Consider the following 86,675-nt stretch of genomic DNA (forward strand, 5'->3'; position numbering starts at 1 on the left):
TCCTCGCCACGATCACCGCCCCCGCGGCCGCGGCCGCCGGTCAAGACGGATTCATCGCCCTACGCGCCGGGATCGATCCACTACGGCAGCGCAGTCGTCCGCGACGGAGACCTGTTCGGGCACGCGGTGAACGTCGCCGCCCGCATCACCGCCCTCGCCGGCGCCGGCCACGCCGTGATCACCGATCCGATCTGCCCGCCACCAGCCGAGCTGGATTGCTCGCCATGCTCGCTGACCTGCTGAAAGACACCGGAGTTGGCCTGCCAAAAGGACACCCGGATAAGGCTCGCTCAGTTCGTGCCGTCGCCGTTCAACAGCAACCCGTCGTAGCGCTGAGAACGTTGCGTAGTGCTTCCAACGAGTCCGGTTGCGCTCGGTAGTAGACGTTCATGCCGCGGCGCTCGGGGGTGACCATGCCGGCTTTGCGGAGCTGCCCCAGGTGGTGACTGGTGGTGGCTTCGGTGAGGCCGACCGCGGTCGCGAGGTCGCAGGTGCAGGTCCCGTCACCGGTGTCGGTAAGCAGGATTGAGACGAGCTTGATCCGAACGGGATCGGCAAGCGCCTTGAGCCGCAACGCGATCTGCAGCGCGGTGTCGTCATCGAGCGGTGCCGCCGATACCGGTGCGCAGCAGATCGGGGCGCTGATGTCGACCATCGGCAAGGGCTTCGGCATGACCAGATCGTACGCCCCTACTTGACATATGTCGAAAAGGTGGGCACGCTGCAGAGTGACCGCAGTTCGATATATGTCTCACAGGTGAAGGTGATGGTCATGTCCCGTATGCAGTTGGCGCTCAACGTCGATGATCTCGATACCGCGATCGAGTTCTACTCCAAGCTGTTCAACACCACCCCGGCCAAACGCAAGCCGGGATACGCCAATTTCGCGGTCGTCGAGCCGCCGCTGAAACTGGTGCTGCTAGAGAACCCCGGCCAGGGCGGCACGATCAACCACCTCGGCGTCGAGGTCGAATCGAGCGAGAAGGTGCACGCCGAGATCGCCAGGCTGTCCGGGGAGGGCCTGTTCACGCAGGAGGAGATCAACTCCACCTGTTGTTTCGCAACCCAGGACAAGGTCTGGGTGACCGGCCCGGCGAACGAGAAGTGGGAGGTCTACACCGTGCTCGCCGACTCCGACACCTTCGGCACCAGCCCGAAACTGTTGGAACAGAACGCCGCCGCCGACGACGCCGAGCAGGGTTCGGTGTGCTGCGGTGGCAGCGCCGCCGAACCGGCCGAAGCGCGCACGGCCTGCTGCTGAGCCCGACGTTCAGCCCGCGCTCCCGCCTACCGCGCGATGCGGTCGGCGAGGGCGCGGATCCGCGCGGTGATGTCGTCGCGGATCAACCGCATCCGTTCGATGCCGTCGATGCCCCGTTCGGAGGGTTCGTCGGTGTTCCACACCTCGAGGGCGACGCCGTCGGGTGGGGTGACGTCGGCGGTGCCGACCACCACGACGAGATCTGCAGTTTGCATCAGTTCGTCGGTGAGTTGGCGCGGCTGATGTCCGTCCACGGTGGCGCCGACTTCGGCGAGCACCTGGGCGGACAGGTCGTTGACCTGGCCGCCGATCTTCGCGCTGGTGCCGGCCGAGGATGGGGTGATCCGGGCGGTGACTGTCGGTGTGAGATGTTCGGCCATCACCGATTTGCCGCGATTGGACACGCACACGAACAGCACCTGCGGTGTCGTGCTCACCGGCCGACCTGCTGGTCGGCGGGTACGAGTTCGTCGAGGAGGTCCTCGACGAGTCCGCGGATCTGATCGCGGATCGGGCGGACCGCGTCAATGCCTTGGCCGGCTGGGTCGTCGAGGGCCCAGTCGCGGTACCTGACGCCGGGGAATACTGGACATGCATCGCCACAGCCCATGGTGATCACCACGTCGGAGGATTCGACCGTGTCGGGGGTGAGGATCTTCGGTGACTGCGCGGAGATGTCGATACCGACTTCGGCCATCGCCGCGACAGCGGCGGGATTGATTGAGTCGGCGGGAGCAGATCCGGCGGAGCGGACCTCGACACTGCCCTGGCTCAGAGCGGTGAGGAACCCCGCGGCCATCTGTGAGCGGCCAGCATTGTGGACGCACACGAACAGCACGCTAGGTCGAGAGGAAGACATGAAACACAGGCCCTTTCAGCTGTGGAGGAAAGCTCGGAAAGTCACACACGGTCGGCCGTGAGCTCGGCAAGGAGCTCGCGAACCCGGGCATCAAGGTCATCGCGGATGGCGCGAACCTCGCCTAGTGGACGGCCTTCAGGATCGGAGACCGTCCAGTCGAGATACCGCTTACCGGGATAGATCGGACACGCGTCGCCGCAACCCATCGCTACGACCACGTCGGCGGCGGCGACCACATCGTCGGTTAGCGGTTTGGGGTACTGCGTACCCAAGTCGACGCCGATCTCGCTCATTGCTTCGACGACGGTCGGGTTGATCGAGTGCGCGGGTGTTGACCCGGCTGAGCGCACGTGTACCCGCCCAGCGGCGTGATGGGTCAACAATCCTGCGGCCATCTGCGAGCGGCCGGCGTTCTGCACGCAGATGAAGAGAACCTCGGGCACATCCTTGGGCACCGCGCCCTCAGCCTGGGCGAGGGCGCGTAACCGATCAGCCGCGAACCGGCCCGCCAAGGTCGTCAGATGCGTATGCACCCGGGAGGTACGCCGTAACACGGTGTAGGACTCGAAGACACAGCGTTCTACCGTCTGGCGAGACACCACCCCTTCGTACTTGGCGGCCAAGTCGGCGGCGGTACGGGCCAACACGGTATGAGGCATCAACAGTTCGGGCTGCTCGCGGTGTTCACCGCGACGTAGGTGTTCGTCCAACGCATTCTCAGACATCGCGAGCAGGCTCCTTCGACACATCTAGGCTAGAAGCAGTGGGAGTTGTGAAGCGTTTCCGCAACGCCAGGGACACATAGACGAGGGCGACGAGAACCGGGACCTCGATCAGTGGCCCGATGACCCCGGCGAGAGCCTGGCCGGAGGTCGCACCATAGGTCGCGATCGCGACGGCGATGGCGAGTTCGAAGTTGTTGCCGGCGGCGGTGAACGCCAGCGTGGTGGTCCGTGCGTAACCCAGCCCCATCGCGGCGCCGAGGACGAATCCGCCACCCCACATCACCGCGAAGTAGATCAGCAGCGGCAGCGCGATCCGCACGACGTCCCACGGGTGAGAGGTGATCTGCTCCCCCTGCAAGGCGAACAGGATGACGATGGTGAACAGCAGACCGTAGAGGGCCCACGGCCCCAATCGCGGGAGGAACGAGGATTCGTACCATTCGCGGCCTCTGGCCCGTTCGCCGATGCGGCGGGTGAGATAGCCGGCGATCAACGGGATTCCGAGGAAGATCAGCACCGACTTCGCGATCTGCCACGGCGAGGTGTCGATGGTCGTCTGTTCCAGGCCGAGCCATCCGGGTAGCACCGAAAGGTAGAACCAGCCCAGCACGGCGAACATGATCACCTGGAACACCGAGTTCAGTGCGACGAGGACGGCAGCCGCCTCGCGGTCGCCGCACGCCAGGTCGTTCCAGATGATGACCATCGCGATACAGCGCGCCAGACCGACGATGATCAGTCCGGTCCGGTATTCCGGTAGGTCCGGGAGCAGAAGCCAGGCCAGCGCGAACATCAACGCGGGTCCGACGATCCAGTTCAGCAGGAGCGATCCCAGGAGCAGGCGACGATCGTCAGTGACCGAGTCGAGTCGGTCGTAGCGCACCTTGGCCAGCACCGGATACATCATGATCAGCAGTCCGAGAGCGATTGGCAGCGAGATGCCGTCGATCTCCACGGCCGCCAGGGCGTCACCCAGGCCGGGAACGGTGCGGCCCAGCATCAGGCCCGCGACCATTGCTGCGCCGATCCACACCGGCAGGAACCGGTCGAGCATCGACAACTTCGCCGCGACCGCGGTGTCGGTGGTGGTCACTGGTCGGCCTCGCACGAACGAGTTTCCCCCACAACCATGGCGAGATCGCCCAGCAGGACCGACAGTTGTTGCAGTGCTTCGGTGTTCACACGGTAGTACACCCAGGTCGCGCGGCGTTCGCTCGTCACCAGACCCGCCTGACGCAGCACCTTGAGATGATGCGAGATCGTCGGCTGCGACAGCTCGAACGGCCCGGAGATGTCGCACACGCACGCCTCACCTCCCGGATGCGCGGCGACCTCCGACAGCAACCGCAGCCGAACCGGATCCGCGAGCGCCTTCAGCAGCGGGGTAACCGCTCCGGTCTCGTCACCACTCAGGCCGCGGCCTGGCAAGAGAAGCAAGTTCTTATTCGACACCCGTCAATATTGACATACATCGATTCAACGGGACAAGGCCCTCCGATACCCGGGAGCGCACTTGCGTTCCCGCATTGAGATCCCCGACGGCGCCTACCAGGTGGCCAATCAGCTGCGGGAGTTCGACCCGCCGCGCACCATCGCGTGGACTCCCGGCACCGAGAACAGTGACGGCACGCTGGAGTTCGGCGGCTGGATCTGGCGCTACGATCTCGCCGTCATCGGGCCGCGCCGCACCGCGGTGACACTCACCTACGACTGGTCGGCGGTGCCCGACCGGATCCGGGAGTACCTGCAGTTCCCGCCGTTCGGGCCGGACCATCTGGCCAACTCGCTACGACATCTCGCCGAGCTGGCCGTCCTCTGACCGGAGTCTGCGCCGTGCGCATGGTCATCGAACCGAGCTGCGGTGAGATTCGGGTTGCTGGCAACCGTGGTTGACCGCGGGTTGCACGTGCGGGGTGAACCCGGCTGCGGTGCGGATACTGATGGCCGCGATCAGGCCGCCCAGTGCGCAGCACCCGGCAGCGATCAACATCGCGGTCGAAAAGCCCGGGCCGAGCGGCGCGCCCGGGCCGGCATCGAGCCCGGCGACCACCGGGAGCACGGCCACGGCCAGCAAACCGGCGACCCGCGCCACGGCGTTGTTGACACCGGACGCGGTGCCGGCCCGGCCGGGCTCCACCGCACCGAGCGCCACCGCGGTCAGCGGCGCGACGGTCACCGTCATGCCGAGCCCGAACAAGATCACCGCGGGCAACACCGCACTCACATAGCCGGCTCCGGGGACGATGCGCGCCATCAACGCCAACCCGACCGCGGCGATGCACGGTCCCACCGTCATCGGCAGCCGCGGACCGGTGACCTGGGCCAACTTGCCCGACCACGGCGAACCGAACAGCATTATGACCGTGGCCGGAACCGTCGCCACGCCGGCCTCGAGCGCCGAATAGCCCAGGCTCTGCTGCAGCTGCAACGCCAGCAGGAACAGCGCACCCCCGAGCGCTGCGTAGACCATGAGGGTGGTGAGGTTGGCACCGGCGAACTGCCAGGATCGAAACAGTCCCAGTGGCAGCAACGGCGACTGCGCACGCTGTTCGATGGCAACGAAGGCGATCAGCGCGGCTGCGCCGAGGACTGCCGAGCCGATGATGAGCGGCCCCCACCCACGCGTCGGGCCTTCGATCAGGGCATAGATCACGCCGGACAAACCCAGCGTCACCGCCACTGCCCCACCGATGTCGAGGCGACCGACCATCCGCGCGTCGCGCGACTCGGCGACATGTCGCAGCGCGATCGCCATCGCGCCGAGAGCGAGCGGAACGCTGAGGAAGAACACCCACCGCCAAGATGCGGTATCCACCAGCCATCCACCTACGAACGGACCCAGCGCGCTTGTCGCACCGGACATCCCCGCCCACAGTCCGATGGCGCGACCGCGATCGGACTCGGAGATCTCGGCGTCGATCAGGGCGAGGCTGCCCGGCACCACCGCAGCCGCGCCGAGGCCCTGCAGGATGCGGGCGGCGATCAGCACCCCTTCGGTGGGGGCCAGGCCACAGGCCATCGATGCGATCGCGAAAACACCGAGCCCGAGCACGAAGACGCGGCGACGACCGTATCGATCACCGGCCACACCACCCGCCAGCAGCAACGCGCTCAGTGTCAGCAGGTAGCCGTCGAGCACCCACTGCTGTCCGGTGAGCCCGGTGTCGAGGTCACGGGCGACGGCGGGTAGCGCCACATTGACCACGGTGCTGTCCAGGAATGCGACACCCGAACCGAGCACGGCTGCCCCGATCAGCCATCGGCCCTCTGGAGATGACGCAGCGACACCGGAGAGTGTCGCCCGGACGGGCTCGGACGCGGTCATGATCTGCCCACGTCGGCGAGTCTACGTCGCGACATCCCGGTAGGAGTGGGTGTCACCGACGCGGAGCACTAGGCCGATGACCCGTAATCCAGGCCGTCACCCAGCACGAATGCACCGGTCAGACCGTAGAGGTCCGGGTCCAGGTTGCAGACGCTCATCACGGCATACAGTCCGTCGGGGATGTCCTCGAAGGTGCCGGTGACGACGCCGTCACCATTGGCGAACCGCCCCAGGTGGGTGGCGGTGATCGCGTCGGCATCGCGCAGCGCCGCCAGGAGGGCGACCACGTTCACCGATTGCCCCTGCACCAGGGCGATGATGTCGGGACCGATGATCGGCGCCGCCTTGACCGCGTCGATCACCGCCGAGGTGCAGAAGCCCGGAGCCAGTCGGCTGATGCGCGGGACGTCGGTGACCGTGTAGCTGATGGTTCGACCGCTCACATCAATGGAGTAGCCGACGCCGTCGGCGAGGCCCACCACTGGCGTCGTGCCTGGTCGGAGTGGTTGAGCGTGGGCGACGGCGGTGGCCGAGAAGGCCAGGGTGAACACGGCCACCACCGCGAGTGCACTGCGCACGAGGACGTTACGGACGAGGACATTGCGACGCATCGAGACTCCTGGGTCAGATGTTTCCCCCTGTAGCCGCACCGTAGTGGTGCCACTCCAGACGCGAGGCGTTTTCGCGAGAATCGGGACGACCGACCCAGTTGCGGCCATACCCGGGCTATGCCTGCACCGTCGCCACCCAGTACTCGACGAACCGGCCGTCACGTGCACGCAGGATGTCGTTGCCCAGGAAGCGGTGTCGCTGACCGTCGCGCATCCCCGCCCCGATCCACCGGGCGGCGACGTACACGCCGTCGGTCACCGGGGGCACCTCGATGGTGAACTCGATCGCGGTGAACATCTCCTTGGACTCGGCGACGACCGCGGCGAGTTCGGTCGGGCCGTGTACATCGTGGCCCGGCCAGTGCCCGACGAAGCCCGCCGACACCAGGCCGTGGGCGATCTCGGCGAGGTCGTCGGCGTCGGACGGGCCGTTCCACAATTGGTCGATCCAGCGGCGATAGAGATCGGGAAGTGCCATGTGCTGCTCCTGGGCTGTTCGCTCCCAGGTTACGCCGACGGCCCGCACCAACAGAAGGTCGACGATCGGGGATGGGCGAATGTCAGCCCGCGACGTCGGCATGCACCTGCCAGACGAAACCATCGGGATCGGTGAACGCGCCTGCATCACTGGTGATCTGGAGACGGTGGGCGCCACTACCGGCGGGATCGACACCGGCGTCCTTGGCGGCTGCCTTGCGCCCGTAGAGGGCGAGGGTGATGGCGTCGGCGCCGCCGGCGAACTCGACATACTTGCGGCCGAAACTCTTCGCAACGGTCAGCCCGTGGTCGACATAGAACTTCTTGCTCGCAGCGACGTCGGCGGCACCGATGAGCAGCACGATGTCGTCGATCTGTCGCGCGGGCGCGCCGGTCTCCTTCTTGCTCGAGGAGGCGACTTTCCACAACGCCCCGTCGGGTGCGGCCACCACACCGCCGTAGCCCCAGAACGACTTCTTGGCTGGCTTGATCACGGTGGCTCCGGCGTCGATCGCGGGGCCGATGAGGGAGTCGACCACGGCAGGATCGGGCACCACCAGCGACAGCACATAGCCGCGGAAGCCGCTGGAAGGACTGTCGGAGGTGCGGAACCGGAGGCGGTCGACGATGCCGAAGGCGTTGTCGTAGAACGCCTTCGCGGCTGCAGTGTCGGGAACGTCGAGGGTGAGTGCGTCGATGGATGTCATAGGCGATGACGCTAGGCCGCCCGAGGGCACCTCGGCTTCTCGATTCCTGACCGATCAGTGCTGCGATCGGACATGCCCAACGACGGTGGCGCTCACCCCCACAGCGGCGGCGACGACGAAGACCGGCCACAGTGGCCCGATCGTCAGCAGGAACGCCCCGACCAGAGCACCGAGAAAGATGGCGCCGATCGCCAGCAGACGCCGGTTCGCCAACGTGCGCCAGCCCGGTCGCGACCAGAATTCGATGGCCCACACGGTGATCGTCGATGTGACGACGACGGTGGTCATCTCGGCCACCCCCACCTTGCGCGCCACCGCGGCCTGCACACCCATCGCGGCCGCGGTCAACACCGCCGCGGTGATCTGCGTTGTCTCCGTCAGCGTTACGACACCGACGACACCCGCACTGGCCGCGACCATCGCATACGACGCCAACAGCATCACGGTGACCCGAGTGCTCCATCCGCTCCCATGCCCGCGCAACACGAGTCCGCCCAGGCCGGCACCGACGACGAACGCGACCAGGGCCAGGACGGGCCCCAATACGGGCAGGCCGTCGGCACCGGCGGCACCCATGCCAAGAATCACGACGTTGCCGGTCATGTTGCCGACGAACACCTTGTCGAGCCCGAGGTAACCGCCGGCGTCGACGATGCCGGTGACAAAGGTCAGCGCCACCATCAGCCCCAGGTGCAGCGACGCGTCGTCGCGGCGCCTCACCGGCTCGGTCGCGCTCACGGTGGTCGTCATCGGGTGACCGCCTCGGCGATCAGTGCGACCTCGACCGGAGCAGCGTCGGGCAAGGCGTACACCCCGACGGCGCTGCGTGCCGGGAGGCCTGGCCGATCTGGATGCGCGGCCAGCACGTCGGAGGCCCCGTCGGCGACGGCCGACAGGCGGGTGAAGTCTGCGGCACAGGCGATGTAGACGGTCATCTCCGCGCAACGGAGGTGTTCGTGTGGCTCGAGCATGGTGCTCGCCGCGGCGAGCGCATTGGTGACCGCGAGCGCGGCCGCGTCCCGTGCCCGGTCCAGGTCCACCCGGTCACCGACGCGGCCCACCACGACGAGTTCACCAGAGCGGCGCGGGGTCATCCCGGCGGTGCGGATCGTGTTTCCCGTGCGGGTCGCCGGGATGTAGTTTCCGCGTGGAACCGGTACCGCGACAGTCTCATTCGAGACCAAGTGCCACACCTTCCTGTCGAGGGTCGCTGCCGCCGAGCAGGAACCCGCCGGGGTCGACCGTGATCACCTGGGCACTGCCGCCGATGGCGCCGGCCGGATGCACCCGTACGTCGTGGCCGCGCTCGGCCAGCGCCGCGCGCGTGCCCTCGGGCATCGTGTCCTCGACACGCAGCCGCGGCTGCGCCCCGACGACGTCCGCATCCGAGCCGGGGAAGACCGTGAACCGCGGCGCCGCCACCGCTTCCTGCGGGTCGAGACCGTGGTCGAGCAGATGCGAGAGCACCTGCATATTCCACTGCACCTGCCCGTCGCCGCCGGGGGTGTTGCCCACCGACACCAGGCCGCCGTCGTCGTCGGTGGCCACCCAGGCGTTGAGCGTGTGCAGCGGTTTGCGCCGCGGGGCCACTTCGTTGGGGTGTCCGTCGATGAGATAGGCCCCTCGACCGAGCCGGTTGTTCAGGACGATACCCGTGCCGGGCACACTGAATTTCGCCCCGAAGGTGAACGCAAGTGAGTGGATGAAGCTCACCGATCGTCCCTCGTCGTCCACCACGACCAGTGAGGTGGTGTCGCCGCCGGTCACTGCGAACTCGCGCTCGGTGACCGGGTCGTCGGCGAGCTGCATCCGTTGCTCGGCCAGCCGGGCGGGGTCGAGGATCTGCGCGATACCGCCGTTGTCACTGCCGCACAGAGCGAATCGGTCTTCGAATGCGACCCGCGCGGCATGCACCATCCGGTCGACCGCCTCGACACTGAGCCACGGCACCATACCGAGGTCGTCGCCGAGCAACGCGGCCTGGTGCAACACCATCCACCCCGCCGACGGCGACGGCGTCTGATGAATGACGGTTCCGGCGTACCGCAGGGTGATCGCGTCCTCGGGCTCGACATCCCCACCGGCGCACCACTCGTCGCCGGAAAATGGGGCGCCCGCAGCGACCAGGGCGTCGACGCAGCGCTGCGCCAGCTCACCGGTGTACATCGCGTGGGGATCGTCGGCCAGCATGCGGATCGTCTGGGCCAACTCGGGTTGCGGACGCCGCTGCCCGACGATCGGTACCCGCCCGTCGTCGGTGAACACCGCACGGGTCAGCGGATCGGCACCGATGGCGTCGATCGCGTCGGCGACATCATCGCGGGTCTTCGCCGAACACGGGATGCCCCGCTCGGCCATCCGAGCCGGCCCCGCCCACAACTCCGACAGCGGCCGCGACGCCCCACCCGCATGCAGGGCGGCCAGGGCAGCCGGCGCACCCGGCACGGCCACAGCCAGCGCACCGTCGAGCGGGATGGCCTCGAGACCCTGCGCGCGATAGAACTCCGGAGTGCCGCCGTCGGGTCCGTAGCCGCTGCCGTTGACCGTCCACACCCGGCCGTCGGGTTCGCGCACCACGGCGAACGCGTCACCACCGATGCCGCATTGCCCCGGCAGGGTCAGCCAGGTGGTCGCCGCCGCGGCGAGGGCCGCGTCGACGGCATTACCGCCCGAGGCCAGCACCTCCAACCCGGCCGCGCTGGCGAGCGGATGGCTGGTGGCCACCATGCCGCGCGTCGCGATGGTCGGCGGTCTGCCCTGCCCGGCGATCATGCCTGCCGGGCCTTGCGACGTCGCGGTCCCTCCGGCGGTTCGGCGGGGTCGATACCGACAAAGATCTCGCCGTCGCGTTCCTCGCACGGGTAGGTCTTGATGGGCTCGGTCGCCGGCGGGCAGATCGGCTCACCCGTCGCCAGATCGAAAGCACTGCCGTGGCAGGAGCACCCGATGCCGTCCTGCACCAGTTTGCCCGACGAGAGCAGGCAATCCAGATGCGAGCAGTAGTTCGAGGTGGCATACGCCGTGCCGTCGAGGCGTGAGATGGCGAACTCGTAGTCGTCGGCGTAGAACCGGCGGACGATTCCCTCGGGCACCTGACCCGATCGGGCGACTCTTCTGAAATCCATGGTGATACTCCGTGTCGTGCCGTCGGCGTCAGCCGGCCGGGGTCAGGTAGATGGTCTTCTCGGCCTGATAGAACTGCATCATCGAAGATCCGGCCTGCTCTTTGAAGGTCTGCGTGCTCGACGCCTTGTAGCCGCCGAACGGGGCGTTCATCGCCATCCCGGTGGTCGGTTGGTTCACCTTGACCAGTCCGGTTTTCGACGCCGCGGCGAACGCCATCGCCCGGCCGAGGTCGGCAGTGATGACCGCGGCACTCATGCCGAAGCGGGTGTCGTTGGCGATGCGCAGGGCGTCGTCGACGTCCCGCGCCCGCTGGAAGGCGAGGACGGGCCCGAAGATCTCCTCGCGCACGATCCGCATGTCCGGGGTCGTGTCGGTGAACACCACGGGGGCGGCGAAGTAGCCGTCGGACTCCGGGACCGGGACGTCGACATCGTGTCGCAGTGCGCCTTCGGCGACACCGATCGACACGTACTCGCGGTATTTGGCCAGCTGCGCCGCACTGGCCAGTGGACCCATCGTGACGTCGTCGTCGATGCCGGGTCCGAGGCGTAGCGCCGAGGCCTTCGCCACCACCGCTTCCACCAGGGCGTCGTGGATCTCGTCGACCACCACCACCCGGCTCGTTCCGGTGCACGCCTGCCCGGACAGGCCGAAGGCACCCTTCACGATGGCGGTTGCGGCGAAGTCGAGGTCGGCGTCGCCGAGCACCACGGTCGGGTTCTTGCCACCCATCTCCAGCTGTACCCGGCGTTGCGGTCCGACGCCGGCATGAATCGCCGCGCCCACGTCCGTGGAGCCGGTGAAGGTCACCGCGGTCACCCGGTCGTCGGTGGCGACGGCCGCTCCGGCGCCACCGCCACCCTGGATCAGCGCGATCGCCGTCGGCGGCAATCCGCCGGCGATCAGCGCCTCCACCAGCCGCTGCCCCATCAGCGGGGTGACCTCGGATGGCTTGAACAGCACCACATTTCCGGCCGCGAGTGCCGGCCCCAGCTTGCGGGACGGGATGTTGAGCGGAAAGTTCCACGGAGTGATGGCGCCGACGATGCCGACGGGTTCACGCACGGTGTACACCATCGTCTGTCCCGCCGCGGGATAAGTCGCGCCACCCGATCGCAACGCCTCGGCGGCGTAGAAGCGCATGTTCATCGGTGTTCGGCCGACCTCGGTGGTCGCTTCGGCCCGCGATTTGCCTTCCTCACGAATCAGTTCGGTGATCAACTGGTCGGCTCGGGCCTCGAGGGCATCCGCAGCGCGTTCGAGGATGCGGGCGCGTCGTTCCGGCGGCGTCCCGGCCCACTCGGGTGCGGCCTTCTCCAGGGCGTCGACCGCGGCCGCCACGTCCTGTGCGGTCGAGTCCGGAAAGACGCCCAGCACTTCCGTCGGGTGGGCGGGGTCGACGCTGCGGAACGTGTGGCCCGAAGCAGACGGCACCCATTGGCCGTCAACCAGATTCGATCCGGTCGTGATCTCGATGTTCGTCATGTCAGCTCACCATCTCCTCGCCCAGTTCCCAGAGCTCGACGTCCTCGTCGGTCAGCGCGGTGGCATCGACGCTGCGGCCGATGAGTTCCCGCGCGGCCATGATGTCCTCACCGCGGTCGACGGCGAACGCGCCACTGAGTTGCCCGCCGGTGAGGTAGAACGCGGTGAACTCGTGGTCGGCCATGTCGCCGCGCACCACCACGTCGTCGGCGGTGGCGGTGTTGCCGGCGAACTGCAGGTTGCGGTCGTACTGATCCGACCACAACCAGTGCGGTCCGTCCTCGACAACCGGGTCGCCCAGGATGGCTCGGGCCACCGCGGCGGCCTGCCGGTTGGCGTTGTCGAAATGTTCGACTCGCACGTGCCGGCCGGCGGCATCGGAGAAGCGGGCCGCCACATCGCCGGCCGCATAGACACCCGGCGCATCGGTGCGGCCGACCGCGTCGACCAGGATGCCGTTGCCCACGGCCAGGCCCGCCTCGGCGGCGAGTTCGACATTCGGTTCGATCCCAACACCGACGATCACGTCGTCGACGTCGAGCACGGTGCCGTCGGTCAACGTCAGGCGCACCCCGTCCGCTCCGGCATCGACGTCGGAGACACCCACGCCACAGTGGAATCGCACACCGTTGCTGCGGTGGAGTCCGGCACAGTAGCGCGCCATCTGCGGGCCGAGGCGTCGCTCCAGGATGGTCTGCTCCTGTTCGACAACGGTCACCTGTGCTCCGAGACCGGTGGCGGTGGCCGCGATCTCGAGGCCGATGAAGCCACCTCCGACAACCGCGATCCGACTGCCGGCCCCCAGTGTTGTACGCAGGCGCTCCGCGTCGTCGACGGTGCGCAGATGATGGATGTGTGGCGAGTCGGCGATCCCGGCGAGCCGCCGGGGTCGGCCACCGGTGGCCAGCACGATGGCATCGGCACTCATCGACGAACCATCGGCGAGAGTCAGCGTCCGCCCGCCGGCGTCGAGACTCGTGACCCGTGCGCTGGTGCGGATGTCGATGTCGTTGTTCGCCAGCCACTTCGGCGCCAGCAGTGCCAGCGGTTCGAGTGCGCCGTCGCCGGTGAGGAACTCCTTGGACAGCGGCGGTCGCTGATACGGCAGATGTCGCTCGTCACCGAGAATGGTGATCGAACCGTCGAACCCGCGTCGGCGCAGGGTGCGGGCGAGAACCGCGGCCACCTGTCCGCCGCCGACGACGGTCACACTCTGAATCGTCATGAGATCTTCCTCTGGTCGCCGGCGGCCGCAGCGCGCGCAGCCAGGTTCACATAGATGGTGTCGCCGTCGAGACGTACGTCGTAGGTTGGTTGGCAGAGATCCTGGTCGGCTTCGTAACCGGTCTCCAGGTCGAATTGCCATTGGTGGCCGGGACAGATCACCCGGCCGTGCAGGATGGTGCCCTTGACCAGCGAACGGTCCTGGTGCACACACAGATCGGCGAAGGCGTAGATGCGATCGCCGGCAGCGAAGAGGGCGATCGCGGTGTCGTCGATCTCGACGCGGAGTTTGCGTCGCCGACCCAGTTCCTTGATGGTGGCCGCCGGCCGCCACGTGTCGCCACCGGACGGCGCAATGGGTTCGCTGGCCATGTCACTCACTTTCGTCAAATCGCCGTACCCGTGGGAGACACCGCAGGCGACGTCTCCCACGGATGATCGGGTCACACTGCGGCCAGCGCCAGGTCGTCGGCGACGTAGGTGTCGTAGAGACCCTTGGTGTAGGAGAACCGCATCTCCGCACCCCACTGCACCAGCTTCAGGCAACGCTGCTGCAGCGCAGGCGTATCGGCGCAGTCGAGCACGATCTGGTAGCCACGCTCGCCGTGCACCACATCGGAGGTGATGTGCAGATCGAAGAACTCGATCTCGTCCTCGGTGAAGCCGTACACCTCACGCAGCGGGACGATCTGCTTCTTGTAGATGCTGGGCACCTGCGACTCCAGTCCCACCACCAGCGCGGCGGTGGCGACCACGAAGTGTTCGCGCTGCGACACCGCGTAGCACCACGACTGCAGACCGCGGGTGATCGCATTCATGTTGTCGGGGTTCTCGATCCGCTCCTTGGTGGTGCCACAGGCCTCACCGAACTTGATGAGCAGGTCGGTATGCCGGATGTCGGCGAGTTCCTCCTCGTACATGTTCTGCAAGGTGAAATCCTTGGCATCGGTGAACTCGTCGGGGGTGTTGGCATAGATGTTGGCGAGGTAGTCGGCAAACGGACCGACGTAGTGGAAGTGGTTCTCCGCCCAACGGGCGAAATGCTTCTTCTCGAGTTTGCCCTCGGCCCAGGCCTTGCTGAACGAGGCGTTCTTCGCCTCGCGGCCCTTGATGGCGTCTTCGAGAGCGGCGCGGAACTCATCGCGCCCGAGCAGAGTCGACATGGGTGTTCCCTTCATGGACTGATGGCCGGGGATCGGCCGAGATCTCGCAACGCTGCGAGTAGGACTGTCGAAAACCGATATGAACCAGGCTGTTTCGACCAACTTCAGGCTAGGTACGTCGGCGCGAGCGCTCCACGGTCACAATGACCCGACGATGAGCCCGAAGGTGGCCAGAGTGCACGGTCAGTGCGCTGCCGCAGCCACGACGGCGTCGAATTCGGCGAGCATCGCAGCACCAACAGCCTTGTCCTGTTCACCGTTTCCGCCGCTGATACCGACGCCGCCGACGATCTGGCCGTCGACCACCAGTGGGAACCCACCGACGAAGGTGGCGAACTTGCCGGGCAGCATGTGGCTGATGCCGAAGGCTTCGTTTCCGGGCAGCACCGGACCGTTGGGTGGTTCGTTGAACAGGTGGGTCGCTCGCTCGTGTCCGGCGGCGGTGAAGGCCTTGGCGATGGAGATGTCGACCCCGGTGAGCCGTGCGCCCGGCAGTCGGTGCAACGCGATCACATTGCCGCCGTCGTCGCACACACAGAGGGTCTGTCGGACGCCGATCTCCTCGGCTTTGGCCCGGCCGGCCGCGAGGACCGGGAGCGCGTCGTCGAGGGTGATCCGCAAGATTCGATGCATGGCTGTCGTCTTTCCTGTGAGACTTCTCGGGAAGATTGCCGCCGGAATGGCGTACTCGACATGTAACCGGACCGAGCCACGAAACGTGAGGGTCACACTGACCTGGCGGTCGCCACCAAATAGGTCAATCTGCACATAGAGCGGTGCGAAGTGCCCTGGTAATCCACAATAGGACGAGCGCTGAACGCAGGCCCGACAGGAAGCAGGCCGATGGAACCGCATCCCCGATTGACTCTCGCCGGCCTCCTCGACGAACCGTTGATGGAGGGCGCACGCCTCATGGCGGGTGATGCCGTCACCGACACCCCGGTGACCTGGGCATTGCCGTTCACCGAGGTCATGAGTCGTTACGACGACCTCACCGCCACCGTCGTCTACACCCGGCCGGAGTCGCTGGCCGCCAAGCCGTCCAGTCTCGGCTCGCTGCTGGCGCGCGGTGCCCCGGCGGTCATCGTCGACGGGCCGCTGCCGTCCACGATGACCGCCGACTCGTTTCCCACCGGCCTCGTCGTGGTGGAGATGGGATTTCCCATCGGCTTCGGGCCGCTGAATCGACTGCTCGCCGAACGTGCCCTCACCCAGGAGGTGCACGTGATGCGCTATGCGACACATGTGCATCAGTCGCTGGCGGGCATGCTGCATCGCGGCGCCGGGATGCCACTACTGCTACGGGAGGTGTCGGCGTTGTCGCATTCCCCCGCCGTCGCCCTCGACTCGCACTGCCAACCCGTCGCCGACCACGCCATCCCGGCAGACTGCGCCGAGGCGGTGCTCGCCGCGGTACGCACGACACTCCTCGAGCGTGGAGACGCTCCCGACAACCACCACACCGCTGTCGTTGCCGACCTCACGGCCGACGGTGTGCGGTGGACATGTACGGCCAGTCCGATCCTGCTCGGCAAGTACTTCGAGGGGTGGGTGGCGATCCTGCGCCGTGGCGAACGCCCCGGGGAACATGACCTCGCTCAGCACGCCGTGGCGGCCGAGCAGGCCACCGCGATCATCGGCTCGGAGATGTTGCGTCAACGCAGCGTCGAGGAAGCCGAGGAACGTGCGCGGGGCGATTTCGTGCAGGCGCTGGTGCACGGCGGGTTCGCGTCCGACCTCGAGATGCGCACGCGCGCCGGCTATCACGACATCGACCTGGACGCGACGTTCGCGGTGTTCATCACCCGCGACGACAGTCGCGCACCGGACTCCGACGAAAATCCCCGCGGCAGCAGCCGGTTGCTGCGTCTGGCGCGGTTTGCGGCCAGCCTGCTGCCCCACCGCGACGTGCGGTCATATGTGACCGTGCTCGGCGACGTGCTCGTGGTGGTGCGGACCGTCCGGTCCACGGCACCGTCAGAGGTGGACATCGAGGTGGCCGATTACGCCCAGGCCATGGCCGAGGAACTGACCACCCGCGGTCACGACGTGCGATCCCCGGTCGCCTACGGCGCCGTCGCCGTGGGCGCATCGCAGATCCGCGACAGTTATCGCGAGGCCCGTGTGGCCCTGGGAATCGCCTCGCGGATGCACCTGCAGGGTGCGGTCGCGTATCGCGATCTGCGGTCCTACGGCGTGCTCGAGCAGATCGCCGACACCGACCGGAGCCGCCAACTCGTGGCCGACGTGCTCGGCCCCATCCGGCTCGGCACGGAACTGCATGCCACGCTGCTCGCCTACCTGGAGCAGGGTGGCAACGTGAATGCCGCTGCGCGCGTGCTGAACATGCACCGCAACACCATGCTGTCCAAGCTCGACCGGATATCCCGGACCATCGGACTCGACATCCGGGAGCCGGAGAATCAGTTCACCGTGTGGCTGGCCGTTCGGCTCGAACTGCTCGACAATCTCGGCGTCTCGGTGGCCCGAGAGGTCAACTTCGTCTAGCTGACCGCGACCGTTCCTGCGGTCAGCGGGCCGCCGGCTCGAGGTGATCGTCCGGGGCGGGCGCATCCGGGGTGGGGGTGCGACCGAAGAACGAGGCGGCGAAGCCACCGGCGGCGATCGCGGCGGTGACCGCGAACAGGACGGCGTAACCACCGTGGGCCAAGGCGACGGCCACCCACGCCGCACCGAGCGCGGACCCGCCGAATCGCATCAGATTGAACAGGCCCAGCCCGGTGCCGCGTGCCCCGGCGGCCGAGCGTGTCGAACCTGCGGCCGCAGGCGTCTGCACCAACGCGATCCCGACCCCGCTCACCACGAGAACAACGACCAGCCAAACGAATTCAGCGCCGGCGAGGGTGACCGCACCCAGCGCGACCTGCGACGCGCAGAGCACCACCAGGCCGGTACGCAACACCCGGCGCGCGCCGACGCGGTCGGAGATCCCGCCGACGATGGGTGCGAGGATCGCCATGGTCGCCGGCAACGCGAACAGCAGCGCCCCAGCGAAACTGGTGCTGCCGCCATCACCCACCACATAGAGCGGGATGACCAGCAGTGTCGCGCCCAGTGCGAACATCTGCGCGAAGGCGGCCAGCGCGCTCCGGACGAACCGCGGTTCGACGATGTCGCCGACATCGAGGAAGGGCACGGGCACGCGGCGACAATGCACCACGCACACCGTCAGCAGCACCACCGCGGCTACGGCCAACACACCGGAGATCCACAGCGGCACACCGCCGGACCCCACCAACGTGACCGCCAGGATCAGCAACGCCGAACCGAGGGTCAAGGTGGCGGCGCCGAACTTGTCCAACCGCATCACCCGCGCCGGATATCGGGGCACGCTGCGTAGCGTCAGTATCAGTCCGATCAACGCGCACGGGATCAGCGGGACGAACACCCAGCGCCACCCCCAGGCGTCGGCCATCAGCCCACCCAGCGATGGCCCCACGGCCTGGCCGATGCCGTTCACACTGGCCCACGCCCCCACCGCCCGCGCTCGTCGTCGGGGGCCGAAGAGCCAGGCGATCAGTCCCATCACCGCCGGCGCGAACACCGCCACTGCGAGCCCCCCGAGTGCGCGCCAGGCGATCAGCACCTCCAGCGTCGGCGCGGTGGCTGCGCCGGCCGAACACACCGCCGTGCCCACCAGGGCCGCGCAGTACACGCGTCGTCGGCCGTATCGATCGGCGATGTAGCCGGCCAGCGGCATGGTGGCGGCGAAGGTCAGCAGGAACCCGACAACGACAAACACTCCGCGTCCCAACGGTGCGTCGAAGTCGTCGAGGATGTCGGTGAGCGGGACGTTGACGACGTTGTTGCTGACCGTGCCGACGAGCGTGCCGGTGAGCAACGCGGCAAGGGCCAGCGGGGTACCTGCATCGTCTCCGCGCGCCCGCTCGTCGTCACGGCGCTCCACCATGTGCACTCCTACCGGTCATCGCGATCCGCCCGCGACCAACCGCCGTGGGTACCGAGAATTTTTCCATCCGAATGGAGCGGTCGGCACCTCGTGCGCATGTCAGAGTGCACACGATGCCACGTCCGATGAGGACAACCTGCACAGCCGACTGGTCAGCATCACCAGGATCTGCGGACGTGACGAAACACTGAGGTATCCGACGATTTACCGGCGTGACACAACCGATCGTGAGACTGTCGTTCGACGGCATCGTGCACAGCGAACACCGACCGGAGGTGTGCATCGTATCGATTGGCCGCCGATGACGGCGGGAGGAGGGTCTTCACCAGCACAGCCCCTTTCGTTCATCTCCCGCTAAGGATTCAACGTGCAGCCCATCAATCTCACCGCCGCCCACTGGATTTACCTGGCCGGCATACTCGTCATCATCGCGACGATGGTGATGCGCAAGAACATCGTCGTCCCTGCCGTGATCGCCACGTTCCTCACCGCTTTCGCCTTCTCCAACAGCATCGTCACCGCGATCGCGTCGATCTTCAACGCGAGCCTTGTCGCGGCCAAGGAACTGTTCAACATCTTCCTCATCATCGCGATGGTGACCGCGATGCTCGGCGCACTGCGCCAGATGGGCGCCGATCGACTGATGATCGCCCCGTTCCGGCACGTGATGCGTGGTGCCACAGCAAGTTTCATCGTTCTTCTGGTGGTCACCTACCTCATCTCGCTGTTCTTCTGGCCGACGCCCGCGGTGCCCCTGGTGGGCGCGGTGTTGATTCCGGTCGCGATTCGGGCGGGTCTGTCACCGATCTCGGTCGGCATGGTGGTGGCAATCGCCGGACAGGGGATGGCACTGTCGTCGGACTATGTGATGAAGGTTGCCCCGGGCATCTCCGCGACCGCCGCCGGTGTGGACACCGACGCCGTCGCCGACAAGGCACTCGTCCTGTCGCTGGTGGTGGGGTTCGTCGCCGTGGTGATCACCTGGGTGATGCAGCGTCGCACGTGGCGCGCACCGTCGGCGGAGTTGCTGCGCGAATGGGAAGCCGAGGCCGACCGCGGGGCCGCCGATGTGGAGGCCGAACTCGAGGTCGCCGAGACCGACGGGTCGGCGGGGCGTTCCGGTACGGGGGCCGGCGGCTCGGTCGCGGCCGGAACCGGCAACAGCGGCAGTGGATCAGATGCCGGCAGCGGTTCGGGTTCGGCGGGTACCGCCGTGATCGACCGCCCGGAGCCGAACGATCCGGGAGCCGAACCTCGGGCAACGCGTACCGCCAAATTGTTCGCGGCGCTCGTTCCGTTGGCCTACCTGGCCTTCATCGTCTTCCTGATCCTCGGTAAGGCCGGCGTCGTCCCCGCGCTCGAAGGCGGTGAGGCAGCCGCGATGGTCGGCGGGATCGCTGCCCTGATGCTGTTTGCCGTCTGTGCGGCGCACGAACCGCGCAACTTCCTGGAGACGACCGCCGATCACCTGGTCGACGGCCTGGTGTTCGCGTTCAAGGCCATGGGCATCGTGTTGCCGATCGCAGGCTTCTTCCTCATCGGCAACTCCGACTTCTCCAGCCAGATCCTGGGGCTGCCCGAGGACGTGACCGGCCCGGCCTTCCTCTTCGACCTGGTCAGTTCTGCCCAGTCACACCTGCCGAACATCCCGATCCTCACCGGACTCGGCGTCCTGCTGGTCGGTATCGTCGCCGGTCTCGACGGCTCGGGTTTCTCGGGTCTGCCACTGACCGGCGCGTTGGCAGGCGCGCTGGCACCCGGCGTCGACATGGACCCGGCGACGCTGGCCGCGATCGGGCAGATGGGCAACATCTGGTCCGGCGGCGGCACGCTGGTGGCGTGGTCCTCGCTCGTGGCGGTCGCCGGATTCGCCCGGGTGCCGGTACTCACGTTGGCGCGCAAGTGCTTCGTCCCGGTGGTCTCGGGTCTGGTGATCTCCACCATCGTGGCGGTCTACCTGCTGTAGCGCCGTCGCCTCGTCGCAACCCCGTTCGTGCGCACAGTCGATGCGCCGGACGGGGTTCGGTGCTTTCAGGTCACACCGAAGGCCATCCCTCCGGCCCCGCCGAACCGGCGGGGTATTCCTCGAGCGGTACGCGACCGGCCTGCCAGGCGTCGATGATGGGACCGACGATGCGCCAGCACTGTTCGGCCGCGTCGCCCCGGACGGCGAGAGTGGCATCGCCGTCGAGGATGCCCGAGAGCACCTCGGCATAGGCGCGGATGGAGCCCTCGCCCAGATCCGCGCCGAGCTCGGTGGCCGCCAGATCGAACGGGTCGGTGCCGTCATGTACGTTGAGCCGCAACGACATCGCGTCGGGACCGAAAGTCAGGCGGAGCACATTGGGTGCCACGTCCCCGCTGAACTGCTGCGGCAGGTGACGTACCGGACGGAAGTGCAGGGCGATCTCCTTCACGGCAGGCTCGAGAGCCTTCCCCGACCGCAAGGTGAACGGGACCCCTGCCCAGCGGGCGGTGTTCACCTCGAAGGTCGCCTCCGCCAACGTCTCGGTGGCCCGGGTCGGGTCGACGCCATCCTCGTCCACATAGGACGGAAGGTGTTTGCCGTCGACCTGACCCGAGGTGTAGCGCGCGCGGCGCGATGATCGGACGGGGTCGCCGCCCATGACACGGGTGGCGCGCAGCGCAGCTCCCGTCGCGTCTCGCAGATCGCGTTCGTTCAACGACGCCGGCGGGTCCATCGCGACCACTGCCAGCAGTTCCAGCAGGTGACTCTGCATCATGTCGGTCAGAGCGCCGGCTTTGTCGTAATAGCCTGCGCGGCCTTCGAGTCCGAGGGTCTCGTCGTAGCGGATGACCACCGACTCGATGTGCTCGGCCGACCACACCGGTTCGAACACACGGTTGGCGAATCGGATGCCGAACAGGTCGAGCAGGATGGATTGGCCGAGGAAGTGATCGACGCGGAACACCTGGTTCTCCGGCACGAGCCGGGCGAGTTTGGCATTGAAATCCCGTGCGCTGTCTTCATCGGTGCCGAACGGTTTCTCCAGGGCGAGCATCAGGCCGTCGGGGAGATCGTCGAGTTCGGCCATGGCGTCACACGACTGCTGTGCCACCGACGGCGGCACCGCGAAGTACAGCACCGAACGTCCGTCGCCCGCCTGATCGAGAACTTTCCGCATACCGTCGGACGTGCCGACATCGGCCTGGAGGAATGTGGTTCGGTCGGCGACCTGCCGGGCCGCCGGTGCCACGTCATCGCCGAACGCACCGGACACCCGTTCTCGCCACTCGTCGTCGGACACGTCGCGCCGGCCCACTCCCACCAACCGCACCGAGCGGTCGGGTTCGAGGGCGAGGAGTTGGGCGAGGGCCGGTAGCAGCAGGCGTGAGGTCAGGTCCCCCATCGCACCGAAGATGAACAACGTCGTGGTCGCCATACCCGACGGTAACCCTCCAGCGGATTCGGGCGCGCGGATCTCGTCGCCTTGCCGCACGAATCGTCACCGATGAGGACAATCGAGATCATGGGTGCACGCATCGAGGATTACGCAATGGTGGGCGATTGCCGGACTGCCGCGCTGATCTCCGCGGACGGCAGCATCGACTGGCTGTGCGTCCCCCGATTCGACTCGGCGTCGATCTTCGCCGCCCTGCTCGGCTCGGTGGAGCACGGCCAGTGGCGATTGGCTGCCCGTGATCCCGACGCCCGGATGACCCGGCGCTACGACGACGACACGCTGATCCTGGTCACGCGGTGGGTGACGTCCACCGGCACCGCCGAGGTCCACGAGTTCATGCCGGTCGACGGCGGCCGGGTCGACCTGGTCCGCCGGGTCGTCGGACTGTCGGGATACGTCGATTTCGAAACCGAGTTGCGGATGCGGTTCGACTACGCGAGATCGATCCCGTGGGTGTCGCAGGTCGGCGACACCGGTGGGCCGGCTCTGCGCGGCATCGCGGGTCCGGACGCCTGCGTTGTCCGGGGTGTACCGCTGCATGCCGACGGCGACGTTCATCGCGGGTTCTTCACGGTGGAGCCCGACGTCACCGTGGATCTCACGCTGACCTGGTATCACTCGCACCGCCAGGAACCGGGACCGTTGCCTGTCGACGACGCGCTGGCCCGCACCCGCGACTGGTGGACCACCTGGGCGAGTCGGATCGACCACAGCGGGCCGTATCACGACCAGGTGATCCGATCGCTGATCACCCTGCGCGCCTTGAGCAATCTGGATACTGGCGGGATCGTCGCGGCGGCCACCACATCGCTTCCCGAGCAGTTCGGCGGCGCCCGCAACTGGGACTACCGCTACGTGTGGCTGCGTGATGCGTCGCTGACGTTGGAAGCGCTGGTGAATCACGGCTTCCTGCACGTGGCCGAGCACTGGCGGATGTGGCTGATGCGTGCCATCGCCGGCGACACCGAGGACATCCAGATCATGTACGGCATTGCGGGCGAACGGGATCTGCTCGAACGCGAGCTGCCGCAGCTGCCCGGCTATGAGAACTCGGCGCCCGTGCGCATCGGCAACGGTGCGGTCGATCAGTATCAGGGCGATGTGATCGGCGAGGTGATGGTGGGCCTCGACGACGCACGCGCCGCCGGCCTGGCGGAGACGCCGCTGTCGTGGTCGCTGCAGAAGGCATTGCTCGAACAGGTGGAGGCCAAACTCGAGTGGCTCGACAACGGAATCTGGGAGATGCGTGGTGAGCCAAGGATGTTCACCCAGTCCCGGGTGATGAAGTGGGCCGCGTTCGACCGGGGTGTCCGCGCGGTGGAGCGTTACGGGCTCGACGGTTCGGTCGATCACTGGCGCGAGCTGCGAGACCGGCTCCGTCACGAGATCGACACCGAATGCGTCGATCCCGCCTCCGGTCGGTTCGTGCAGTACGCGGGTACCGACGAGGTCGACGCCTCGTTGCTCCTGCTGCCGCAAGTCGGTTTCTGTGCGCCGGATGATCCGCGGATGGTGGCGACCGTGGAGCACATCGAACGCACGCTGCTCCGTGGTGGCCTGGTGCTGCGCTACCGCACAAGCACAGGCGTGGACGGCCTGGCCGGCGACGAGCATCCCTTCCTGGCCTGCACTTTCTGGCTGGTCACCCAATATGCCCGCAGCGGGCGCCACGACGACGCCACCGCACTGATGAAGTCCGCGCTGGCCACCGCCAACGACGTCGGCCTGTTCTCCGAGGAGTACAACGTCGACGAACAGCGCCAAGCGGGCAACACCCCGCAGGCGTTGTCGCATCTCGCGTTCGTGCGGGCGGCAGACGCGCTGCGCGACGGATAGGAACCGCCCGAACTGGATAACGTCTGCGCGGATCTCATTTCCGTAGGTGTCAAAACCGTCTCGACCGGGTAGTCGAAGGGCGACCACGAATCACGAGATGCGTAGGAGATTTCATGGGTGACACGGTCGCCGACGTCGTTCTGTCGAGGTTGCGTGAGTGGGATGTCAAGCAGGTCTTCGGTTATCCCGGTGACGGGATCAACGGCCTCCTCGCTGCGTGGGTTGACGCCGACGACGATCCACAGTTCGTGCAGTCCCGGCACGAGGAGATGAGCGCTTTCCAAGCAGTCGGATTCGCGAAGTTCTCCGGTCGCGTCGGGGTGTGCGCGGCCACCAGCGGCCCCGGCGGGATTCACCTGCTCAACGGTCTCTACGACGCGAAACTCGATCACGTGCCGGTCGTGGCGATCGTCGGGCAGACCGAGCGGTCGGCGATGGGTGGTTCGTATCAGCAGGAGATCGACATGCTCTCGCTGTACAAGGACGTGTGCAGCGACTACGTGCAGATGTGCACGGTGCCCGAGCAGATCCCCAATCTGATCGACCGGGCCTTCCGGATCGCGATGACCGAACGGGCGCCCACTGCGCTCATCTTCCCGTCGGATGTCTTCGAACTCGACTATTCGCCGCCACAACACGAGTTCAAGCAGGTGCCGTCGAGCCTCGGGATCGAGGAGGCCACGCCGGACCCCGATCCGGCTGGGGTCGCGCGGGCTGCCGACGTCCTCAATGCGGGCGGGACGGTCGCGATGTTGGTGGGCCAGGGCGCGCGGGGATGCGTCGACGAACTGACCGAGGTGGCAGACAAACTCGGGGCCGGGTGCGCCAAAGCGTTGCTGGGCCGCGATGTCCTGCCCGACACGCTCCCGTGGGTGACCGGCTCCATCGGACTGCTCGGCACCACCGCGAGCTATCACCTGATGCGTGACTGCGACACCCTGCTGACCGTCGGGTCGAACTTTCCCTACACCCAGTTCCTCCCGCAACTCGACCAGGCGCGCGGCGTGCAGATCGACCGGTCCGGCAAGTGGATCGGCATGCGCTACCCGAACGAGGTCAACCTCGTCGGCGACGCCAAACGCACGCTGCAGCAACTTATTCCCAAACTCGAGTACAAGCAGGACCGCTCCTGGCGCGAGTCGGTGGAAACGAATGTGGCGCGCTGGCACAAGACCGCGCAACGCCAGGCGATGACCGATGCGCACCCGATCAACCCGATGCGGATCTTCCACGAGTTCTCCGAGCGCGCACCGTCGAATGCCATCATCGCCGCCGACTCGGGGAGCGCAGCCAACTGGTACGCCCGTCACATTGTTTTTCGCGACGAGATGCGCGGCTCACTGTCGGGCACCCTCGCCACCATGGGCCCCGCCGTGCCATACGTGATCGGCGCCAAGTGGGCACACCCAGACCGGCCGTCAATCGCCTTCGAGGGTGACGGTGCGATGCAGATGAACGGATTGGCCGAGATGCTCACCGTCGCACGCTATTGGCGGCAGTGGGCCGATCCGCGCCTCATCGTGGTCGTGTTGCACAACAACGACCTCAACCAGGTCACCTGGGAACAGCGTGCCATGTCCAGTTCGCCCAAATTTGCTGCTTCCCAGGATCTCCCCGAGATGGACTACGCAGCTTTCGGGCGCAGCATCGGGCTACACGGCATCAACGTCGACGAGACCGACCAACTCGGGGACGCCTGGGACCACGCACTGTCGGCCGACCGGCCCACGCTCCTTGATGTGCGGTGCGATCCGGATATCCCGCCCATTCCGCCGCACGCCACGCTCGAGCAGGCGATGTCGCTGAGCACCGCACTGGTCAAGGGCGACGAAGACGCCTGGGGCATCATCCGCGAAGGCGCCAAACAGAAGGTGCAACAGTATCTGCCGGGAACCAAGGGAGACGTCAGTAGGTGAAGGGATTCCCTCAGCGACCGCACGTCCGATCGGGCGTGCGGTCGCTGCTCGGATTGCGGCCGAACGGCCAGGACCGGGTCACCCCGCCGAGTACTGTGATCGGATGACGACCGACTGGCGTGACACGCGTGCCCAGCAGATTCGGACACTCATCGTCCAGGCCGAACCCGACATCACCGAAGAGATCAAGTGGCGCAAGCCGTCCAACCCGGGCGGGGTGCCGACCTTCTCGCTGGACGGGCTGGTGTGCACGCTGGAGACCTACAAGGACAAGATCAAGGTCACCTTCGCCCAGGGCGCCTCACTACCCGATCCGGCCGGCGTCTTCAACGCCAGCCTGACTGCCGGTACGCGCCGCGCCGTCGACATCAGAGAGTCCGACTCCGTGGACGATGACGCTTTTGCCGACTTGATCCGTGCCGCAGTGGCATTCAACCGGAAGTAGCCGCGGAGGTCGACCGGCGCACGCCACGCAGCGGGACCTTGTCGGGGGTAATCCCTACCCTGCTCTCATGCGTTGCCTCAGTGTGCCGATCGTCGATCGGTTGTTGTCGTACCCCCTCGATACTCTGAATCTGTTCGTCGACGCCGCGCCTGTGCCGCATCCTCCGATGCTGCTCGACCGTTGTTGTCGGACCCCATCGTTAGCCTGATGGTAGTTCCTGATTCGTTGGCCGCCGCCGTCTCAAAAGAAGGGTCTTCTGGTGTTCTCCTTCACCGATCACGACGCCGATGACACCGTGTTGTCGGCGCCGCTCGATGGTGTCGCCGAACAGATGGCCTACGCCGAGGGTGTGCGCGACACGCTGCGCTTGAGCCGCCAATCCGAGGCCCGCACCGTGCTCGGTGCCGGCATGATCGGCGACCGCGCCTACAACGACCGCATGAACGGACAAGGCCCACACGCCAACTCCGGCTCCCACACCAAAGCCCACAAATTCGCCATCGGCGAGATCTCCCTGCAACTGGGCATCACCCGCGGCAAAGCCGGCGAATGGGCGTCGCTGGCACACATGCTGGCCGACCTGCCCAAAATCCGGTTGGCCTACCTCGCCGGCGACTTCAGCACCCACCGCGTCACCGAACTGGCCACCAGCTCGCAGACCGCCCCGAAAGGCAACCTGCGACCACGCCTCAACGACATCCTCGACGAAGCGCTCGGTCCCCGACCCGACATCCCAATCGAGGAACCCACCCCAGACGCAGACGCGTGCGCCGACAGTGACGCAAGCGTTGACGCAGACGCGAGCGCCGACAACGACGCGTGCACCGACGACGACCCGGATACAGGCGATGCAGTCGAGGACCACGCACCCGAGGACCCAGCGCAGGCGCCCGTCGATTTCGAAGACATCGCCCTGGAACTGGCCTACCGGCCCACCCCCGACACCGTGCTGCGCGACGAACTCGACAGCGCACTGATCAGCCTGGACCCCGACGCGCACGCCCAAGCCCGCGAAGACGTCGCCCAAGCCTTCCAGAACGTCACCTTCGCCAAAGAAGCCTTCGGCCACATGCAAATGTCGGCCTGCCTGAGCGCCGAACACGCCATCCACCTCCAACACCGCATCGCCGACCTCATCGCCGAACGCGTCTGCCGCCGCGACCCCCGCCGCGTCGGACACCGACGCGCCATCGCCCTCGCCGAAATCCACAGCGTCCCCGACACCCACCTGCACTGCGAATGCGGCTACGACACCTGCACCGCCCGCACCCGCAAGCAGACCGCCGACACGACCCCGCCGGTAGCGGTCGACGACGCGACCCCGTCGGTGGCGGTCGACGACGACGACAAGGTCACACCCGAGACCACGGCCACGCACACCGCCGACAGCACGGACTCCGCCGAACCCGCAGAGCCCGACACCACCACTGTCGAACCTTCTGCTGCACAGTCACATACCGCCGAAACCACCCCCGACCCGACATCCGACGACCCCGGCGACGGTAGCGAATCGACCCGACCCTGGACCGCACGCTGCGACGCGCCCACCCCCGACGAGCGCGCATCGTCACACACCGGCCCCGACCACGTAGGGTCTGCACATAACCCCACCGAGGCCGACCCACTCGCACACCACCACGCCGCCGAACGCACAGTCGACAACGAAAGATCAGGCCACCAAAGCCCACTCGACGCAAAACAGCACCCAGTCAACGGAAAACAGCACCCACTCGACGGGAAACGACGCCCACTCAACGAGAAACGACGCCCAGTCGACGTGCGGCGGGTGCGTTGGAACGAGTCCACACCTGCCGTCCTCCCACCGACACCTGCAGTGCTCGAATCCCGCTGCGCGGGCACCCCACGCGCCCACCGCATCGTCCGCTACCGCGACTACCGCTGCCGACACCCCTAGCCTGCAGGGGCCTCGGCAAGGCCCGCCCCGCACCCGTGCGTGACGCTCCACAACCGACCTTCCTGGCCGGTCGTTGAGTCATGTCTCCCGGTGATCTGCAGCGTGTTTCAGTGGGCCTGATGTGCCAGGGCCGCCATCAGGTCGTCGCGGTTACCTGCCGACTCGGCGAAGCGGAGCGGCTTCACATTCTCGACCAGGATCTCGCGCGTCGCGGAAGGCAGCAGCGACATGACCTCGTCGACGAAGTCGTCGAGGGGCATCGCCCACTCGGCGTCGGCCTGACCGGGCATCAGATCGGTCTGCACCGCCGGCGGTGCGAGTTCGAGCACCTCCACACCGGTGTCGGCGAGTTGCAGGCGCAGGCTGTCGGTGAAGGAGTGGATCGCAGCCTTGGTGGCGCTGTAGGTGGGCGTGGTGGCCATCGGTGTGAACGCCAGCCCCGACGACACCGTGATGATGGTTGCCTGCGGTTGCGCCACAAGGTGTTCCATAAAGGCGGCAATCAGGCGCAGCGGGCCGAGGATGTTGGTCTGCACTTCGGTGACCGCTGTCGGCAGGAAGTCGCGGTCGCGAAGGTTCTCGGCACGCATCAGACCCGCCATGGTGATCAGCACGTTCACACCGCCGAACCGTTCGAGCACCTCGGTTGCGGCGCGATCTACGTCAGCGGCATCCGCCACGTCGATCCGAACTGTGTCGATGCCGGGATACTCCTGTGCGACCTGCGCGAGCAGTTCGGTGCGTCGGCCACCGACGATCACATGGTTGCCCTCGTGGTGCAGCCGAACCGCCAGTGCCAGGCCGATACCGGAGGTGGCGCCCGGGATGAAGATGGTGTTGTCGTGGATGCGCATATCTCGTCTCCTGCGTTGTCGGTTCCCGATCGATGCCAGTGCATCGATCGATGGGATCCAGTCCAATCCGAGTCGCCGGTGACAACAAGGACGCACCGATCGGGGGATCGCCGATCCCTGGATGACGGGCTGCCGATAAGCCACAGTGGATGTCGACGATGCGATCGACGAATGACCGCAGGAGAGGAGCCACCGATGGCGATGGATCGGGCGGGACTCGCCGGGTTTCTCCGCCGCAGGCGCGAGGCCCTGCAACCGGCCGACGTCGGTCTGCCCGTAGGCGCGCGGCGCCGCACCCGCGGACTACGCCGCGAAGAAGTGGCGATGCTGGTCGGAATGTCGACCGACTACTACACCCGCCTCGAACAGCAGCGTGGACCGCATCCGTCCGAACAGATGCTGGCCGCGCTGGCTCGCGCCCTGCATCTCTCGCTGGACGAACGGGATCATCTGTTCGAGCTCGCGGGCCAGCACAGCCCCGTCCGGCGCGCACGGATCGACCACATCGGGCCGGGCATGATGCGGATCGTCGACCGCCTCGCCGACACCCCGGCAATGGTGGTCAACAGCGCCGGGGAGACGCTGTTCCAGACCGGCCCGGCGGCCGCACTCGTCGGCGACGACATGGCGTTCCGGGGACTCGACCGCAGCATCGCCTATCGGTGGTTCACCGATCCGGCGACCCGAGACCGTTTCCCGGCCGAGGACCACGATCATCACGCTCGCGCACACACCGGTCGTCTGCGCGTGGCGGCAACCCGCGAAGGACCGGACTCACGCGCCGCGGAGATCGCCGAGGCACTGCTGCCGATCAGTCCGTCCTTCGCCGAGTTGTGGCATCGCCACGATGTCGGTGCCCGACTCACCGATGAGCGCAAACGGCTACTCCACCCGGAGCTCGGTGTGATCGAGGTGTTCTGCCAGACGTTGCTCGACCCGGATACGGCGCAGGTGCTGCTGGTGTACACGGCGACCCCGGGAAGCGACGACCACGAGAAGCTGGCGATGCTCAGCGCCGTGAGCGTCTGATCAGAAGGGGTAGCGCACACCGGTCAGCGCTTCGGCGACCTCCCACAGCCGTCGTCCCAGGGCTGGGTCCTGCACACGTGGGCTCGGTCGCACCAGCACCGGTGGCCCGCTGAATTCCATCACACCCGATGGGCCGAAGTACTGTCCGCCGGTGACCTCCGAATCGGTGGCCGCCCGTAGTGACGGCAGAGCGCCGTCAGGTGCCTCCATGATGAAGGTGCTGCGTACCCGATGCAGCGACGGTGTGGTGAACAGCCAGCTCAGCACCCGGCCGGAGTCACGCATGACGCCGCTGTGCGTGGCGCCCGGGTGGGCGGCCACCGAGATCGGAGTTGTGTGACCGGTCGCGGTCAGTCGACGCTGCAACTGGACGGCGAAGACCAGCTGGGCGAACTTCGCTCGCTGATACGCACGCGAGGTGCTGAAGTTCCGGGCCAGGGTCAGATCGTCGAAATCCACCGTGCCGCCCCGGTGGGCGTTGCTGCCCACCGTCACCACCCGACCGGCATCGGCGGCCAGCAGACGTTCGAACAACAGGCCCGTCAGCGCGAAGTGCCCCAGAAAGTTGGTGCCGAAGTCCATCTCGAAACCGTCGGCGGTCAATTCCCGCCGGCCGGCCATCACGCCGGCGTTGTTGATCAACACGTCCACCACGGGATGGTCGAGCTCGATCTGATGTGCCGCTTTGCGTATTGATCCGAGTTCGCTGAGGTCGGTCTGCACCACGTGCACATTCGCATCCGGAACCGTGGCCAGCACGTCGGACCGTGCGGCGTCTGCGCTGTCGACGTTGCGGCAGGCCATCACAACGCGGGCACCCAGACGGGCCAGATGTCTGGCGGTCTCCAGGCCGATCCCGGAGTTGGCACCGGTCACCACCGCCACGCGACCGTCCAGCCGCGGCGCCTGAGCCGGTCCCCATCCACTCCTGGCCATGCTCCACCCCTGATATCGACGGATGGTTCACGATACCGAGCCGTCACCGGTTCGAGCGATAGGCCTTGCGTCCGGACAGCTGCACCACGCCGTCATCGTGCGTCGCCACCATGAGGCCCTCGACGGTGCGGTCGAGCAGACGCCACGCGTATCCGCGGCGCACCAAAGCGACATCACCGAGGAGGTGACCGGTCACCTGCAGTTCCGCACAGTCATCACCCACCGTGCAGACGCATCTCAGCCGACGGGATTCGCCCGAGGACGCGATGACCACGCTGCACATCGCGTCCAGAGCCAGCAGCACGTCCAGGGCGGTACTGTCGGGTACGGCCGAATCGGTGAGTACACCGGAGATCGCATGCCGGACCAGACCGACCTGCTCGGCCACTGCCGGCACCGTGACCTGGACCGAGACATCACCAGTGATTTCCATGGTCGATCAGTTCCACATGTTGGCTTCTGTGATGGACAGTTACACAGCCGTACCCGCTGCTCGGCCACGACAAACGCATCGCGGCGCTCACCCCGGAAGCGTCTCACCGCCGATCGGGGCCAAGACCTCGCCGCTGTAGTACGACGACAGTTGCTCTGCAGCAAAGAACACGTACGACGGCGCGATCTCATCCGGCTGCGCCGCTCGTCCGTAGGGCACCTGACGGCCGAACTCGCCAACCTGATCGGCGGGCAGAGTCGCCGGAATCAACGGCGTCCACACCGGGCCGGGTGCGACGCAGTTGACCCGGATTCCGCGCTCGAGCAGCGATTGCGCCAGCGAATAGGTCAACGCGGTGACAGCGCCCTTGGTGGCCGAGTAGTCGATGAGTTGCTTGTTGCCACGCAGACCGTTGATCGATCCGGTGTTGATGATGGCCCCGCCGCCGGTGAGATGCGGAACCGCGGCGCGGATGGTGTGGAAGAAGCTGTCGATGTTCACGTCGAACGTCCGACGCCACTGACTCGGCGTCAGTTCCATGAAATCGTCGACCGGGCTCTGGAACGCCACGTTGTTGACGAGCACGTCGAGACCTCCCAGCTCGTCGGCGGTCCGGGCGACCACATCGGCGCAGTGCTCCGGATCCGCCAGGTCACCGACAAATGAACGCGCACTACGCCCTTCTGCCTCGATCAGCTCCACGGTATGGCGCGCGTCGTCGGTCTCGGTCAAGTAGGCGATCGCCACGTCGGCCCCCTCCTTCGCGAAGGCCACCGCCACTGCTCGGCCGATCCCCGAATCCCCACCGGTCACCAGGGCAACCTTTCCCGCCAGCAGGTCGCGACCACGATACGCACGCATCTCGTCGTGCGGCTGATCGGGCATCTCCTGCGTTCGACCGGGATACTCGATTGTTTTCTCTGCGTGTGGTTTCTCGCTACTCACGCTTCAACGCTTACCCGCGCCGCGGCGGGCACAAACCGCTGCGACACGTGACCGAGAAGCGTTTGCCCCCACCATCTGGTGGGCACTCTCACCACGAACCGACATCGACCGGGCTCCGCAGCGCGGACCGGAGACAGGAGTGACGCGATGCGCGCAGTCACATGGCAGGGCAAGCGAAATGTCAGTGTGGACACCGTTCCCGATCCGAAGATCGAGGAACCCTCCGATGCCATCATCAAGGTGAGCTCGACCAATATCTGCGGCTCCGATCTCCATCTCTACGAGGTCCTGGGCGCGTTCATGAATCCCGGCGACATTCTCGGCCACGAACCCATGGGCATCGTGGAGGAAGTCGGCAGCGATGTCGGCGATCTGAGCGTCGGCGACCGGGTGGTGATCCCATTCCAGATCTCCTGTGGCAGTTGCTATATGTGCTCTCAGGACCTGTACACCCAGTGCGAGACGACGCAGGTGCGTGAACAGGGCAGCGGCGCGGCCCTGTTCGGCTACTCGGAGCTCTACGGATCCGTGCCTGGTGGTCAGGCGGAGTATCTTCGGGTACCTCAGGCGCAGTTCACTCATATCAAGGTGCCCGGCGATGCCCCCGATTCGCGCTACGTCTACCTGTCGGATGTGCTGCCCACCGCCTGGCAGGCAGTCGAGTACGCCGACATCCCGCCGGGTGGGTCGGTCACCGTCCTCGGCCTCGGGCCGATCGGGGACATGGCCGCGCGTATCGCCCAGCACCGCGGAGCACAGGTGTTCGCTGTCGATCGAGTACCGGAACGGTTGGCACGGGCCGAATCTCGTGGCATCACTACGATCGACCTCGATCGGGTCGACGACCTCGGCAGCGAGATCCGCGAGCGCACCCAGGGGCGCGGCACCGATGCCGTCATCGACGCGGTCGGCATGGAAGCCCACGGTTCGCCGGTCAACAAGATGATGCAGCGGATCGTCGGCGCCATGCCCGACGCCGTTGCCGAACCGCTGATGCAGCATGCCGGCCTCGACCGGCTGTCCGCGCTCTACTCCGCGATCGACATCGTCCGTCGCGGTGGGACATTGTCGCTGATCGGCGTGTACGGCGGCACGGCCGACCCGCTACCATTGATGACGTTGTTCGACAAGCAGATACAGATCCGGATGGGCCAGGCGAACGTGAAGAAGTGGGTGCCGTCCATCATGCCATTGCTCGGCGACGACGATCCACTGGGGGTGGATTCCTTTGCGTCACACGAGTTGCCGTTGGAGGATGCGCCGCATGCCTACGACATCTTCCAGCGCAAGGCCGATGGAGCGGTCAAGGTGATCCTCAAGCCCTGATCGTCCCCGGAGGGATCGTCGGCTCACGCCTCGGTCGCTGCCGCGGCGGCTGCCTCGCCATTGGGGTCCGCCGCGGCGCCCTTCGGCGCCATCTCCGCGCGCAGTTGGGTCAACGTGCGCGAAAGCAACCGCGACACATGCATCTGGGAGATCCCCACCTTGGCAGCGATCTCACTTTGGGACATGGAGTGAAAGAACCGCAGTGACAGTATCTCTCGCTCCCGCTCCGGTAGCTTCTCCAGCGCCGGGCGCAGCATCACGAACTCTTCCACCTGGTCGAAGCGCTCGTCCTCCTCACCCAGTGTGTCCCGGATGGAACGACTGTCGTCGTCGCCCTCCGGCTCGGCGTCGATGGACATGGCGTTGTAGGCCGAGCGCGCCATCAGCCCGTCGATGACCTCATCGACCGGCATGTCCAGATGCGCAGCCAGTTCTGTCGGCCGCGGCGACCGACCCAGTTGCTGTACGAGTTCGTCGCTGGCCCGCCCTATGCGCAGCGACGTCTCCTTGGCCCGTCGCGGCACCCGCATCGACCACATGGTGTCGCGGAAGTGCCGCCGAACCTCACCCATCACCGTGGGCACGGCGAAAGACAGGAAGCTGTTGCCCCGATCCGCATCGAACCGATCCACGGCGTTGACCACACCCACACGCGCCACCTGCAACAGGTCCTCGAACGCTTCGCCGCGGTCACTGAAGCGACGGGCGACGTGCTCGGCCAGGGGCAGACATCGCTCGACGATCTGCGCGCGCAGCGCTGCCCGCTGCTCGTCATCGGACTGCTCGTGCATGCGCTGCAAAGATCCCGGCACATCGGCGTAATCGTCGTTTGTCGAGCTCCGACGGGGCGCAGATGAACTGTCGTCGAGTGCGTTGCCGACGGTCTCGGACACGGAATCACCTTCCGATTCCGAGTGCACGGCCGACCCCTGTTCGGCCGATGGCGACGACTGCAAGCGAGCCCTCCGATCTGCGTGGCTTTGGGTGTCGACTGTGGCGTATCGACGATTGAGACACTATCGACTACCCCGCGCGAACCGTTTGGAAACACGGGTTGCTGCGCAGACGTCGTCGCCGTACGGTAGACGAAGCGGTTCAGTGAAAAGCTGCAGGCGAACGACCTTGTCGATGCCGGGTCGCTCGCGCTCATCCCGATATGAACGGGCGTGCTCGATGAACCTCGACACTCAAACCACCTTCCAGCCGTCGCACACCGCCGCAGAGTCGCGTCACCGCACTTCAACCGCCGGCCTGCGGGCAGACAATTCCTTTTGTGTGCAACGCTTTTCCGGTGAGATCGACATGGACAGCGCCGCCGACTTCGCGGCAGCGTTGGACCGGGTGATCAGCCGAGACCCCGAATGCGTGGTGCTCGACATGACCGGAATCGGTTTCTTCGGCGCCTCGGGCCTTCCGGTCTTGGCGCGTTTCGCCTCTGATGCAGCTGATCTGCACATCCCGGTGGCCATGGTGTGCCCACGCGTGGTTGCGCGTCCGCTCGAGGCGTGCGGACTGACCGACTTCATCGCCGTGTACGAAACAATGGAGGATGCGGGCAACGCGCTGAGCGCGTAGACACCCGATCATTGATCCGACCAACCCGGCGTCGGCCAAGTTGGTCGGATCAGTGGTCAGGGCGTACGACTCTTGGCCACCCGCACCACGACCTGACGCCGACGCCCGTCCCCCACATAAGCGACGGATTGGGCGTCGGTGACCGTTTCCACCACGCGCCAACCGAATCCGTTGGTGTCGACCTCGAAATCACCCTCCGGCCAGCCGTCGATCTGAACGATCGCTCCGACTGGGCCGGCCGCGACCGCTACCTCGATGCAGCTGCCGGGTTCTGCGGCCGCGATCAGCTGCGAACAGATCTCGTCGACGCCGAGTTTCACATCGGCCACGTCATCGACGTTCCAGTCGTCGACGAAGAGGGTCCGTTCCACCACCGACCGCACGATCGTCAAGCGATCGGCATCGGCGGCGACCGACAGTTTCACCGGGGCTGCAGCAGCCTCCGTGATCACGTCGATCACAGAGTGCTCGTCGGTGATCCCTCCGAAGTCGGCCACTGGAAATCTCCTCAAACGACGGTCTCGGTGCAATCGAACCATTGTTACCCCTCGACTGTTACCCCTCGGCGGCGGAACCAAAACCTCAACCGCGCGCGTACCGCGGGTCACCAGCCGAGGGCGTCACAACTCCTCTCGGCGTCGCTCCCGTTCGTCGGCGCGCTGACGACGGATGCGCTCACGATGCCCGTAGGTGGCCCGCAGGACGTCGTCATAGCTATCCGTACTGGACCCCAACCCGCCGGCGACCATACCCATCGATGTCGCCAACCACGCCAGATAAGCGTATTCGCGGATTCCGACGTCTTGCCCGAGCGTCTGGCCCATGAAATCCGACTCGATCACCACCAATGCGGCGACGAACGTCGCGCCGAACAATCCGACGTAGAGCACCATGGCGCTGAATCCGACCGTACCGATGGTCGCGGTGTTGTACAGCACACGCCGCCACCTGGGCATCACCCCGGCGGTTTCCCAGAGCCGATTGTTGACGATCAGCCAGACCGACGCCATGGCGATCGACAGCACGCTGATCAGGCTCAGACGTACCGGGCTCAGCGCGTTGGCCATCGACCAGATCGACGAGAAGAAGACGCCGAATGACGCCGTCGCCGCTGCTGCTGCGGTCATCCCGGTCAGGGTGGGAATCATCCGCCAGGGTCGATTTCCGCGGATCATTCCGCAGATCAACCGCACCCGGCTCGAGATACCGCGGGCGATCAACAGCTCCGTGTCCCCGTTGTCCTCGCTGCGCCAGCGACCACCCACCGGCCCGGTAGCGTCACGCGGTCCACCGGCCAGCCTTGCGAGGACCGCCTCAATGCACGCGACAAAGGCGCGCGACGGCAACAGGCCCAGTGCCGGCGTACAGATCACCGCCGCCGACCGCGTGTGGTCGAGCTCGACGACCACCACATCGCGCCCTTGCGCGCGCGGCAGTTCGGTCACGAAGATCACCGCATCGGATTCACCTGCTGCTTCTCCGGCCCAGCCCGAATCGAGGTCACCCTGCGGCGACATGTGCAGAGATGTCTGCTCGGTGACCGCGAACTCGCGGTAGGTGACGGCGCTGTCCTCGAGGATTTGATGAATACGCAGATCGGCGTGGTCGACAAGGGCCGCAGGCAAGCCGGGTTCGGTCACGATGCGCAGTCCGTCGGGGCGTCGTGGTGTGGGTGCTTTGTCCATATCGCGGGCGAGCGTACCCACCAGACGCGCTTTCGATACATGCTCTACCGGCGGTGCCGGGCGTCCACATCGGACAGTGAGGTGAACGTGTCGAAATCCGACACGTTCACCTCACTCCAGACCGATGATCAGTCCGGCGGCTCGGCATCGCCGGCCTCGGGACTGTCCGGGTCACCGGTCTCGGAATCGGTGGCGGCCTCGGGGTCGACGGTCGTCTCCTCGGTGGGCGGATTGACCACTTCCTCCTCGAGTCGGTCCACGGTCTCGCGGGCCGAACGCGGGTCCGGCTGCTCCTCGTGACCCTCCGGGACGCCCCCGCCGTTGGTCGATTCCGGGTCGGTCATGTCAGGCCCCTTGCTGTCGGAATCAGATGAGCCCAGAGTCCCCGTCGACGGCACCGACGAAACGTTGCGCATAGGCGAAGCCCTCCGGGGTGTGACCGGTTTGTGAGGTTGGTCGCGAATGACGCCGCTGACCACCCACAACAGCCCGGGAGTGTCGCCGCCAAATGCGGGTTCTGGCGGCCGCGCCCCGTAACATCCCTGGCTGTGAGCACGGCCGTCACCCCTACCCGGACCCCCAACGAGGATGCCGCCACCGGCAACACCTCGGGATATCGGCATGACCTCGACGGCCTGCGCGGTGTGGCGATCGCGTTGGTGGCCATCTTCCACGTGTGGTTCGGCCGCGTGTCCGGCGGCGTCGACGTGTTCCTGACCCTGTCGGGCTACTTCTTTGTCGCATCACTGCTCAAACACGTGGTGGCCACCCAGCCGGCGACGGTGTCGTGGCGCCGCGCGATCGACCCGTGGCCGCGGTTGTGGCGGCTGGTGCGCCGACTCCTGCCGGCGCTGCTGGTGGTGTTGGTCTTCGTAACCGCGATGATCGCGCTGATCATGCCGAAGACCCGGTGGGGTCCGCTGGGTTCAGAGATCCAGGCCAGCGCGCTGTACTACCAGAACTGGCATCTTGCGTTCGATTCGCAGGACTATCAGGCCGCCGATTCGGCGATCAGCCCATTGCAGCACCTGTGGTCGATGTCGATGCAGGGACAGTTCTTCCTACTGACGCTGCTGAGCGCACTCGCCTTGGGTGGGGTGCTGCGGGCGTTGTCGCGCCGATTCACCGTATTCGCCAACCCGACGGCCATCCGAGCCGTCGTGGGCGGGTCGCTGCTGGCCGTGGCGCTGGTGTCCTTCGCCTGGGCCAACTACCGGCACGGCATCAACCAACCGTTCAACTACTACGACACCGTCGCCCGACTGTGGGAGCCCCTTGCCGGCGGCCTGCTCGCCGTGTGGATACCGCGGGTACGGATGCCGGGGTGGCTGCGCAACGCGCTCGGCATCATCGCGCTGGGGCTGATCGTCACCTGCGGCTGGTGGATCTCCGGCGTGCAGGCCTATCCCGGCGCGATGGCACTGGTGCCGGTGGGCGCCACCCTGCTGCTGATCTGGACCGGTTCGGCGACCACGTTGCCGGATGCGACCTCGGCGCCGGGGGCGGTCAGCCGCGGCCTGGCCCACCCCCGTCTGGTGTGGCTCGGCTCCATCGCCTACGCCCTCTACCTGTGGCATTGGCCGCTGCTGATCTTCTACTTGAGCTGGCGTTACCAGGACGACGTGAACTGGCTCGAGGGAACCGGCATCCTCGCGGTATCGGTGGTGCTGGCGTGGGCCACCACCCGTTTCATCGAAGCGCCGCTGCGGGCCGGTCGCACCAGCGGCATTTCCCGAGGCGTCCGACGCGGCCTGGTCGCGCTGATCGTCATCGCCACCGTGATCGCCGGCACCACCGCCGTCGTCTGGCAGCGCGACGCGGCCAACGCGACGGTCAACACCGAGAACCTCGACCCGCGGCTCTACCCGGGTGCCCGGGCCTTCCTCGACGGCGCGGCGGTGCCGAAGGTCGATCCGCAGCCCAGCCCCGAGGTCGTCGACAAAGACTGGCCGATCACCTCCTACGACTCGGTGATTTCCGGATGGAAGGACCCGTCGATCAAGGTCGGCGTCTACGGCGACCCCAACGCGACCCGAACCGTCGCCCTCGTCGGCGGTTCACACGCCGAGTACTGGATCACCGCGCTCGACGCCGTCGGCAAACAACGCGGCTTCAAGGTGACGACCTACCTCAAGGTAGGTTGCGCGCTCACCACCAGCCACGTCTTCATCTGGTTCGGCCAGAAGTACTACCAGTGCAACGACTGGTCGCGGCGCGTGATGGACCGCCTTGCCGTCGACAAACCGGACGTGGTGTTCACCAACTCGACCCGCCCGGTGGAGGGCAAGGGGGCTCGCGGCGACTTCGTCCCGCAGGACTACAAGGACATCTTCGCCGAGTTCCGCGACCGCGGTCAGCGGGTAGTCGCCGTGCGCGACAACCCATGGGCGCACGGCAAGCTGACACCACCGGAATGTCTGGCCGAAGGCAAGAAACCCGAGGTGTGCGGGGTTGCGCGCGAAGTGGCGCTCGCCCCCACCGACCCGGCCCAGGCGATCGCGGCCGACTACCCGAACATGAGTTTCCTCGACTACACCGACGCCATGTGCGACCCCACCTACTGTCCGGCGGTGGTCGGCAACATCCTGCTCTGGCATGACTATCACCACCTGTCGGCGACATTCGTGCGCAGTCTCGTCCCCGCGCTCGACGCCGACCTCGGCCCGGCGCTGCAGTGGTGGTGACACGCGACACCACCGACAATGGGATGCAGCCCGCGGGATGGCCGGCGACGACGCCTCAGCCTGCACCCAGGTCGGGTTGCTAACTTGAGCGACGCGATCCGCGCCACGGCGGATCGGCCATCGAACGGTTTTGGGGCCCTGGCACACGCATGACGACCTACACACCACGGCACGACGACGGGGACTCCACGTCCACCGGCGGTGAGTCCGCTCCCACTGACACCAGCGCGGCAAGGGCCGCCGCGACAATCCACCGGGTCGGCAAACGTGCCTACCTCCACCATCTCGATCTCATCCGCGCGACCACATTCTCGCTGGTCATCTTTGTGCATTGCCTGACCCAGACCACCGACGAATTCAACAACCTGCCGGTCAACACCACCTCGTTGCTGCTGCACTTCACCCGCAACACGTTCTTCGCCCTCACCGGTTTCGTGTTGATGTATCAGAACTACGACAAGGCCGACTTCCAAACCACGACGTTCTGGCGGCGCCGCATCAAGTTGGTGATCTTCCCGTACCTCATCTGGTCGGCCATCTACTGGTTGGTGCAGCAGGTGTGGGCGCGCGGCCGAATCGGCGAGCTGGCCGCCGACCCGATCGGCGGTCTCCGCGAGTTCGCCGAGCTCGCGGCCTGGGGGCTGTCGGGCTTCCAGATGTACTTCCTGTTCGTAATGCTGCAGGTGTACCTACTCTTTCCGCTCATCCTGTGGCTGGTGCGGCGTACCGCCGGCCGCCACGCGCTGTTGCTGGGCGCCAGCCTGGCCGTGCAGGTCGCCATCACCATAACGATCACCTGGTGGACGCCCCCGCCGACGGTCGCCGAGTACTGGTGGCATCACTACGCGACCTTCGTGCCGTATCAGTTCTTCATCCTCTACGGCGCGGTGGCCGCGGTGCACCGCGACGCCATCGGCCGGTGGCTGCAGGGCAAGGGGTGGTGGCTGTTCGGTGCGCTGGTCGCGACCGGCACGCTCGCCGTGGGCATCTACCTCGGCGGCGTCTGGTTCGGCGGGCAGCCCGTGCACGACCACGACTCCGCGTTCTTCCCGTGGCTGTTGCCTTTTCTGATCGTGGCCATCACCTGCCTCTACGCGGCGGCCGCACACTGGGGAAAGACGTGGCGCGAGTTCACGCCTCGGTTCGCCCGCGTCGTCGCCTTCGCCTCCAACCGGTCGTTCGGGGTGTTCCTGGCACATGTGCTGGTGTTGTATTTCGTACTGAAACCGCAGTCCGGCGATCAGCCGTGGATTCTGGCCACCCTCGGTCAGCCGTGGGGCACGATCGGCACCTACGTGCTCACCATCGCCGGTTCGCTGCTGTTGATGGAGCTACTGCGTCGCCTGCCCGGTTCGGTGTATCTCACCGGTCGCCCCCGACTGCGCCTGCGACGCACCGCGGCGTGACGCCGGCCGGGCCGGTGGGCCTCATCTGACTGCCAGGCGTCGACGGATTGCGGCCTACCGAGCCGCCGAGAACAGAGAGCCGCGAACCGGCAATCCCAGCAACGCACGGGGTCTCGCCAGCAGCAGTTCGCGCAAATGGTTGCGGACGACAGTCCAGGTGGCGCACTCACACCGAGCCGTGACTCCGGTCGCGTCGACCCCATGCGCCCGGCACAGTGCGATGGCGCGGGTGAGGTGGAAGTCCTGGGTGACGATCACCACGGCGCGCAGGCCGAAGTCGTCGTGGACGCGGCGGCAGCTGGCATCGGTGTCCATACCCAGCGGGTCGTCGACGATGACGTCGGCCGGGACACCGCGTGACTTGAGGTCGCGGCGCATCACCGCTGGCTCGTCGCCGGCCGCGGCAGTGCCGTTACCCGAGTTGATGATGCGGCTGACCCGGCCCGATTCGTAGAGTTCGACAGCGGTGTCGAGGCGGCCCTGGACGTAGGAACCGGGTGTACCGTCCTCGACGAGCGACCCCAGAACGAGGGCAGTGGACCCGGCCGGCACGTCGTCGATCTCGAGAACCCTTCCGGCGGAAGCGAAATAGATCCAGGTCCCCGCACTGGTGACGATCAGTTCCACCGCCACCAACCCGATGAGCACCACCCACCGCGCCGCCGACTGCATCGGGGATCACGATACCCGAGCGCAGCCACCGATCCCCGTGACACGAACCCCACCAACTCAAGTGGCCGAAAACGCCCGCGCGGCGTGGACCCGGGCCGATACTGGAACAACGCATTGTCGCGGAGCACCCTGCTCGATGATCCCGGGAGGTCCTAACGATGCCCTACATGCCGGTCACCGAATCGATGTTCCTCATCGCCGAGACCCGGGAACAGCCGATGCATGCGGGTGGACTGCAATTGTTCATCCCGCGCGAGGGGCAGTCGGCGACCGAGCTCGCCGAGGAAATCGTCGAGACGTTTCACTCATGCGCGGACATTCGGCCACTGTTTCGCAAACGCCCGGCGTCACCGGCCGCGCTGCTCGGGACGCTGGCCTGGTCGTACGACGACGAGATCGACGTCGACTATCACGTCCGACGCGCGGTCCTACCCCGTCCGGGCCGGATCCGCGAACTACTGCGCTATGTGTCGCTCAACCACAGCGCGCTGCTCGACCGCACCCGGCCGATGTGGGAACTGCACATCATCGAAGGCCTCGACGATGGCCGGGTGGCGATCTACACCAAGATCCATCACTCACTGGTCGACGGGATCTCCGCACTGCGACTGTTGGAGAACTCGCTGTCGCCGGATCCCAACGACCGCACCGGGACCGCGTGGTGGGACACCGCACTGCTGCGCCGCCGACCGCCCCGCGAGACCACCGGCGCTTCCCTGCGCTCGCGGCTCACCGCCCCGCTCGGTCAGGCGCTGAACCTGACGGGGCAGATCGTGGGCGCCGGTCCGGCCGCAGCGAAGATCGCATGGGCGGGGATCACCGACGACGCCTTCGCGCCGCCGTTCGTGCCCGCACCCAAGACGATCCTCGACGTCCCGATCGGCAGTGCTCGCCGATTCGCCGCCCAACAGTGGCCGCGGCAGCGCCTCGATGCGGTCGGTCAGGCGCTCGACATCACCCTCAATGACGTCGTCGTCACAATGTGCGCCGGCGCGTTGCGCGCCTACCTGATCGACCAGGACGCGCTTCCGGATGACCCGCTGATCGCGGCGATGCCGGTCTCGACGCGCACCGACAAGAGCTCCGAGGGCAACGCGGTCACCGCCATCATGGCGAATCTCGCGACCGATCAGCCCGACCCGGAGCGCCGCCTCGCCGCCGTGATCGCCTCCACCCGCAAGGCCAAACAGGTGATTCGCGGGCTCTCACCGCTGCAGGCACTGGCGTTCGGTGCGGCGACATTCGCTCCGCTGGCGCTGGCGCCCATCCCGGGATTCGTTCGATCCACACCGCCGCAGTTCAATGTGCTGATCAGCAATGTGCCCGGTCCGTCGCGGCCGATGTACTGGAATGGTGCGGCCCTCGACGGCTGCTATCCGGTGTCGATCGCGATGCACGGGCAAGCGCTCAACATCACCCTCACCACCACCGCCGATCAAGTGAATTTCGGATTGATCGGCGCTCGCAAGGAACTGCCGAGCCTGCAGCGCATCCTCACCCACCTCGACACCGCGCTCGACGATCTGGAGAAGGTCGCCGGGGTTCGCCCGCTGAGGTCGGTCCCATGAGATCCACCCCATGAGACCCGCATCGCCGCTCCCCTTCCGGTGACGCTTGCCACAAGAAGCGCCACCTACCGCGACCTGACTCGACAGTAAGTTACTCGCGAGTATTATCCAGTGGACCACGGCGGTGGACGCCGAGCGTTAGTTAGGTCAGCCTTGGCAGCGCCGATCCACCGCCAGGAACTACGGTTACCTGTAGTACACGTCGGCCCGCGTGCGCCAAAGCCCTGCGCAGATGGGCCGATGCCGACCCAAAGAAAGGCCGGGACGCGCCCGTGACTTCCACGACGATCGCCATCGGTACCATCACGACCCTCGTCAGTCTCGTCTGCTGGGCGATCTTCTTCCAGGGCGTCGGGAAGATGGTCCGCACCATCAGCCACGGCCAGAAGATCGACTCAGCGCGAATCTTCCCGATCCTGCCGCGTATCAAGACGGTCGTCGTCGAGTTCGCTGCGCACACCAGGATGGCGAAGTTCCGAACCGTCGGTTGGGCGCACTGGCTGGTGATGGTGGGCTTCCTACTCGGCTTCATCTTCGTCTTCGAGGCCTACGGGCAGGCCTTCGATCCGCACTTCCACTGGCCGTGGCTGGGCACCTGGGGCCCCTACGTGCTGGCCGAGGAGGTCCTGGGCTGGGCCACTGTCATCGGCGGTGTCGCACTGGTGATCGTGCGCCAGCTCAACCACCCCCGTGTCCCGGAGCGCCTGTCGCGGTTCTCGGGCTCGAATTTCGGTGCCGCCTATTTCGTCGAAGCAGTCGTCATCATCGAGGGCCTGGGCATGCTCGGGGTGAAGTTCTTCAAGATCGCCTCGGGCATCGAGCACGCCCCGATCTGGGCGTCACCGACGCTGCACTACCTGGCGATGCCTTTCGAGGGCGCGCCCGAGTGGACCGTCTCGGCGATGGCCGTGATCAAACTGCTCTCGGCGATGATCTGGCTGGCCGTGGTCGGGCGCAACATCAACTGGGGTGTGGCCTGGCACCGGTTCGCGGCGTTCGTCAACATCTACTTCAAGCGTGAGGCCGACGGGGGCGTCGCTCTGGGCGCGCTCAAGCCGATGATGAGCCAGGGCAAGGTCCTCGACATGGAGACCGCCGACCCCGACGTCGACGCGTTCGGTGCCGGCAAGATCGAGGACTTCTCCTGGAAGGGCTGGCTGGACTTCACCACCTGCACCGAGTGTGGCCGATGCCAGAGTCAGTGCCCGGCATGGAACACCGGTAAGCCGCTGTCGCCGAAGCTGCTGATCATGTCGCTGCGCGACCACGGCTACGCCAAGGCGCCCTACCTGCTCGCGGGCGGCAAGCAGGACATGGCCGGCGACGAGGTGGGACTGGTCGACGCCGACGGCAACGTCGATGAAGCCAAGCTCAACGCGATTCCCGAGGAAGCCCGCGCCGAGGCAGCGCGCAAGCTGGTCGGCGAATCGCACGGCGCGCTGGGCGGCGGCAACGGCATCGAGGCCGCCGACGGCGAGTTCGATCCGGCCGCCCTCGGTGCCGTCATCGACACCGAGACCCTGTGGAGCTGCACCACCTGCGGTGCCTGCGTGGAGCAGTGCCCGGTCGACATCGAACACGTCGACCACATCCTGGACATGCGTCGCTATCAGGTGCTGATCGAGTCGGACTTCCCGACCGAGCTCGCCGGCATGTTCAAGAACCTGGAGAACAAGGGCAACCCGTGGGGCCAGAACGCCTCGGCGCGCACCAACTGGATCTCCGAGATGGACATCGAGATCCCGGTCTTCGGCCAGGACGTGGAAACCTTCGAAGGCTTCGAGTACCTGTTCTGGGTCGGTTGCGCCGGCGCATACGAGGATCGCGCGAAGAAGACCACCAAGGCCGTCGCCGAGCTGCTCGACGTCGCGGCCGTCAACTTCCTGGTGCTCGGCGAGGGCGAGACCTGTACCGGCGACTCCGCACGCCGCGCGGGCAACGAGTTCCTGTTCCAGATGCTCGCCCAGCAGAACATCGAGATGCTCGGCGAGGTGTTCGCCACCGCGCCGCAGCAGCGCAAGAAGATCGTCGTCACCTGTGCGCACTGCTTCAACGCGCTGGGCAACGAGTACCCGCAGCTCGGCGCGAAGTACGAGGTCGTACACCACACGCAGCTGCTCAACAAACTGGTCCGGGAGAAGCGCCTGGTGCCGGTCGCCCCGCTCGGCGAGGGCGTCACCTACCACGACCCCTGCTACCTGGGCCGCCACAACAAGGTCTACGACGCCCCGCGTGAGCTGATGGCCGCATCCGGCTCGAACCTCACCGAGATGCCGCGGCACGGCGAACGGTCCATGTGCTGCGGTGCCGGTGGCGCCCGCATGTGGATGGAAGAGCAGATCGGCAAGCGCATCAACATCGACCGGGTCGACGAGGCGCTCGATACTCTCGGCACGCCGAACGGGGATGCGCCGCAGAAGGTTGCCACCGGCTGCCCGTTCTGCCGCGTGATGCTCACCGACGGCGTGACCGCCCGCACGGCGAATACCGAGCAAGAAGGCAAGATCGAGGTCGTCGACGTGGCCCAGCTGCTGCTGGAGTCGGTCAAGCGCGGCGCCCCCGAGGTCAAGCGTGGCGGACGGTACCTCGGTCCCGCATCGGTGCCGACCACCGAACCCGAGCCCGCAGCAGCGCAGGAATCCGAACCGGAGCCGGCTGCGGCTGCGACGGCGGCGGGGGCAACCGCGACGGCCACCGAGGCCAAGCCGAAACCGAAGGTCGGCCTGGGCATGAAGGGCGGCAAGAAGCCGGGGGCGTCGGCGAAGGCCACGGCGCCGGCCGAGGCCAAGCCTGCCGATTCCGCACCAGCCGAAAGCAAGCCCGCCGAGAGCAAGCCTGCCGAGAAGAAGCCCGCTGCCAAGGGCTTCGGCATGGGCGCCAAAGCCAAGAAGCCCGGTACGGCCAAGGCCGACGCCGGGTCCGCAGCACCCGCGCCCGCCGAGGCCGAGTCGTCGGCGGCAGTCGAATCCACCGCGGCGGCCACCTCCGCCGACAACCCGCCGGTGGAGAAGAAGCCGGCCGCCAAGGGCTTCGGCATGGGTAAGGCCAAGCGCCCGGGTGCGGCGTCGAACGCCGCGGCCCCGGCCGCGGGGGTGACCGCGCCGGCGGAGAACAAGGTGGCCGAAGCGGAATCGGCGCCCGAGGCAGCAGCCACGGCCGACACCGAGACCGCCGCGACCTCCGGCGGCGCAGCCACTGAGGCAAAGGCGGGGAAGGCCAAGGGCTTCGGCATGGCCGCCGGCAAGAAGCGTCCCGGTGGCGCCGGCAAGGCCGCCGCGCCGGACGCGTCGGCGGCACCGGCGGGGACCGCGGCACCGGCTGAGGCGTCCGCTCCGGCGGAGACCGCCGGGGCTCCTGCCGATGGCGGGGCCGCAGCAGCCGAGGATGCATCCGCGACGACCTCCGCAGCTGCTGCCACGGAAGCGAAGCCCGGCAAGGCCAAGGGCTTCGGCATGGCGGCGGGCAAGAAGCGTCCCGGCGGCATCGGCAAGGCGGCACCGGCCGCAGCCGCACCGTCTCCCGAGACAGCAGAGCCCGCGACACCGGAGCCCGCGAGCGAACCGGAGCCGACCCAACCCGCACCCCCGGCGGAACCGGAGACGGCCGAAACCCCAGCCGACACCGAAGCCGATTCGCCTGCCGAGGAATCGGCCCCGTCGCCGAACGGGTCGTCGGACAAGACGATCGCCGAGACCGGCGCATCCAAGGCCAAGGGATTCGGCATCGCCGCGGGCAAGAAGCGGCCCGGCCACTCCTAGTCATCGGGTCGCCACCCTTATTCGCCAACACCACCTTGGAACCGAACCAAGGTGGTGTTGGCGTTTCGGGGTATCTGTTGTGACACCGTGAGCTCGCCGCGTCGTCGTGGTCACGGTGTCGCGGAAAACCCGTTTGCGCTGGACTGTCACAATTGAACTCGTGAGTAGACCGCATGTATCCCACCTGAACCAGAACCTCAAGCCGCTCGAGCAGTCACAGAAGCTGCAGAACGTGTGCTACGAGATCAGAGGTCCGGTTCACGCGAACGCGGCGCGGCTCGAGTCCGAGGGACACCGGATTCTCAAGCTCAACATCGGCAATCCGGCGCTGTTCGGGTTCGAGGCCCCCGACGTGATCATGCGCGACATGATCCATGCGCTGCCCTACTCCCAGGGCTATTCGGAGTCCGCGGGGGTGCTGTCGGCGCGGCGCGCCGTGGTCACCCGCTACGAGCTCCTCCCCGAGTTCCCCTACTTCGACGTCGACGACGTCATCCTCGGCAACGGGGTGTCCGAGCTCATCACCATGACGATGCAGGCTTTGCTCAACGACGGCGACGAGGTGTTGATCCCGGCGCCGGACTATCCGCTGTGGACGGCGATGACGTCACTGTCGGGTGGTCGGCCGGTGCACTACCGCTGCGACGAGGACAACGGCTGGAACCCCGACGTCGCCGACATCGCTTCCAAGATCACCGATCGCACCAAGGCGATCGTGATCATCAACCCGAACAACCCGACCGGCGCGGTCTACTCCCGCGAGGTACTCGAGCAACTCGTCGAACTCGCCCGGCAGCACTCGCTGCTGATCATGGCCGACGAGATCTACGACAAGATCCTCTACGACGACGCCGAGCACATCAACGTCGCCTCGCTGGCGCCGGATCTGTTGTGCCTGACCTTCAACGGATTGTCCAAGGCCTACCGGGTGTGCGGATACCGCGCCGGCTGGCTGGTACTGACCGGCCCCAAGGACCATGCGCGCGGCTTCATCGAAGGGCTCGGCATCCTCGCGTCGACTCGCCTGTGCTCCAATGTCCCCGGCCAGCACGCCATCCAGGTGGCCCTCGGCGGCTACCAGAGCATCGACGCACTCGTCGCACCGGGCGGACGCCTGTTCGAGCAACGCAACGTGACCTGGGAGAAGCTCAACAACATCCCCGGTGTCAGCTGCGTGAAACCGATGGGCGCGCTCTATGCCTTCCCGAAACTCGACCCCAACGTGCACGAGATCCACAACGACGAGCTGTTCGTCCAGGACCTGCTGTTGCAGGAGAAGATCCTGGTGGTGCAGGGCACCGGTTTCAACCTCACCGACCACAACCACTTCCGGATCGTCACCCTGCCGTGGGCGCGTGACCTCGACGAGGCGATCGATCGGATCGGCAATTTCCTGTCGTCGTACCGACAGTGACCGCCAAACCGCTGGTCGATCTCGATACGCCACTCACTTCGTTCGCGGCTACTCGATCCACGCAGTAACTACCAAACCGCTGGTCGAGTAACCGCCGAGCCGCTAGGCGAGGTGGTGTATCGAGACCAGTCCTCACCCGACGCCCCTTCACTGTGACTCCTTGTCACAGACAACTCTGGACGTATTGCTGTGACGCTTGGTAACGTCTAGCACCATTCGATCGTCTCGAAGGGGAGTCGCATGGTCGATTGGCGTATACAGCGAGTCAACAACGACGGCGTGTCATTGGCCGTCTTCGAGGTGGCAGGGTCGGCCACCACCGACGACGACGGGCACCGGCCGACGGTGCTGCTCGTACATGGCTGGCCCGACACCCACCATCTGTGGACACATGTCGCACCGGCGTTGGCCGACGCCTTCCACGTCGTGGCCTACGACTGCCGCGGCTTCGGCGAGAGCGACCGTCCCGACGGCGATGCCGCCTACCGGCTCGAAGGGCTCGCCGACGACCTGTTCGCGGTCGCCAACGCCGTGAGCCCCGACCGGCCGGTACATGTGATCGGCCACGACTGGGGGTCGGTGCAGGCGTGGGAGGCGGTCACCCGGCCTGGCGCGGAGAACCGGATCGCGTCCTTCGTCTCGGTATCGGGACCCAACCTCGATCAGCTCGGCACGTGGGCCCGGGCGAAGCTGCGCCGCCCGACGCCACGCAACCTCAGACACGCTGCGGCGCAGATGGGTTCGTCGGCATACACCGTGTTCTTCCAGCTGCCGGTGCTGCCGCGGCTATTCTTCGGAGTCGCCGGTTCTGCGGCGGTGTGGCGCGAGTTCCTGCACCGGGTGGAGGGCACTGAGCGTGACCAGGTGATCGTCGGCGACACCCTGCGCCAGGACATGATCTCAGGGCTTCGACTGTACCGCGCCAACATTCGCGCCAAGCTGATCGATCCGCGGGCCCGACCGACGTTGGTCCCGACTCTCGAATTGGTCAACGAACGCGACATCGCCTTGCGACCGGCGATCTTCGATGACACCTACCAGTACGCGCAGCGCTTGTGGCGCCGCTCTACCCCAACCGGTCACTGGCTGCCCTACACCAACCCAGACCATCTGGTGCGCAGCGCATCCGACTTCATCGCAACGCAGGCCGCGCGGTCGACGCCCGACATCGCCGCCCGAATGGACCGCACCCGTGTGTTCGGTGCGCCGCAGGCGTTGTCGGGGAAGCTGGCCGTGATCACCGGAGCCGGCAGCGGCATCGGGCGCGAGACCGCATTCGCCCTGGCCGAGCAAGGGTGTGAGTTGGTCGTCGCCGACATCGATCTCACCAGGGCCGACGAGACGTCCCGGCAGAGCAAGGCACTGGGCGCGCAGGCCGCGGCCTACGAGGTCGACGTCGCCGATGTCGAGGCGGTGACCGAGTTCGCCACGCGGGTGCGTGATCGACACGGCACTCCTGACATCGTCGTCAACAATGCCGGGATCGGACTGGCCGGAGGCGCGTTGGCCGCCACCGATGATCAGGTCGACCGACTACTCGACGTGAATCTGCGCGGGGTCATCTCCGGCAGCAGGGCGTTCGGCCGGCAGATGGTGGAACGCGGGATCGGCGGGCACATCGTCAACGTGGCGTCGGCGGCGGCCTTCACCCCGCAGCGCTCCCTGGGGTTGTATGCCGCTTCCAAGGCGGCTGTGCTGCTGTTCTCGGAATCGTTGCGCGCCGAGCTCGGCGAGCATCGGATCGGGGTGTCGGCGATCTGCCCCGGCATCGTGGACACCAACATCGTCGGCGCCACCCCGATCGCGGGCCTGCAGGCCGATGATGAGGACGCCGAACGGCGACGCCTCGACGGCCTGTACCGTCGCCGGGGATTCACACCCGACCGCGTCGCCCGCGCCATCGTCGACGCGATCGTGCACAACAAGGCCGTCGTGCCGGTCACCCCGGAAGCCGCGATCGGTTATTGCATCTATCGATTCGCGCCGTGGCTGTCGCGGATCGCCGCGCGCCGGAAAGTGACGGGGTAGCCCCATGATCGGCCAACCGCTCGATGTCGACAGCTCCGATCCCGGGCCGGTCGAGTTGCATGCCCGCAACGTGACCTTCGACTGGACCGAGACCCCGCTGCACTGGATACCCGGCCACCCGGTCGCATCGAACTTCATCAGCGTGCTCAATCTGATGCTGCCGGAGGGCGAACGATGGTTCGTGCAGACCTACAACGAGGCGCTGCCCCTGGTCGCCGACGACGAGCTCGCGGCGTCGATGCGCGGATTCATCGGCCAGGAGGCCATGCACGCCGAAGCCCACGACCATGTGCTGTGGGAATTCCTGGACATCCACGGCATCGACCCCCGGCCATATCAGCGGCAGATGGAATGGATCTTCCGCAAAGTGTTGGGTCCCATGGACTCCGGAACACCAGTTGCCCGGCGCAAGCACCTGATCGAACGCCTCTGGCTGATCGCGGCGCTCGAGCACTACACCGCCATCCTCGGGGATTTCGCCCTCAACAACACCTGGGTCGAGACAGGTGCCGACCCCGCAATGACCGACCTGTTCACCTGGCATGGCGCCGAAGAAGTGGAGCACCGTGCGGTGGCCCACGATGTGGCGGTCCATTTCGGTGATAGTTATCTCCGCCGCGGCCGCGCGATGCTGGTGGTGCTACCCATCCTGCTCGTGCTGATCCATCGAGGGTTCGGATTCATCATGAAGAAGGATTGCACGGTGCACTACAACTTCTTTCAGCGCCAGTACCATTACTACCGCGGGGTGCGTGCCGGTGTGCTGCCGAAGATGCGCAAGATCGTGTGGGCCACCTTCAGCTACTTCCGCCCCGGTTTCCATCCCAACGAGATCGGCAGCACCGCGCAGGCGGTGGCCTACCTCGCGGCATCACCGGCAGCGCGCAACGCAAGGTGATCCGGTGAATCAGCGCGCGCACCCGCACAGCACCGAGATGACTTCTCCCCCACCGCATCTCTATGGCCGTTGGCGGCACGATCCGTTGCTGTTGGCCGGCACCATGATTGCGAAGATATGGTGGCCGTTCTGGCGTCCACTGGCACCGCTGCACGAGCCGCCCACCGACGACGGCGTACGGACCCTGCGGGTCATCGACCGCACCGTGGTGGCCGAGGACGAGAATGTGGTGGCCCTGACCTTCGGCGCCCCGGATGGCGGTCCGCTCCCGCAGTGGCATCCCGGCGCGCACCTCGACCTGCTGCTGGCCTCGGGCCGTATGCGCGAATACTCACTGTGCGGCGACCCCGCCGACCGCCTCCACTACCGGATCGCGGTGCGGCGCATCCCCGACGGCGGTGGCGGATCGATCGAGGTCCACGACACCGTGACCGTGGGCACCGATGTGTCGGTCAAGGGACCACGCAACGCTTTCCCGTTGTCGATCCCCGGGCACGGATCGCCGGCACGCACGGTTCGCTTCATCGCCGCCGGCATCGGCATCACCCCGATCCTGCCGATGCTCGCCGCGGCCGAGCGCTTCGAACTCGACTGGTCGATGGTCTACACCGGGCGCAGTCGCGCGTCGATCCCGTTCGTCGACGAGGTGGCCCGCTACGGCGATCGGGTGGTGATCCGCACCGACGATGAACACGGACTACCCTCGATGGACGACCTGTTGGGACCGCTCGACCCGCACACCGGCCGCGCCCCGTCCGGACTCGCGGTGTACTGCTGCGGACCGGTGCCCATGTTGGAGTCCCTACGCGCCCATCTCGCCGACCGACCGGACATCGAACTGCATTACGAACGGTTCAGTCCGCCCCCGGTCGAGGACGGCGAGCCGTTCACGGTCACCATCGCCTCGACCGGCCGGCAGGTCGCGGTGAGCGCCGACGAGACTGCGCTGGCGGCCTTGCGGCGTGAGGTCGGATTGGTGCCGTACTCGTGTCAGCAGGGCTTCTGTGGCACGTGCAAGGTGAGAATGTTGTCCGGCGAGCCCGATCACCGCGACAACATCCTCACCGAACCCGAACGAGCCGGCGGCGCATTCCTCACCTGCGTGTCACGCGGTCGCGGGGACCTCACGCTCGAGCTGTGACGCTTCGGTGTCGGGCTGGGCGCGGTGGCCGCGCGGTGCGCCCCGCAGCAGAATCAACGCAGCGAGCGCAGCGGCCGAAGTGATGGCGACGGCCACCCACACCGCGCCGTGGAGTCCGTCGACGAACACCTCCTGCACCGCGATCCGGATCGGGTCGGCCACCGTCGCGGGCGCCTGTCGCGCCACCTCCACGCCGGCCATCACCGAGTCCTCGGCGAGGCCCGACACGGTCTGCGGCAAACCCAACGCAGACAGTCGATCCGCCACCCCCGTGGTGTAGACCGAGGTGAGCACCGATCCCAACACCGCAACGCCCAGGGTGCCGCCGATCTCGCGGGTGGTGTCGTTGACCGCCGACCCCGCGCCGGCCTGCTCGGGGTCGAGCGCGTCCATGATCACCTGCGTGCACGGCCCGGAGATGAACGCGAGGCCCATAGCCATCAGCGACATCGACCAGATGATCAATTCCCAATACCCCGAGGTTCGCGACGACACCTCGACCAGGGCGAAGCCGCCGGACATCAGCAGCGCCCCGGCCACCGCCACCAGTCGCGGCCCGAACCGATGCGACAGCGCCATCGCCACCGGTGAGAACACGGCCATCACCACTGCGAACGGCACCGTGCGCAGGCCGGCCTCGAGCGGACCGTAGCCCTTGACCGCCTGGAAGAACTGGGTGATCAGGAAGATGAAGCCGAACAGCGCAAAGAAGGCGACGCTGATCATCGCTGCGGCGGTGGCGAAGTGGCGGTTGGCGAACAGCCGCACGTTGAGAATCGGATGGTCCACGGTGAGCTCACGCCACGCGAACAGGCCCAGCGCCACCACTGCGACCACCAGACCCCCGATCGTCCGCGGGTCGGTCCACCCGAAGTGCGGCCCCTCGATCACCGAATAGGTCAGCAGGCCCAGGCCCACCACCGACAAGACGAGTCCGGGCAGATCGAACCGGGAGACGCGCGCGGGCCGGGTGCCCGGGACCACCGCGACGATGGCGATCACGGCGAGTGCGGCGAGCGGCAGATTCACCCAGAACACCGAAGCCCAGGTGTAGTGCTCGAGCAGCCAGCCACCCAGCACCGGACCGATCGCCACCGCGATACCCGAGGTCGCGGCCCAGATACCTACCGCCGCAGCACGTTCGCGTGACCCGACGAAGATCGAGACGATGATGGCGAGGGTGGCGGGAAACACCAGCGCGGCGAACAGGCCGAGTCCGGCGCGTGCCGCGATGAGCTGCCCGAGGGTCTGCGAGGACGCGGCGAGGGCGGAGACCGCGGCGAATCCGGCAATGCCGCTCAGCAGCATCCGCCGATGTCCGAAGCGGTCACCGAGGTAGCCGCCGGTGAGCAGCAGCCCGGCGAACACCAGGGTGTAGGCGTCGACGATCCACTGCAGCCCGGAGATCCCGGCATCGAGATCGCGCGCCATGGTGGGCAGCGCGACGTTGACGATCGTGTTGTCGACCATCACCAACAGCTCGGCAAAGCAGAGGGCCGCCAGGGCCCACCAACGAGTACGCATGGTCTTTCCTCCGAAGAAGCGGATATTTAGAACGCTGTCATAGTGTTGTAGCACGTTGTTCTATTCAAGTAGAACGCCGTGCTAGTAGGGTTGTCAACATGTCGCCGACCAAGAATCCGCGCACCCGCGCGACGGAGGTTCGCGCCAACCTGCTGTCCGCGGCGCGCACATTGCTCGAGCGGGAGGGTCCGTCGGCCTTGACCGTGCGGGCGGTGGCGACCGAAGCCGGCGTGGCGCCGATGGGCGTCTACAACCATTTCGACGGCAAGGACGGCCTCCTCGACGCGGTCGTCACCGACGGTTTCCGGGACTTCAGCACGCATATCGCGGCGGTCGACGCCGATGCTTCGGCGCGACTTCTGGCCAGCGGGCACAGGTATCGCGAGTTCGCGGTGGCCCACCCCCGTCTCTACGAGCTGATGTTCTCCACCGAGTGCCACGCCGACGACGAAGTGGCGGCGGCCGCCTTCGGGGTCCTCGTCGACATCGTGCGATACGGCCAGGCAGCAGGCGTCATCCGCGACGGCGACCCCGTGGCGCTGGCCGCGCAGACATGGGCCTGCGTTCACGGGGCGGTGAGCCTGGAACTGACGTCGGCGCATCCGCCGTTCGTCGACGCCGCCGCGAACTACGAGGACGTCCTGCTGTTGATCGCCCGGGGCCTGGCACCGTGACCCGAGAGCGGCAGTCGATCTGGGAGAATGTCGCGGTGACCGAATACCGGATCGACGATCTCGCACGCGCCGCCGGCACCACGACCCGCAACGTCCGCGGCTACCAGGACCGCGGTCTCCTGCCCCGGCCGTTGCGCCGCGGCCGGATCGCGATCTACACCGACGCACATCTGGCGCGCCTCAAAGTGATCAACGACCTTCTCAAACGAGGCTTCACGATCCGCCACATCGGCGAGTTCCTGTCGGGTTTGCAGCGTGGCGAGAATCTGGCCGAGGTACTCGGCGTCGAAGAGCTCGTCTCCGAGCCGTGGTCGACGGCGACCTCGACGACGATCTCCGCCGACGAGCTGCGCGACCTGCTCAACTCGGGGAATCCCGCACACTACGAGCGGCTGGCCGCCTACGGGCTGATCGAGGCCGACGGACCCGGCGACCCACCGGAGCGGTACACGATCCTCGACCAGGAGACCGTGTCCGCCTACGGACGTCTGGTGAAGCTCGGTCTGCCGTTGAGCGGCATCCTCGATGTACACGGTCGGCTCGACCACGAGATGTCGGCCGTCGCGGAGATCGTCATCTCGGCCGGCCGACGCGCCGTGACCGAGGGTCACGAGGATGGGTGGATACCTCGCACCGCAGCCGAATCTGACTGGGCAGCACAACTTTTGGGGGAGCTGAGACGAGCCGGTTCGGTGTCGGCGCACAACGCGCTCGACCGTGCTCTCGATCGCGACCTGGCTCGCCAGCTCAACGACTACCTCAACCGGGCGCGCGCGTCGGCCACGGGCCCTGCGGACATTCCGCCCGCACAGTAGACCGGGGCCCGCGACCTCCGCCTCGTCAGAACGGCACGACGATCGGCGGAAGCCCAGGAATCGGATTGGGAATGGTCCGCTGCTGGGGTGGAGGCGGTGCCGGGATCGGCGCCGGAGCGGGGGCCGGCGGAGGCGGTGGCGCCGGTTCGCCCGGAGTACGCCGCTGCGGCGGACCACCCGGCGCCGGATCGGTGGCCGACCACGTGGGCTCTGGCGGTGGGGGTGGGACGTACTGCGCGGCCGGTCGCCGCGCCGCGTCGAGTTGCGTCGGCTCCACCTGACCGGGATTCACCGGATCGGGCTGCTTCGGCCCCGAATCGTCGTCGCCACCGCCAGCAGGGTCGGCCGGGGCCGACGTCTGTTCGTCGCCGACGAATGCGGACAATCCGTCGGGGTTGTCGACGTCGTCGCCGGCGAACACTGCGATCACCGCAGCGAAGACCAGTGCGGTGCCGACGCCGATGATGGCGCAGACCGCGACGATACCGAGGGCGACCCGAGGTTTGGCGAGCCACTGCCGCTTCTCGGCAGGCCGATCCGACGTCGGATCCGTGGCCGGATCGGGCGGCGTCTGCGCCGTGGGGGCCGGTGTCGGCATCGCGCCGCCACCGGCATGCGGCGAGCGCGGCTCCACTACCAGGACCGGTAGCTCGGTCTGCGCTTCGATCGTCGCGACGAGATCGGGAGATGAGTCGTGACCGGTCGAGAGCACTACCGAGCCGATGTGTCCCGGCGCGGTCAGTTCCGCCGTGTGACACATTGCGGCGACATCGCGTTGGCCAGGTCGGCGCATGCGGTCGCGGCGATCAGCGACCACCGCCGCGGTCTCCGGGTCGATCGTCGATACGTGCGCACCGTTCTCGGTGATGTTCACCAGCAGAAACAGCGGCGACGGGTCGATGTCCCGCGCCCGTTGACTCTCCGCGACCTCACGCAGAAAGCCGGCACTGAGTCGGCGCACCGGAGATCTGGTCGTGGCGGCGGCGCCGCGACCGACGGTTGTCACAGAATGAGTCATGGGACCTGATGCCCTGCGGTTTCGAGCAGTTCCGGACCGCACGCCGGCTGGTTGCCGGTTCTCCAAATGACATGGCGATCATCGATCAACCGACCTCGGCACGACGGATCGTCCCAGCGTGCCGCGTTCCCGACAGTAACACGCATCATCGCAGGACACAGTTACAGCCGCATCGCCGGCACAGCCTTGCCGGGCCGGTGCCCGTCAGCCGGGCAAGATGATCGGCGGCAACCCGGGAATCGGGTTGGGGATCACGCGCTGACGCGGACGCGGGCGTGGACGCGGCTGATTCTGCTGCTGTTGGGTCGGCTCGCTGGTGGTGGTGGACGGCGGTGGTGGCGGGGGCGGCGTGTAACGTGCCGCCGCCACCCCCGCGTCCACCACATCGGCCGGGTCCGCATAGGTCGGCGTGGGGGCGTCAGTGGTGTGGGTGGCAGCCGACGATGCGGTCGGCCGCTCGGCCGGGTCGCCGTCACCGCTGGCCCCGAATGCGACAGTCACCGCGATCGCCGCTACCACTCCCGCAGCGCCGACGCCCACCAGCAGCCTTGTCGGCATGCGCGGCCGCGACTTTCCGGCGGGCACCGACGGCACCGCAGCGGCGGGTTCGAGAGACCAGTCGCGCGGGTCGTAACCACCCGGGGGCGGGGACGGAACGTCGGTGACCGTGCGCGGTGCCGGGTCGTCGAGCGTCGCGGGGGCATCGAGCAGATATGGGTCGCCGGCTGTGCTCCGCTCGGGTTCGCCGTGGGGCGAAGGTGGCTGACCGGCACGCGCCGCGACATCGTCCGGCCGATGACCGTGGCGATCGTGGGTGGCGGTCACCACTGCAATCGGCTCGGTGATCGGTGTCAGCACATCGTCGATCCACGCGACGGGGAAGTCCCCCGATTGAGTGGGTTGCGCGACCGGCTCGGCGTCAGCAGGTTCTGCGGCAACAAATCCCGCGGTAACGGATTCTGCGGGAATCGGTTCGGGGGCAACGGATTCTGTGGGAATCGGTTCGGGGGTAACGGATTCGGGGGCAACGGTGTCGGCGCCGGGCAGTTCCGGGTCGACGGGCTCCGAACCACCGTCACTGTGCGGGAATTCGGTTGTCGCCGAGTCGATGAGCTGCGCCCCGATCGCCTCGCTCGGCATCGGACCGGCCGGCCGCTCGACGACCGATTCACGGACCTCATCGTGCGCGTCATGGCGGCTACGCGGGCCCGCGTCGACCGCCGTCCCGATCGCCAGGACGGGCCACGGTGTGCGCGCGGCGAGCGCCGTGAGCAGACCCGGCCATGTCTGATGCCCTGGTGCGAGCACCACCGACCGCACGGATTCGGTGGTGGTCGTGGCCACCTCGTCGCAGAGTCGGACGACCTCGTCGGCCAGTGATGCCGTCGCCTCGTCCAGGTCACGTTGGGCGACACGAAAGAACCGCACGTGCTCACGGCCCATGATGAAGGTCGCATCCGCGGTGGCCAGCCGAGCGCGGGCTCGTGCGGCAAGCGTGAGTAACTCCGCGGTCCACTCGTCACTGGTCGGCTCGGCAACACGACCGGTGCTCACGAGATGATCGGCGAGGAGCTGATCGAGCACGTCTGGACGGATACCGGCGGCGGTGCGCTCCCCGATCACCGCTTCCAGTCGCGGGTCGGCCAGCCCCACTCGTAGACCGCCGGGCCGCACGTCGATCACGACGAACGGCAGCTCTGGCGGGATGGCGAGCGCGTTCTGCTGGGCCGAGACGTCAGCGAGAACCGACCGGTCGATCGGACGTGCGTCGAAGTCGGTGGTCGCGTCGACCGACCGATCGTCATCCGTCGAGTCGTCTGTCATCCGATCCGATGCCCTGCGTCCGTGAACACTTCCCCCGTGTGCGCGCCTCGGCGACGACGTCGCTCCATGGCACGCGGTCACGACACTAACATGACCGCCTCACACGTGCGGTCGGGCGATCTCCGGAGCCATCGGATCGCCGCCGGATACCAGGTCTGCGGGAAAGTGCGAGACCGCAGGCCGCATGGGGCCGCCGAGCGCATGCAACCGCCACCCCGCCGACCGCCAGGCGCCGGCGTCCAGGCAACGCCGACCGTCGACGATGACCCGAGCGCGCACGACGTTGGACAGTTCCTCGGGCACCATGTGCACGAACTCCGCCCACTCGGTCGCCACGACGACGGCATCGGCGGCCTCGCAGGCTTCCACCGCGCTGTCGGCATAGCCCAGCGTCGGATACAGACGACGCGAGTTTGCCACCGCCTTGGGGTCGAAAACCGTCACGGTGGCGCCGCGCAGCGCCAACTGACCGGCGACGTTGAGTGCGGGCGAGTCCCGCACGTCGTCGCTCTCCGGTTTGAACGCGGCTCCCAGGATCGCGATGTTGGTGCCCAACACGTCGCCGCCGACCGCGTCGGCGACCAGGTCGACCAGCGCGCCACGGCGACGGGTGTTGATGGCGTCGACCTCCCGCAGGAACCGCAGCGCCCGCCCGGCGCCCACTTCATCGGCGCGGGCCAGAAACCCGCGGATGTCCTTGGGCAGGCAACCGCCGCCGAATCCCAGTCCGGCATTGAGGAATCGACGTCCGATGCGGTTGTCGTAGCCGATCGCATCGGCCAAGGTGGAGACATCGGCACCCACGTTCTCGCAGATCTCACTGACCGCATTGATGAACGAGATCTTGGTGGCCAGGAAGGCATTCGCCGATACCTTGACCAATTCTGCGGTGGCCCAGTCGGTTCGAACGAACGGTACCCCGGATTGCAGGATGTCTCGATAGATCTCAGCGAGAACTCGCGCCGCGCGGGTGTCGTCGCGGTCGGGATCGGCGCCCAGCACCAGTCGGTCGGGTTCGAGGGTGTCCTCGACGGCGAAACCCTCCCGGAGGAACTCCGGGCTCCACACGAGTTCGACGTGTGTGTCAGGTGCGGCGAGCACCGCGATCCGCTGTGCGAGTGCTGCCGCGGTCCCCACCGGCACCGTCGACTTGCCGATGATGAGGTGGTCGCCGCGGACCAGCGGCGTCAGGGCGTCGACCGCCGCCTCGACGTGCGACAGGTCGACCCCGTACCCGCGACGCTGCTGCGGGGTGCCGACGCCGAGGAAATGCACCGAGGCGAACTCGGCTGCCGCGCGGTGATCGGTGGTGAAGCGCAGCCGTCCGGCGGCCAGGTTGCGCCGCAACACATCCGACAATCCGGGCTCGAAGAACGGGACCTCGCCGTTCTGGAGCCGCGCCACCTTGTCGGCGTCGACATCCACACCCAGTACGTCATGTCCCAGCTCGGCCATGCAGGCCGCGTGGGTGGCCCCGAGGTAGCCACACCCGATCACCGTCAACTTCATGGTTCTGTGGGTACGCGGGGTATCCGTCGTCGACGCTACGGTGACGTGACCCGCCCCGATCGATCAGGTGAACACCAGGTCGTCGACGGTGAACGCGGCCCGAATCGGGCGCGGTGTCCTCAGTCGGCGGGCTGGGTGAAGTTCAGATATGCACGCGACGGCGTCGGGCCGCGTTGGCCCTGATACTTCGAACCGACCGACGAGCTGCCGTAGGGATGTTCGGCCGGGCTCGACAGCCGGATCAGGCAGAGCTGGCCGATCTTCATTCCCGGCCACAAGGTGATCGGGAGGTTGGCGACGTTCGACAACTCCAGGGTGATGTGGCCGGAGAACCCAGGGTCGATGAAACCGGCCGTCGAATGCGTCAGTAATCCGAGCCGCCCCAGTGAGGACTTACCTTCCAGACGTCCGGCGAGGTCGTCGGGCAAGGTGCAGACCTCGAGGGTTGAACCGAGCACGAACTCGCCCGGGTGCAGGACGAACGGTTCGCCCTCCGCGGGTTCGACGAGAGACGTCAGTTCATCCTGCCGCTGCGCCGGGTCGATGTGGGTGTACTTCGTGTTGTTGAAGACACGGAAGAGCCGATCGAGTCGCACATCCACGCTGGACGGTTGGACCAGCGCGGGATCGAACGGCTCGAGCGCCAACCGTCCGTCGGCGATCTCGGCACGGATGTCGCGGTCGGAGAGGAGCACGTTGTGAGGTTATCCGACGCGGGCCGGTGAACGACGGATGGCCGCCGGCTGTCGAACCGAATGCGAATCGTTCCGAAGCATGGTCAACGGGTCGAATCGTCTTCTACAGTGAGCCGCGTGATGCTCGCGTGATCGCTGCGTGACATGCGCGAGACAACGACCGTAGGTGGGTCCGGGGCGAACCCGGCGTCGCGTGTGGGAAAAAGGGGCACATGCGCAAGCGTGGGGGGTCGGCTTTGTCGGATGTGAGTGGTCACGCCGGACGGCGGGCGCTGGTGGTGGGGATCGCCGTAGTAGTGGTGACCGCGGTGGCGATGTCGTTCGGCACCGAGCGGGGCGTCGGCGCACTGGCCTCGGCGGCGCCGACCGTACCGTCGGCTGCAGTCCCATCGAGGACGACGGCCGAGCCAGAGGAATGCGTCGGGTCACGGTTCGCGACCTTCGGCGCCGTCTACGACGCGATCTTCGATTCGTTGCTACCGACGATGCCTGCCGATATCCAGCAGCGTGCACCGTCGATCAAGGCGCGCGCCCATCGCGATATGCAGGGGCTGCGAATCTCGAAACTCGCGGTCTCCAATCACCCCTACGACCTCGGCGCCGACGACGAGGACCCGATCATGACCTACCGGGACCCGATCTCGCAGTGGATCGTCACGCAGTTGCTCAACGTGCGCAACGGCGAGGCCACCGAGGCGATTCCGGTGGAGAACCTGACCGTCGCGCAGGCGGTCGAGACGGTGTGGCTGTACCTGTACGTCACGGTGATGGTTCCGCTCACCATTGCACGCCGGACCATACCGTCGATCGCGACGATCGCCGGGCCGATCTCGGTCGGCACGTTGATCACGTTGCCGATCCTGCTGGGGGTGTTTGCCGCGACACAGGTGTACCAGGTCGTGAGTGCACGTCTGGTCGAGGCGTGCATCGTGTCGGTGACGCATTCGGAGAAGGAGAATGCCGGCAAGTCGGTGAAGGATCTACGCTTCACCCGGGCCGTGCCCGGCCTGCTGCGCGACATCGCCGGTCAGGTGGACCTCGCCGACCCGGAGAACTGCCCGTCGATCGGCACGCTGCCGCTGTCGCGGATCGTCGAGCGTACCTCGAATTATCTCCAGTCGATCACCACTGATTCGGCAACCGATCGCCGGATCGCTGCGATGGGTGACGGTGTGGCGCAGTGGATGCGGAACACCCGGGTCCATCAGAATCTCATCCCGGCCGATCCCGCCGACTACAACACCGCCGAGTACGCGATCTCACAGATCGGCGTGTTGATCCCGTACGTCGGTGGCGCACCACTCGACGTGGTGATCGGGTTGAGCCACAACCGCAATCAGGGTGCCGACTTCGCGGCGACGGCCCCGATCGCCGATCTTTCGGTGACGAAGACGTTGACCGCGGCTTACTACGCGTACGCATTGACCGCACACATGGTCGAGTTGGCCTGGTCGGAAGCCGGGGTCGATCCGGCCGCCGCCCTGCTCAACGACCTGCTTCCCGACGCCGGCATCACTGCGGACATGATCCCGAAGTCCACCGGCCTCGTCGGCGCACCCAACCTGTATGGACTTGTGGTGTACCACAACGTATTGCGGTCGATGTGCCTGGCCGAGGACAAGCGTCCGGCTGGAGCGGGAGCGACAACGAAGCGAGGGTCGGTGTCGGCTGCGCGGTGGTAATGGACGCCGTCAGGCCCGGCGGCGAGGCCGCACGGCCCGCTCGGTGATCGCCAGCACCACGCGCCGAGGCGCAAACCGGTTCGAGACGGCCATGATTCGGTTCTGCATGCCATCGACCACGCTCGGTTTACCGGCGTCCAAAGCACGCAAGGCGGTGTCGACGACCTGGCGTGTCGAGCGCCGCGCACCGACAGCCGCGTCGTCGGAACCAGCCACGTCGAAGAACTCGGTATCGGTGGCGCCCGGACACAGAGCGAGAACCTTCACACCGTGCTGCCGACCCTCCCACCAGAGAGCCTCGCTCAGCGACAACACATACGCTTTCGTGGCGCCGTAGACCGCCATGTGTGGGATCGGTTGAAACCCTGCGGTACTGGCCACATTGACGATGGTTCCGGCGCCACGCTGCGCCATCCGCTGAAAGAAGACCGTGGTGAGATCGGTCAGGGTAGCGACGTTGAGGGACACCTCGCCACTGATCCGCCCTGGGTCGGCGTCGACGAGATCACCGTGGGTGCCGAAACCCGCGTTGTTGATCACCATGTCGACGGTCAGTTCTCGCTTGTCGATCTCGGTGATCAGGGTGTGCGCAGCCCCCGGTACCGACAGGTCGCAGGCGATGACCTCGGCGCGAATGCCGTGCCGGCCGGCCAGTTCATCGGCCAGTGCGGCGAGCTTGGCCTCTGTGCGGGCAACGAGGATCAGATGAGAACCCCTGGCCGCCAGCGTGCGGGCGAACTCGGCGCCAATGCCGCCGCTGGCGCCGGTGATGAGTGCGGTTGTGTCGCGGTGGTCCACGGTTCGCTCCTGTCGGTCAGGCTGCCGGAAGGTTGAGGATGCCGAGCCCGGCGAACGCGAGGTCGGCGAGAATCTCGGCGTGACGCTCCAATTGGGGGCCGCGGTCCGCGGGTGTGCCGGCGTCGGCGAGACTCTTGATGCCGTGGAAGGCACCCACGAGGACAGTCGCCACCCCGCCCGCGTCGAGTTCGGCACGGAATTCTCGCGTCTTCTGGCCGGCTCGGATGATGCCGGCGAGCAACTCCACCCACGCATCGGTCGGCTGGGCCACGTTCCCGTCGAGCGCGCCGTCGGCACCGAGTTCGCCGGCCAGCCGGACGACGCTCCAGGCACCGGGTTCGTGCTTGAGCAGGTCGAGCATCGCCGGGAGCAGGTCGGCCAGCTGCTCGGTCGGTGTCTGGTGGGCCAGGACCCGCTTCTCCACCTGGTCGACCCATCGTTGCTCTTGGTCGGCGATGACAGCCGAGGCCAACGCCGCCTTGGACGGGAAGTAGAAGTAGAACGCACCTTTGGTGAGTCCCGATGTTTTGATGAGCTCACTGAATTTAGTTGCCGAATAGCCCTTTTCAGCGAATCCGATGGCCGCGACCTCGAGCAGGCGGGCTCGCGTTGCGGCGCCTTTGGCCGTGGAAGGTTGTGGAGAGCTCACACCTGCCAAGAGTAAACCTGTCGGTTGGTTTTTACAAACCTCCCGGTAGGTTCTTTGCCCGTGCTGGAGTGACGGACGCCTGCTCAGCCCTGTGCGCTGGGCCGGACGGCCAGTTCGGCGACGGCCAGTGCAAGCCGCCGCGGGACGAGTTGGCTGACTGCAACGACGACCAGGTTGTACAGCCCGTCCACGAGGCTGGGCTTGCCCGCATCGAGAGCCCGAAGCGCCGTGTTGACGACCTGGCTCGTCGACCGTCGCGGTCCGACGGAATCGGCGTTGGCGCCGGCAGCTTCGAAGAACCCGGTGTCGGTGGCCCCCGGACACACGGCGAGCACCTTGACCCCGTTCTGCTTCCCCTCCCACCACAGCGCCTCACTGAGAGACAGCACGTAGGCCTTGGTGGCCGCGTATACGGCCAAGTGCGGAACCGGTTGGAAAGCAGCGACACTCGCCACGTTGATGATCGCTCCTGCGCCCAGTTGTGTCATCCGCGACATGTAGACGGCGCAGAGGTCGGTCAACACCCCGACATTGAGTGCGACCGCGTCACGAATCCGCGCCGGATCGGAGTCCGCGAAATCGGCGTGCATCCCGAACCCAGCGTTGTTGACCAGGATGTCGACGGCGAGTCCCCTACGATCGAGTTCCTCGACGACGTCATCGGACGCGCACGGCTCCGACAGATCCGCCGCCAGGTACTCGGCACGTATGCCATGACTGTCGTGCAGGTCGGTGGCGAGTTCCTTGAGCTTGGCCTCATTGCGCGCGACCAAGATGACATTGGCTCCGCGGGCAGCGAGACCCGTCGCGAAAGCGGCGCCGATACCTCCACTGGCGCCGGCGATCAGGACGGTCTTGTCGCGGTAGTCCACGCGTGACTCCTTCGTCGGGCATGTGCGGTCCGTCGAGTATGGAACCCACCTGCACCCCACGTCTGCCGAACGGCAGTCACCGCCACCGAACGACCCGTCACACCATCCACCGGGGCGTCGGCATCACCGCATGTCCGACCGTTTGCTAGGCTGTCGTTCGCGAGTCTCGGCTCGCACGCCGATGTAGTTCAATGGCAGAACATCAGCTTCCCAAGCTGAATACGCGGGTTCGATTCCCGTCATCGGCTCCAGCATCACCGCAGGTAGATCGGCTTTCAGGCCTCCTTCATAACCCGGCAGCGTTCCCCACCCCGGCACCACCCCGGCACGTGAGATCCCGACCCCTAGCAGCGAGCGATACGCTAGGAACGGTTCACGCGAGCGAAGGAGCAACGAGTTGAGCGTCTGGGAGCGGCTGGGATTCAGTGACAACCTCTACGCAACGCCTCCACTCCCGGGCAACGAGGAAGGCTCTCGGCTACTCGTCGGGCGAGACGGTGAAGTTGAAGACCTGCAAGACCATTGGGCATCTTATGACACCCACGCGTCCGTCGAAGGGGCGAACGGAGTAGGCAAGACCAGCTTAGTCGCTGTTGCTGCGTACCGCGATATGAAGGCACGAGAGGAATCTCGCAGACCTCTAGTAATCCCGCTAGATGAGGTGTTTCAGCTAACAGCGGACGCATCCGAGCTTGACTCTAAGATCTATTATTCGATCGCTCGAACCCTTCTTCAGCAGGAATCCCGCCTCGCACGTCTGGGTTATCCGGTGACAGAGATTTCCGACTTGAAGCAATGGATGCAGTCACCCACAAATCGATCCGGCGGAGCAAACGCATCGGTTCTCGGATTTGGAGGTGGAGGAAGCTACGGAACGTCATCGAATACCTCGGCAGGATTCACCAACTCCGGCTTCAAAGAAATCGTTCACAATTCCCTCCGCCAACTATTCCCAACAAAGTCGGCTGGTTCGCTTATCGGAGTTCTTGACAATATGGAGCTGCTGTCGACGTCCAAAGATGCTCGACGTCGGCTCGAAGAGATGCGGGATAGCACCCTGGCGATCACCGGGATACGCTGGGTTCTCTGCGGCTCCAATGGGATTGTTCGGAGTGTCGTCGGGTCGCAACGTCTGACGGGCCGCATTGCAGATCCGATCCGGCTTGAACCTCTTCGCGTAGACGACGTCCCGAACGTTATTCAGCGGAGGATTGACGAATATCGCACTCGCGCCGATGCAGAGGCACCAGTAGAGCCTGAAGGATTCGAGTACCTGTACAAAATAATGAACAGCAATCTCAGAATCGCGCTTAAACAGGCAGAAGAATTCACCCGCTGGTACGACAAGAATGCCAGAGGCACAGACAGCGAGAATCGCCTCCAACTCCTCGAAGTATGGCTTACTGAACAGGCTGATCAGTATGCTGGAGATACGTCCGTTACGCCTAGGCAGTGGCAACTCTTCGATGCTCTGGCACTCTTCGGAGGACGCTGCAGTCCCAGCGAGTACGAGAATTTCGGATTCGCGAGCAATGCCGCTATGCGGCCACATGTCAAGGCGCTTGAGGAAGCGAATCTGTTGGTCAGCGCCATAGATGAGGACGACCAAAGACGTCGGACTATCGAGATCACTGCGAACGGCTGGCTTGTGCGATACCAGCGCAGCGGCTACCGCACGGAGTAAGTCTTAACCTGCGCGCCGCCCCTTCAGTGCCGAGCGCGCATGCGCTCGCCCAAGAGTTGTCGGTACTTTCTGCCATGATCACGGTATGACTGAACACGACAGCGGCCAGAGTCCACCACAACCCCCGAGCTATGACGATCTGCAAAAGACTGCGGACTGGTTCGCCGAGCCCGACCCGTCCCTCCAAAGCATTGCCGACTTTGCCAACCGTGCGCGTGCTGGGTTCGGAATTACGCTGTTGACCGCGGCCGGAGCAATCAGTGGATCCGTTATTGCGCGGGAGGACTTCTACGCTGGCCTGGCGCATCTTTTTCGCGCAAGTGCCGAAGAAGTTGAGGACAAGGCGAAGCGAGAGGTATCGCTCAGTACTGCGGACCTCTTCTTTGGTACGCCTGCACAGCAAATGCGCGAGGAGCGTGAGAACGATGACAGCAAAGACGACGTCGCCCTAATCAATCAAGAGCAACTCACGCGCTTCATTCATCTCGAGAACGCCTTCATTCTCCAAGGACCCACTCGGCACAACCTGGGATTTTTCCGAGTGCAGTTGTCCCACGTATCGGCGTGGACGCTTGGCACGCTCGACTGACAGCTAACCCCGTAGCCGCACCACGTTCTCGGCCGTCGTCGGTGCCGACATCGCCGCCAAGGCCGACATCGCGTCGGCGTGGTCGTCTTCGAATAGGTGCGCGTAGACGCTGAGCGTTGTGGTGACCTTCGCGTGCCCCATGAACCGCGCGATCTCCAGCGGTGGGATTCCGGCCGCGACGCAGAGGCTCGCGTAGGTGTGGCGCAGCGCGTGGAATTTGAGCGCGGGCGGTAGCGCTCGGGCTCGATTCTGGTCGGTGGCCTGTCGGTTGGCCCGCAGCACCGCCGGACGGAACACGGCCTTGTAGAAGTTCTGGTGTCGGACCGGGGCGGTCCAGTCCAGCTCTAGGCGCTGTTCGGCCTCGTCCACGTTGAGCGAGGCCAGGGCGTCGGCGTTGCGTTGCGCCTTGGCTCCGGCCGACTCGGGAGCGTCGGCGTTGGGGTTGACGGCCCTGCCGGTCTGCTTGGGTGCGGTCAGCCGGAACGCCGGGAACAGCGGTGCGGTGGGCTCGTCAGCGCGGGGGTGCAGAGCCAGGTAGTCGCGCAGCACGTCCACCGTCGCCGGGGTCAGCGGGACGCGTCGCCGGCTCCCTCGCGTCTTGGGGGTGTCGTAACCTCCGGACGGGCTGAGGGTGCGATCAACTCGCAGAGTTCCGGGTTTCGGCCTCGCGTTGGGGTTGACCTGCCGTGCGGGTAGCTCCACGTCACCCACCTGCAAGCCTCCGATCTCTGCCGCCCTCAGGCCGCTCCACGCCGCCACGTACACCAACGCGTTGTACGGCCAGGGCGTAGCGGCCACGAGCGCCGACACATGTTCTGCCGTCAAGAACTGGTCTGGGTCGTCGACGACGCCGGGAGTGCCGCTGGTGGCGGTGCGCTCGCTCGGCAGCTTCACGTGGTCGGCGGGGTTGTCGCGCAGTAGGCCGTCGACCACGGCTTGCTCCAGCACCATCTTCACGACGAAGTAGGCGTGCCGGACGGTGCTTGGCGACTTGCCCGCTGCGGTGAGCGCCTGCACCCAATCAGCGATCTGCTGTCGGGTGATGCTGCCGACCGCCTTGCCGCCGAACGTAGCGATGATGGACAGGTGCGCGGTGCTGTTGCCGTTGTCGTCCTTGCGGGCGCGCTTCTTCGGGCTGAGCAGGTTCTCGTACTCGCCTCGGGCCCTGGGCTTCAAGTCGGTGCGGCTCGCCAACCACGTTTCCGCCGCGTGCGCGAACAATTGGTCGCGTGGGACCACGACACCGCCCGGCTGATGCTTCGCTGCGTTCAGCGAGTCGCGGAAAGCCTCGGCCTGCTGGCGGTCGCCGAACGACTTCTGCCGACTGCGGTACTGCTTGCGTCCCTCGGGGTTCTCGGGGTTCGCCGGGACTGGTAGGCCGCGCTCGTCCGTGACCACTTCACGCCACACGACTTCGTGTCGCTTGGTGCTGCGCCCCTTGGACTTCTGCGTCGTCGTGTGCGATCGCAAGTACGCCACGATTACGCTGCCTCCTTCGCTTGGCGAGCCAGCACGTCGCGCACCGTGGCGTAACTCCACTCTGAACCGCCTCGCGGCGTGGGGATTCCATCGGCGGTCAGCTGTGCGGCTATGGCCTTGGCTCCCATCCCACGATCTGCGAGCACCTTGATACGGCGCTCGGTGGGCTTGCTGATCTGCTTCGGTCGGCCGAGCGCCTTGCCTTCCCGACGAGCGCGAGCAAGGCCCTCTTTCGTCCGCAGGCTGATGCGGCGCTTCTCCTCGGCGGCGACGCTGTTCTTCACGTCCATGACGATGCGCTGGTTCGGGTCGCTGCTGTCGCCACCCTCGCAGTCCAGGAGCCGCCAACCGTAGTCCTCGGCTCGCTTGACGAGGCCGGCGAAATCCAGCTGACTGCGGGTGGCCCTGTCCAGCGCTCGCACGAGCAGAGCGTCGGCCAGGCCGTGCTCTATCGCCGCGACCGCCACGTCGCGCCCATGCATCTTGGTGGCCTTGCCGCCACTCACGACGTCCGTCGCGACGGTGAGCAACTCATGATTGTGCGCAATGCACCACTGCTCCAACGCTTCCCGCTGAGCCGCGAGGCCGTAGCCGTCCGCGGCCTGATCCTTGGTGCTCACTCGCACATAGCCGATGATCTTCACTTGCCCTGTCTCCCTTCGCTGGTGGTGGTTAACGTCAACCGGGCGTTTGGCGTTTACCACCCCCAAACGCTACCGCAGTGTGACGTGCGTCACTTTTCGACCGTTGCTGTCTCGCAGACGCTTTCGCCTCCCCAAGGCCGTTGACGCGGCCCGAGCCGGCGACGCCACCGGGTCGTCCACTACTTCGGCGTCGACCACGGCCAGTTCCTGGGCGATCCAGTCGTCCTGCGCGGGGTCGTCGGTAACGCCCCGGCGCGAACGGCTCTCAGCCCGCGACCCGCCCGCCATCATCGCGTTGAGGATGTCTTGGAATCCCTTGTTCGGGCCGACCTCGACTTCGACGGCGGTCTTGGCGCTGAGGCCTGCGCGGTCGAGAGCGTCGCGAGTGGCCGCCAATTGGACTGCGGGCGGGATGTTCTCGTCGGTCGCGATGCCCAGCAGCTTCTTCGCCATGCGGTCGGCGGCCATGTCCAGGCGGACGCGAGCGGCCTTACGCACGTGACCAGAAGCACCACCATGCACTCGGCAGACTGTTGCTCCCTTGATAGCTAGCCGCCTGCATCGCTCTCCAGATTTCTTATGCGCCACGCATCGGGCGCTCTCGTTCTGGTCGAGCATCGCGTCCCACTTGGCCGCTGCCTCCGGAGTCGTGGGCGACTCGCGGTCTTCGACCTCACCTCTTGCCACTGCATCCGATTCCAGTTCGGGCGACTCTCCCCCGTTCGCCGGCTCCCAAATCTCGAACGCCGGATCGTCAGGATCGCGCACCCAACGTCCGGGTTCGCCGTCCTCGTATTCGATGGGCGCTTGATTCTCCATCGCCAAGGCGGGGTGGTCGTGGGTTTCGTTTGTGCTCGAATCGTTCTCGTTCATGTCGTGCTTCTCCTTCTTTTTCCCGATCTACCGACTTCTCACTACGCCCACCGGAGCGGACGATGCCCGCCTATATGCGTAGGCGGGCGGGCATCGCCCCTGGCCGGTGCTCCGATACCCGCTGGCGCACGTTGCCGGGTATCGCCTGCTACCTGCGGTTTTGCGTTGCCCACGTCGCCAGCGGGCATCGGCAGGCATCGGACCGGCTCCGATACCCGCCGCGGGCATCGCCTACTACCTGCGGTTTTGCAAACGCCTCCGATACCCGCGACACCTACACGACCGTCCATGTGGCTGGCCTCCCTCCACCGCCCGCGCCGCCTTTCACACCTGGCGTATGCACCAGCAAGCCGTCATTCTTCAACTTGTCCAGTCGCCGGCGAATCCGCTTCTTGGCTGAATCGAATCCGTCGTCGCCGGGTTCCACCTCGTAGACACCCCAGACGGTGGCAGCCTCGGTGATCCCGTTCGCCCCGGCGTCGGTTGCCAGGCGCAGCACCATCTCCATGGGATCTCGTGCGCTCGACAATCCCTGCCCGTGAGCGTGATTGACGATCAACGGACCAACTGGCGACGCGGGTTGCTTCAAGTGCGACAACTCCACCTTCGGAGATCCTGCATCGCCCCACACCAGCACTACCGATCCCATGCCTGACGTCAGCCATGTACTGCCGAACACGTCGGCCAGCTTGTCGGGCTTGCGGTTGTCGGAGGTGGCCTTGCGCTGATGGTGCAAGTCGATGAACTCAGTACCGTTGGCCAGAATCGTCTGCATCGCTGTGTTGATGCCCGCCCCCACCGCATCCTCACCGAGACCGCTGGCGAGGTCTTTCAACGAATCCACAATCACCAGGCCCGGGTCGCGCCCGTGCATGGCCACCCACTGCGCGAACACCTCTGGAGCTTCGGCGGCGTTGACGGGCGGTGGCCCTTTCCAGACGACCAGCTGCCGTTTGAGCGTTGCCGCGACGTTCTCGTCGGTGGCGTTCACCATCCGGTTGATGGAGCGGCGAATCTGCGGCGGGCGGTCCATCGCCAGATAGAGGATCGGGCGCTCATCGACGATCACCGGCAACCCGCAGAACTCCGGCTCCGTCAAACCAAGGCGTGCGAGCATAAGTTGCTGCACGATGGTCGACTTGCCGACGCCCTGCGGTCCACAAATCATGAGCCCTTCGCCTGGAGCCCACATCACCCGGTCGTCCGCCCCCCACAACGGGGTCTCGTCGGCGGATTCGGTGAGGAACGCCAGCCCGTCCATCGCGCGGTCCGCGTTGACCAAAAGTCGGTCGCGGGCTTTCTCTTCCGCGTAGACCGCCTTGGCCCGATCCCGCACACGGATCTTCGCCAGTTCACGCTCAACGTCGGCATCAAGATCACCGGTCACCGTGCCCCGGTCCAGCCGTGCCATAGTCTCGGCCGGGTCGGCGAGTTCAGCCTGCGCAGCGGCCCACGTCGCCACTCGCAGGAACTCGTTCGCCGTCGGACGTTTTCGGCCGTCAGCATTGCGACCCTCCCACGCGAACGACTCGTGAAAGGCCTCCTGCAGTCGCTGGACGGCTTCACCCGCCGGATAGCACCCCGCCCGCACTTCACGAAACGCCCACGGCAGCGCCCGCACCAAAGTCTCGTGACTGCTTCCGCCGTCACGGACCTCCTGCTCGAACTGACGCAAGACTCCGTCCAACGCGGCGGGCCGATCGGCCTGATTGTGTTCGGGCGCATCCACAAACGTCGTGAACTCGATATTGGTCAGCGGTTCCGCTTCGTGCTCGGGCGCTTGCGACAGGCACCGCCTCAGGGCCTCCGGCAGCGCGGGAACCACATCGGTGCGCGTCCACCGATACTCGCCGTCGTCTTTGGTGTGCGGGGTCGGCGCGGCGATGATGACGCCGTTCTTGCCGCGCACGTCGCCAAATGGCCGGAACGCTCCTGCGCCGTTGCCATATCCGCCGTCGTTCACGAACAGGTAGTGACCGCGATCGGGGTTGTATCGCCGGCTCAGCTGACACGCGCCCTGGCGTAGGCCGTCCGCGATGTCCCGCGGAAGTTCATCGAGCGCAGCATTGTCCAGGTCGAAGATGACCCCACCACTGCGCCCGACGTGCAGTGCGATGCCATAGTCGGGGGTCTCGTCCCACCACCGCCTGATCTGCTCGGGGTCTCGGCTGGATTGACGCTGCCACCCCGCGCCGACCACACTGCCCGGATTCTTCGTACCGGGTTCCACGGGCAGGACGAACCATCCGGCACTGGCATACGCCAAGGCAGCATCGAGCAGACTGAGGCCACCCACATCAGGGACGGTCGGCGGGAAGAGCCGGATCAGCGTGCAACCATCCAGGCTTGTGGAGCGAGTCACGTGGATTATGCTCGGCAGCTTGTGTTTACGCGATGGTGTCGCTTCGTGGGGCGCGGTATGCTGGGTCACTGAGAGGCCTTTCAGAGGATGCTTCTTGTCGAGTTGAGGACGCCGACCCGCCTGCCCTACAGATCGGGTCGGCGTCTCTCTTGCGTGAGATAACTCGCTGCCCCGCAACGGGTATAGTTGGGAAGTCATCATTGATGACTTCAGAAGAGCGTCAAGCTCTCCGCGTGAATCGGGGACGTTGCCGGTAGTGCCGGTGGCGTCCCCTTCGTGATGAACGGCGCAGGCGTCGGAATCAACGGTTGACGCCACGCCGCCGCCACCAGTGGGCACACCGGCACGTCCCGTCCGACGCCGCGAAGCTCCGACGGCCGCGAATGCCCTTGCAGCCGCACCGCCGGGTAGCGCACACCGGCATACACAGCCCACACGACGCAGAACCCGTCGGGCGGCACGCACCACACGCGGCACCATTCGCGCCCACGATGATCCACGATCACCCGGCGACCCCACCGCCGCCGCACGCAAGCGACGAACCCCAACAGCAGATCGTCGGGAAGGTCTGGGTCGCGGTCTACCGCGAGGATTCCCGAACCGGCAACCGGCGCGCTCATCGGGCCGACTCACACGGGAACCCGTGCTGGGCGTCCCACAGATCGCGGGCGTAGTAGTCGGGACCGTCGCCGATCTCGTCGATGCAGTCCTCACACGTGGCAAACAACAGCAGCGACCCGCCAGAGCTGACCAGCATCACGGCACAGTCGACGTCCTTGCCGCACCACCAGCAACCGAACGCATACTCGGTCAACATCCGGGCGACACGGAACGCCGTGTAACCCGCCGGAACCGGCCACGCCACAAACGCCAGAGCCATCCGCTCACCGTTGGGTAGCAAACCGTCCTGCCGATAGTCGCCGAACATGGAGCGCCGGTACAGACGGACCACCTTGACCACCGGCCCCGTCACCGCGACCGTCAGCTCGTCGTCGATGTATTGCTGTTCACGCCGCGCCAAGGCCTCACGCTTGCTGGCAGGGCGCGGCACCGGGCCACGGTTCACCAACTCATCGCGCAGATCGTCAAGTAGATAGAACCGGCCACGAGGCAGCAGCGGCAACACCCCACGCCCCGGTAGATCGCTGTGCAGGTAGTCGATGTCGAAGAGCCCCGCGTACTCGCTGGGCAACGCCAACGTCGGCGCGCTCAGCAAGTTCACCGATCCGTCCTCGCGGTACATCGGTCCGCCGCCTTCGTGAATGACCCGCGTGACCTCGTCGGCCACGCGCTGCGGGCGGCGTTCCCACGGCGTGAACTCCACCCCGGCAACGTCCGGGCCGAGCACCGACACATCGGTCACCACCGCATCGGGTTCACCGGCACGATGATCCGGCCCCATCGCCGCGCCAATCGCGTCGACAGTGGGATTGGCATCCGCTGAACGCCGTAGCTCCTGGTCAGCCATCGACGGCGCGGTAATGCCCTGCTCAGCCCAACGGGGATCGGGGATCGGCGCGCTCATGCGCGGCCTCCCTTCGCGAGGGACTGCAACCAATCCCAGAGGTCCACGTCGGCGTACCAGGTGTGACCGGCCAGCACGAAGCGGCGCAGCGAGCCGTCTTCGGTGCAGGTGCGGATGCGCGTGGGAGTGATTCCGTTGACGCCGATCTCGGCGAAGAACTGTAGAGCGCCTTCCTTGCCCTTGCGCGTGGGCAGGTTGGACAACTCGTCACGGTTGATGGGATGCCGCCGAGGGCGGGCAGGCGGTGGACTGGCCACCGCTGCGGAGCGTGCAGCTTGAGACATTGGAGACCTTGTCGTCGTCGTGGATAGAGGGCTCCCTCTGCCTGACTACGCGCCGACCAGGCGGGCGGCCCGCGATGCTGCTGTGCGGGGAATTACGACACGGTTTCTCTCGGGGGAATCCGATTAGCCGAATTACTCCATTGCTCCATTACCCCATTGGTGGCCCCTGCGGGCACACCACCAGCATATGCACAGTAGCCGCTACCCCGCAACCACGGCATATCGCCATAGTGTCAGTGCTGCAACAGAATTGGGGTAGGAAAGGGCAAGACTTTCGACTACCGCCAGCCCGCCTCGGCGTCAAGTTTCGCGCTCAGTTCCACGCTGAGACGTTTCCAGCGCGGCTGGGTCTACGAATGTGGGCAAAACCAAGTCAGCGAGAGGTTCCGCGAATCCGATTTCTGAAATGAAAAACCCCAAACCCCGCCGAGCGGAGCCGGGAAGCGACCAACTCGGTGGGGTTTGGGTGTGCGGACCGGGCACGTTGGAAATGTGAGGCGGTCCGCTCCCCGCCGTCCTCGCTAGAGAACTTCGGGGTCGCAGGACGGACAAGTCAACGCCCTACTCGCCGGAGACAAGTCGATCCGGCTGTCTTGTGCGCCTCGGCCCCCTGCGGGGGCCTCAGTGCCTGCTCTGGGAGGCCGATCAGACCGGCCTACTGTTCGGCACCGCCGACGACGCGGCGCGGTCCGTGCGCAGGGGACGCAGATGGCACGTCAACGCCGCACCTTGACCCCGGCTGCCGATCGCCGTCCGACTTGCTGGCCGATCTTGGCTCCAGCCGCCGTGGACGCCGACGCGAAGGCCACCGATCGCGCGGCGGTCACCTTCGCGGCGGCGGGAGCCGGGACCAACGCACCCACGGCGGCACCGGCCACCGCGTGCCGGGCCACCCACCGACGCCGCGCCCTGGTCTGCGCTCGCCGCGCCTGCTCGATCTCGCGGACGCCTTGGTCGGCGCGTTGGAGGGCGTCGTTGGCTTCGTCCAGGGCACTGACCACCCGGCTCCCTGGTGACGCAGCGAAGCGACCGTGAGCATCGCGCACGTATCGGCGGCTCATCGAGGTCCTCCTTCGGAGGATCGAGACATCACGACGTCCCCCGCGCTCGGCGTTCGGCGAGTTCGTCAGCCAGGGCGCGGAGGCCCGAAGGTTCCTCGGCTGGAGGGGTGGTGCCCCGATACGCGCCGCCCCTGTTCGGCGGTTCGTCTTCGAGACCGGGCGGCACGTTGCCCGGACCCCAATCCAGTTCGCCAGCTTCGGGTCCGTAGTCGGGCGCGTTGGCCTTCAGCCACTCGGAGTTCGTCACGACCACGCCCACGACGGCGCGGTGTAGGTGGGGTCGGTCGTGATCTGCACGACGCACGCCGCACCTCGATAGCGAACTCCAGTTCCGAATGAACGCTGAAAGAAGCTGTCCTGCAACGGGTAACGCTGATCCTTACCAGGAATCAACCGCAGCCCGCGATACGCCGGGTTCGTATGCTCCCGGAAGGCAACGGGATTGGACGCCGCGTTCGGTCCGCCGGTCGCCACCACGGCGATTTAGCCGGTCGGCAAGTAGAACGACGGGACCACCCATGCTGGACCGAATGATCCCAGAACCTCAAGGCCCGCAAACTCTCCCGGCGCTACCTGCCCGACCACGTTCTCCTGAGTGAGATATGCCGGTGCGCTGGCGCTGGGGATGAAGTCGTACTTGCTCTCGATGCCGTTGGTCTCCTGGCCCGCCCTGAAGGTCGCGATCACTTCGGCTTCCGACGGCGCGCACAACACCAGCAGGCGCGAATTAGCGTTTATACCAAAGCCTTTCGAGCGCACCTGTTCGCAGGCGTCCTGCAGATCGCCGGGATCGACTGCGGTATTACCACTTACGAGATAGTGACCGTTGGTGCTCAGGAATTCCTGCCCGGCGTACGGCGGGGGAACCATGCCATCGGTGCCGTTGTAGAGCCCGTAGACCTTGTGCGCGAACTCGTTCACGCCTTCGGTCGGATCGAAGAGCCGACGGAGAATACTCCCGGTGACCAGACGATTGTCCGATTCCATGGCGCGGTTTATCACACTTCGAACCTGTTCGGCTGAGGCTGATCTGAGAAATTTCCAAGAAAAACGAGAAGCCATATCATAATCTTCAAAGGAATTTCCCAGGATCAGCGCGTCGGGTGCGGCGCGTAGACCGGTCGGCTCGCCGAATTCGCTGGCGACCTCGAAGTGATCGCCGCCGATGGTCTGCGGAATCGCGTCCGCGATGCTGGTCGTGGGGTACGAGATCAGCGACGCCAAGGCGGACCGCTGCTTGTTCCACATCGTCATTGCCGATGCCGATTCGTCCCAGATCTTGTTCAGGTCCAGGCCGTCGGCGGTACTGGAGACGAGGACGTCGCCTTCGCTGCTGTAGCCGCGTCCGGAATCGGCTCCGAAGGCGAATAGCGGGTTGGTGGTCATGATTGCTCCTGCTCGGTTTCTGTGTTGGTCGTACGTGCAGTCGCGGGGGTCTTTCCCGCGAACGTCGGCCCACTGAACCGAACGGGCGATCTTCAATTAGCCACCCGAGAACAATCGGGCGGTGGAATCCCGGCGCGGCTGGGAGTGCGACCCGAGAACCATCGGGCGGAAAACGAATAGGACAACCGCGACGCAATCGCGGAGAAAAGCGGTCGGCTCCCTCCTGGGAAGCCTGAACGGTGGGGCGCGGCCCCGCACTGCCGTGTACACGCCACCGTAGGCCCCAGCTCCGACCACCCGCCAGCATTACTGCCCCGCTCCGGCCGTCGCCAGCGAATCGCTGCCACCCCGGCACCACCCCGGCGTGCGGGGGTAATCCAGCGGTGTTCACCCGGTGGCCGCTACTGCGCCACAGGTGGCGAGAAGTAGCCCCTCACCTGCGACGATTCCGTGAGATCCCGAGCATTGGCGCAGGTGGCCCGCACACCCGTTCGGACGCCGAAACACTTTCCCAAGCTGAATACGCGGGTTCGATTCCCGTCATCGGCTCCACGTTTGAGTCAGATCGTGCTCAATACTCACTGTGAGCGCAGATGCCAACCACAGACGCTGTCCGCGGCAAGAGGCGGGACAAGCGGCGCGTTTCGGGCTTGGACACGTCGCGAAGGGCCTGGCGTGATTCGTGAACCTGACGGCGTCGGCGTTCTGGTGAGCGGAAGTTTTGGCTATGACTTCGACCATGGCCAAGCAACGTCGGGTTCCCGTACGGCAGCGCCGGCAACGGACCAAAATGGCGGTCCGGTCTCGAAGGTGCCGCCGTCTCCCCCACGCCGACTCCGGCGTGCGGGGGATCGGAGGTTCGTTCGTTCACGCGAATGAACTTCCGACCTTTCGTGATCGGCTGCGCGGGGCCGCACCACGGACGGTACATCGGCACAATTCGACTGCACCCACCAGAAGCCACCTCGAAACCAGCAGTCCCCCAATAGATTATGCGCCGCAACGTCGTTGCTTCCGGTCCGACCCGGATGGCCGCTGACACTCCTGATCGAGACAACTCCCGACCACCCCCTTGGCAGAGTCCGGCCTCCACATCCGCTACGGTCGGCCCGTCCGGCTGATCGTGCCGATCATGCCGTCGGGGAATCAAAGGGGAACTCTCATGCAATTGTCGCGTGTGCGCACGACGTCGCTCAAGATGATCGCCGGTGCGGTCACCGTGTCCGCAGCAGTCCAGTTCGGCCAGCTCGCCGGGCCTGCCGCCGCAGCTGCGCCGGCGGTGCAGCCGGTGACCACTGCGCCGGCGCAGCTGACGACTGGTGCGGCCGAACAGGTGATGAAGGTGATCCCGTCGACGCAGTCGGATCGGCTCACCGGGAAGCCGGCGGCAACCACTCCGACCGATGTCGCCGATGAGGTGATCGTGCTGCCGGCATCCGCGATTCCGACCAGGGCACCCAACGTCAACCCGTGGGCCTTCACCCCCGCCGACTGGCAGCGAATCGGCAGCGATGCGCAGACCGGCGCGCAGGTCGCGGGCTATGTCATCTTGGTGCCCCTGTTGGCCTTCGAGACCGTGGCGCTCATCGGCGGCGCGGCAGCGGGAGGCGTGATCGGCGCCGCGATCGGTGCCGGCATAGGCGGCCTGGCCGGCGGGATCGGCGCGATTCCCGGCGGTGTCATCGGCGGAGTGATCGGAGTTCCGGTCGGATTCGTGGCCGGAGCGGCGGCGACCCTCGCGGTCAGTTGGACGGCTGCGGGTGTCGGTGCGGCACTGGGCGGCGTCGGTACTGCGATGATGATTCACGACGAAAAACTCGGCCTGCGCAAGGGCGACGGAGCAAAAACCCTCGGGAACAACAACCTCGGCATGCCGACGACAGCACAGTGGCACAGGACCCAGCGGGAGTTCGAGCAGACGGTACGCACGACGATTGACAAGACGCTCGACGACGCCAACAAGCAGTTCAACGGAGCCATCAAGGGCATCACAGACGCGCTACCCAAGCTTCCGTGACCCCGATCGCCGAAAGCTGACATTCTTCCCCGGGCATCGTTTCCTTCCCGCCTGTTACTCGGCGGCGAGCGAAACGAAACCCGGGGAAGAACACGTGTGGCAGTCGGCCTGTCCGGGCGGGGCGTGCGTGCTACAACCGTCCGGGGGACTCGGGCAAGGAGGCCGTCATGTCACACGGAATCGACATCACCCGCGACGACAGCATCGGGGTGATCACCCTCACCGATGCACGTCGCCGCAATCCGTTGTCGACCGAGACGATGACGGCGATTACGGCCGCGCTGCACGAGTTCGGCCTCACGTCCGAGGTCCGGGTGATCGTGATCCGGGCACTCGGTCCGGCCTTCTCCGCCGGCCACGACCTGTCCGAACTGGTCGACCGGACTCTCGACGACGAACGCGCGGTGTTCTCCGCGTGCACCGAGATGATCTCGGCGGTGCACGCCGTTCGGCAACCAGTCATCGCCGAGGTCGCCGGCTTTGCCTTCGCCGCCGGTTGTCAGTTGGTCGCGACGTGTGATCTCGCCGTCGCCGCACGCTCGGCCATGTTCAGCACGCCGGGCGTCAAGATCGGCCTGTTCTGCTCCACCCCGATGGTCGCCCTCAGCCGGGCCGTCGGGCGCAAACGCGCCATGAAGATGCTGCTCACCGGCGACGCAATCGACGCGACCACGGCCGCCGACTGGGGCCTGGTCAACGACGTCGTCGACGACGACGCGCTGGGCTCGACAGTCATGGACCTGGCGCAGAAGGTGGCGGCGTCGAGCGCGATGACGGTTGCTATCGGCAAGAAGGCCTTCTACCAGCAGATCGATGAGAGCGAAGCAGACGCGTATGCGCTCATGCAGGAGACGATGGCGACGAACGCACTGACCTGCGACGCCCAGGAAGGGATGTCTGCGTTCCTCGGCAAGCGTGATCCGGTGTGGACGGACTCATGATCGGCCGAGACACCGTGACCCGCTTCTGAGCATCACTGTTTCTTCGTCAAGGACGATTCCTTGTGTGCAGCCTTGGCGCCGGTCTTCGACGACTCCACGATCCAGTACGGCTCCTCCTTGCTGGCATTGAACTTTTGCCCCTCGAAAGTGAACTCCAAGACCCGCTTCTCGCGGGCGTGTCCTTCCGTCGTGCCCTGCGACGTGTTCCATTCGACCTTGTCGTCTTTGCTGATCGCCATGTCACGAGCATGCCCCGCCGCAGCCTCGAGGAAACGGCCTACGACGCCGATGGTGTGAAGTCGAGACACAACGCCGGACAGATCACGGGATGGCCACAGCACCCGCCAGGATCCAGCTGACCGAGACCACTGCGGCGGCTCAGCGCCTTGCGGGAACAGGCGGCGTCCGCGTCCCTGCACCGTGAGATAAACGAAGAGCCGGAACTCGTCGACGAGCCGCGCCGAGATCAGCTCGTGTGTCAGTGAGATGCTGCCGGTGACCACAATGTCCTTGCCGTCCCGGTGCTTGAGGTCGTTCACCTGCCGCGCCACGTCTTCGGCCGCCAGCACAGTCGAGTTCTGCCAGGCGGGGTCGGTCATCGTCGACGAGACGACGTACTTGTGCACCGCATTCAGATAGTCGGAGATGCCAGTCGGATCGTCGTGTTGGTGTGGCCAGTATCCACGGAAATCTTCGAAGGTTTGTCGTCCCACCAGAAGGGCCTCCGCCGCGGCGTCTTGTCGGTGCGATTCCTCGATGAGGTCAGGGGCGTCCTCGGTCGGGTCGAACCAGGTGGTCAGCATCTCGATGGAACCGTCGAGGGTGATGTTCTGAGTCACGACGAGCTTGCGCATGTGTTCTCCTCTCTTCGATCTCGATCGCGTGCCACAAGTACAGACAAAACCCGCGGCCGTGATTCATCGGCCGACTACTCGCCCGGGGGAATCGGCGCAGATCGCTAGCGGCGAACCCAGGAGCGGGTGAGAAACCCGGTGACCGTGGTGATCTCGACAGCGGGCAAGGTGCCGCCGTCGGCAACGCCGAGTTCCCGGATGAAGTAGCACGGAGTGGTCAGCCGGATGTGCAGCCGCGTGGTGTCGACAGCGACCCGGAAGATCCCCACCGCGCCGATGCCGGGGTCATCGTCATGCCACCCGATACCCACCGGAGCGAGAACCTCGTGCAGGCGCCCGACGTCGATGCCGACGTCCGATGCAAAGACGATGTGTGCGGAGTACAGCACACCGTTGTAATGCGTGCCGTAGGTGAGCGAATCGGCGACGGCGCAGCAGCCGGCCCACTCCTCGGTGGATGCCCGATCGTCGAGGACGACGTGTTCGGCGTCGACCAGCAGGTCGATGATTGCCTGCGTGACCTCCCTGGCACGTCGGCGCACCACCGCGCTCTGCGCAGCGGTCAGTGGCCGTTCATCGTCGACGGCTGATGTCCGATCTGGTAGTGGTGCTGAGGAACTCGCTCTCACCGTCCTGCCTTTCGGGAGTCGACGGCCGGATCGCGACGCCCGCCGGACAGCTGACCGGCCACGACATCTGCCACGCTGCGTCGGTTCTCGCGCGTGATGTCACCACCTCGGCCCGACACGATCCGTCCCAGGTTCTCCAACGATTCCGAACCGATCTGGAAGTAGCTGCTGTGGTTGCCGACAACCGGCGCGAGGTCGCCGCCCTCGGCACGGAAACGTTGCGCCCCGAAAGCGGTTGCGGCGGGATCGATACCCAATCCGCCGATGCCGGTGGTCGACGTGGCCCCGCCCAGGTGTCCGATGGCGTCGTCGGATGCCGCACCCACGAAGACGTTGCGCGCCCCGATCCCGAACTCATCGGCCGTCGCGACGCCACCGGCACCCGGCGACCCCAGCATCGTGACCGTGTCGAGGGCACCTGACAGGCGCCCGTTGTCGCCGGCCCAGCCGACCGTCGTCGATCCATAGCTGTGGCCGATGAGTCCGAGGTTGAGGTGGTCGTCATCTCCGACCCCCAATTGTTCTCGAGCGGCGATGAACCCGCCGATGTCATCGGCGAGCATCCGACCGCCATCGCGGGCCGAACCGGTCCCCACGATCGCACCGAGATCGGCACCGCTGGGTGCGTCGTAGCCGATCCAGGTCACCACGGCGACATCACCGAGCTCCCCGCCGGCCTGCTTGTACAGGTCGGCCGCGTTCTGCACGTTGCCCGGGGTCGTGGAGATCTCGGCGCCGGCGCCCGGGACCAACCATGCGACATTGCGTGCGGAGTCCAGATCACCGACGGCGACGACGGCCTTGCCGTCCTCGCCGAAAGCGTGCGGGTCATAGGCATAGAGCGTGACCGCGGCGCCAGGTGCCGTCTGTTGCGCCTTCACGAGGCCTGCGCGCACCGATTGTGCGTTGCGCAGTGTTCTCCGGGCATCGTCGCTGCGATCCTCGAGCGTGACCACAGCCTGCGCCTGGGCGAGGTCGCGGTCGAGCAGCAGGCGGTTGGCCCTGTCGCACACCGATGCGGGCAAACCCTGTCCGACACCGATGATCTCGGGAAAAGCGAGCCCGACTGAGACCTGCTCGGTGGGTGTGAGCCCAGCCCACCAGCGGGCGCGTTCGGTTGCCGTCATCCCGAGTAGGTCCGGAGGCGACGCGCCGGGACGCACCTTGTCCAGCGCGGACCGGACACTCCCGGCCCGTTCCTGATTCGCCGCCGTCGTCATCGATGGACCCCTCACGTCCTGCGACCAGTGTGTCACGGTGGCCGGCGACGGTTGGAGCTGTTCGTGCCCTTCGTGACGCTCGCAAGCTCGCTCGTCAGGGAACAAACGGTGACGCTCGCAAGCGCGCTTCCCAGGAATCCGGAGGTGAAGCTCGTTCCAGGGAGAACAGGTGGTGACGGGCCTCAGGAGCCACCGGAGACAGATGCCATGCGCCGCAACTGGATGGCCTTGTCGATCCCGACAATGGCCGGCGCGATCAGCGACAGACCGAGGACGACGAGCCACTGTCCACCCGAAAGCGACACGGTGTCCAGCAGACGTTGGAGCATACCGAGTTCCACGGCGGCCCACGCCAGCGACCAGCCGCCGATCAGCCACCCGAAGTACGGGAACACCGGCGACGACCACGGCGCCTCACGTTCCCGGCGCATCACCACGCCGAGGTTGACGCCGCTGAAGGCAACCACGGCGAACGCCATCGTCATCGCCACCGAACCGCGATCGGCGGACGGCTCGTCCGGCCCCCACTGCAGAACTGCGAGCGCACTACCCGCAATCAGGAAGCCACTGATCACCCACCGAGCGATCTGTGGGCCGTTGACGATCCGTGTTCCCGGGGCGCGTGGCGGCCGCTGCATGACGCCGGGATCGGAGGCGTCGACGATGAACCCGACCACCACCGTCACGATGACGAAGAACTTGCAGAACAACAGCTGCATCGGCAACAGTGCAACGCCGCCGTTGATGTTGAGGATCGTCGCCAACACCATCATCTGCAGCACCGCCGACAACACGGTGAGCTGCAACCGGATGTAGGAGGAGATGCGTCGATAGATGTCGCGGCCGAGTTCGACGGCGCGCACCAGGGTGGCGAAGTTATCGTCGGTGAGCACGATCTTGGCGGCCTGTTTGGTCACCTCCGAGCCGCTGCCCATGGCCACGCCGATGTCGGACTGTTTGAGAGCCGCCGCATCGTTGACGGCATCGCCCGTCATCGCGACCACGTCACCGTCCTCCTGCATGAGCTGGGCCAACCGCAGTTTGTCCTCGGGCGCGACCCGGCCGAACACATGCAGGTCGGGCAGTTGCGCCCGGACCTCGTCGTCGCCGAGATGTTGCAGATCGGTGCCGGTGATGACGCCGGGTCCCAGACCGAGTTGGTCGGCGATGGCCCGAGCGGTGATGGTGTGGTCGCCGGTGATCATCCGGACATCGATCCCCGCCCCGAGCGCGGTGTGCACAGCCGCGGTCGCCTCGGCACGCAGCGGGTCGATGATGCCGACGAGCCCGATCAGCACGAGATCACCGACGGCGGCCATCGGGTCAGCAGTGGCAGCTGCCATCGCAGTGTCGTCGAGCCCTTTCGCGGCGAACGCGAGCACGCGCAATCCCTTCTCGGACAGCTCCCGGTTGGCGTCGAGGATGTTCTGGCGCATCTGGTCGACGGGCACGATATCGCCGTGCCGCAGCGCGTGGGAGCACCGATCGAGCACCACGTCCGGCCCTCCCTTGACCACCACGAGATGGGGCTGGTCCACCACGGTGCCGTGGACTGTGTCGGGACGGTCGTGGAATGTCGCCATGAACTTGTAGTCCGAGTCGAATGGGACCTCGGTGACGCGCGGGACGGCTTGGCGTGTGACCTCGGCGTCCACCCCGATCTTCGCGGCCAACACGACCAACGCCGCCTCGGTCGGATCGCCGATGATCGATTCGTCGTCGGCGACTGTGGCGTCCGAACACAGACACAACCCCAACGCGAGGGGCGTGAAGTCGGGCAGATCGCCTGCCGCGCCGAGGATTGCGCCGGTCTTGGCGTAGCCGGAACCCTCCACGCGGAACCATTGGTCCCCCGCATACAGCGCCGTGACGGTCATCGCGTTCATCGTCAGCGTGCCGGTCTTATCGGAGTTGATGACGGTGGTGCCGCCGAGGGTCTCGACGTCGGCGAGCGACTTGACCACCGCCTTCTCGTCGGCGAGATGTTGTGCACCCGAAGACAACATCGTCTGCACGAAGGTCGGCAGACCGGTCGGGATGGACGCGATCGCGGTGGAGATACACAGTAGCGCAAGGGTTGCGCCGTTCTGTCCGCGCAGAAGTCCGATGATGCCGATGATCGCGACGGCACCCCAGGCGAGGAAACCGAAGACCTTGGTCATCCCGTCGAGTTCGCGCTGCAGCGGCGACTTGGACCGTTTGGTTGCGGTGACCATGTCGGCGATGCGGCCCATCTGCGTGCCGGCTCCGGTCGCGGTCACCACGAACTGCGCCGACCCACGGGTGACCTGGGTGTTCTGGAATGCCATGTTGGTGCGGTCACCCAGCGCGACCTCCGTGCCCGCGATCGGCGCCGAGTCCTTGGGCACCGGCGCACTTTCACCGGTCAGCGCGGCCTCCTGAACCTCCAAAGTCGCGGAGTTGAGGAGTCGTCCGTCCGCCGGAACGAGGTCGCCCGCCTCCACCAGCACGATGTCGCCGGGCACCAGCTCGGCGGCCGGCACCTCGGCCACCTGTCCGTCACGGCGCACCCGCGCCACCGGAACCTGCAACTGGGCGAGCGCGTCGACGCTGGCCTGAGCTTTCATCTCCTGTTTGGTGCCCATCACCACGTTGAACACAACCAGCAGCCCCACCACGATGCCCGTGGCGAACTGGCCGATCGCGAAGCTGGCGACGGCAACGATGAGCAGCATGATGTTCATCGGATTCGCCAGCTGACCACGGGAGACCGCCCAGAGTGTCGGCGGCGGCTCGGGAGTCACCTCGTTGGGGCCGAAACGTGCCAACCGACCTGCGGCCTCCGCGGACGTCAGCCCAACTCGGGCGTCGACGTCGAGCGCGGCGGCCACGCCGGTCGTGTCGCGGAGGTAGGCATCGGTCAAAGGCGCTGCGACACCAGTGGAAGCCATGGAAGTGGTCCTCTCAGAGAGCCCGTGGGCGGCCTCACGACCAGGCGAGGACCGCCCCGCCTTCTCGGCGAAACACCAGACAATCATGCCGGACGATCGGGCGCGATGCCGGATTTCACCGATCTCGAGCGCACAAAATCGCAAACCACCTCGCGGTTCGCGATTGAGATCGACCCCGTCTGGGTATCTCCCGGTGCACTCGAGTGAGGAGAAACATCATGGACACCGCAGTCTGGATCATTCTGGCCGTCGTCATCGTGATCGTCGTACTTGCAGTCATCGCCCTTCTCTTGCGTCAGCGCACCGTGCGGCGCCGCAGCAAAGCACGCGAGATCCGCGAGAACGCCACTTCGCAGGTGTCCGAGGTCCGCCACCGCGAGGCGATCGCCGAGGAGGCCGACGCCCGCGCTCGCAAGGCCCAGGCCGAGGCCGACGCGAAGGCCGCCGAGGCCAAACAACTCAACGAAGAGGCCCAGACCCATCAGGGCCACGCCGCTAAATCCCGTACCGAGGTCGAGCGCGAGTTCGCACGCGCCGACAAGCTCGACCCCGACGTCAAGAACGACCGAAGCGCTCGCGACGGAGCATCGCACGAGGTTCCCGTGGAGCCCGGACCCGACGACACTCCGACCCACCGCTGAGAACGCACGCCGTGCGGCCTGTCCGCGCGGCGAGCACGAACCCGTCACCATCCACGCAGAGAACCGATTCCGACATTTCGGCATAGACAACACCCGGCTCGCAGCAAAATCGCGCAGGTCGGCTCGGGTCCGGCCGCGATTTCCGTGCGGACACCTCGTCGAACGCGAGGTGCGGAGGCCGCCGCCATGTCCACCAGCCCTGCCCGGTTCACCAGTCCTGCTCGGTTCACGAGATCTGCTGCGCCAGTATCGTTTCGGGTGACAATTGCGGTCGCCGTCGTCTGTGTCGCGGCCGCCGCGCTGATTTCTGCGCCGGCACATGTCGACACGGTGTCCGCGCTGACGAAGCGGTAGGTGGAGACGTTCTATTGGTTGTGGTTCGCGCAAACCCAGTTCGACGTCGCCCCGCACAACGGACTCATCGGACCGACACCATCTCGCCGCTCTATCAGGGCGTCGTGGACATCAATGACGACACCCTGTATGCCAGTTCGCCTGTCGACACCTCGGTCGGGCCGGTGATGGTGACCGTACCCAACACACCGGTCTGAACCGCCCCGGGTCTGTCGGAGGCTCTCGAACCTGTGAAGGATGGAGAGCATGGCAGCACCACGCAAGTACAGTGAGGAACTCAAGGACCGGGCCACCCGGATGGCATGTGAAGCGCGACGAGATCTCGATTCGTCGAGAGGTGCGATCAAGCGGATCGCCGATCAGCTCGGAGTCCATCC

General features: G+C 66.3%; 80 protein-coding genes, 1 tRNA gene and 2 pseudogenes. 29 read left to right on the top strand and 54 right to left on the bottom strand.

All coding sequences use genetic code 11. The annotated features are described in order from the left end of the window. Nucleotides 1-80: 80 nt before the first annotated feature. Complete coding sequence (locus VX037_RS17345; protein WP_328715116.1) at nucleotides 81-275, bottom strand: hypothetical protein; 195 nt, start codon at nucleotides 273-275, stop codon at nucleotides 81-83. Nucleotides 276-310: 35 nt separating this feature from the next. Next, nucleotides 311-673 carry an Rv2640c family ArsR-like transcriptional regulator gene (locus VX037_RS17350; protein WP_005193682.1) on the bottom strand — a complete coding sequence of 121 codons (363 nt, stop codon included), beginning with the start codon at nucleotides 671-673 and terminating at the stop codon, nucleotides 311-313. A gap of 99 nt (nucleotides 674-772) precedes the next feature. Between VX037_RS17350 and VX037_RS17355 the strand changes: the two genes are divergently transcribed. Beyond that, the gene (locus VX037_RS17355; protein WP_174351863.1) at nucleotides 773-1,261 is read left to right on the top strand and encodes an ArsI/CadI family heavy metal resistance metalloenzyme; all 489 of its coding nucleotides are present in this window, start codon (nucleotides 773-775) and stop codon (nucleotides 1,259-1,261) included. Between the two features lie 26 nt (nucleotides 1,262-1,287). Here the strand turns inward: VX037_RS17355 and VX037_RS17360 are convergent, their stop codons facing one another. From VX037_RS17360 to VX037_RS17380, 5 genes are read right to left on the bottom strand one after another with little or no spacing between them, the layout of a single operon-like run. Next, nucleotides 1,288-1,698: an arsenate-mycothiol transferase ArsC gene (locus tag VX037_RS17360; protein WP_005193685.1), complete on the bottom strand. Its 411-nt coding sequence runs from the start codon at nucleotides 1,696-1,698 to the stop codon at nucleotides 1,288-1,290. Continuing rightward, nucleotides 1,695-2,120 (bottom strand): arsenate reductase ArsC, encoded by a 426-nt coding sequence (locus VX037_RS17365; RefSeq protein ID WP_006360546.1) that lies wholly within the window; start codon nucleotides 2,118-2,120, stop codon nucleotides 1,695-1,697. The genes VX037_RS17360 and VX037_RS17365 overlap by 4 nt, the downstream gene beginning before the upstream one ends. Before the next feature lie 41 nt (nucleotides 2,121-2,161). Continuing rightward, entirely contained in the window at nucleotides 2,162-2,845 is a 684-nt protein-coding gene (locus VX037_RS17370) for an arsenate reductase ArsC (RefSeq protein ID WP_006360545.1), read from the bottom strand. After that, on the bottom strand, nucleotides 2,838-3,938 hold the full coding sequence (gene arsB / locus VX037_RS17375) for an ACR3 family arsenite efflux transporter (RefSeq protein WP_328715117.1): 1,101 nt from the start codon (nucleotides 3,936-3,938) through the stop codon (nucleotides 2,838-2,840). Before arsB ends, VX037_RS17370 begins: the two co-directional genes overlap by 8 nt. Next, nucleotides 3,935-4,297, bottom strand: a complete 363-nt coding sequence (locus VX037_RS17380; protein ID WP_020173050.1) for an ArsR/SmtB family transcription factor — start codon at nucleotides 4,295-4,297, stop codon at nucleotides 3,935-3,937. The genes arsB and VX037_RS17380 overlap by 4 nt, the downstream gene beginning before the upstream one ends. 82 nt (nucleotides 4,298-4,379) lie before the next feature. Between VX037_RS17380 and VX037_RS17385 the strand changes: the two are divergent. Beyond that, a pseudogene (locus VX037_RS17385) lies at nucleotides 4,380-4,664 on the top strand (polyketide cyclase); the annotation flags it as partial. A 24-nt stretch (nucleotides 4,665-4,688) separates the two neighbouring features. Here the strand turns inward: VX037_RS17385 and VX037_RS17390 are convergent. The 13 genes from VX037_RS17390 to VX037_RS17450 form a co-directional block, all read right to left on the bottom strand. After that, nucleotides 4,689-6,170, bottom strand: a complete 1,482-nt coding sequence (locus VX037_RS17390; RefSeq protein WP_266062796.1) for an MFS transporter — start codon at nucleotides 6,168-6,170, stop codon at nucleotides 4,689-4,691. 68 nt (nucleotides 6,171-6,238) lie between these two features. Further along, nucleotides 6,239-6,781, bottom strand: coding sequence for a hypothetical protein (locus tag VX037_RS17395; protein ID WP_266062797.1), 543 nt, complete (start codon nucleotides 6,779-6,781; stop codon nucleotides 6,239-6,241). Between the two features lie 115 nt (nucleotides 6,782-6,896). Beyond that, nucleotides 6,897-7,259 (bottom strand): nuclear transport factor 2 family protein, encoded by a 363-nt coding sequence (locus VX037_RS17400; RefSeq protein ID WP_266062798.1) that lies wholly within the window; start codon nucleotides 7,257-7,259, stop codon nucleotides 6,897-6,899. A gap of 82 nt (nucleotides 7,260-7,341) precedes the next feature. Beyond that, nucleotides 7,342-7,965, bottom strand: coding sequence for a glyoxalase (locus VX037_RS17405; protein WP_266062799.1), 624 nt, complete (start codon nucleotides 7,963-7,965; stop codon nucleotides 7,342-7,344). A 54-nt stretch (nucleotides 7,966-8,019) separates the two neighbouring features. Next, complete coding sequence (locus tag VX037_RS17410) at nucleotides 8,020-8,715, bottom strand: YoaK family protein (protein WP_328715119.1); 696 nt, start codon at nucleotides 8,713-8,715, stop codon at nucleotides 8,020-8,022. Next, complete coding sequence (locus VX037_RS17415) at nucleotides 8,712-9,149, bottom strand: RidA family protein (RefSeq protein ID WP_328715121.1); 438 nt, start codon at nucleotides 9,147-9,149, stop codon at nucleotides 8,712-8,714. Before VX037_RS17415 ends, VX037_RS17410 begins: the two co-directional genes overlap by 4 nt. Continuing rightward, entirely contained in the window at nucleotides 9,136-10,737 is a 1,602-nt protein-coding gene (locus tag VX037_RS17420) for a gamma-glutamyltransferase family protein (protein ID WP_328715123.1), read from the bottom strand. Before VX037_RS17420 ends, VX037_RS17415 begins: the two co-directional genes overlap by 14 nt. Beyond that, nucleotides 10,734-11,090, bottom strand: a complete 357-nt coding sequence (locus VX037_RS17425) for a Rieske (2Fe-2S) protein (protein ID WP_235721935.1) — start codon at nucleotides 11,088-11,090, stop codon at nucleotides 10,734-10,736. The genes VX037_RS17420 and VX037_RS17425 overlap by 4 nt, the downstream gene beginning before the upstream one ends. A 28-nt stretch (nucleotides 11,091-11,118) precedes the next feature. After that, nucleotides 11,119-12,576: an aldehyde dehydrogenase family protein gene (locus tag VX037_RS17430; RefSeq protein ID WP_268899814.1), complete on the bottom strand. Its 1,458-nt coding sequence runs from the start codon at nucleotides 12,574-12,576 to the stop codon at nucleotides 11,119-11,121. A gap of 1 nt (nucleotide 12,577) precedes the next feature. Continuing rightward, on the bottom strand, nucleotides 12,578-13,801 hold the full coding sequence (locus VX037_RS17435; RefSeq protein ID WP_328715125.1) for an NAD(P)/FAD-dependent oxidoreductase: 1,224 nt from the start codon (nucleotides 13,799-13,801) through the stop codon (nucleotides 12,578-12,580). After that, nucleotides 13,798-14,172 carry a Rieske (2Fe-2S) protein gene (locus VX037_RS17440; protein WP_235721933.1) on the bottom strand — a complete coding sequence of 125 codons (375 nt, stop codon included), beginning with the start codon at nucleotides 14,170-14,172 and terminating at the stop codon, nucleotides 13,798-13,800. Before VX037_RS17440 ends, VX037_RS17435 begins: the two co-directional genes overlap by 4 nt. 71 nt (nucleotides 14,173-14,243) lie before the next feature. After that, a complete protein-coding gene (locus VX037_RS17445; protein ID WP_328715127.1) occupies nucleotides 14,244-14,963 on the bottom strand; it encodes a TenA family transcriptional regulator in 720 nt (239 codons plus the stop codon). Nucleotides 14,964-15,146: 183 nt separating this feature from the next. Further along, nucleotides 15,147-15,596 (bottom strand): GlcG/HbpS family heme-binding protein, encoded by a 450-nt coding sequence (locus VX037_RS17450; RefSeq protein ID WP_328715128.1) that lies wholly within the window; start codon nucleotides 15,594-15,596, stop codon nucleotides 15,147-15,149. A gap of 210 nt (nucleotides 15,597-15,806) precedes the next feature. On the opposite strand from VX037_RS17450, the gene VX037_RS17455 reads away from it, so the two are divergent. Continuing rightward, entirely contained in the window at nucleotides 15,807-17,471 is a 1,665-nt protein-coding gene (locus tag VX037_RS17455; RefSeq protein WP_328715129.1) for a PucR family transcriptional regulator, read from the top strand. A gap of 22 nt (nucleotides 17,472-17,493) precedes the next feature. On the opposite strand, the gene VX037_RS17460 is transcribed toward VX037_RS17455, so the two are convergent. After that, a complete protein-coding gene (locus tag VX037_RS17460) occupies nucleotides 17,494-18,894 on the bottom strand; it encodes an MFS transporter (protein ID WP_328715131.1) in 1,401 nt (466 codons plus the stop codon). A 367-nt stretch (nucleotides 18,895-19,261) separates the two neighbouring features. Between VX037_RS17460 and VX037_RS17465 the strand changes: the two genes are divergently transcribed. Next, nucleotides 19,262-20,860, top strand: coding sequence for a hypothetical protein (locus VX037_RS17465; RefSeq protein ID WP_235721928.1), 1,599 nt, complete (start codon nucleotides 19,262-19,264; stop codon nucleotides 20,858-20,860). Nucleotides 20,861-20,930: 70 nt separating this feature from the next. Here VX037_RS17465 and VX037_RS17470 read toward each other — a convergent pair whose 3' ends face one another. Beyond that, nucleotides 20,931-22,298, bottom strand: a complete 1,368-nt coding sequence (locus tag VX037_RS17470; protein ID WP_328715132.1) for a glucose-6-phosphate dehydrogenase — start codon at nucleotides 22,296-22,298, stop codon at nucleotides 20,931-20,933. A gap of 87 nt (nucleotides 22,299-22,385) precedes the next feature. Between VX037_RS17470 and VX037_RS17475 the strand changes: the two genes are divergently transcribed. The 4 genes from VX037_RS17475 (at nucleotide 22,386) to VX037_RS17490 (ending at nucleotide 28,431) form a co-directional block, all read left to right on the top strand. Next, on the top strand, nucleotides 22,386-24,155 hold the full coding sequence (locus VX037_RS17475; protein ID WP_235721926.1) for a glycoside hydrolase family 15 protein: 1,770 nt from the start codon (nucleotides 22,386-22,388) through the stop codon (nucleotides 24,153-24,155). A 113-nt stretch (nucleotides 24,156-24,268) separates the two neighbouring features. After that, nucleotides 24,269-26,071, top strand: coding sequence for a thiamine pyrophosphate-requiring protein (locus VX037_RS17480; RefSeq protein ID WP_235721925.1), 1,803 nt, complete (start codon nucleotides 24,269-24,271; stop codon nucleotides 26,069-26,071). 103 nt (nucleotides 26,072-26,174) lie between these two features. Next, nucleotides 26,175-26,516: a DUF1801 domain-containing protein gene (locus VX037_RS17485; protein WP_235721924.1), complete on the top strand. Its 342-nt coding sequence runs from the start codon at nucleotides 26,175-26,177 to the stop codon at nucleotides 26,514-26,516. Nucleotides 26,517-26,775: 259 nt separating this feature from the next. Continuing rightward, nucleotides 26,776-28,431, top strand: coding sequence for a hypothetical protein (locus tag VX037_RS17490; RefSeq protein ID WP_235721923.1), 1,656 nt, complete (start codon nucleotides 26,776-26,778; stop codon nucleotides 28,429-28,431). A 107-nt stretch (nucleotides 28,432-28,538) separates the two neighbouring features. Here the strand turns inward: VX037_RS17490 and VX037_RS17495 are convergent, their stop codons facing one another. Then, the gene (locus VX037_RS17495) at nucleotides 28,539-29,285 is read right to left on the bottom strand and encodes an SDR family oxidoreductase (protein ID WP_235721922.1); all 747 of its coding nucleotides are present in this window, start codon (nucleotides 29,283-29,285) and stop codon (nucleotides 28,539-28,541) included. A 171-nt stretch (nucleotides 29,286-29,456) separates the two neighbouring features. Here VX037_RS17495 and VX037_RS17500 point away from each other — a divergent pair, with 171 nt between their 5' ends. Continuing rightward, complete coding sequence (locus VX037_RS17500) at nucleotides 29,457-30,314, top strand: MmyB family transcriptional regulator (protein ID WP_235721921.1); 858 nt, start codon at nucleotides 29,457-29,459, stop codon at nucleotides 30,312-30,314. Here VX037_RS17500 and VX037_RS17505 read toward each other — a convergent pair whose 3' ends face one another. The 3 genes from VX037_RS17505 to VX037_RS17515 form a co-directional block, all read right to left on the bottom strand. Then, the gene (locus tag VX037_RS17505; protein WP_235721920.1) at nucleotides 30,315-31,250 is read right to left on the bottom strand and encodes an oxidoreductase; all 936 of its coding nucleotides are present in this window, start codon (nucleotides 31,248-31,250) and stop codon (nucleotides 30,315-30,317) included. A 43-nt stretch (nucleotides 31,251-31,293) separates the two neighbouring features. Next, nucleotides 31,294-31,683, bottom strand: coding sequence for a hypothetical protein (locus VX037_RS17510; protein ID WP_328715134.1), 390 nt, complete (start codon nucleotides 31,681-31,683; stop codon nucleotides 31,294-31,296). Between the two features lie 87 nt (nucleotides 31,684-31,770). Then, nucleotides 31,771-32,568 carry an SDR family oxidoreductase gene (locus VX037_RS17515; RefSeq protein WP_235722018.1) on the bottom strand — a complete coding sequence of 266 codons (798 nt, stop codon included), beginning with the start codon at nucleotides 32,566-32,568 and terminating at the stop codon, nucleotides 31,771-31,773. A 207-nt stretch (nucleotides 32,569-32,775) separates the two neighbouring features. Here VX037_RS17515 and VX037_RS17520 point away from each other — a divergent pair, with 207 nt between their 5' ends. Beyond that, the gene (locus VX037_RS17520) at nucleotides 32,776-33,954 is read left to right on the top strand and encodes a zinc-dependent alcohol dehydrogenase (RefSeq protein ID WP_328715136.1); all 1,179 of its coding nucleotides are present in this window, start codon (nucleotides 32,776-32,778) and stop codon (nucleotides 33,952-33,954) included. Nucleotides 33,955-33,977: 23 nt separating this feature from the next. Here VX037_RS17520 and VX037_RS17525 read toward each other — a convergent pair whose 3' ends face one another. Then, nucleotides 33,978-34,745 carry a SigB/SigF/SigG family RNA polymerase sigma factor gene (locus VX037_RS17525; RefSeq protein ID WP_328715182.1) on the bottom strand — a complete coding sequence of 256 codons (768 nt, stop codon included), beginning with the start codon at nucleotides 34,743-34,745 and terminating at the stop codon, nucleotides 33,978-33,980. Nucleotides 34,746-35,127: 382 nt separating this feature from the next. On the opposite strand from VX037_RS17525, the gene VX037_RS17530 reads away from it, so the two are divergent. Further along, the gene (locus VX037_RS17530) at nucleotides 35,128-35,529 is read left to right on the top strand and encodes an STAS domain-containing protein (RefSeq protein WP_235721917.1); all 402 of its coding nucleotides are present in this window, start codon (nucleotides 35,128-35,130) and stop codon (nucleotides 35,527-35,529) included. Nucleotides 35,530-35,585: 56 nt separating this feature from the next. On the opposite strand, the gene VX037_RS17535 is transcribed toward VX037_RS17530, so the two are convergent. From VX037_RS17535 to VX037_RS17545, 3 genes are all read right to left on the bottom strand, one after another. Then, complete coding sequence (locus tag VX037_RS17535; protein WP_235721916.1) at nucleotides 35,586-36,026, bottom strand: anti-sigma factor; 441 nt, start codon at nucleotides 36,024-36,026, stop codon at nucleotides 35,586-35,588. 123 nt (nucleotides 36,027-36,149) lie between these two features. Beyond that, on the bottom strand, nucleotides 36,150-37,214 hold the full coding sequence (locus VX037_RS17540) for a hypothetical protein (protein WP_328715138.1): 1,065 nt from the start codon (nucleotides 37,212-37,214) through the stop codon (nucleotides 36,150-36,152). A 128-nt stretch (nucleotides 37,215-37,342) separates the two neighbouring features. Further along, nucleotides 37,343-37,558 carry a hypothetical protein gene (locus VX037_RS17545; RefSeq protein ID WP_235721914.1) on the bottom strand — a complete coding sequence of 72 codons (216 nt, stop codon included), beginning with the start codon at nucleotides 37,556-37,558 and terminating at the stop codon, nucleotides 37,343-37,345. Between the two features lie 204 nt (nucleotides 37,559-37,762). On the opposite strand from VX037_RS17545, the gene VX037_RS17550 reads away from it, so the two are divergent. After that, on the top strand, nucleotides 37,763-39,898 hold the full coding sequence (locus VX037_RS17550) for an acyltransferase family protein (protein WP_235721913.1): 2,136 nt from the start codon (nucleotides 37,763-37,765) through the stop codon (nucleotides 39,896-39,898). 149 nt (nucleotides 39,899-40,047) lie between these two features. After that, entirely contained in the window at nucleotides 40,048-41,304 is a 1,257-nt protein-coding gene (locus tag VX037_RS17555; RefSeq protein WP_235721912.1) for an acyltransferase, read from the top strand. A 54-nt stretch (nucleotides 41,305-41,358) separates the two neighbouring features. Here VX037_RS17555 and VX037_RS17560 read toward each other — a convergent pair whose 3' ends face one another. Further along, nucleotides 41,359-41,976: a SanA/YdcF family protein gene (locus tag VX037_RS17560; protein ID WP_235721911.1), complete on the bottom strand. Its 618-nt coding sequence runs from the start codon at nucleotides 41,974-41,976 to the stop codon at nucleotides 41,359-41,361. Between the two features lie 158 nt (nucleotides 41,977-42,134). Between VX037_RS17560 and VX037_RS17565 the strand changes: the two genes are divergently transcribed. The 6 genes from VX037_RS17565 (at nucleotide 42,135) to VX037_RS17590 (ending at nucleotide 52,783) form a co-directional block, all read left to right on the top strand. Further along, nucleotides 42,135-43,544 carry a WS/DGAT/MGAT family O-acyltransferase gene (locus tag VX037_RS17565; protein WP_287014931.1) on the top strand — a complete coding sequence of 470 codons (1,410 nt, stop codon included), beginning with the start codon at nucleotides 42,135-42,137 and terminating at the stop codon, nucleotides 43,542-43,544. A gap of 272 nt (nucleotides 43,545-43,816) precedes the next feature. Beyond that, nucleotides 43,817-47,302, top strand: coding sequence for a heterodisulfide reductase-related iron-sulfur binding cluster (locus VX037_RS17570; protein WP_287014930.1), 3,486 nt, complete (start codon nucleotides 43,817-43,819; stop codon nucleotides 47,300-47,302). Nucleotides 47,303-47,462: 160 nt separating this feature from the next. Further along, nucleotides 47,463-48,716: a pyridoxal phosphate-dependent aminotransferase gene (locus tag VX037_RS17575; protein ID WP_235721908.1), complete on the top strand. Its 1,254-nt coding sequence runs from the start codon at nucleotides 47,463-47,465 to the stop codon at nucleotides 48,714-48,716. 240 nt (nucleotides 48,717-48,956) lie between these two features. Beyond that, complete coding sequence (locus VX037_RS17580; protein WP_328715140.1) at nucleotides 48,957-50,744, top strand: SDR family oxidoreductase; 1,788 nt, start codon at nucleotides 48,957-48,959, stop codon at nucleotides 50,742-50,744. Nucleotides 50,745-50,748: 4 nt separating this feature from the next. Next, nucleotides 50,749-51,642 carry a metal-dependent hydrolase gene (locus VX037_RS17585; protein ID WP_287014928.1) on the top strand — a complete coding sequence of 298 codons (894 nt, stop codon included), beginning with the start codon at nucleotides 50,749-50,751 and terminating at the stop codon, nucleotides 51,640-51,642. 4 nt (nucleotides 51,643-51,646) lie between these two features. Beyond that, on the top strand, nucleotides 51,647-52,783 hold the full coding sequence (locus VX037_RS17590; RefSeq protein ID WP_287014927.1) for a PDR/VanB family oxidoreductase: 1,137 nt from the start codon (nucleotides 51,647-51,649) through the stop codon (nucleotides 52,781-52,783). On the opposite strand, the gene VX037_RS17595 is transcribed toward VX037_RS17590, so the two are convergent. Next, a complete protein-coding gene (locus VX037_RS17595; protein ID WP_287014926.1) occupies nucleotides 52,748-54,307 on the bottom strand; it encodes an MFS transporter in 1,560 nt (519 codons plus the stop codon). The genes VX037_RS17590 and VX037_RS17595 overlap by 36 nt on opposite strands. A gap of 98 nt (nucleotides 54,308-54,405) precedes the next feature. On the opposite strand from VX037_RS17595, the gene VX037_RS17600 reads away from it, so the two are divergent. Together VX037_RS17600 and VX037_RS17605 are read left to right on the top strand one after the other, a co-directional pair. Further along, entirely contained in the window at nucleotides 54,406-54,981 is a 576-nt protein-coding gene (locus VX037_RS17600) for a TetR/AcrR family transcriptional regulator (protein ID WP_235721903.1), read from the top strand. Nucleotides 54,982-55,016: 35 nt separating this feature from the next. Further along, complete coding sequence (locus VX037_RS17605) at nucleotides 55,017-55,796, top strand: MerR family transcriptional regulator (protein ID WP_266062820.1); 780 nt, start codon at nucleotides 55,017-55,019, stop codon at nucleotides 55,794-55,796. 25 nt (nucleotides 55,797-55,821) lie between these two features. Here VX037_RS17605 and VX037_RS17610 read toward each other — a convergent pair whose 3' ends face one another. The 4 genes from VX037_RS17610 to dcd form a co-directional block, all read right to left on the bottom strand. Beyond that, a complete protein-coding gene (locus tag VX037_RS17610) occupies nucleotides 55,822-56,814 on the bottom strand; it encodes a hypothetical protein (protein WP_328715142.1) in 993 nt (330 codons plus the stop codon). A 204-nt stretch (nucleotides 56,815-57,018) separates the two neighbouring features. After that, the gene (locus VX037_RS17615; RefSeq protein ID WP_328715144.1) at nucleotides 57,019-58,638 is read right to left on the bottom strand and encodes a hypothetical protein; all 1,620 of its coding nucleotides are present in this window, start codon (nucleotides 58,636-58,638) and stop codon (nucleotides 57,019-57,021) included. Between the two features lie 99 nt (nucleotides 58,639-58,737). Further along, nucleotides 58,738-60,147, bottom strand: a complete 1,410-nt coding sequence (locus tag VX037_RS17620; protein ID WP_328715147.1) for a UDP-glucose dehydrogenase family protein — start codon at nucleotides 60,145-60,147, stop codon at nucleotides 58,738-58,740. Between the two features lie 119 nt (nucleotides 60,148-60,266). Beyond that, entirely contained in the window at nucleotides 60,267-60,842 is a 576-nt protein-coding gene (gene dcd / locus VX037_RS17625) for a dCTP deaminase (RefSeq protein WP_235721898.1), read from the bottom strand. Between the two features lie 212 nt (nucleotides 60,843-61,054). On the opposite strand from dcd, the gene VX037_RS17630 reads away from it, so the two are divergent. Beyond that, nucleotides 61,055-62,524, top strand: coding sequence for a hypothetical protein (locus VX037_RS17630; protein WP_287014923.1), 1,470 nt, complete (start codon nucleotides 61,055-61,057; stop codon nucleotides 62,522-62,524). A 9-nt stretch (nucleotides 62,525-62,533) separates the two neighbouring features. Here the strand turns inward: VX037_RS17630 and VX037_RS17635 are convergent, their stop codons facing one another. From VX037_RS17635 to VX037_RS17645, 3 genes are all read right to left on the bottom strand, one after another. Further along, nucleotides 62,534-63,322, bottom strand: coding sequence for an SDR family NAD(P)-dependent oxidoreductase (locus VX037_RS17635; protein WP_235721896.1), 789 nt, complete (start codon nucleotides 63,320-63,322; stop codon nucleotides 62,534-62,536). Between the two features lie 16 nt (nucleotides 63,323-63,338). Next, the gene (locus tag VX037_RS17640; RefSeq protein WP_235721895.1) at nucleotides 63,339-63,971 is read right to left on the bottom strand and encodes a TetR/AcrR family transcriptional regulator; all 633 of its coding nucleotides are present in this window, start codon (nucleotides 63,969-63,971) and stop codon (nucleotides 63,339-63,341) included. An 83-nt stretch (nucleotides 63,972-64,054) separates the two neighbouring features. Continuing rightward, nucleotides 64,055-64,843 (bottom strand): SDR family NAD(P)-dependent oxidoreductase, encoded by a 789-nt coding sequence (locus tag VX037_RS17645; RefSeq protein WP_235721894.1) that lies wholly within the window; start codon nucleotides 64,841-64,843, stop codon nucleotides 64,055-64,057. Nucleotides 64,844-65,020: 177 nt separating this feature from the next. Between VX037_RS17645 and VX037_RS17650 the strand changes: the two genes are divergently transcribed. The 3 genes from VX037_RS17650 (at nucleotide 65,021) to VX037_RS17660 (ending at nucleotide 67,116) form a co-directional block, all read left to right on the top strand. Then, nucleotides 65,021-65,094 (top strand) — tRNA-Gly (locus VX037_RS17650). 146 nt (nucleotides 65,095-65,240) lie between these two features. Beyond that, a complete protein-coding gene (locus VX037_RS17655; RefSeq protein WP_328715149.1) occupies nucleotides 65,241-66,527 on the top strand; it encodes a MarR family winged helix-turn-helix transcriptional regulator in 1,287 nt (428 codons plus the stop codon). Nucleotides 66,528-66,612: 85 nt separating this feature from the next. Further along, nucleotides 66,613-67,116, top strand: a complete 504-nt coding sequence (locus VX037_RS17660) for a hypothetical protein (RefSeq protein ID WP_328715151.1) — start codon at nucleotides 66,613-66,615, stop codon at nucleotides 67,114-67,116. Between the two features lie 3 nt (nucleotides 67,117-67,119). Here VX037_RS17660 and VX037_RS17665 read toward each other — a convergent pair whose 3' ends face one another. The 10 genes from VX037_RS17665 to VX037_RS17710 form a co-directional block, all read right to left on the bottom strand. After that, complete coding sequence (locus VX037_RS17665) at nucleotides 67,120-68,595, bottom strand: tyrosine-type recombinase/integrase (RefSeq protein ID WP_328715152.1); 1,476 nt, start codon at nucleotides 68,593-68,595, stop codon at nucleotides 67,120-67,122. Between the two features lie 2 nt (nucleotides 68,596-68,597). After that, nucleotides 68,598-69,239, bottom strand: a complete 642-nt coding sequence (locus VX037_RS17670) for a recombinase family protein (protein ID WP_328715154.1) — start codon at nucleotides 69,237-69,239, stop codon at nucleotides 68,598-68,600. Nucleotides 69,240-69,308: 69 nt separating this feature from the next. Next, a complete protein-coding gene (locus tag VX037_RS17675; protein ID WP_328715156.1) occupies nucleotides 69,309-70,112 on the bottom strand; it encodes a hypothetical protein in 804 nt (267 codons plus the stop codon). Between the two features lie 274 nt (nucleotides 70,113-70,386). Then, nucleotides 70,387-72,675 carry a bifunctional DNA primase/polymerase gene (locus VX037_RS17680; RefSeq protein ID WP_328715158.1) on the bottom strand — a complete coding sequence of 763 codons (2,289 nt, stop codon included), beginning with the start codon at nucleotides 72,673-72,675 and terminating at the stop codon, nucleotides 70,387-70,389. Nucleotides 72,676-72,683: 8 nt separating this feature from the next. After that, nucleotides 72,684-73,094, bottom strand: coding sequence for a hypothetical protein (locus tag VX037_RS17685; protein WP_328715160.1), 411 nt, complete (start codon nucleotides 73,092-73,094; stop codon nucleotides 72,684-72,686). Then, nucleotides 73,091-73,999: a hypothetical protein gene (locus tag VX037_RS17690; protein WP_328715162.1), complete on the bottom strand. Its 909-nt coding sequence runs from the start codon at nucleotides 73,997-73,999 to the stop codon at nucleotides 73,091-73,093. Before VX037_RS17690 ends, VX037_RS17685 begins: the two co-directional genes overlap by 4 nt. Beyond that, nucleotides 73,996-74,283 carry a hypothetical protein gene (locus VX037_RS17695; protein ID WP_328715164.1) on the bottom strand — a complete coding sequence of 96 codons (288 nt, stop codon included), beginning with the start codon at nucleotides 74,281-74,283 and terminating at the stop codon, nucleotides 73,996-73,998. The genes VX037_RS17690 and VX037_RS17695 overlap by 4 nt, the downstream gene beginning before the upstream one ends. A 716-nt stretch (nucleotides 74,284-74,999) precedes the next feature. Further along, a complete protein-coding gene (locus VX037_RS17700) occupies nucleotides 75,000-75,284 on the bottom strand; it encodes a hypothetical protein (RefSeq protein ID WP_328715166.1) in 285 nt (94 codons plus the stop codon). Between the two features lie 88 nt (nucleotides 75,285-75,372). Further along, complete coding sequence (locus VX037_RS17705; RefSeq protein ID WP_328715167.1) at nucleotides 75,373-75,648, bottom strand: hypothetical protein; 276 nt, start codon at nucleotides 75,646-75,648, stop codon at nucleotides 75,373-75,375. 179 nt (nucleotides 75,649-75,827) lie between these two features. Then, a complete protein-coding gene (locus tag VX037_RS17710) occupies nucleotides 75,828-76,730 on the bottom strand; it encodes a hypothetical protein (protein WP_328715169.1) in 903 nt (300 codons plus the stop codon). A gap of 1,162 nt (nucleotides 76,731-77,892) precedes the next feature. Here VX037_RS17710 and VX037_RS17715 point away from each other — a divergent pair. After that, nucleotides 77,893-78,747, top strand: a complete 855-nt coding sequence (locus VX037_RS17715; protein ID WP_328715171.1) for a hypothetical protein — start codon at nucleotides 77,893-77,895, stop codon at nucleotides 78,745-78,747. Between the two features lie 167 nt (nucleotides 78,748-78,914). Then, on the top strand, nucleotides 78,915-79,688 hold the full coding sequence (locus tag VX037_RS17720) for an enoyl-CoA hydratase (protein WP_235721892.1): 774 nt from the start codon (nucleotides 78,915-78,917) through the stop codon (nucleotides 79,686-79,688). A 32-nt stretch (nucleotides 79,689-79,720) separates the two neighbouring features. Here VX037_RS17720 and VX037_RS17725 read toward each other — a convergent pair whose 3' ends face one another. From VX037_RS17725 to VX037_RS17745, 5 genes and pseudogenes are all read right to left on the bottom strand, one after another. Continuing rightward, nucleotides 79,721-79,927: a DUF2945 domain-containing protein gene (locus VX037_RS17725; RefSeq protein WP_328715184.1), complete on the bottom strand. Its 207-nt coding sequence runs from the start codon at nucleotides 79,925-79,927 to the stop codon at nucleotides 79,721-79,723. 129 nt (nucleotides 79,928-80,056) lie between these two features. Further along, nucleotides 80,057-80,542 (bottom strand): annotated as a pseudogene (locus VX037_RS17730) (dihydrofolate reductase family protein); the annotation flags it as partial. A 104-nt stretch (nucleotides 80,543-80,646) separates the two neighbouring features. Then, nucleotides 80,647-81,171 carry a hypothetical protein gene (locus VX037_RS17735; RefSeq protein ID WP_287014920.1) on the bottom strand — a complete coding sequence of 175 codons (525 nt, stop codon included), beginning with the start codon at nucleotides 81,169-81,171 and terminating at the stop codon, nucleotides 80,647-80,649. After that, nucleotides 81,168-82,391, bottom strand: coding sequence for an alpha/beta hydrolase (locus tag VX037_RS17740; protein WP_328715172.1), 1,224 nt, complete (start codon nucleotides 82,389-82,391; stop codon nucleotides 81,168-81,170). Before VX037_RS17740 ends, VX037_RS17735 begins: the two co-directional genes overlap by 4 nt. Before the next feature lie 182 nt (nucleotides 82,392-82,573). Next, nucleotides 82,574-85,303 (bottom strand): cation-translocating P-type ATPase, encoded by a 2,730-nt coding sequence (locus tag VX037_RS17745; protein WP_328715174.1) that lies wholly within the window; start codon nucleotides 85,301-85,303, stop codon nucleotides 82,574-82,576. Nucleotides 85,304-85,521: 218 nt separating this feature from the next. On the opposite strand from VX037_RS17745, the gene VX037_RS17750 reads away from it, so the two are divergent. Both VX037_RS17750 and VX037_RS17755 read left to right on the top strand, forming a co-directional pair. After that, nucleotides 85,522-85,944: a hypothetical protein gene (locus VX037_RS17750; protein ID WP_328715176.1), complete on the top strand. Its 423-nt coding sequence runs from the start codon at nucleotides 85,522-85,524 to the stop codon at nucleotides 85,942-85,944. A gap of 374 nt (nucleotides 85,945-86,318) precedes the next feature. After that, the gene (locus VX037_RS17755; protein WP_287014915.1) at nucleotides 86,319-86,495 is read left to right on the top strand and encodes a DUF1254 domain-containing protein; all 177 of its coding nucleotides are present in this window, start codon (nucleotides 86,319-86,321) and stop codon (nucleotides 86,493-86,495) included. The last annotated feature ends 180 nt before the right edge of the window (nucleotides 86,496-86,675 follow it).

The sequence above is a fragment of the Gordonia sp. Z-3 genome (assembly GCF_036233855.1).
Classification (GTDB): Bacteria; Actinomycetota; Actinomycetes; order Mycobacteriales; family Mycobacteriaceae; genus Gordonia; species Gordonia tangerina.

Bases quoted from the DNA above. Each gene is read 5' to 3' on its own strand.
- VX037_RS17350 (WP_005193682.1), bottom strand. From the start codon at position 673: ATGCCGAAGCCCTTGCCGATGGTCGACATCAGCGCCCCGATCTGCTGC.
- VX037_RS17355 (WP_174351863.1), top strand. From the start codon at position 773: ATGTCCCGTATGCAGTTGGCGCTCAACGTCGATGATCTCGATACCGCG.
- VX037_RS17365 (WP_006360546.1), bottom strand. From the start codon at position 2,120: ATGTCTTCCTCTCGACCTAGCGTGCTGTTCGTGTGCGTCCACAATGCT.
- VX037_RS17370 (WP_006360545.1), bottom strand. From the start codon at position 2,845: ATGTCTGAGAATGCGTTGGACGAACACCTACGTCGCGGTGAACACCGC.
- VX037_RS17390 (WP_266062796.1), bottom strand. From the start codon at position 6,170: ATGACCGCGTCCGAGCCCGTCCGGGCGACACTCTCCGGTGTCGCTGCG.
- VX037_RS17395 (WP_266062797.1), bottom strand. From the start codon at position 6,781: ATGCGTCGCAATGTCCTCGTCCGTAACGTCCTCGTGCGCAGTGCACTC.
- VX037_RS17400 (WP_266062798.1), bottom strand. From the start codon at position 7,259: ATGGCACTTCCCGATCTCTATCGCCGCTGGATCGACCAATTGTGGAAC.
- VX037_RS17405 (WP_266062799.1), bottom strand. From the start codon at position 7,965: ATGACATCCATCGACGCACTCACCCTCGACGTTCCCGACACTGCAGCC.
- VX037_RS17410 (WP_328715119.1), bottom strand. From the start codon at position 8,715: ATGACGACCACCGTGAGCGCGACCGAGCCGGTGAGGCGCCGCGACGAC.
- VX037_RS17420 (WP_328715123.1), bottom strand. From the start codon at position 10,737: ATGATCGCCGGGCAGGGCAGACCGCCGACCATCGCGACGCGCGGCATG.
- VX037_RS17425 (WP_235721935.1), bottom strand. From the start codon at position 11,090: ATGGATTTCAGAAGAGTCGCCCGATCGGGTCAGGTGCCCGAGGGAATC.
- VX037_RS17430 (WP_268899814.1), bottom strand. From the start codon at position 12,576: ATGACGAACATCGAGATCACGACCGGATCGAATCTGGTTGACGGCCAA.
- VX037_RS17435 (WP_328715125.1), bottom strand. From the start codon at position 13,801: ATGACGATTCAGAGTGTGACCGTCGTCGGCGGCGGACAGGTGGCCGCG.
- VX037_RS17440 (WP_235721933.1), bottom strand. From the start codon at position 14,172: ATGGCCAGCGAACCCATTGCGCCGTCCGGTGGCGACACGTGGCGGCCG.
- VX037_RS17445 (WP_328715127.1), bottom strand. From the start codon at position 14,963: ATGTCGACTCTGCTCGGGCGCGATGAGTTCCGCGCCGCTCTCGAAGAC.
- VX037_RS17450 (WP_328715128.1), bottom strand. From the start codon at position 15,596: ATGCATCGAATCTTGCGGATCACCCTCGACGACGCGCTCCCGGTCCTC.
- VX037_RS17455 (WP_328715129.1), top strand. From the start codon at position 15,807: ATGGAACCGCATCCCCGATTGACTCTCGCCGGCCTCCTCGACGAACCG.
- VX037_RS17460 (WP_328715131.1), bottom strand. From the start codon at position 18,894: ATGGTGGAGCGCCGTGACGACGAGCGGGCGCGCGGAGACGATGCAGGT.
- VX037_RS17470 (WP_328715132.1), bottom strand. From the start codon at position 22,298: ATGGCGACCACGACGTTGTTCATCTTCGGTGCGATGGGGGACCTGACC.
- VX037_RS17475 (WP_235721926.1), top strand. From the start codon at position 22,386: ATGGGTGCACGCATCGAGGATTACGCAATGGTGGGCGATTGCCGGACT.
- VX037_RS17480 (WP_235721925.1), top strand. From the start codon at position 24,269: ATGGGTGACACGGTCGCCGACGTCGTTCTGTCGAGGTTGCGTGAGTGG.
- VX037_RS17485 (WP_235721924.1), top strand. From the start codon at position 26,175: ATGACGACCGACTGGCGTGACACGCGTGCCCAGCAGATTCGGACACTC.
- VX037_RS17495 (WP_235721922.1), bottom strand. From the start codon at position 29,285: ATGCGCATCCACGACAACACCATCTTCATCCCGGGCGCCACCTCCGGT.
- VX037_RS17500 (WP_235721921.1), top strand. From the start codon at position 29,457: ATGACCGCAGGAGAGGAGCCACCGATGGCGATGGATCGGGCGGGACTC.
- VX037_RS17505 (WP_235721920.1), bottom strand. From the start codon at position 31,250: ATGGCCAGGAGTGGATGGGGACCGGCTCAGGCGCCGCGGCTGGACGGT.
- VX037_RS17510 (WP_328715134.1), bottom strand. From the start codon at position 31,683: ATGGAAATCACTGGTGATGTCTCGGTCCAGGTCACGGTGCCGGCAGTG.
- VX037_RS17515 (WP_235722018.1), bottom strand. From the start codon at position 32,568: ATGCCCGATCAGCCGCACGACGAGATGCGTGCGTATCGTGGTCGCGAC.
- VX037_RS17520 (WP_328715136.1), top strand. From the start codon at position 32,776: ATGCGCGCAGTCACATGGCAGGGCAAGCGAAATGTCAGTGTGGACACC.
- VX037_RS17525 (WP_328715182.1), bottom strand. From the start codon at position 34,745: ATGCACGAGCAGTCCGATGACGAGCAGCGGGCAGCGCTGCGCGCGCAG.
- VX037_RS17530 (WP_235721917.1), top strand. From the start codon at position 35,128: ATGAACCTCGACACTCAAACCACCTTCCAGCCGTCGCACACCGCCGCA.
- VX037_RS17540 (WP_328715138.1), bottom strand. From the start codon at position 37,214: ATGGACAAAGCACCCACACCACGACGCCCCGACGGACTGCGCATCGTG.
- VX037_RS17545 (WP_235721914.1), bottom strand. From the start codon at position 37,558: ATGACCGACCCGGAATCGACCAACGGCGGGGGCGTCCCGGAGGGTCAC.
- VX037_RS17555 (WP_235721912.1), top strand. From the start codon at position 40,048: ATGACGACCTACACACCACGGCACGACGACGGGGACTCCACGTCCACC.
- VX037_RS17560 (WP_235721911.1), bottom strand. From the start codon at position 41,976: ATGCAGTCGGCGGCGCGGTGGGTGGTGCTCATCGGGTTGGTGGCGGTG.
- VX037_RS17565 (WP_287014931.1), top strand. From the start codon at position 42,135: ATGCCCTACATGCCGGTCACCGAATCGATGTTCCTCATCGCCGAGACC.
- VX037_RS17580 (WP_328715140.1), top strand. From the start codon at position 48,957: ATGGTCGATTGGCGTATACAGCGAGTCAACAACGACGGCGTGTCATTG.
- VX037_RS17585 (WP_287014928.1), top strand. From the start codon at position 50,749: ATGATCGGCCAACCGCTCGATGTCGACAGCTCCGATCCCGGGCCGGTC.
- VX037_RS17595 (WP_287014926.1), bottom strand. From the start codon at position 54,307: ATGCGTACTCGTTGGTGGGCCCTGGCGGCCCTCTGCTTTGCCGAGCTG.
- VX037_RS17600 (WP_235721903.1), top strand. From the start codon at position 54,406: ATGTCGCCGACCAAGAATCCGCGCACCCGCGCGACGGAGGTTCGCGCC.
- VX037_RS17610 (WP_328715142.1), bottom strand. From the start codon at position 56,814: ATGACTCATTCTGTGACAACCGTCGGTCGCGGCGCCGCCGCCACGACC.
- VX037_RS17615 (WP_328715144.1), bottom strand. From the start codon at position 58,638: ATGACAGACGACTCGACGGATGACGATCGGTCGGTCGACGCGACCACC.
- VX037_RS17620 (WP_328715147.1), bottom strand. From the start codon at position 60,147: ATGAAGTTGACGGTGATCGGGTGTGGCTACCTCGGGGCCACCCACGCG.
- VX037_RS17630 (WP_287014923.1), top strand. From the start codon at position 61,055: ATGCGCAAGCGTGGGGGGTCGGCTTTGTCGGATGTGAGTGGTCACGCC.
- VX037_RS17660 (WP_328715151.1), top strand. From the start codon at position 66,613: ATGACTGAACACGACAGCGGCCAGAGTCCACCACAACCCCCGAGCTAT.
- VX037_RS17675 (WP_328715156.1), bottom strand. From the start codon at position 70,112: ATGAACGAGAACGATTCGAGCACAAACGAAACCCACGACCACCCCGCC.
- VX037_RS17680 (WP_328715158.1), bottom strand. From the start codon at position 72,675: ATGATGACTTCCCAACTATACCCGTTGCGGGGCAGCGAGTTATCTCAC.
- VX037_RS17685 (WP_328715160.1), bottom strand. From the start codon at position 73,094: ATGAGCGCGCCGGTTGCCGGTTCGGGAATCCTCGCGGTAGACCGCGAC.
- VX037_RS17690 (WP_328715162.1), bottom strand. From the start codon at position 73,999: ATGAGCGCGCCGATCCCCGATCCCCGTTGGGCTGAGCAGGGCATTACC.
- VX037_RS17695 (WP_328715164.1), bottom strand. From the start codon at position 74,283: ATGTCTCAAGCTGCACGCTCCGCAGCGGTGGCCAGTCCACCGCCTGCC.
- VX037_RS17710 (WP_328715169.1), bottom strand. From the start codon at position 76,730: ATGACCACCAACCCGCTATTCGCCTTCGGAGCCGATTCCGGACGCGGC.
- VX037_RS17715 (WP_328715171.1), top strand. From the start codon at position 77,893: ATGCAATTGTCGCGTGTGCGCACGACGTCGCTCAAGATGATCGCCGGT.
- VX037_RS17720 (WP_235721892.1), top strand. From the start codon at position 78,915: ATGTCACACGGAATCGACATCACCCGCGACGACAGCATCGGGGTGATC.
- VX037_RS17725 (WP_328715184.1), bottom strand. From the start codon at position 79,927: ATGGCGATCAGCAAAGACGACAAGGTCGAATGGAACACGTCGCAGGGC.
- VX037_RS17740 (WP_328715172.1), bottom strand. From the start codon at position 82,391: ATGACGACGGCGGCGAATCAGGAACGGGCCGGGAGTGTCCGGTCCGCG.
- VX037_RS17745 (WP_328715174.1), bottom strand. From the start codon at position 85,303: ATGGCTTCCACTGGTGTCGCAGCGCCTTTGACCGATGCCTACCTCCGC.
- VX037_RS17750 (WP_328715176.1), top strand. From the start codon at position 85,522: ATGGACACCGCAGTCTGGATCATTCTGGCCGTCGTCATCGTGATCGTC.